Annotated in this window: 100 protein-coding genes, 2 tRNA genes and 1 pseudogene (2 of these 103 cut by a window edge); 40 read left to right on the forward strand and 63 right to left on the reverse strand. The window is 72.8% G+C overall.

The genetic code is table 11. From position 1 onward, the window contains the following. Positions 1-1,823, reverse strand: the 5' portion of a protein-coding gene (locus O7635_RS36920; protein WP_278085672.1) for a cytochrome c oxidase assembly protein. Its footprint begins 121 nt before the window's first position; only the first 1,823 of its 1,944 coding nucleotides appear in the window; its start codon is at positions 1,821-1,823; its stop codon lies beyond the left edge, outside the window. A gap of 53 nt (positions 1,824-1,876) precedes the next feature. Beyond that, the gene (locus O7635_RS36925) at positions 1,877-2,425 is read right to left on the reverse strand and encodes a copper resistance CopC family protein (RefSeq protein ID WP_278085122.1); all 549 of its coding nucleotides are present in this window, start codon (positions 2,423-2,425) and stop codon (positions 1,877-1,879) included. Between the two features lie 132 nt (positions 2,426-2,557). On the opposite strand from O7635_RS36925, the gene O7635_RS36930 reads away from it, so the two are divergent. Next, the gene (locus O7635_RS36930; RefSeq protein ID WP_278085123.1) at positions 2,558-2,911 is read left to right on the forward strand and encodes a hypothetical protein; all 354 of its coding nucleotides are present in this window, start codon (positions 2,558-2,560) and stop codon (positions 2,909-2,911) included. 3 nt (positions 2,912-2,914) lie between these two features. Here O7635_RS36930 and O7635_RS36935 read toward each other — a convergent pair whose 3' ends face one another. Together O7635_RS36935 and O7635_RS36940 are read right to left on the reverse strand one after the other, a co-directional pair. Then, the gene (locus O7635_RS36935) at positions 2,915-3,286 is read right to left on the reverse strand and encodes a hypothetical protein (protein WP_278085124.1); all 372 of its coding nucleotides are present in this window, start codon (positions 3,284-3,286) and stop codon (positions 2,915-2,917) included. Between the two features lie 99 nt (positions 3,287-3,385). Beyond that, positions 3,386-3,982: a sigma-70 family RNA polymerase sigma factor gene (locus O7635_RS36940; protein ID WP_278085125.1), complete on the reverse strand. Its 597-nt coding sequence runs from the start codon at positions 3,980-3,982 to the stop codon at positions 3,386-3,388. Between the two features lie 67 nt (positions 3,983-4,049). Here O7635_RS36940 and O7635_RS36945 point away from each other — a divergent pair, with 67 nt between their 5' ends. After that, entirely contained in the window at positions 4,050-4,781 is a 732-nt protein-coding gene (locus O7635_RS36945; RefSeq protein ID WP_278085126.1) for a zf-HC2 domain-containing protein, read from the forward strand. Positions 4,782-4,789: 8 nt separating this feature from the next. On the opposite strand, the gene O7635_RS36950 is transcribed toward O7635_RS36945, so the two are convergent. Next, positions 4,790-5,383 carry a copper resistance protein CopC gene (locus O7635_RS36950; protein ID WP_278085127.1) on the reverse strand — a complete coding sequence of 198 codons (594 nt, stop codon included), beginning with the start codon at positions 5,381-5,383 and terminating at the stop codon, positions 4,790-4,792. A 132-nt stretch (positions 5,384-5,515) separates the two neighbouring features. Between O7635_RS36950 and O7635_RS36955 the strand changes: the two genes are divergently transcribed. The 3 genes from O7635_RS36955 (at position 5,516) to O7635_RS36965 (ending at position 7,590) form a co-directional block, all read left to right on the forward strand. Continuing rightward, a complete protein-coding gene (locus O7635_RS36955) occupies positions 5,516-6,070 on the forward strand; it encodes a copper chaperone PCu(A)C (protein WP_278085128.1) in 555 nt (184 codons plus the stop codon). After that, on the forward strand, positions 6,067-7,308 hold the full coding sequence (locus O7635_RS36960; RefSeq protein WP_278085673.1) for a Dyp-type peroxidase: 1,242 nt from the start codon (positions 6,067-6,069) through the stop codon (positions 7,306-7,308). Before O7635_RS36955 ends, O7635_RS36960 begins: the two co-directional genes overlap by 4 nt. A gap of 114 nt (positions 7,309-7,422) precedes the next feature. Next, entirely contained in the window at positions 7,423-7,590 is a 168-nt protein-coding gene (locus tag O7635_RS36965) for a hypothetical protein (RefSeq protein ID WP_278085129.1), read from the forward strand. Positions 7,591-8,044: 454 nt separating this feature from the next. On the opposite strand, the gene O7635_RS36970 is transcribed toward O7635_RS36965, so the two are convergent. From O7635_RS36970 to O7635_RS36980, 3 genes are all read right to left on the reverse strand, one after another. Continuing rightward, a tRNA-Ile gene (locus O7635_RS36970) sits at positions 8,045-8,118 on the reverse strand. 459 nt (positions 8,119-8,577) lie between these two features. Further along, entirely contained in the window at positions 8,578-12,654 is a 4,077-nt protein-coding gene (locus O7635_RS36975; RefSeq protein ID WP_278085130.1) for a DUF87 domain-containing protein, read from the reverse strand. A 7-nt stretch (positions 12,655-12,661) separates the two neighbouring features. Next, complete coding sequence (locus tag O7635_RS36980; protein WP_278085131.1) at positions 12,662-13,390, reverse strand: hypothetical protein; 729 nt, start codon at positions 13,388-13,390, stop codon at positions 12,662-12,664. 141 nt (positions 13,391-13,531) lie between these two features. Between O7635_RS36980 and O7635_RS36985 the strand changes: the two genes are divergently transcribed. Next, complete coding sequence (locus O7635_RS36985) at positions 13,532-17,407, forward strand: NACHT domain-containing protein (protein WP_278085132.1); 3,876 nt, start codon at positions 13,532-13,534, stop codon at positions 17,405-17,407. On the opposite strand, the gene O7635_RS36990 is transcribed toward O7635_RS36985, so the two are convergent. Then, positions 17,404-18,153 carry an NAD(P)H-binding protein gene (locus O7635_RS36990; RefSeq protein WP_278085133.1) on the reverse strand — a complete coding sequence of 250 codons (750 nt, stop codon included), beginning with the start codon at positions 18,151-18,153 and terminating at the stop codon, positions 17,404-17,406. The genes O7635_RS36985 and O7635_RS36990 overlap by 4 nt on opposite strands. Positions 18,154-18,331: 178 nt before the next feature. Here O7635_RS36990 and O7635_RS36995 point away from each other — a divergent pair, with 178 nt between their 5' ends. Next, positions 18,332-18,484: a hypothetical protein gene (locus tag O7635_RS36995; protein WP_278085134.1), complete on the forward strand. Its 153-nt coding sequence runs from the start codon at positions 18,332-18,334 to the stop codon at positions 18,482-18,484. Between the two features lie 55 nt (positions 18,485-18,539). Next, entirely contained in the window at positions 18,540-19,157 is a 618-nt protein-coding gene (locus O7635_RS37000) for a dihydrofolate reductase family protein (protein ID WP_278085135.1), read from the forward strand. Here the strand turns inward: O7635_RS37000 and O7635_RS37005 are convergent. Continuing rightward, complete coding sequence (locus O7635_RS37005) at positions 19,130-19,984, reverse strand: NAD-dependent protein deacetylase (protein ID WP_278085136.1); 855 nt, start codon at positions 19,982-19,984, stop codon at positions 19,130-19,132. The genes O7635_RS37000 and O7635_RS37005 overlap by 28 nt on opposite strands. A gap of 14 nt (positions 19,985-19,998) precedes the next feature. Further along, positions 19,999-20,697: a VOC family protein gene (locus tag O7635_RS37010; RefSeq protein WP_278085137.1), complete on the reverse strand. Its 699-nt coding sequence runs from the start codon at positions 20,695-20,697 to the stop codon at positions 19,999-20,001. 137 nt (positions 20,698-20,834) lie between these two features. On the opposite strand from O7635_RS37010, the gene O7635_RS37015 reads away from it, so the two are divergent. Together O7635_RS37015 and O7635_RS37020 are read left to right on the forward strand one after the other, a co-directional pair. Beyond that, a complete protein-coding gene (locus O7635_RS37015) occupies positions 20,835-21,803 on the forward strand; it encodes an ATP-binding cassette domain-containing protein (protein WP_278085138.1) in 969 nt (322 codons plus the stop codon). Positions 21,804-21,805: 2 nt separating this feature from the next. After that, on the forward strand, positions 21,806-22,603 hold the full coding sequence (locus O7635_RS37020; protein ID WP_278085674.1) for an ABC transporter permease: 798 nt from the start codon (positions 21,806-21,808) through the stop codon (positions 22,601-22,603). A 281-nt stretch (positions 22,604-22,884) separates the two neighbouring features. Here the strand turns inward: O7635_RS37020 and O7635_RS37025 are convergent, their stop codons facing one another. Both O7635_RS37025 and O7635_RS37030 read right to left on the reverse strand, forming a co-directional pair. Beyond that, positions 22,885-23,928 carry a M14 family zinc carboxypeptidase gene (locus tag O7635_RS37025; RefSeq protein ID WP_278085139.1) on the reverse strand — a complete coding sequence of 348 codons (1,044 nt, stop codon included), beginning with the start codon at positions 23,926-23,928 and terminating at the stop codon, positions 22,885-22,887. 75 nt (positions 23,929-24,003) lie between these two features. After that, positions 24,004-24,726, reverse strand: a complete 723-nt coding sequence (locus tag O7635_RS37030; RefSeq protein ID WP_278085140.1) for a DUF5995 family protein — start codon at positions 24,724-24,726, stop codon at positions 24,004-24,006. Positions 24,727-24,853: 127 nt separating this feature from the next. On the opposite strand from O7635_RS37030, the gene O7635_RS37035 reads away from it, so the two are divergent. Together O7635_RS37035 and O7635_RS37040 are read left to right on the forward strand one after the other, a co-directional pair. Beyond that, the gene (locus O7635_RS37035) at positions 24,854-25,432 is read left to right on the forward strand and encodes a GNAT family N-acetyltransferase (protein WP_278085141.1); all 579 of its coding nucleotides are present in this window, start codon (positions 24,854-24,856) and stop codon (positions 25,430-25,432) included. A gap of 9 nt (positions 25,433-25,441) precedes the next feature. Next, positions 25,442-25,828: a VOC family protein gene (locus O7635_RS37040; RefSeq protein ID WP_278085142.1), complete on the forward strand. Its 387-nt coding sequence runs from the start codon at positions 25,442-25,444 to the stop codon at positions 25,826-25,828. On the opposite strand, the gene O7635_RS37045 is transcribed toward O7635_RS37040, so the two are convergent. After that, positions 25,825-26,193 (reverse strand): ATP-binding protein, encoded by a 369-nt coding sequence (locus O7635_RS37045; RefSeq protein WP_278085143.1) that lies wholly within the window; start codon positions 26,191-26,193, stop codon positions 25,825-25,827. The two genes, O7635_RS37040 and O7635_RS37045, sit on opposite strands and share 4 nt — an antisense overlap. A gap of 49 nt (positions 26,194-26,242) precedes the next feature. On the opposite strand from O7635_RS37045, the gene O7635_RS37050 reads away from it, so the two are divergent. Next, positions 26,243-26,713, forward strand: coding sequence for a molybdenum cofactor biosysynthesis protein (locus O7635_RS37050; RefSeq protein WP_278085144.1), 471 nt, complete (start codon positions 26,243-26,245; stop codon positions 26,711-26,713). On the opposite strand, the gene O7635_RS37055 is transcribed toward O7635_RS37050, so the two are convergent. After that, positions 26,706-27,944 (reverse strand): FAD-dependent oxidoreductase, encoded by a 1,239-nt coding sequence (locus tag O7635_RS37055; RefSeq protein WP_278085145.1) that lies wholly within the window; start codon positions 27,942-27,944, stop codon positions 26,706-26,708. The genes O7635_RS37050 and O7635_RS37055 overlap by 8 nt on opposite strands. Positions 27,945-28,023: 79 nt before the next feature. Here O7635_RS37055 and O7635_RS37060 point away from each other — a divergent pair, with 79 nt between their 5' ends. The 11 genes from O7635_RS37060 to O7635_RS37110 all read left to right on the forward strand — a co-directional run bounded on the left by O7635_RS37060 (position 28,024) and on the right by O7635_RS37110 (position 42,720). Continuing rightward, entirely contained in the window at positions 28,024-28,782 is a 759-nt protein-coding gene (locus O7635_RS37060; RefSeq protein WP_278085146.1) for an SDR family NAD(P)-dependent oxidoreductase, read from the forward strand. An 82-nt stretch (positions 28,783-28,864) separates the two neighbouring features. After that, a complete protein-coding gene (locus O7635_RS37065) occupies positions 28,865-29,827 on the forward strand; it encodes a DMT family transporter (RefSeq protein ID WP_278085147.1) in 963 nt (320 codons plus the stop codon). A gap of 69 nt (positions 29,828-29,896) precedes the next feature. Further along, positions 29,897-31,933, forward strand: a complete 2,037-nt coding sequence (locus tag O7635_RS37070; RefSeq protein ID WP_278085148.1) for a phosphatase PAP2 family protein — start codon at positions 29,897-29,899, stop codon at positions 31,931-31,933. Between the two features lie 194 nt (positions 31,934-32,127). Next, the gene (gene hpnC / locus O7635_RS37075; RefSeq protein WP_278085149.1) at positions 32,128-32,991 is read left to right on the forward strand and encodes a squalene synthase HpnC; all 864 of its coding nucleotides are present in this window, start codon (positions 32,128-32,130) and stop codon (positions 32,989-32,991) included. Further along, a complete protein-coding gene (gene hpnD / locus O7635_RS37080) occupies positions 32,988-33,848 on the forward strand; it encodes a presqualene diphosphate synthase HpnD (protein ID WP_278085150.1) in 861 nt (286 codons plus the stop codon). The genes hpnC and hpnD overlap by 4 nt, the downstream gene beginning before the upstream one ends. Next, the gene (hpnE, locus tag O7635_RS37085) at positions 33,845-35,218 is read left to right on the forward strand and encodes a hydroxysqualene dehydroxylase HpnE (protein WP_278085151.1); all 1,374 of its coding nucleotides are present in this window, start codon (positions 33,845-33,847) and stop codon (positions 35,216-35,218) included. The genes hpnD and hpnE overlap by 4 nt, the downstream gene beginning before the upstream one ends. After that, positions 35,215-36,225 (forward strand): polyprenyl synthetase family protein, encoded by a 1,011-nt coding sequence (locus O7635_RS37090; RefSeq protein WP_278085152.1) that lies wholly within the window; start codon positions 35,215-35,217, stop codon positions 36,223-36,225. The genes hpnE and O7635_RS37090 overlap by 4 nt, the downstream gene beginning before the upstream one ends. Then, positions 36,222-38,150 carry a squalene--hopene cyclase gene (shc, locus tag O7635_RS37095; protein ID WP_278085153.1) on the forward strand — a complete coding sequence of 643 codons (1,929 nt, stop codon included), beginning with the start codon at positions 36,222-36,224 and terminating at the stop codon, positions 38,148-38,150. The genes O7635_RS37090 and shc overlap by 4 nt, the downstream gene beginning before the upstream one ends. Then, positions 38,147-39,646 (forward strand): 4-hydroxy-3-methylbut-2-enyl diphosphate reductase, encoded by a 1,500-nt coding sequence (ispH, locus tag O7635_RS37100; RefSeq protein ID WP_278085154.1) that lies wholly within the window; start codon positions 38,147-38,149, stop codon positions 39,644-39,646. Before shc ends, ispH begins: the two co-directional genes overlap by 4 nt. Before the next feature lie 3 nt (positions 39,647-39,649). Beyond that, on the forward strand, positions 39,650-40,654 hold the full coding sequence (gene hpnH, locus O7635_RS37105) for an adenosyl-hopene transferase HpnH (protein ID WP_278085155.1): 1,005 nt from the start codon (positions 39,650-39,652) through the stop codon (positions 40,652-40,654). A gap of 5 nt (positions 40,655-40,659) precedes the next feature. After that, complete coding sequence (locus O7635_RS37110) at positions 40,660-42,720, forward strand: 1-deoxy-D-xylulose-5-phosphate synthase (RefSeq protein ID WP_278085156.1); 2,061 nt, start codon at positions 40,660-40,662, stop codon at positions 42,718-42,720. Between the two features lie 2 nt (positions 42,721-42,722). Here the strand turns inward: O7635_RS37110 and O7635_RS37115 are convergent. Beyond that, positions 42,723-42,798 (reverse strand) — tRNA-Asn (locus tag O7635_RS37115). A 267-nt stretch (positions 42,799-43,065) separates the two neighbouring features. On the opposite strand from O7635_RS37115, the gene O7635_RS37120 reads away from it, so the two are divergent. Continuing rightward, positions 43,066-43,410, forward strand: coding sequence for a hypothetical protein (locus O7635_RS37120; protein WP_278085157.1), 345 nt, complete (start codon positions 43,066-43,068; stop codon positions 43,408-43,410). A 51-nt stretch (positions 43,411-43,461) separates the two neighbouring features. Here O7635_RS37120 and O7635_RS37125 read toward each other — a convergent pair whose 3' ends face one another. Beyond that, entirely contained in the window at positions 43,462-44,469 is a 1,008-nt protein-coding gene (locus tag O7635_RS37125; RefSeq protein WP_278085158.1) for a sugar phosphate isomerase/epimerase family protein, read from the reverse strand. 260 nt (positions 44,470-44,729) lie between these two features. On the opposite strand from O7635_RS37125, the gene O7635_RS37130 reads away from it, so the two are divergent. Continuing rightward, positions 44,730-45,623, forward strand: coding sequence for a DUF559 domain-containing protein (locus tag O7635_RS37130; RefSeq protein ID WP_278085159.1), 894 nt, complete (start codon positions 44,730-44,732; stop codon positions 45,621-45,623). 321 nt (positions 45,624-45,944) lie between these two features. Here the strand turns inward: O7635_RS37130 and O7635_RS37135 are convergent, their stop codons facing one another. Further along, the gene (locus O7635_RS37135; RefSeq protein ID WP_278085160.1) at positions 45,945-46,307 is read right to left on the reverse strand and encodes a hypothetical protein; all 363 of its coding nucleotides are present in this window, start codon (positions 46,305-46,307) and stop codon (positions 45,945-45,947) included. 217 nt (positions 46,308-46,524) lie between these two features. Between O7635_RS37135 and O7635_RS37140 the strand changes: the two genes are divergently transcribed. Further along, positions 46,525-47,139, forward strand: a complete 615-nt coding sequence (locus tag O7635_RS37140) for a sigma-70 domain-containing protein (protein WP_278085161.1) — start codon at positions 46,525-46,527, stop codon at positions 47,137-47,139. A 126-nt stretch (positions 47,140-47,265) separates the two neighbouring features. Here the strand turns inward: O7635_RS37140 and O7635_RS37145 are convergent, their stop codons facing one another. The 20 genes and pseudogenes from O7635_RS37145 to dnaG form a co-directional block, all read right to left on the reverse strand. Then, complete coding sequence (locus tag O7635_RS37145) at positions 47,266-49,374, reverse strand: ThuA domain-containing protein (RefSeq protein ID WP_278085162.1); 2,109 nt, start codon at positions 49,372-49,374, stop codon at positions 47,266-47,268. A gap of 57 nt (positions 49,375-49,431) precedes the next feature. Continuing rightward, positions 49,432-52,266, reverse strand: coding sequence for a PQQ-dependent sugar dehydrogenase (locus tag O7635_RS37150; RefSeq protein ID WP_278085163.1), 2,835 nt, complete (start codon positions 52,264-52,266; stop codon positions 49,432-49,434). Between the two features lie 177 nt (positions 52,267-52,443). Further along, positions 52,444-53,511: a polyprenyl synthetase family protein gene (locus O7635_RS37155; protein WP_278085164.1), complete on the reverse strand. Its 1,068-nt coding sequence runs from the start codon at positions 53,509-53,511 to the stop codon at positions 52,444-52,446. Beyond that, entirely contained in the window at positions 53,511-54,917 is a 1,407-nt protein-coding gene (locus O7635_RS37160; protein WP_278085165.1) for a nucleotide pyrophosphatase/phosphodiesterase family protein, read from the reverse strand. The genes O7635_RS37155 and O7635_RS37160 overlap by 1 nt, the downstream gene beginning before the upstream one ends. After that, positions 54,914-56,104, reverse strand: coding sequence for a metabolite traffic protein EboE (gene eboE, locus O7635_RS37165; RefSeq protein ID WP_278085166.1), 1,191 nt, complete (start codon positions 56,102-56,104; stop codon positions 54,914-54,916). The genes O7635_RS37160 and eboE overlap by 4 nt, the downstream gene beginning before the upstream one ends. Continuing rightward, complete coding sequence (locus O7635_RS37170) at positions 56,104-56,955, reverse strand: TatD family hydrolase (RefSeq protein WP_278085167.1); 852 nt, start codon at positions 56,953-56,955, stop codon at positions 56,104-56,106. The genes eboE and O7635_RS37170 overlap by 1 nt, the downstream gene beginning before the upstream one ends. Beyond that, a complete protein-coding gene (locus O7635_RS37175; RefSeq protein ID WP_278085168.1) occupies positions 56,955-57,566 on the reverse strand; it encodes an EboA domain-containing protein in 612 nt (203 codons plus the stop codon). Before O7635_RS37175 ends, O7635_RS37170 begins: the two co-directional genes overlap by 1 nt. Then, entirely contained in the window at positions 57,563-58,405 is an 843-nt protein-coding gene (locus O7635_RS37180; protein WP_278085169.1) for a sugar phosphate isomerase/epimerase family protein, read from the reverse strand. The genes O7635_RS37175 and O7635_RS37180 overlap by 4 nt, the downstream gene beginning before the upstream one ends. After that, the gene (locus O7635_RS37185; protein ID WP_278085170.1) at positions 58,402-59,262 is read right to left on the reverse strand and encodes an SCO3242 family prenyltransferase; all 861 of its coding nucleotides are present in this window, start codon (positions 59,260-59,262) and stop codon (positions 58,402-58,404) included. The genes O7635_RS37180 and O7635_RS37185 overlap by 4 nt, the downstream gene beginning before the upstream one ends. Continuing rightward, positions 59,262-60,395: an inositol-3-phosphate synthase gene (locus O7635_RS37190; RefSeq protein ID WP_278085171.1), complete on the reverse strand. Its 1,134-nt coding sequence runs from the start codon at positions 60,393-60,395 to the stop codon at positions 59,262-59,264. Before O7635_RS37190 ends, O7635_RS37185 begins: the two co-directional genes overlap by 1 nt. 587 nt (positions 60,396-60,982) lie before the next feature. After that, positions 60,983-62,161: a Gfo/Idh/MocA family oxidoreductase gene (locus O7635_RS37195; protein ID WP_278085675.1), complete on the reverse strand. Its 1,179-nt coding sequence runs from the start codon at positions 62,159-62,161 to the stop codon at positions 60,983-60,985. A gap of 62 nt (positions 62,162-62,223) precedes the next feature. After that, the gene (locus O7635_RS37200) at positions 62,224-63,288 is read right to left on the reverse strand and encodes a substrate-binding domain-containing protein (RefSeq protein ID WP_278085172.1); all 1,065 of its coding nucleotides are present in this window, start codon (positions 63,286-63,288) and stop codon (positions 62,224-62,226) included. 98 nt (positions 63,289-63,386) lie between these two features. Further along, a complete protein-coding gene (locus O7635_RS37205; protein WP_278085173.1) occupies positions 63,387-64,481 on the reverse strand; it encodes an ABC transporter permease in 1,095 nt (364 codons plus the stop codon). Between the two features lie 34 nt (positions 64,482-64,515). Beyond that, on the reverse strand, positions 64,516-66,060 hold the full coding sequence (locus O7635_RS37210; protein ID WP_278085676.1) for a sugar ABC transporter ATP-binding protein: 1,545 nt from the start codon (positions 66,058-66,060) through the stop codon (positions 64,516-64,518). Between the two features lie 566 nt (positions 66,061-66,626). Further along, positions 66,627-67,814: an ROK family protein gene (locus O7635_RS37215; protein WP_278085174.1), complete on the reverse strand. Its 1,188-nt coding sequence runs from the start codon at positions 67,812-67,814 to the stop codon at positions 66,627-66,629. A gap of 213 nt (positions 67,815-68,027) precedes the next feature. Then, positions 68,028-68,841 (reverse strand): annotated as a pseudogene (locus O7635_RS37220) (ABC transporter permease). Positions 68,842-68,855: 14 nt separating this feature from the next. Beyond that, complete coding sequence (locus tag O7635_RS37225) at positions 68,856-69,614, reverse strand: ABC transporter permease (protein ID WP_278085175.1); 759 nt, start codon at positions 69,612-69,614, stop codon at positions 68,856-68,858. Beyond that, positions 69,614-70,546 (reverse strand): ABC transporter ATP-binding protein, encoded by a 933-nt coding sequence (locus O7635_RS37230; RefSeq protein WP_278085176.1) that lies wholly within the window; start codon positions 70,544-70,546, stop codon positions 69,614-69,616. Before O7635_RS37230 ends, O7635_RS37225 begins: the two co-directional genes overlap by 1 nt. 68 nt (positions 70,547-70,614) lie before the next feature. Next, positions 70,615-71,142, reverse strand: coding sequence for a hypothetical protein (locus O7635_RS37235; RefSeq protein WP_278085677.1), 528 nt, complete (start codon positions 71,140-71,142; stop codon positions 70,615-70,617). Between the two features lie 2 nt (positions 71,143-71,144). Further along, complete coding sequence (dnaG, locus tag O7635_RS37240; protein ID WP_278085177.1) at positions 71,145-72,998, reverse strand: DNA primase; 1,854 nt, start codon at positions 72,996-72,998, stop codon at positions 71,145-71,147. Between the two features lie 392 nt (positions 72,999-73,390). On the opposite strand from dnaG, the gene O7635_RS37245 reads away from it, so the two are divergent. Next, positions 73,391-73,645 carry a hypothetical protein gene (locus O7635_RS37245; protein ID WP_278085178.1) on the forward strand — a complete coding sequence of 85 codons (255 nt, stop codon included), beginning with the start codon at positions 73,391-73,393 and terminating at the stop codon, positions 73,643-73,645. Between the two features lie 294 nt (positions 73,646-73,939). Here O7635_RS37245 and O7635_RS37250 read toward each other — a convergent pair whose 3' ends face one another. Together O7635_RS37250 and O7635_RS37255 are read right to left on the reverse strand one after the other, a co-directional pair. Next, positions 73,940-74,596, reverse strand: coding sequence for a GNAT family N-acetyltransferase (locus O7635_RS37250; RefSeq protein ID WP_278085179.1), 657 nt, complete (start codon positions 74,594-74,596; stop codon positions 73,940-73,942). Between the two features lie 118 nt (positions 74,597-74,714). Beyond that, positions 74,715-77,543: an AAA family ATPase gene (locus O7635_RS37255; protein ID WP_278085180.1), complete on the reverse strand. Its 2,829-nt coding sequence runs from the start codon at positions 77,541-77,543 to the stop codon at positions 74,715-74,717. Between the two features lie 702 nt (positions 77,544-78,245). Here O7635_RS37255 and O7635_RS37260 point away from each other — a divergent pair. Genes O7635_RS37260 through O7635_RS37275 form a run of 4 tightly spaced genes read left to right on the forward strand, consistent with a single transcriptional unit; the run spans position 78,246 to position 81,817 of the window. Next, the gene (locus tag O7635_RS37260) at positions 78,246-79,277 is read left to right on the forward strand and encodes a winged helix DNA-binding domain-containing protein (protein WP_278085181.1); all 1,032 of its coding nucleotides are present in this window, start codon (positions 78,246-78,248) and stop codon (positions 79,275-79,277) included. Positions 79,278-79,303: 26 nt separating this feature from the next. Continuing rightward, positions 79,304-80,464: a hypothetical protein gene (locus O7635_RS37265; RefSeq protein ID WP_278085678.1), complete on the forward strand. Its 1,161-nt coding sequence runs from the start codon at positions 79,304-79,306 to the stop codon at positions 80,462-80,464. Beyond that, positions 80,461-80,949: an HIT family protein gene (locus tag O7635_RS37270; RefSeq protein ID WP_278085182.1), complete on the forward strand. Its 489-nt coding sequence runs from the start codon at positions 80,461-80,463 to the stop codon at positions 80,947-80,949. The genes O7635_RS37265 and O7635_RS37270 overlap by 4 nt, the downstream gene beginning before the upstream one ends. Positions 80,950-81,004: 55 nt before the next feature. Continuing rightward, positions 81,005-81,817 (forward strand): phytanoyl-CoA dioxygenase family protein, encoded by an 813-nt coding sequence (locus tag O7635_RS37275; RefSeq protein ID WP_278085183.1) that lies wholly within the window; start codon positions 81,005-81,007, stop codon positions 81,815-81,817. On the opposite strand, the gene O7635_RS37280 is transcribed toward O7635_RS37275, so the two are convergent. From O7635_RS37280 to O7635_RS37345, 14 genes are all read right to left on the reverse strand, one after another. Continuing rightward, positions 81,818-82,285: a heme-degrading domain-containing protein gene (locus O7635_RS37280; RefSeq protein ID WP_278085184.1), complete on the reverse strand. Its 468-nt coding sequence runs from the start codon at positions 82,283-82,285 to the stop codon at positions 81,818-81,820. Beyond that, entirely contained in the window at positions 82,282-83,106 is an 825-nt protein-coding gene (locus O7635_RS37285) for a CoA ester lyase (RefSeq protein ID WP_278085185.1), read from the reverse strand. The genes O7635_RS37280 and O7635_RS37285 overlap by 4 nt, the downstream gene beginning before the upstream one ends. Continuing rightward, positions 83,106-84,293: a CoA transferase gene (locus O7635_RS37290; RefSeq protein WP_278085186.1), complete on the reverse strand. Its 1,188-nt coding sequence runs from the start codon at positions 84,291-84,293 to the stop codon at positions 83,106-83,108. Before O7635_RS37290 ends, O7635_RS37285 begins: the two co-directional genes overlap by 1 nt. Next, positions 84,290-86,404 carry an alpha/beta hydrolase-fold protein gene (locus tag O7635_RS37295; protein WP_278085187.1) on the reverse strand — a complete coding sequence of 705 codons (2,115 nt, stop codon included), beginning with the start codon at positions 86,402-86,404 and terminating at the stop codon, positions 84,290-84,292. Before O7635_RS37295 ends, O7635_RS37290 begins: the two co-directional genes overlap by 4 nt. 4 nt (positions 86,405-86,408) lie before the next feature. After that, the gene (locus O7635_RS37300) at positions 86,409-88,352 is read right to left on the reverse strand and encodes an SUMF1/EgtB/PvdO family nonheme iron enzyme (protein ID WP_278085188.1); all 1,944 of its coding nucleotides are present in this window, start codon (positions 88,350-88,352) and stop codon (positions 86,409-86,411) included. Further along, positions 88,349-89,266, reverse strand: coding sequence for a ribokinase (locus O7635_RS37305; protein ID WP_278085189.1), 918 nt, complete (start codon positions 89,264-89,266; stop codon positions 88,349-88,351). The genes O7635_RS37300 and O7635_RS37305 overlap by 4 nt, the downstream gene beginning before the upstream one ends. After that, the gene (locus O7635_RS37310) at positions 89,263-90,615 is read right to left on the reverse strand and encodes an ADP-ribosylglycohydrolase family protein (RefSeq protein WP_278085190.1); all 1,353 of its coding nucleotides are present in this window, start codon (positions 90,613-90,615) and stop codon (positions 89,263-89,265) included. Before O7635_RS37310 ends, O7635_RS37305 begins: the two co-directional genes overlap by 4 nt. Continuing rightward, positions 90,612-91,748 carry an ADP-ribosylglycohydrolase family protein gene (locus O7635_RS37315; RefSeq protein WP_278085191.1) on the reverse strand — a complete coding sequence of 379 codons (1,137 nt, stop codon included), beginning with the start codon at positions 91,746-91,748 and terminating at the stop codon, positions 90,612-90,614. The genes O7635_RS37310 and O7635_RS37315 overlap by 4 nt, the downstream gene beginning before the upstream one ends. A 2-nt stretch (positions 91,749-91,750) precedes the next feature. Further along, a complete protein-coding gene (locus tag O7635_RS37320; protein ID WP_278085192.1) occupies positions 91,751-93,043 on the reverse strand; it encodes a sugar ABC transporter substrate-binding protein in 1,293 nt (430 codons plus the stop codon). Between the two features lie 32 nt (positions 93,044-93,075). After that, positions 93,076-93,915, reverse strand: a complete 840-nt coding sequence (locus tag O7635_RS37325; RefSeq protein ID WP_278085193.1) for a carbohydrate ABC transporter permease — start codon at positions 93,913-93,915, stop codon at positions 93,076-93,078. A 1-nt stretch (position 93,916) separates the two neighbouring features. Continuing rightward, the gene (locus tag O7635_RS37330; protein ID WP_278085194.1) at positions 93,917-94,849 is read right to left on the reverse strand and encodes a sugar ABC transporter permease; all 933 of its coding nucleotides are present in this window, start codon (positions 94,847-94,849) and stop codon (positions 93,917-93,919) included. Beyond that, positions 94,846-96,009, reverse strand: a complete 1,164-nt coding sequence (locus tag O7635_RS37335; RefSeq protein WP_278085195.1) for a LacI family DNA-binding transcriptional regulator — start codon at positions 96,007-96,009, stop codon at positions 94,846-94,848. The genes O7635_RS37330 and O7635_RS37335 overlap by 4 nt, the downstream gene beginning before the upstream one ends. A gap of 213 nt (positions 96,010-96,222) precedes the next feature. Continuing rightward, complete coding sequence (locus tag O7635_RS37340) at positions 96,223-97,116, reverse strand: alpha/beta fold hydrolase (RefSeq protein ID WP_278085196.1); 894 nt, start codon at positions 97,114-97,116, stop codon at positions 96,223-96,225. Between the two features lie 25 nt (positions 97,117-97,141). Continuing rightward, entirely contained in the window at positions 97,142-98,542 is a 1,401-nt protein-coding gene (locus O7635_RS37345; protein WP_278085197.1) for an MFS transporter, read from the reverse strand. 55 nt (positions 98,543-98,597) lie between these two features. Here O7635_RS37345 and O7635_RS37350 point away from each other — a divergent pair, with 55 nt between their 5' ends. Beyond that, positions 98,598-99,230, forward strand: a complete 633-nt coding sequence (locus tag O7635_RS37350; RefSeq protein WP_278085198.1) for a CGNR zinc finger domain-containing protein — start codon at positions 98,598-98,600, stop codon at positions 99,228-99,230. Positions 99,231-99,239: 9 nt separating this feature from the next. After that, complete coding sequence (locus O7635_RS37355; RefSeq protein WP_278085199.1) at positions 99,240-99,590, forward strand: MmcQ/YjbR family DNA-binding protein; 351 nt, start codon at positions 99,240-99,242, stop codon at positions 99,588-99,590. A 155-nt stretch (positions 99,591-99,745) separates the two neighbouring features. On the opposite strand, the gene O7635_RS37360 is transcribed toward O7635_RS37355, so the two are convergent. The 6 genes from O7635_RS37360 to O7635_RS37385 form a co-directional block, all read right to left on the reverse strand. Continuing rightward, positions 99,746-100,147 carry a cytidine deaminase gene (locus tag O7635_RS37360; RefSeq protein WP_278085200.1) on the reverse strand — a complete coding sequence of 134 codons (402 nt, stop codon included), beginning with the start codon at positions 100,145-100,147 and terminating at the stop codon, positions 99,746-99,748. A 101-nt stretch (positions 100,148-100,248) separates the two neighbouring features. Beyond that, positions 100,249-101,430 carry a hypothetical protein gene (locus tag O7635_RS37365; protein WP_278085201.1) on the reverse strand — a complete coding sequence of 394 codons (1,182 nt, stop codon included), beginning with the start codon at positions 101,428-101,430 and terminating at the stop codon, positions 100,249-100,251. Continuing rightward, positions 101,414-103,657 carry a xanthine dehydrogenase family protein molybdopterin-binding subunit gene (locus O7635_RS37370; RefSeq protein ID WP_278085202.1) on the reverse strand — a complete coding sequence of 748 codons (2,244 nt, stop codon included), beginning with the start codon at positions 103,655-103,657 and terminating at the stop codon, positions 101,414-101,416. The genes O7635_RS37365 and O7635_RS37370 overlap by 17 nt, the downstream gene beginning before the upstream one ends. Continuing rightward, positions 103,654-104,634 carry a xanthine dehydrogenase family protein subunit M gene (locus tag O7635_RS37375; protein WP_278085203.1) on the reverse strand — a complete coding sequence of 327 codons (981 nt, stop codon included), beginning with the start codon at positions 104,632-104,634 and terminating at the stop codon, positions 103,654-103,656. Before O7635_RS37375 ends, O7635_RS37370 begins: the two co-directional genes overlap by 4 nt. A gap of 1 nt (position 104,635) precedes the next feature. Beyond that, the gene (locus tag O7635_RS37380) at positions 104,636-105,166 is read right to left on the reverse strand and encodes a (2Fe-2S)-binding protein (RefSeq protein ID WP_278085204.1); all 531 of its coding nucleotides are present in this window, start codon (positions 105,164-105,166) and stop codon (positions 104,636-104,638) included. 80 nt (positions 105,167-105,246) lie between these two features. Next, positions 105,247-106,503, reverse strand: coding sequence for an FAD-dependent oxidoreductase (locus tag O7635_RS37385; RefSeq protein WP_278085205.1), 1,257 nt, complete (start codon positions 106,501-106,503; stop codon positions 105,247-105,249). Positions 106,504-106,572: 69 nt separating this feature from the next. Between O7635_RS37385 and O7635_RS37390 the strand changes: the two genes are divergently transcribed. Next, complete coding sequence (locus O7635_RS37390; protein WP_278085206.1) at positions 106,573-107,631, forward strand: class I SAM-dependent methyltransferase; 1,059 nt, start codon at positions 106,573-106,575, stop codon at positions 107,629-107,631. A gap of 130 nt (positions 107,632-107,761) precedes the next feature. Further along, entirely contained in the window at positions 107,762-107,995 is a 234-nt protein-coding gene (locus tag O7635_RS37395; protein WP_278085207.1) for a hypothetical protein, read from the forward strand. Here O7635_RS37395 and O7635_RS37400 read toward each other — a convergent pair. Both O7635_RS37400 and O7635_RS37405 read right to left on the reverse strand, forming a co-directional pair. Continuing rightward, positions 107,992-109,203: a deoxyguanosinetriphosphate triphosphohydrolase gene (locus tag O7635_RS37400; protein WP_278085208.1), complete on the reverse strand. Its 1,212-nt coding sequence runs from the start codon at positions 109,201-109,203 to the stop codon at positions 107,992-107,994. The two genes, O7635_RS37395 and O7635_RS37400, sit on opposite strands and share 4 nt — an antisense overlap. 10 nt (positions 109,204-109,213) lie before the next feature. Then, positions 109,214-109,567: a VOC family protein gene (locus O7635_RS37405; RefSeq protein ID WP_278085209.1), complete on the reverse strand. Its 354-nt coding sequence runs from the start codon at positions 109,565-109,567 to the stop codon at positions 109,214-109,216. 328 nt (positions 109,568-109,895) lie between these two features. On the opposite strand from O7635_RS37405, the gene O7635_RS37410 reads away from it, so the two are divergent. From O7635_RS37410 to O7635_RS37425, 4 genes are all read left to right on the forward strand, one after another. Further along, positions 109,896-110,276 carry a hypothetical protein gene (locus O7635_RS37410; RefSeq protein WP_278085210.1) on the forward strand — a complete coding sequence of 127 codons (381 nt, stop codon included), beginning with the start codon at positions 109,896-109,898 and terminating at the stop codon, positions 110,274-110,276. A gap of 104 nt (positions 110,277-110,380) precedes the next feature. Next, on the forward strand, positions 110,381-111,928 hold the full coding sequence (locus O7635_RS37415; protein WP_278085211.1) for a hypothetical protein: 1,548 nt from the start codon (positions 110,381-110,383) through the stop codon (positions 111,926-111,928). Between the two features lie 72 nt (positions 111,929-112,000). Beyond that, entirely contained in the window at positions 112,001-112,492 is a 492-nt protein-coding gene (locus O7635_RS37420; protein ID WP_278085212.1) for a roadblock/LC7 domain-containing protein, read from the forward strand. A 71-nt stretch (positions 112,493-112,563) separates the two neighbouring features. Then, positions 112,564-112,935, forward strand: a complete 372-nt coding sequence (locus O7635_RS37425; RefSeq protein ID WP_278085213.1) for a hypothetical protein — start codon at positions 112,564-112,566, stop codon at positions 112,933-112,935. Between the two features lie 51 nt (positions 112,936-112,986). Here O7635_RS37425 and ppdK read toward each other — a convergent pair whose 3' ends face one another. After that, on the reverse strand, positions 112,987-113,965 hold the end of the coding sequence (gene ppdK / locus O7635_RS37430) for a pyruvate, phosphate dikinase (protein ID WP_278085679.1). 1,757 nt of this gene lie beyond the right edge of the window; only the last 979 of its 2,736 coding nucleotides appear in the window; the start codon falls outside the window, past its right edge — the gene reads right to left on this strand; its stop codon occupies positions 112,987-112,989.

Raw genomic sequence — 113,965 nt, forward strand, 5'->3', positions numbered from 1 at the left:
CGCTGTTCCCGTGTGTCGGCGCGGATCCACTGCCGGAAGACCGCGCCCACCACCAGCACGGTCGGCAGCTCCCCGAACGACCAGGCGATGCCGCCCGCCACGTACTGGTCGTCGGCCGGGGTCGGCCCCCAGTCGCGGGGCAGCGCGGTGAACCAGTCCCCCGCCAGCAGATCGCTGGCCTGCATGATCGCGAGGCCGAGGAAGCCGTGCAGCACCATCGAGATCAGCACGAGAACCATCCGCACGAGTGGGGACGGCCGGGCACGCGGCGCCGGGTCGATGCCGACCACGACCCAGAAGAACAGGTATCCCGCCAACAGGAAGTGGGCGACCATCAGCAGGTGCGCCGCGTGGGAGCGCAGGGCGAGGGCGAACAGGTCGGTGAAGTAGAACGCGTACATGCTCACGACGTAGACGCCGAGCGCCACGAGCGGTTGGGTGAGCAGCCGCGCGGGACGGGAGTGCACGGCCGCGAGCAGCCATTCCCGCGGGCCGGGCCAGGTCGGGTCGGTGGTGGCCGGCACCGCCCGAAGCGCCAGCGTGACCGGTGCGCCGAGCACCAGCAGCACCGGGGCGACCATCGCGAGCAGCAGATGCTCGACCATGTGCACCGAGAACAGCACGGGCGCGTAGCGGGCGGCGCCGCTGCACGTGGCGACCGCGATCACCGCACAGCCGGCCACGAACGCGGCGGTCCGGCCCGCGGGCCACGCATCACCGCGGCGGGACAGCCTGCGCACCCCGGCCAGGTAGGCGCCGGCCAGCGCGACGACGGCCGCCAACAGGAGCGGGTCGACCAGCCACCGGCTCGCCAGGTTCCCGATCGACAGCGCGGGCGGCATCGCGAAGCCCAGCAGGGACGTCGCCAGGTCCTCCGACTCGGCCGCCACCGGGGCCGGCGTCCGGGAGAGTGCGACGGCGACGCCGAGCGCGGCGGCGAACACGAGCAACTCGACGGCGGCGATCCGGACGAAGGCCCGCCGGTCGCCGGCGCGCAGCCGGGGCAGCGTCGCCCGGCGGTGCTGCCAACCGGCCCACCCGGCGAACGCGAACAGCGCGACCTTGATCAGGACGAACTGCCCGTACCAGGTGGTGAGCAGGTCACCCCAGGACGGCAGCCGGACGGCGGCCGACAGCACCCCCGAGACGCCGACCGCCACCAGACACCACCCGGCCAGCGCGGAGAACCGCCCGACCGCTCGCGCCAGGTCGCTGGTGCCGGCCCGGGCCACGATCACCAAGGCGAACAGGCCACCCACCCAGAGCGTCACGGGTACGACGTGCAGGAGCTGGCTGGAGACGGCCAGCTGGTGGTTGTCGGCGGATGCCGCGTGGCCGGTGAACACCGCCGGAGTCACCGCCACCAATGCCAGCACGAGGGCGGACAGCGCCCCACCCGGTCGCAGCGCGAGCGAGCAGGCCAGGAACACCGCCACCGCCAGCATCGCCGAGACGGCCAGGGCGCGACCGAGGTCGACCGACCCGATGAACGTGAGGATCGACGTGCCCGAAACGGTGTCGCCGACGGGCCGCCCGAGCAGGTCCGAGATGGTAAGGCAGAGCAGGGCGGCCGACGAGACGGCCCAGCCCAGGGCCGGCCACCGCGCGGCCCGCACCTGGCGGTAGGCGAGCGGGCTGAGCAGGCGTTCGCGTCGTGGCGCCAGCACGGTGGCGCCCAGCAGCAGGCCCACCGTGGCGGCGGCGAACGCCTGCGTGCCCAGGCGGGCGGCCGGGAGCATCCATTCCGTGAACGGGCCGGGGTACGGCAGCCCCGGCAGGATCCGGTCGTCGACGCCGCCGCCGGATCCCAGCAGGACGACCATGGTCGCGACGGCGACACCCAGCCCGCCGACGGCGACCGGCCATCGACGGACCGTCACCGCGCTCGGGCCCGGCGGTGGCGGACCGCCCACCCGCCGGCGATCGCCAGCGCGGCCGCCGCCCCAGCGCCGAGGATCGCCGAGGTCGGCCGGCGTGACTCGGTCTCGGCCGGTGGCGGAGCAGCGATCGGCGCACCCGGCGAGGCCGCCGCGGTGGCCGGGCCGACCGAGAAGGTGAGCGCGCCCTGCACCGGGTGACCATCCGGAGAAACCACGCGGTACGCGACCGTGTAACCACCGTCGGGCAGATCCCCTTCGAGGTCGAGGGTGGCGGACGTGCCGGACACGGTCGGTTGCCTGGCCGGCATCGGCTCACGGTGGCCGTCGGTGACGACGATCTGCGTGTAGCGCTGGTCGAGGCGCTGGGCGAACGTGAGCACCACCTGTCTGGGCGGCGCGGCCAGTCGAGCGCCGTCAGCTGGGGCCGAGGCGGTGAGCTCGTTGTGCGCCCAGGCCGGAGCGGCGGGCGCGAGCACCCCCACGGCGAGCAGGAGGAGGCCGCCGACCAGGGCGGCGATACGGGCAGGACGGTACGACGCGGGCATGGATGACGACTTCCGTTGACGATTCCTCTCCTACTAGTCGTCGTAGTCGTCCGGGTGGTTCCCGTGATTCCTGGAACCAACTGACCTCCACGGACGACTGATCACCCGGAGCGTCCGCGCGGAGGGATTGTGATGGAACTACCGAACCTCGCCGAGTACCGGCAGCACCGCGACGTCGCGCAGGCCGAGTTCGAGGGTGTGCCCGTGCCCGGCCTGTCGGCGACGTTCTACCGGCGGTCGGTCGGAGACCGATGCGCCACCGTCGGTCACTACACCTACCGCGGTAGGGATCTGCTGATGGCGTGGGGGTTCGTCGACGAGACGCACTGCCGGTTCTCGTCGGTCGTCGCGGCCGACGGTGGCTGGCAGCCGCCCACGCCTGGTTGCCCGGACGTGACGCTGCGGCGAGCCGACGGCGACGGTGGGCCGGTGGTCGGGCTCACCGTCCGCGGCGCCGACGGGCGTTGGGTCGGCGCGGTGAAGTAGCGGTCAACCGCTCTCGGCGACGCGGTCGGCGACGACAGCACGGGACGCACGGCGCACCGACCACAGGGAGAAGGCGGTCAGGGCCAGCGCGACGAGCATCGCGGTCAGATGCAGCGCCGGGCTGTCGATCGGGCTGAAGCCGATGATCGCGACCGGGATCTGCACGACGGCGACCAGCGCGACGAGCAGGCCACGGCGGGCGGCGCCCCAGAAGTAGGCGGTCCACACCGGGGCGGTCACGATCAGGAGCGTCAGCCCGTCGAGGACGGCATGCAGGAACGCGTTGTGGACGTTGTTGTGCGCGAACGCTTGAGCTGGGCTGGCGATCAGCAGAACGGCGGTGACGAGTGCGGCGATGGCGGCGGCGCGACGCATGGCGGACCTCCCACGGTGACCATGTCGACACCGTGGGTGCCAACGCTATGGGCCGAACCGCGACAGGAGAACCAGGCTGGCGGCATGTGCGAATCGCGGTCAGCTCGTCGGCCGCAACCGCTCCCGTCCGCCGGCGGTCATCGCGTCGACGAGATCCTCGCGCGCGCGGGCGACCCGGGAGCGGATGGTGCCGACCGGGCAGCCGCAGACCTCCGCCGCCTCGGCATAGCTGAGCCCCGCGATCTGGGTGGCCACGAACGCTTCTCGCCGGTCGTCACTCAACGCTCGCACGAGGGTGTTGAGCGCCACGCCGACTTCGAAGCCCGCCGGCCGGTCGCGCGATGCGGCGGCCTCCGCCGCGATCCGCCAGTCCTGGGTGGGCGCGACCCGAGGTCGCCTGGTGATCGACCGGACGTGGTCGACGCAGACCCGGCGGGCGATGGCCAGCAGCCACGTCGTGGCCGACGACCGGGCGTCGAAGGACGGCAGGGACCGCATCGCCCGAAGGTAGGTCTCCTGGGTCAGGTCGTCGACGTCGCCCGCGTCCGAGAGGTGCGCCACGAACCGCCGCACCGTGTGCTGGGTCGCCTCCACGAAGGCGGCCGCGGCGGCGCGATCGCCCGCGCCGGCGGCCAGAGCGCGTTCCGTGATCGGATCGACGGGCTCCGCGTCGGGCTCCGCGTCGGGCTCAGGCATGGGGATCAGGCTAGCGTCCGGCGGAGCACTCGGGAACCGGCGGGGCACGCCGGGCGACTATCAGGGTGTGGGATGCGAGCGTTATCGCGAGGCTCTCTCCGCAGGTCTCGACGGGGAAGCGCCACCCGACGACGCCCAGAACATCGATCAGCATCTGTATGATTGCCCATCTTGCCGGTCGTGGCTGGACGCCGCCGCGGCGGTGACCCGAGTCGCTCGCACCTCCGCCGTGCGCGCGCCTGGCAGCGGCACGCCGATTCCGGTGGTCGGGCCGCCGACCCTCCGGCGTTTCCGGCTGCCCTGGCTGCTCCGCGCCGCATTGGCCGGCGTCGGATTCGTGCAGTTCCTGCTGGGCGCGGCCCAGACGGCCGGCATCGGGCAGGCCGGGCACCTGGACCACGTCGGCGTCCCCGGCTCGGGGCACCTGTGGCACGAGTCCGCCGCGTGGAACCTCGCGCTCGGTGCGGGGTTCCTGTTCGTGGCCGTCCGCCGGACGCGCCCAGCGGGCCTGCTTCCGTTGCTGACGACGTTCGTCGCGGTGCTGGCGTTGCTGTCGCTCGGCGACATCGCCGACGGCAGGGTCGACGCCGGCCGGCTGGCCAGCCACGCGTTTCTCGTGGCGGGTTACATCCTGACGGTCGCGCTGTCCCGGCCGGCGATGGACCCGGATCGGCCGCCGACCGGTCGAGGTCGCGGATGGCGTGTGCCGAGCACAGGCGGAGAGGCGTTCTCGGCGGCGCCGGCGACCGATCGAGGGTTGGCGGTCACCGCCCAAGTCCGCGACGAACCCGCCGCCTGAACCCGGCTTCAGGCAGCCGTCCGGCGCCGGCGCCACCATGCCAGCCCGCCGGCGAAAACGATGACCGCGGCCACCACGGCGATGATCCAACCGAGCGGCGAGGAGCCGTCGTCGGACGCGGTGCGGGACACGGGCACCGGAGACGCCGCCGTGGGCTCGACTGCCGCAGGAGTCGGTGTCGGGGCGGCGGACGTCACGCTCGGGCTCGGGCTCGTCGCCGCAGGCGGAGCGGCCCTGTTGGTGAAGGTGTAGGTCCCCTGGATGGGATGGCCGTCGGACGACACCGTGCGCCAACGCACCGTGATCACGCCCACGGGGAGCGGGCGCACCGCCTGGGTGATCGTGCGATCGACCGCCGTGGCCGCGCCCTCGCTGTAGGAGAGCTTGTCCGCCCCGGACACCACCACCGTGCTCCCGGCCTTCTTGATCAACCCGCTGAACTTCAGCGTCAGCTCCGTGACCGGCTCGCGCACGGTGGCCTTGGCCGCGGGCGTCGACCCCGTCAGCTTGGTGTGCGCGAACGCCGGCGACGCGGGCAACAACGCCGTTGTCGCAGCGACGACGGCGGCAGCCACGACGGCGAGTGAACGGGCACGGAACATGTGGATGCCTCCTCGGGTGACGCTCCACACGGTATCCCCAGTCGATGGAAGCAGACAGCCCGGAACTTCCGCCGCCCCACTGGCGACCAACTCTCTGACACACCGATGAGCGACGACCGGAGGATCCACGGCATGAGCATTTCCACGACGGCGCGCGGCCTCGCGCTGGCGGCGACCGCGGCGTTCGCGTTGCTCGCGGGAGCCTGTGGTTCCGCGGCCGAGCCGGCAAGCACCAGCACTCCCCCGCCGCCGTCCGCCTCGGTCCCGGCCGACCCGATCGCGGTGCGCGACATGTGGGTCAAGACGGCCGACAAAGGCATGACGGCCGCGTTCGGCACCCTGCTCAACACCGGCGGCAGTGACATCCGGATCGTGAAGGCGACCTCCACCGCCTCGCCGATGATGGAGCTGCACGAGGTCGCCGAGGTCGACGGCAAGATGGAGATGCGCCCCAAGGAGGGCGGCTTCGAGATCCCGGCCGGCGGCAGCCACGAGCTCAAGCCCGGCGGCGACCACCTGATGATGATGGACGTCAAGGCGCCCGTGAAGGCCGGCGACGAGGTCACCTTCACCCTCACCCTCGACAGCGGCACGACCTTCGAGTTCACCGCGGTGGCCAAGGACTTCGCCGGCGGCAACGAGAGCTACAACCCGGGCGCCAGTGCCAGCCCGATGACCATGGGCTGATGGGTACGCCGGACCGGCCGCTGTCCCGGCGGCGCCTCCTCGGCGGCGGCGCCCTCGCCGTCGGCGGTGGCGTCGTCGGCGCCGGCCTCACCGCCGGGGCGCACGCCTTCGCGGCCACCGACCCGCCACCGGCCACGCCACCTCCCCCGCAGGCCCAGGCACTGGGGACACAGACCGTTCCCTTCTACGGAGCCCACCAGGCGGGCATCGACACCCCGGCCCAGGCGCACGCCGCGTTCGTCGCCTTCGACCTGGTCGCCGGCGTCGACCGCGCCGCCTTGGCGCGGATGATGCGGCTGCTCACCGACGACGCCGCGCGCCTGACCCAGGGCCGCCCCGCGCTCGCCGACACCGAACCCGAACTCGCCGTCGTTCCCGCCCGGCTGACCGTCACCTTCGGCTTCGGCCCGAAGTTCTTCGCCGCGGCCGGCCTCGAGGCTCAGCGCCCGCGCTCGTTGGCGCCGCTGCCCGCGTTCACCATCGACAAGCTCCAACCACAGTGGACCGGCGGCGACTTCCTCATCCAGATCTGCGCCGACGACCCGCTGACGGTCACCCACACGCAGCGCATGCTGATCAAGGACACCCGCGCCTTCGGCCGCGTCCGCTGGACGCAGCGCGGTTTCCGCCGGGGACGCGGCATGCAGGACGACGGAGTGACCCAACGCACCGTCATGGGCCAACTGGACGGCACCCGCAACCCTCCGCTGGGCTCACCCATCTTCGACGGCGCCGTGTGGGTCGACAGTGGACCGCGCTGGTTGCGCGGCGGCACCACCCTGGTCGTCCGGCGGATCCGCGCCGAGCTCGAGACCTGGGACGCCGCCGATCCGACGGCCAAGGAGTTCGCGGTCGGCCGGCGCCTGTCCAACGGGGCGCCACTGAGCGGCGTGGACGAGCACGACGAACCCGACCTCACCAAGACCAACGAACTCGGCTTCACCGTCATCTCCGAGTCGGCCCACATCGCCCGCGCGCACGTCGAGTCCGACCGGCAGCGCATCTTCCGCCGCCCCTACAACTACGACGACGCACCCGGACCGGACGGCACTTCCAACGCCGGGCTCATCTTCGCCGCCTACCAACGGGACATCGGCAGCCAGTTCATCCCCATCCAACGGAACCTGGCCGACAACGACCTCCTCAACGACTGGATCACGCCCATCGGCTCGGCCGTCTTCGCCGTCCCACCGGGCTGCCGGGAAGGCGAATGGGTCGGCCAGTCACTCCTGAGCTGAGTCCGGGTCCGGCCAGAAACGCCCGGCTGATCTCGCGATCGCGCGGTGATCGGTCGCCACGAGTGGGCACACGGTGCCGGGTCGTCAGCCCGACCGTGCTGCCGCAGGGCACACGTGGTCGACAGCCGGGAGGTGGGGCGGGGCGGCCGCGGCGGGCTGCCCCGCCGCTCCGGCGGAACGTTCGCGGTCATCGACGGGAACCGGACGGCCACGATCCACGACTACCACTTCATGAACCCGCTCGGTGGCGTCGTGCTCGAAGAGGTCCCGGTGTCGGGGTGACGACCGTCTCCTTCACCAGAGTCACCTGCAGGTTCGGTCGCCGAACGGCAATCGACGAGGTAGACCTCACCGTGGCCGCGGGTGAGCACCTCGCCCTGACAGGTGCGAACGGTTCGGGCAACGGCTGGACGAGCTGGCCGGCAACGACAGAGCCGGTCGGTCCGGTTTGATTCGGCGGGCGATCGACGAGTTTCTGGCCAGACACACACCCGACGCTGCTTGATCGGGTAAACCTTTGCCAGCCACGTTCGGGTATCGATCGAGGCCGGGCGGACCTCAAAAGCACGATGCCGGCAGGCGGGCTAGATCCAACGCGAGCGTTGGGTCTAGCCCGGGCCCACGCGGACCGCGCCCACCACACCGTGGGGCCTCCGGGGGTCGCCCCCGGAACAGGAATGACACATCCCTGCCCAGATCCTGACCGCGCAGCGAACAGGATCTGGGCAGGGATGTGTGGGGCCGGCGGGGCTCGAACCCGCGACCGAGGGATTATGAGTCCCCTGCTCTAACCGGCTGAGCTACGGCCCCGTGCCGGCGGGACCGGCGCCGGGATCGTATCCCGTCTGTGCTAGTTGCGACCACCGCGGGTGGATGCGACCCGCCGCCCGGGTCCGCCGCACCCCACGGCGGTCACGCCGCTCGGCGCCGCGCCCCCGTCGGGCCCTCAGGCCAGCCGGGACGCGCCGTACGCATTGTCATGCTCATCATCTGAAGACGCCTCCCTCGCGAAAAAGCGCATGCGGAATCGCGCCGTGCCGGAACGGCACGAGCGAAAAGAAAACGAAAACGAAAAAGCCGCCTGTGCCCGGTCGGGATAGGCGGCGTCTGCGCTGGTCAGCGCTAGATTCGACACCTATCCAGGGCGCCCTGGCACGCGCTCACCACGGTGTGCGCCGCGAGCCACTTCATGACGTCGTCCTGTCGTTGTCGGATGCTTGTCGGTTGCGTCAATAACGGTAGATCGTCTGCGCAAGTCCCGGCAATTATTTATTCGTCGTCATCGGCGTCGACGCCGGCTCGGGCGCGCTCGATGACCTCTTCCGCGGTGAGCGGGCTGGCCGGGTGGTAGCTCAGGCACAGCGGCGCCCGCAGCTTGACGAAGCCGGCGCCGTCGGCGGCGGCGTAGAAGTGGCCGGGGCGCAGGCGCGCCACGTCGGAGATGTCGCTGCCCTTGGCCCGCGCCATCTCCTTGGCCGCGTCGATCTGGGTCGGGCTGTTGAGCAGGCCGAACAGCTGCGTCGCGGCGTTGCCGGGGATCCGGTTGTGCAGACCCTTCGGCGCCTGGGTGGCGAACACCAGGCCGAGGCCGTACTTGCGGGCCTGCGACGCCAGCGCCAGCGTGCTCTGCGTGCAGGCGGTCATCGCGCCGGACGGGGCCAGGGTCTGCGCCTCGTCCATGACGAACAGGCCGCCGAGCGGGCGGTCGCCGGCCGGGTTGCTCTTGATCCAGGCGAAGAGGGCGAGTTGGAGCTGGTTGACGAAGCTCTGCCGCTGGCTGTCGTCGGGCAGGCCGACGAAGCTGATCACCGAGATCCGGGCGCGGTACCCGTGCGCCGGCCGCAGCAGCTCGCCCGGGTCGAGCGGGGCGCCGTCGCCGCCGAACAGCGGGTCCGTGACCATGTTGGCCCGCAACAGCTGCCCGATCTCGTTGGCGATCCGGGGCGCGTTGTCGAGCTGGCTGGCGTGCTCGGGGAACTGGGTCAGGAACAGCACGAAACCGCGAAGATCGGTGCCACCACCCCGGGCGTACGCCGTGAGCGCCTCCCGCAGCACCGCATGACCGATCCGCGCCTTGGTCGTCGAACCGTCCACATTGGCGCGTGGCGCGAGCGACGCCACGGCCGCGTCGATGCCGGCGGCGAACGCGTCCGGGTCGTCGGCGATGGCGGAGAAGTCGGGCAGTGGCCGGAAGCTCAGCGGCCGCCCCGCCGCCCGGCGCGGGGTCCAGACGACGACGTCGGTGTAGCGGTGGTACGCCGCTGCCCGCGCCGTCTCCGCCGCGTCCCAGTGCGCCGGCGGCTCGGGCCACGGGTCACCGAGCCGCGCGAGGTCGTTGTTGGGATCCAGCACGATCGACGACACGCCCCGCAGCGCGCACTCCTCGACCAGCCGCCGGATCAACACGGTCTTGCCCGACCCCGACCCCGCGAAGATCGCCGCATGCCGCCGCAACGCCGCCAACCCGACCGGCACGGCCCGACCGTCCTGCACCGCGTGCCCGAGCGTCACGGACCCAGGATCACGCTCCGCAGGGGGTACGCCGCCCGCGCGCCCCGGCCCGATCGGCAGCACCTCGGCGACGTGGCCGCCCGCCTCGACCGAACCGACCTCGGGCGCCGACGCACCCCAGCGTTCTTGGGCCCGGGCACCGGCGCCCGCCACGGGGGCGTCGGCAGTGGCGGCGCCGCTGTCGTGACCGGACCGGTCGCTCGCATCGAGCGCCTCCGAAGGGCCGCCGTGACCCGTTCCGCCACTCGGACCCACCGGATCGGCTCCACCGGCGCCGCCGGCCAAGCCACTGACGCCGGCAGCATCGGCAGGCCGGCCGACGCTCGCCAAACCACGGATGCCCGCAGCATCGGCAGGCCCATCGACGCTGGCCAACCCACGGATGCCCGCAGCATCGGCAGGCCCACCGACGCTGGCCAACCCACGGACGCCCCCAGGAGCCGCGGAGCGGCCGAGCTGATCGGTGCCATCCGCGTCGCCACCCCCGCCCGCGCCGGCAGCGTCACCCTGGCCCCCCGCGCCGGCAGCACCCGCGGCGCCGGCCGGATCGTCGGGCCCACTCGGGCCGACAACACTGAGCAGGCCACGACGGCGGGCCACGCCACCAGGGCTACCGCCGCCGTCGTCACCGCCACGCCCGCTTGTTCCAGCCGCGTCAGCACGCCCGCCGGTGCCGGCGACGCTGGTAAGGCCCCCACGGCGCGCCGCGCCCGCGGGACCTCGGCTGCTGGCCTCACCGCCACCGCCAGTGGCGGCGGCTGCACGCTCGCCGCTGCCGGCTCCGTCGCCACGCCGGCTCGCATCAGCCGCGCCGGCAGGGCCGCCATGGCCAGCCGCCCCGGCAACGCCCCCTTGCGCGGCCGCGCCAACACGGCCACCATGGCCGGACGCCCCAGCAACGCCCCCTTGCGCGGCCGCGCCAGCAAACCCGCCCGCGCCGCCGGCAAGTTCGCTGGCGCCGGCCACGCCGACGTCGGTGGCAGCGGCGATGTCGGCCCCCGCCGCAGCGGAGCCGGCGTCCGAAAGGGCGGCCTGGAGGAAGGAGATCTCCTCCGTCGGCCGACGGACGGCGAACCACGCGCGCAAGCCTTCGAAGCCGCGCTCCCGGATCAGCTGCCGCAGCGCCAGCAGCGCGGTCACGTCGCTGGTCGGGAAGGGCAGCGTCTGCCCGCCGGCCCGGGTGAACGTCTCGATCACCTCGGTCGTGCGGGCACCGCCGGACCACGCATCATTGCGCAGGAAGAAGAGCTTGCGCTTGGCCACGCCTTCGGTCAGGCCGGCGGCCGTGCTGGCGTTGCGGATCCGGTTGAGGGCCGCCACCGGGTGCCGGGCGTGGATCGCGCGGAAGGCCCAGTGTTCCTCGTCCTCCGTGTGTTCGGCGAGGCTGTGCCGCAGCCGCGCGTGCAGCGCCGGCTTGTTGCCCGGCTCCGGGTCCAGCCCGTAGAGTTCGCCGGACGCCCCCCGCTCCCCGATCCACGCGGTCAGCCCGGCCGACAGCAACGACGGCACCACCGCGTCCTCGGTCGAGGGGTCCAGGGCCGGCCCGGGGTCGGCCGCCGCGCGTAGCGCCGCGTAGCGGGCGTCGATCTCGGCCAGCTCACCGGCCGCGGGCGGGTCGCCGCCGTCGAGCACCGGGCCGGTGGAGACCGCGTCGCGGACCAACCGCGCCATCTCGCGCACGGTGTCGTCGCGCAGGCAGGCGCGTACGTGCGTGTCGATGGTCCGCAGCAGCTCCCGCGGCGTGAACTGGACCGCCTCCACGAACGCCGACGCGCGCACCGGCCAGGTGTCGTAGGGCGGGGTGAAGCCCTGGTCCGCGAACGGCGCCGCGAACCGGCGGGCCACCAGCTCCTTGCCGAGCTCCGCCGTGCCGATCTGGCGCAGCTGCACCGCCTCGCGGAACCGGTCCTGCACGGTGTCGGTGGCCTGCGTCTTGATCAGCGTCCACGACTCGTCGAGGCACGCGACCACCGACAGCGTGCGGCGGGTGGTCTCGCGCAACGACATCAGGCCGCCGGCGATCTGCTCCAGCAGCAGCGCGGCCCGCCACTCCAGGCGGGTGCCGCCGTCGAGCGCCTTGGCCGCCTGGTTGATCAGCAGGTCGATCTGGTCGACCGCGATCACGGTCGGGCCGGTCAGGGCGAGCAGCCGCGAGATGTCGCGGACGATCTCCTGCGCGGACCGCCGCGCCCGGCGCATGCCCCACGCCGCCCGCTGGCCCGGTTCGAGCTCGTCGTTGGAGCACAGGAACTCGTGGCCCACGTCCTGGTCGCTGGTCTTCTCGGCGGCCTCCAGCACGAGCGCCCGCATGGTGTCCTGGCAGTCCATGCCGACCTGGCGGTGGTGCTTGCGCACCAGGTCGACGAACGCGTCGAGGAACGGCCGCGTGAGCTCCGCCTCGCCGATGATCGCCCGCCGCACCGTGCGCGGCGCGCCGACGAGGTCGGCCAGCCGGCGCAGGAAGATCTTGAGTTGGCTCTCCTGCTCGGCGGTCTCCCGGTTGAGCCCCTCGATGACGGACAGCGCCGCGCTGCGCCAGAAGGCGCTGGCCTCCAGCAGGCTGATCAGGAAGAAGTAGCCGCCGCCGGCCTGCACCCGCTCGCGGACCGAGCCGAGCAGGTGGGTCTTGCCGCTCCCCCGCTGGCCGAGCACGGCGACGCCGACCGGGCTCGAGTCGCTGCTGCGGTCGGCGTCGTCGACGCCGTCGAGGATGATCCGCAACGCGTCGCGGTGCAGCCCGTCGACGTGGAACGCCGGCTGCCGCCACACGTCGTCGGGGGTGGGCGCCCAGTTGAACCGGAGCGCCTTCAGGGCCCGCCGCTCGACCTCGTCCATGCTCGTCTCACACGCCGATCGCGATCAGGTGCCTCTCCTGGTTGCCGATGCGCACGGCCGCCTCCCGTTGCGCCGCGGTAAGCGTCTTCTGGTTGGACTCCGGGATGATCCGCACGTCGGGCGCGCCGCTCAGCGCGACGAGCGCCGCGTCCACGTCGCCCCGCTCCGCGCCGGCCAGTCGGGGGCGCAGGTCCGCGAGCGACACCATCTCGCCGGCCGTCCGGGCGATCTCGGCGTACGCCTTGCGGATGCGCACGTCGATCTCGACCGATCCCGCCGCGGCCGGGGCGAAGAACTCCGCCGCCGCCATGTCGGACCGGTCCAGGAAACCGCCCAGCCGGTTCAGCACCGTGTAAAGTGCCGCGCCGCCAGCCCCGCCGCCCGCCGGTGGATCGGCCGACAGCTGCGCGATCGCCTCGGCCCAGCCGGCCTCGGTCAGCTCGAGACTGATGCCACGGCCTTCCTTGCGCACGCTGATCCACCCGCGCCGTACCAACCGTTCCCGGTATTCCTTCTTCAGGTCCAACCCGCGGTCGGCGATGCGTGCGTTGGGCAGCTCACGCGCCTCGGCCATCAGCACCACCAGCATGCAGCGCATGGCGAACGTGATCGGCTTATCGTCGGACATGCCGAGGCTCCTCACCGGAGGGGTGGCGCGGGGATCGATGGCCGATTCTGCCCAGCCGCACAACGTGGTCGCAAGGCTCGGCGGAGGGATTCCGATATCCGACACCACTGTCGTGAGTGGATCTCCATCCGGCCTGCCCAAAAGCATCCGCGCGCCAACCGTTCGGACGATTCGGCGACTGACCGATATTGCCTGTCGATGGCGATGGCGGGCACCATAGCGGCGATCAGCGTTTTGCGGGGAGGAGCGATGAGGACCGGGCCGGCGCGCTTCCCCTGGGTCGTGGCGATCCACTCGTCGGTGGACAGCCCGACTCCCGTGGGCGCCGGCGTCCTGGTCGCACCGGACCGGGTGCTCACCTGCGCGCCGGTCGTACGTTCCGGCGGCCGGCCGCGCGACGAGCTCTGGGCCGCGTTCCCGCTTGCCGCACAAGGCCGGGTCCGGGTCCGCCAGGTGATCCAGGCCGGCGATCCCGACGTGGTGCTGCTCGCCCTCGAGGCGCCGGCGCCCGCCGACGTCGAGCCGGCCCGCCTGCGCCTCCCGCCCCTCGACAAGCTCGCCGGGCACCCCTGGTGGTCGTTCGGGTTCCCCGACCACGACCCGGCCGGCCGCCCGGCGGAGGGCACGCTCGGCGACCCGCTCGACACCGGCCACGTCCGGCTGGCCAGCGCGGGCCTGGCTCCGGGGTTCGTCGGCGCGCCGGTGTGGTCACCCGAGTACGCGGCCGTGGTCGGCCTGGTCGTCCAGGCCGCCACGACCGGCGGCGACGGGCGGGCCGTCCCGCTCGCCGACGCGGTCCCCGAGCTCAAGCTCGGCGGGCTGGCCGACTGGCGGCTCGCCGACGCCGGCCAGCCCGCGGCCGGCGCCTGGGGCTGGACCCGGGCCGACCGGGGCGCCCGCTTCCGTGGCCGGACCGCCGTGCTGCGGGTGTTCGGCGACTGGCTCGACCGGCCCGGCCCCGGGGGCCGCCTGCTGGTGGTCACCGGCGCGGCCGGCGTCGGGAAGTCGGCCGTCCTCGGCCGGTTGGTGACCACCGCCGAGGAGCGGTCCGACGCCGGGGTCGCCTGCGCCGTGCACGCCGCCGGCAAGAGCGCCCTGGAGGTGGCCACCGAGATCGCGGTCGCGGCGTCGGCCGCCGTGCCGGCGGCGCCCGGCGACCTGCTGGCCCAGCTGCGCGACCGGCTGGCGACCCGGCCGGACCGGTTCAACCTCGTGGTCGACGCGCTCGACGAGGCGGTGCGGCCGCGGGAGCTGATCCGCACCGTGCTCGTGCCGTTGGCGCGGCACGGTGACCTGCTCGGCGCGCGGGTCGTCGTCGCCACCCGGCCCGCCGACGAGCAGGGCGATCTGGTCGCCGAGTTCGGCGCCGACGCCGACGTGGTCGACCTCGACTCGGCGGAGCACGTCAGCCTGGCCGACCTCGCCGCCCACGCGCTGGCCACGCTCCGGCAGGAAGGCGAGGTGCGGGCCGACAACCCCTATGCGGACCCGGCCCGGGCCGAGCCGGTCGCCCGCCGGATCGCGACGCTGGCCGGCGGCAACTTCCTCGTCGCCGGGCTGGTCGCCGGGGCGCACGGGCGCAACGACGCCGAGGCCGTCGACCCCCACCGGCTGGCCTCGACGGCGACCGTGGCCGAGTCGCTCGACGCCTACCTGGGCGGCGTCTCCCCCGCCGGCGCCACCTCGGCCCGGCTGGCGCTGACCGCGCTGGCCTTCGCGGAGCCGCCCGGCCTGCCGCTGGCCCTCTGGCGGGTCGCGATCGAGGCGCTCGGCGGCCGGGTCACCGACGAGGACCTGGCGGCCTTCGCGGCGGCGACGGGCTTCCTGGTCGAGACCGGCCCGCCGGCGGTGCACCGGCTGCGGCACCGGGCGCTCGGCGAGGCGCTGCTGGGCGCCCGCGCGACCACCGCCGCCCGGGCCGACGACGAGCGCGACCTGCTCTACTCGTGGATCCGCCACGGGCACGCGACCGGCTGGGCGACCGCACCCGACTACCTGCTGCGCTGCCTGGCCCGCCACGCCGAGCGTGCCGGGCTGGTCGACACGCTGCTCAACGACGACGCGTACGTCCTCAACGCCGAGCTCGGTGGCCTGCTCGCGGTGGCCGAGACGGCCGACACGCGGGAAGGTCGGGCGCGGCTGGAGCTGCTGCGGCGCACGCCGCTGGCCGCGCACGCGGCACCAGCCGAGCGGGCCGCGCTGTTCTCGGTGGTCGACCGCATCGACCGGGTGGGCAGCGGCCTGCAGGCCGACGAGGCCGCCTACCGGGCCGCCTGGGCGCACACCCCGCCCCGGCTCGACCCGACCGTCCTGGAAGGACACTCCGACGCGGTGTACGACGTCTGCGCGGTGCCGATGGGCGGGCGCGACTTCCTCGCCTCGGCCGGCGCCGACGGCACGGTGCGCCTCTGGGATCCGCTGACCGGCCGGGTGGCGCGGGTGCTGGCCGGCCATCCGGACGGCGTACGCGGCCTGTGGGCGGTCGAGACCGGCGCAGGGACGCTGCTGGCCACCGCCGGCGACGACGGGACGATCGGCGTCTGGCAGGCGGAGACGGGCGGGCACCTGCGCACGCTGACCGGCCACGACGACTGGGTACGCAACCTGTGCGCCGTGCCGGTCCCCGGCGGCCCGACGCTGCTCGCCTCGGCCAGCGACGACCGCACGGTGCGCATCTGGAACCCGGCCGACGGCACGGCCGTGCACACCCTGACCGGCTTCGGCGGCTGGGCCACCGCGGTCACCCACCTGCCGGTCGGCCAGCACGGGCTGGTCGCGGCGACCGGCCTCGACGGCGTGATCGCCCTGTGGGACCCGGTCAGCGGCGCCTGCACGGCCGCGGTCGTCGCGCACGACGGCTGGGCCACCACGCTCTGCGCCGTGCGGGCCGGCGGCGGGGTGGCGCTGGCGTCCGCGGGCTACGACGGCGTCGTGCGGCTGTGGAACCCGCTCTCCGGTGACCTGCTGGGCGCGATCGACCCGCAGGCCGGGCCGCTGACCGACCTGTGCACGGTCGAGGTCGACGGCACGGTGCTGCTGACCGCCACCGACGAGAGCGGCGTGCTGCACCTGTGGGACGCCCGCACCGGCGAGGCCCGGCCCAGCCTGCGCGGCGACGTGAGCTGGATCCGGGCGGTCTGCGCGCTCCGGGTGCGCGACCGCGACCTGCTGGCCACCGCCGGCGACGACGGCACGGTCCGGCTCTGGGACCCGGTCACCCGCCAGCCCGAGTCGGTGCTCGCCGAGGGCCGGATCGGCGCGGTCGCCGCGGTCTGCGCGGTGCCCTGGCGCGGCGGCGTGGCCGCGGCGTCGACCGGTAGCGAGGGCATCGTGCGGATCTGGGACCCGGCGTCAGGGGCGGCGGTGGCGCGGCTGCCTGTCCGCGACGGCGCGGTGGGCGCCCTCTGCGCGGTGCCGGACGCCGGCGCCCCGCTGCTCGCGACCGGCGGCGACGACAACGTGGCACGGCTGTGGGACCTGCGCGACGGCGCGGCCGGGCCCGAGCTGGCCGACCACCACGAGCGGGTCAACGCCGTCTGCGCGCTCGAGGCCGGCGGCCTGGTGCTGGTCGCCACCGGCGCCGACGACGACACGGTGCGGCTGTGGAACCCGCGGGACGGCTCGCCGTACGGGGTGCTGCTCGGCCACCGCAGCTGGGTGACCGCGGTGACCACGGTCCGGCTCGCGGGCCGGGAGCTGCTCGCCTCCGCCGACGAGGACGGCACCCTGCGGCTCTGGGACCTCGACGGCGGCACCCGGTGGCAGCAGCTCGCCCATGCCGACGCGGTCAACGCGCTGTGCAGCGTCACCGCCGACGACCGCGACCTGCTGGTGTCCGGCGGCGCGGACGGCACGGTCCGGCTGTGGCACCCGGCCGACGGGCGGCCGCACCACGTGCTGGGCGGGCACACGGCCGCGGTGACCGGCGTGACCGCGCTGCCGGCGGGCGACGGGCGCGCGCTGGTGGCGTCCACCAGCCTCGACCGCACGGTGCGGCTCTGGGAGCCGGTGACGGGCCGCTGCGTACGCGCGATCCCCGTGCACCATCGCGCGCTGTCCTGCGCGTACGCCGGTGGGACCCTGGTGGTGGGGTTGGACCGCGGCCTGCTCGGGCTCGCCGTCTAGAAGCGCTCCGCGAGGAAGTCCTCGAAGGTCACGCCGCCGATCGCGTGGTCCGGTGCCAGGTGGGCGCCCGCCCGGAAGGCCGAGAAGATCCGGCCCGGCACCGCGACACCGACCACCCGGCGCCGGCGGCGGGCCGCCTCCAGGTAGGCCCCGGCCAGCGACCGCGCCGAGCGCACCTCCGGCCCGCCGATGTCCGGCACGCGCTCCCGCGGCCCGGCGCCCACGTGCTCGACCATGCGGTCCGCGACGTCGTGCACGTCGATCGGCTGGAAGTCGACGGTGGGCGCGACCAGCACGGGCAGCCGGCGCTGGCTGTGGAACACGCGGTGCAGCAGGCTGTGGAACTGGGTGGCGCGCTGGATCGTGAACGGCAGCCCGGAGGTCTCGATCAGCCGCTCGCTCTCGGCCTTGGCGGCGTAGTAGGCGAGCGGGATCCGGTCGACCCCGACGATCGAGATGTAGACGAGGTGCGGGCCGCCGGACCTGGTCGGGCCGGCGAGGGTCGCGGCGATCAGGCGGGAGGTCGCCTCGACGTCGCCGCGCGGCGCCGTGGCCAGGTGCACGATCGTGTCCATCCCGGCGACCGCCTGCTGGATGCCCTCGCCGGTGCGCAGGTCGCCGCGGACGGACTGGCCCGGCTGCGGCCGGCGGCTGAGGATCCGCACCTGATGGCCGGCGTCGCGCAGCTTGCCGACCACCACGCGGCCGAGGTTGCCGGTGGCCCCGGTGACCAGAACGTCGCTCATGACCGGATTGTCCCTCTAAATTCGGCGGCGCGCCCACCGGTCGGCGGCTGTCAGCCGGTCGATCCGCCTGTTGGGTCCCGGCCACGGGACGTTCATCTGCCGCGCCCGGTCCGCTCGCCACTGTGGACGGGCGGGTCGGTCCATCCCGGGCGAGGCCCGCCGCGGCGACACTGGTCCGATGTCCCACCCTTCCCCGGACGGCGCCGCGCCGGACTGGTTCGCGCGGCTGTCCCCACTCCGCCGGGTCGGCGTGCTCCTCGGTGTCACGCTGGTGCTCTGCCTGCTCGGCGCGGCCGGGTTCGTCGCGCTGCTGCCGGAACCACCCCTGTGAGCACCGCCGGCGAATAGGGTCGAAGGGAGCGAAACCCGCCCGGAAGGACCCGGCCATGGAGCTGACGTTGACCACGTTCCTCTCGGTCGACGGCGTCATGCAGGGTCCCGGCGCGCCGACGGAGGACACCAGCGGCGGCTTCGCCCGGGGCGGCTGGCTCGTCCCGTACGCCGACGAGGACCTGAACGCGTTCCTGGCCGAGGTGTTCGACCGGGCCGACGCGTTCCTGCTGGGCCGGCGCACCTACGAGATCTTCGCGGCCTACTGGCCACAGGTGACCGACGAGACCGACCCGATCGCGAGCCGGCTCAACAGCCTGCACAAGTACGTGGCGTCGCGCTCGCTGGCGGCCACCGACTGGACGCCGGCCACGGTGATCTCCGAGGACCTCGCCGACGCGGTGGCCACGCTCAAGGAGCGACCCGGCCGCGAGCTCCAGGTGCACGGCAGCGGCGAGCTCGCCCGCTTCCTGATGTCGCACGACCTGATCGACGCGTACCGGCTGCTGGTCTTCCCGGTCGTGGTCGGCGACGGGACGCGGCTGTTCGACGTGATGGGCCTCCCGACCGGGCTGGAGCTGGTGCACCACCGGACCACCGCCGTCGGCACGGTGATCAACGTCTACCGGCCGACCGGGCGGGCGGCCTACGGCGAGTTCCCGCTGCCCGACTGAGCGAGGGTCAGCGCCCGGGACAGCGCCGGCAGCACGGTGCCGAGCGGGGCGTCGACCTTGACGGCGGCGTACGGGTCGCCCCGGGTCTCGCCCTGGTTGACGATCGCGACCGGGATGCCCAGCTTCGCCGCCCGCAGCACGAACCGGCGCCCGGACATCACCGTCAACGACGAGCCGAGCACGAGCAGCGCCCGCGCGTCGGCCACGGCCGCGAAGCAGTGGTCGACCCGCTCCACCGGCACGCTCTCGCCGAAGAAGACCACGTCGGGCTTGAGCAGGCCGGCCCGGCAGCGCAGGCAGTCGACCGGCCGGAACGCCTCGACCGCGGCGTCGTCGAGGTCGACGTCGCCGTCCGGGTTGACGCCCAGCACGAGCGCGGCAAAACCGGGGTTGGCGGCCCGCAGCCGGGCGGCCAGCTCGGTCCGCGTGGTGGTCTGGCCGCAGCCGAGGCAGACCACCCGGTCGATGCTGCCGTGCAGCTCGACCACGTTGCGGGCGCCGGCCGCCTGGTGCAGGCCGTCGACGTTCTGGGTGAGGATCGCCGACACGAGCCCGGCCCGCTGCAGCGCGGCGACGGCCTGGTGGCCGGCGTTGGGCTCGGCCCGGTCCATCACCTGCCAGCCGACGTGGCTCCGGGCCCAGTATCGCCGGCGGGCGGCCGCGTCCCGGGTGAAGGTCTGGTAGGTCATCGGCGCGAACTTCCGGGCCGCCCCGGTGGGGCCGCGGTAGTCGGGTATGCCGGATTCGGTGGACAGGCCGGCGCCGCTCAGCACGGCGACGCCGCCCCCGGCCACCAGGTCGGTCAACGCGGACAACGGGTCGGGCACCCGTCCATGGTGCCTCAGGGGGCGAAGGCGCAGAACTCGTTGCCCTCGGGGTCGGCCATGATCCACCACGAGATGTCGTCGTCGGGCTCGCGCAGGACGGTGGCGCCGGCCGCCACCAGCTCGCCCGGATCGGCGGCGGTGAGGTCGACGTCCCAGTGCAGCCGGTTCTTGACCGTCTTCCGCTCGGGCACCGGGTCGAAGACCCAGTAGTCCCACGGGAAGCCGGCCGCGCCGACCACCGAGGCGGCCCCGCCGCCGCCGGCCTCGACCCGCCCGCCGGTCACCGACGCCCACCAGGCCGCCTGGGCGACCGGGTCGGCGGAGTCGACCACGAGCTCGTAGACCTCGACGGCGGCCGGGGACGCGCCCGCCCGGGGCGGGAACGCGTCGAACAGGTTGCCCTCCGGATCGGCCAGCACCCACCAATGGATCTCGGCGTCGGGCACGCGGACGATCCGGGCGCCGGCCGCCACCAGCGGCGCCGGGTCGGCGACCGGCAGCCGCAGGTCGAGGTGGACCCGGGTCTTGCCGACCCGCGGCTCGGGCACCGGGTTGACCCACATCGAGAAGTCGCCGGGCCGGACGCCGTCGATCCGGGGCGGCTTGCCGTCGTCCTCGACCAGCGTGCCGCCGAGCACGGTCGCCCAGAAACGGGCGAGCGCCGGCGCGTCGTCGGCGTCGAGGCAGATGTCCTTCACGGCCACGATACTCACGGCGGTCATTCTGCTCCTACGCAGGCTTTGCTCTGCAGCCAAATACGCAACACCCCGCAGCCGGGGTGTTGCGTATTTGGCTGCAGAGCAAGGGTGACCGGGCATACTGGCAGCTTTCGTCCGGATACGGTGGGCTGATGGCGGATGCGATCATCGCCGAGCGGCTGGGCAAGACCTACGGCTCCGTGGCGGCCGTGGTCGACCTCGACCTCACCGTGCCCGAGGGCACCGTGTTCGGGCTGCTCGGGCCGAACGGCGCCGGCAAGACCACGACCGTGCGCATGCTGACCACGCTGATCACGCCGACGTCCGGGCGGTGCGAGGTCGGCGGCATCGACGTGATCGGCCACCCCGACAAGGTGCGCCGGATCATCGGCGTATCGGGCCAGTACGCGGCCGTCGACGACTACCTGACCGGCTACGAGAACCTGGAGATGGTCGGCCGGCTCTACCACCTCGGCCGTCGGAAGGCGCGGCAGCGGGCCAAGGACCTGCTCGCGCAGTTCGACCTCGAGGACGCGGCGGACCGCCCGGCCAAGACCTACTCCGGCGGCATGCGGCGGCGGCTCGACCTCGCCGGGGCGCTGGTCGTACACCCGCCGGTGATCTTCCTGGACGAGCCGACCACGGGACTCGACCCGCGCAGCCGGCTGGGCATGTGGGGCGTGATCAGCGACCTGGTCAAGGCCGGCTCGACGCTGCTGCTCACCACGCAATATCTGGAGGAGGCCGACCGCCTCTGCGACGACATCCTGGTGATGGACCACGGGCGCGGCATCGCGCGCGGCACGGCGGCCCAGCTCAAGTCGCAGATCGGCGGCGAGCGGCTGGCGGTGACGGTCGAGCACGACGAGGTCGCGACCGCGGCCGACGTGCTGCGCTCGGTCGGCATCGGCGAGCCTGAGGTCGACGAGGAGGCGCGCGGGATCACGGTGCCGATCGACCGCGGCACGGCGGCGCTGGTGGAGGCGGTGCGCAAGCTTGACGCCGCAGACATCACGCCGGTCGACATCGAGATCCGCAAGCCGACGCTGGACGACGTGTTCCTCAAGCTCACCGGTCAGCCGGCCGAGGAGCAGCAGGCCGAGACCGGGGGTACGCCGTGAGCATGGTGACCGAGGCGGCCAGCGACGGCTGGGTCGTCACCAAGCGCAACCTACTCAAGATCAAACGGGTCCCGGACCTGGTGATCTTCTCGACCATCCAGCCGATCATGTTCGTGCTGCTCTTCGCGTACGTCTTCGGCGGCGCGATCGCCACCCCCGGCATCAACTACCGCGAGTTCCTGATCCCTGGCATCTTCGTGCAGACGGTCGCGTTCGGCGCCGGCATCACCGCGATCGGCCTGGCCGACGACCTGCAGAAAGGCATCGTCGACCGGTTCCGCTCGCTACCCATGTCGCGCGGCGCCGTCCTGGTCGGCCGCACGTCCTCCGACCTGATCAACAACGTCTTCGTCGTGATCGTCATGTCCATCACCGGCGTGATCGTCGGCTGGCGGATCAACGAGGGCTTCTGGCGCGGCGTCGCGGGCTTCGCGATCCTGTTCCTCTTCGGGTACGCGATGAGCTGGATCTCAGCCGTGATCGGGCTGTCGGTGAAGTCGGTCGAGGTGGCCCAGAGCGCGGGCTTCATCTGGATGTTCCCGCTGACGTTCCTGTCGAACGCGTTCGTGCCGACCTCGTCGCTGCCGTCGGTGCTGAGACCGGTAGCCGAATGGAACCCGATCTCCTCGATCGTGCTCGCCCTGCGCGACCTGTGGGGCAACGCCCCGGCCGGCGCGGCCCGCGGCACGGGCTTCCCGGCCGAACACCCGATCTGGCTCTCGATCGGCTACTGCCTCCTGATCCTCGCGATCTTCGTCCCGATGTCGATCTCCCGCTACCGCCGCGCCGCCAGCCGCTGACCGCGCCAGGTGCCGCCACCCGCTGACCGCACCGCACCGCCCAGCTCCGACCGCACCGCGCCTCCTTGCACCGTGACCACCGGCCACGCCGCAAGCCGCAGGCCGCGCACGTCGCCACCCACCGACCGCACGGTGGCGTTCTCCGCCGGCCACTCCGCAAGCCACGCACGCCGCCAGCCGCCGACCGCGCCGCGCCGCGCCGTTGACCGCAGCGCAGCCGCGTCAGGAAGGGACCATTCCTATGCGGTGAGCGGTAAGAAGGGTCCCTTCCTTACTCGGGGCTAGGCCGCGGGGGCGGCTGCCGTGGCGTCGTCGGGCAGGCTGGGACCGCGGGCCGGGATCGTGTCCGCGCGGGCCGGGTCGATGCGCCAGATCGTGCGGTCGGCGGCGCCCTGCACGGTCGCGATCATCGAGACGAACGCGGACCGGATCTGGAACTCCACCTGGTCCGGCGGCAGGTTCGACAGCTCGACGAGGAGCGAGGCGCTGCCGAGGATCCCGTACGCGTTGCGGGCGATCCCCTCGTAGTCCCCGCCCGGATAGCGCGTGACGTTGGCCCGCGCGATGTGCGTCATCGCGTCGTAGTTGCGCACCGCCAGCTGCCGCCCGGCGTCGACGGCCGCGGCGTCGGCCAGCGTGGTGGTCGGCCAGAGCATCGACGCCGTCGTCTCGCGTCCGTCGGGCTGCAGGTAGCGCCCCTGCATGTGGTAGTCGACCACGATCCGCGGCTCGTGCGCGTGCCACCAGCGCAGGATCGCCCGCGACTCCGGCACCGGGTTGTCCGCGATCGGCGTCAGCGGGTTGTGGAACCGGTTGATGTCATAGCCCACGCCCGGCTCGGCGTAGTCGCCCGACGCGCTCGGGTCGTGGTTGTAGCGCTGGTCGCGGACCGCACCGTCCGGGTTGGCCTGCACGACGATGTCGAGCGTGACCCGGCTGCGGACCCACCGGTGCCACGCGGTGTTCGGCACGCCGAGCGCCCAGAGCGCCCGCACCGCGGCCGGCGTGCCGAGCGGCTCGTCGCCGTGCTGCTGGGTGACGAACAGCAGCCGGGTCGGTCCGTGCCCGACGGTGGCCACCCGCAGCGGCCGGCCCTCGTTGGACCGCCCCGCGACGCCGAGCCGGACCCGGCCGTCGCTCTCCCGGGCGATCCGGGCCAGGGCGCGGCCGACCTCCTCGGGGCTGGGGTGCGCGGAGATCAGCCGGGCGGGGGCGGCGTCGGCGCCGGGCGCCGCTCCGGGTCCCGCGGCGGACGCCACGGCGGGTGGCGCGAGCAGCACGGCGGCCAGGGCGGCGGCCCCGACGGCGGCAAGCCTCGATCTCACCGGATCCTCCTCATTGAGGTCGCTGGATGGATCAGCTCACCCTAAGGGGATCCGGCGGATGCCGCAGATCGAGCGTTATCGGTGCCAGCGGAGGATCGCGCGCGCCTGGTCGCGGGCGTGGTCACGGATCTGCCGCGCGATCGCGTCGCGGGCCCGCTCGTCCGGCGCGGCCAGCAGCGCCTGACCGTTGCGCCACGCGAGCTCGCGCCAGGCGAAGATGTCGACGTCGGCGGTCGGCGGCACCGTCTCGCCGAACAGTCCCGGGCACAGGTCACGCTGGATCTCGGGATAGACGACCGGTCGCGTACGGAAGACCAGCACGTCGTCGACATGCTTGTGATCGGCGTACGTGTAACCGGGCCCCATCTCCTCGATCATGAACGCGAGGTCGTTGTTGATGTGCGCGCTGATCCCGAGATAGATCATCTGCGTGCAGGTGAGCCGCTCCGGCTTCGTGCGGAACGCGATCCGCCAGGCGGGCGGCACGTCGTGGAGCCGGTGCCGCTCCCAGGCCGCGTACGCGTCGAGGTAGTAGGCCGCGAACGTCGGGATCACCTCGCGGTCCCAGAACTCCGGCGCCGAGAACTCCCCCGCCGCGTTGGCGTCGCGCATCCCCTCGGTGGTCCGCAGGTAAAGCAGCGCGAACGGCCGGTTCTGCACCTCCAGACCGGGGTCCCGGTAGTGCGCGGTCATCTGCTCGATCGTGTGCGCGGTGTCATGGTCGGCCCAGGCGGGCCCGGCCCCCACCCCGAGTGCCAGCCCGACGACCGCGACCACGGCGACGATCCTGCGCCACATGACGCCCCCTCCCCGGAACGGAAGCGATGCTGCCACCGGCGACAGTCCACAGCAGACACGAAGCCGACAGTTGGCGGGGTCCGGAAAACCGGTCGCGCCGGTGGAAACGGGCGCGCACCATCGCCGGATGGCCTTCCTGACCACCGACCGGCTCGTCCTGCGCGACTTCACCGGCTCCCCCGACGAGGTCGAGGAGGTGTACGCGCTCCACGACGACCCCGAGGTCATGCGCTTCATCAACGGCGGCAAGCCGGCCGACCGCGCCATGATCCGCGAGCGGACGCTGCCCGACATGATGCGCGGCTTCCCGGCCTTCGGCGGCCGCCCCGCCTGCTGGGCGGCCGAGGAACGCACCACCGGCCGGTTCGTCGGCTGGTTCGCGCTACGGCCCGTCGGCGGTGCGCGGTCGACGGTGGCCGATCTTGGTTATCGGCTGCGGCGGGAGGTGTGGGGGCTCGGCTATGCGACCGAGGGCGCCCGGGCGCTCGTCGACAAGGGCTTCCGTGACCTTGGCGTCGAGGAGATCGTGGCCGACACGATGACCGTCAACGCGCGCTCGCGGCGGGTGTTGGAGAAGGCCGGCCTGCGGTTCGTCCGCCAGTTCACCACCGACTGGCCCGAGGTCATCGAGGGCTCGGAGCAGGGCGATGTCGCCTACGCGTTGACGCGCGCCGCCTGGGATGCGGGGCGCCGGGCCGCGGGTTAGGGTCCGGCCATGGACCGACCGTTCCTGCGTCCCAACGGGATGGTGCTCGGCGCACCCGACCCGCGCCAGTTGGCCGACTTCTACGAGCGTCTGCTGGGCTGGCCGCGCAACTCCGACGAGCCGACCTGGGTCACGCTCAAGGCGCCCGGCGGTGGGATCGGCCTGTCGTTCCAGGCCGAGACCGACCACGTGCCGCCGGTGTGGCCGGCCGGCGACGGCGACCAGCAGATGCAGGTGCACCTCGACGTCGAGGTGCGCGACCTGGCGGCGGCGGTCGCGTGGGCCGAGCAACAGGGCGCCAAGGTCGCCGACTTCCAGCCGCAGGACGACGTGAAGGTCATGCTCGACCCGGTCGGACACCCGTTCTGCCTGTGGGTGTCGGAGAACCCCGGCTAGGCAGCCAGCTCGGCCCAGACGATCTTGCCCGTCTGGCCGCTGCGCAGCGTGCCCCAGGCTCGGGCGACCGCGGCGACGAGCGACAGCCCCCGACCTCCGACCCGCTGGGGGTCCGGTGGCCGCACCGTCGGCTCGTCACGGCTCTCGTCGGCGACCTCGATCCGCAGGCCGGCCGCGCTGCGGCGGACCACGAGCACCCCACCGTCCCCGGCATGCACGACCGCGTTCTGCACGAGCTCGGTGGTCACCAGCAGCGCGTCGTCGGCCAGGTGACCCAGCTTCCACCGGTCGAGCGCCTCCCGCACCGCACGGCGGGCCGCGCCCGCGGCCGGGCCGTGCTCGAAGCGCATCCGCAAGGCGTCCACGGCGTTCCTTCTACCCACCGCCGGACCAGGGCATGCCAAACTGGCGAGGATGCCGGAGATCGTGGCGCTGCTGGCCTCACCCGCACACAGGTTCGAAGGCCGGCCGGCGGACGGACCCGCGCCCGCGCCGCCCGGGGAACTCGTCGACCAGATCGAGATCCGGGCCGGGCTGGGCGTCGTCGGCGACCGCTACTTCGCCCGGCCGGCGCACCGGGACGCCGCGGTGACCGTGATGGCGCAGGAGTCGCTGCCGCCCGGGATCGGGCTGACCCAGGTGCGCCGCAACATCCTGGTCGCCGGCATCGCCGTGGACGACCTGGTCGGCCGGGTGCTGAGCCTCGACTCCGGCAGCGGGCCGGTCCGCCTGGCGGTGCGCCGCCGGGCCAACCCGTGCGCCTGGATGGACGTGACGGTCGGGCCGGGCGCGTTCAAGGCCCTGCGCGGCCGGGGCGGCATCCGCTGCAGCCCGCTCGACGACGGCACGCTCCGGATCGGCCCCGTGGCCGTCGAGATCACCTGAGCGAGCGGACGATCGCGCCGGCGGCACGCCAGCCGCTGGCCAGCGCGCCCTGGATGGACGGGCTGTCGCGGTGGTCCCCGGCGACGAAGAGCCCGTCGCCGACGGCGACCGGCTGCCGCAGCCGACCCTGCGGCGGCGGCGCGGCCGGGAGCGCGGCGGGGATCTCGACCGTGGTGAGGTGCGCCCAGCCGTCGGTCGGGACACCGTAGAGCCGGCCGAGCTCGGCCCGCACCACCGGCTCCGGCGGCGGGTTCGGCCCGACCACGGACGTGGCGACCAGTGCACGCCCCGCCGGCGCGTAACCCGGCGCGGCGGCCGACATGACCACGGTGTTGGCCACCAGCTCCCGCCGGTCGCCGTCGAGCACCAGCGTCGGTTCGGCCAGCGGCGGCTCGACGGCGGAGTGGTAGTAGGTGGTCAGCGCCAGCATCCGCGGCAGCGGCACCGACGGCACCAACGGGGAGGCGGCCGCGACCAGCACCGCCCGGCAGCGCACCGCCGGACCGTCCACGAGCTGCACCGTGCCGGGCGCCACCGCGCCGACGGGCGCCGACACGTGCAGCCGCTCGGCCGGCAGCGGCGCGGCCACCGCGGCGGGCAGCGCGCCCATCCCGGCCGCCGGCACGGCGATGCGGCCCCGGGCGAACGAGCGCACGATCATCGCCAGCACGTGGCTGGACGTCTCGAGCGAACGGTCGGCCAGCACGCCGGACAGGAACGGCCGGGCCAGCTCCTCGACGAACGCGTGGGACAGCCCCGCCTGGCGCAGCGCGACCTCCGCGGTGGTCTCCGGCGCCGCGAGGAGCCGGGCCGGCGGCAGCGTGGCGTAGCGCCCGACCAGCGCCCCGAACCGGACCAGGTCGAGCCGGGAGCCGAGCTTGGTGGCCGCGCTCAGCGACGCGCCCAGCACGCCGGGCCGCACCGACGCGGCCAGCCGGACCAGCTCGGACCCGCGCCGGACGAGCACGCCGGGCGTGAAGTAGCACAGGTCGAGCGCGGCGTAGTCGACCAGCGCGGCCAGCCGCGGGTAGGCGGTGTTGAGCACCTGGAAGCCGCGGTCGAGCCGGTAGCCGTCCACGACGTCGGTGGCCACCCGGCCGCCGAGCCGGTCGGCGGACTCCAGCAGCACCCAGTCGAGGCCGGCGCGGTCGAGCCGGCGGGCCGCCGCCAGCCCAGCGAGGCCGCCGCCGACGATGACGACGTCGGTGCTGCTGCGCGGGGTGGCGGGCATGCAACGGAGATTAACGGCGGGCGACAGGCCGCGCAGGGTTTCCGTCCGCGGTGGACCGTCGTACCCGAAGATGGGGTGCATGCGGATTTCCGGTGCGGTCGCCCTGGTCACCGGCGCGTCGTCGGGCATCGGCCGGGCCACCGCGCTGGCCCTGGCCGCCGAGGGCGCCAACGTGATCGTGCACGGTCGCGACCGGCCCGCGCTCGAGGCGCTGGCCGCCCGGCTCGACGGGCACGCGCTGGTGGCCGACCTCGGCACACCGGGCGAGGCGGAGAAGCTGGGTCGGGCGGCCCTGGACCGGGCGGGCCGGGTCGACATCCTGGTGGCCAACGCCGGCGCCGGCTGGGCGGGCCCGTTCGAGGAGATGAGCGACGCCGACCGGGACCGGCTGCTCGCGGTCAACCTGGCCGCCCCGATCGCGCTGACCCGGGCCCTGCTGCCGGGCATGCGCGAGCGGGGCGCCGGCTACCTCGCCTACGTGACCTCGATCGCCGGCCGAACCGGGGTGGCGGGCGAGGCGGTCTACGCGGCCAGCAAGGCGGGGCTGGACGGGTTCGCGGAGAGCCTGCGGCTGGAGTTGCGCGGGACCGGCGTCGAGGTGGGCGTGCTGGTGCCCGGTGTCGTGGACACCCGGTTCTTCGAGCGCCGCGGTCGCCCGTACGGCCGGCAGCGACCCGCCCCGATCGACCCCGAACCGGTCGGCCGGGACCTCGCGCGCCTGATCGCGACGGGTGGCGCGGAACTCTATCGACCCGGGTGGCTCCGGCTCCCGGTCGCGGTCCGGAGTACTCTTCCCGGCGCCTACCGTGCCCTCGCCAGCCGGTTCGGCGGCAGTTAGGGCAGTTGCCGGTCGATGCTGTGCAAAGCTCGACGGAGGGCCTGTACGGAGAAAGAACGGTGGCGTGACGTAGGGATCGGGTGTGGCCTTCGCGGTAGCTTTCGCGGTGTTGGGAGCGTTCCTCTTCGGCACCTCGGCCGCACTCCAGCAACACGCGGCCCGGGAGAGCGACTACGCACCGGCGCACCCGGGCGAGGCCAACGCCCCGAAGCACGTCGTGGTCGTCGTCTCGCTGCTCCGGCTGATCCGGGGCCTGTTCCGCCGGCCGCTCTGGCTGATCGGCTGGTGCGCCAACCTGCTCGGATTCGGCGCGCAGGCGGCCGCCCTGCACTTCGGCTCGGTCGCGCTGGTCCAACCGCTGCTGGTCACCCAGCTGCTGTTCGCGCTGCCGCTGTCGCTGTCGCTGCGGCACCGCAAGCCCAACTGGCGCGACCTCGCGTCGGCCGCGCTCATCTGCGGCGGCCTCGCGCTGTTCCTCAGCGTCCGCGGTGTGGCGCCGCGGGCGGACATCGCCAACCGGGGCTGGGCGATCCTGGCCGGCCTGGTCGTCGCCGTCGCCGTCGTGCTGATCATCGGCGCGGCCACCGGGCGCCGGCCCGAGCTGCACTCGACGCTGGTGGCGATCGCGGCCGGGCTCTGCTTCGCCTACAGCGCGGTTGCGCTCAGCCTGACGGTCGACGACCTCGTGCACCGCGGCATCGCCGCGACGGCCACGGACTGGCCCGGCTACGCGCTGGCCGCCTCGACCCTGACCGGCCTGCTCCTGGAGCAAGGGGCGTTCGCGGCCGGTTCGCTCCCTCCGGCCGTGGCCGCGATGAACATCACCAATCCGGTGGCGAGCTACCTGATCGGTATCTTTGCGTTCAACGTCACACTTCCGCAAAGTGCGACGCAGCTCACAGCTTTGTTGATCGCAGCCGTGCTGATATCGGCTGGAGCGATCGGCCTCGCGCACTCCCCGAGCGTGCGGGACGACCGCGAGGAGCAGTACGGGGCCCAGGCCGGCCGATCGCACGGCCCTCCCAGGCCCCAGACGAGCCACTGACGGGCGGAAGCGCAGGCCCGAGCTACGCGTTTCGGCCCGGAAACGGGGGCGGCGACGCAACCTGGAAGTGTGCACCTGAACAAGGGGCCCGAGCCGGCCGCGGCCGACGTGCGCGCGCAGCGCCCCCGACCGCGGCTCGTCCGCGAACTGGCGATCCTCGCGGCCGTGGTCGCCCTCTATGTCGGGATCTCCCGCGGGGGCGGCCTGTCCCGCGAGGGAATCGCCCTGGCCCACGGCCGCGACCTGCTGAACTTCGAGCAGTTCCTGCACATCGACGTCGAGCGGCCGCTCAACGCCTGGCTCGCGCCGCAGAACGTGCTGTCGGTGCTGGCCAACTACGAGTACGCGTTCGGCTACGTGACCACCTCGTTCGGGCTGCTGATCATCCTCTACCTGACCCGGTCACCGTGGTACCGCTGGGCCCGCAGCGGGTTCGTGCTGGTCAACCTGATCGGCATCTCGATCTTCGCGATCTATCCGGCCGCGCCGCCGCGGCTGCTTCCCGGCGAGGGTTTCGTCGACACCGTCACGCAGGGCGGCACGTTCGGCTCGTGGGGTTCGCCGTACACCGCCGACGCCAACCACCTCGCGGCCATGCCGTCGCTGCACGTCGGGTGGGCGGTCTGGTTCACGATCGTGGTCAGCTCGATCTTCGCCGGACGCTGGTGGGTCAAGGCGATCTGCCTGCTCTACGTCGCCACCACCACGACCGTCATCATGGCGACGGCCAACCACTACATCCTCGACGCGGTCGGCGGCGCCCTGGTCACGCTCGTCTCGATCGGCCTGCTGACCCTGGTCACCGACAAGCCCGGGACGCGGCGACCGCGGCTGACGCCGACCGAGGCGTTCGCGCTGCACGCCGAGACCACCAGCGGCGCGGCGCAACACGCCGGCCACGTGATCGTGCTGCGGGACGAGAGGGCCGGCGCGGCGTACCGGGCGGAGCTCGAGACCCGGTTCCGGGCGGCCCTCGACCGGCTGCCGCGTTTCCGGCACCGGGTGGCCGAGGGGAGCTTCTGGCGACGACCCCGCTGGGCGCCGGCCGGCGACCTCGACTGGGGCTGGCACCTGCCGGTCAAGGCGGTGAGCGGCCCGGCCGAGCTGGAGGCGTTCGTCGCCTGCCTGCAGCGCGCTCCCCTGCCGCGCGACCGCCCGCTGTGGCGGTGCTGGACGGTCACCGGCGTGGCGCGCGGCGAGATCGCCGTCGTGCTGCTCACCCACCACGCGCTGTCCGCCGGGACGGTCACCACGGAGCTGTTCGACCCGGTGCCCGAGCCGGCCGAGACGCCCCGGCGGAGCGCGCTGAAGCGGGCCGGCGCGGTCGTGACGGGCCTGGCCGAGCTCGCGCGGGAGGGTCCGGCCCGGCGGGCGCTGCCGTCGGGGGCGCCGCGGGACCGGGATTACGGCATGTCCCGCGTGCCCGCCTCGGTGGTGCGCGCGGCGGCACACGGGTACGGCGTCGAGGTCGACGACGTGCTGCGCGCGGCCGGCGCCGGCGCGCTGCGGCAGCTGCTGCCCGCCGGGGTGGCCGGCGCGGAGGTCCGCGTCGCCCTGCCGCACAGCACCGCCGTGCTGATGGACCTGCCGCTGGCCCCGGACGACGAGGTCGAGCGGCTGCGGGAGACCGCCCGGCGCGGCGACCGGCTGCGCTCGGGCACCCGGGCGATGGCCGCCCGGTTCGTCGTCGGCACCGCGAGCGGGGTGCTCCCGCCGCCGGCCCAGCGGTGGTTTGCCAAGGTCGTTTACGGGAAGCGCTCCTTCGAGGGCATCGTCGCCGTGCTGGCCGGACCCGCTGGCGCGTACCGGCTGGCCGGCGGGGCCGTGCACTGGGTGCACCCCGTGGCGCCACTCGCGCCGGGCGCTCCGTTCGCCGTCGGCGTCATCGGCTGGGACCGGTGGCTCGACATCGGGGTCAGCGTCGACCCGGCCCTCGGCGCGGACGCGCATCGCCTGGCCACCGCGATGGTGGCGGTCATCGACGAGCTCGCCCGGCGGTCGGGTGCCGCGCAGGCCCGGCCACGGACCAGATCAAGCGAGGAATTTGGACCATTCTGGCCTGTTTTCCGCGAAGAAGGCATACCTGTCCGTAAAGATATGAGCTAACCGGCGCACCAGACCCACGGGCCGGCGATACGAGTCCGATCGATGGCGATCGCCGCGAGTGGCCTGAGCACCGCGGACGAAGGGGGCAGCACCACAAGATGGGCTCGATACAGGGGGATCAATCGAGCGAGGTGACGGCCGTCATGGTCGTCGAGTCCCACCAGGCCGACCGGCGACGGGGCAGCATGGCGGACATGACCTCCCTCCCTGACCCGGCGGGCGCCGGCGACGCGTACCTGCGCGCCAAGGAGCAAGCCGAGAACTTTCCGGTGGCACTGCGGATCCTGCCGCGGCGGCACCGGGAGCACCTGCTCGCCGTGTACGACGTCGCCCGGGTGATCGACGACCTCGGCGACCGTGGCCACGGCGACCGCCGCCCCGCCCTGCACGCGTTCGACCAGGACATCGACGAGCTGTTCGGCGGCGGCGAGCCACGGCACCCCGTGCTGCGCGGGCTGCGTCCCACGGTCGTCGCGTGTGGACTCGACGCCCGGCCCTTCCACGACCTGGTGGCGGCCAACCTGCTCGACCAGGAGAAGGCGGCCTACGGGACGTTCGACGAGCTGGTCGGCTACTGCCGCCTCTCCGCCGACCCGGTCGGCCGGATCGTGCTGCGGGTCTTCGGCGCCGACGATCCCCGCCTGGCGGAGCTGTCCGACCGGATCTGCACCGCGCTGCAGATCGTGGAGCACTGCCAGGACGTCGCCGAGGACCGCCGCAACGGCCGCATCTACCTGCCGTTGGAGGACCTCGACCAGTTCGGCGTACGCCCGACCGACCTCGACGCCCCGCGGGCCGACCCCTCCGTGCGCCGCCTGGTCCGGTTCGAGGCCGAACGGGCCGGCGCCCTGCTCGACCAGGGCCTGCCGCTGCTGCGCCGGTTGCGCGGCTGGGGCCGGCTCGCCGTCACGGGCTACGTGGCCGGTGGCCGGGCGACCCTCTACGCGCTGCGCCGGGCCGACTGGGACGTGCTCGCCCGAACTCCACGGCCGAAGAAACGCGACATCCTCGCCCAGGCCGTCGCGGCCACGCTGGGCCAGGGGGTGATGTCCCGATGACGGTCGACACGCTCACCTCCGCCTACGAGACCTGCGAGGCCATCACCCGCACCGAGGCCCGCAACTTCTACTACGGCATCCGGCTGCTGCCGCCGGCCAAGCGCACCAGCCTCTGCGCCGTGTATGCGCTGGCCCGGCGGATCGACGACATCGGCGACGGCGACCTGCCGCCGGCCCAGAAGACGACCGCGCTGGCCGGCCTCAAGGCGGAGCTGTCCGAGATCGACCGCAGCGTCGACCCGGTGCTGGTCGCGGTGGCCGACACCGCCCGCCGCTACCCGCTGCCGGTCGGCGCGTTCGGCGAGCTGGTCGACGGCGTCCAGATGGACCTCGACGGCACCCGGTACGACACGTTCGAGCAGCTGGTCGCGTACTGCCGGTGCGTGGCCGGCTCGGTGGGCCGCCTCTGCCTGGGCGTGTTCGGCTCGCGGGCCGACCCGCGGGCCGGCGAGTACGCCGACGCCCTCGGCATCGCCCTGCAGCAGGTCAACATCCTGCGCGACATCCGCGAGGACCTGACCAACAACCGGATCTACCTGCCCAGCGAGGACCTGCACCGGTTCGGGGTGCGGCTGGCCCTCGACGCCAAGGGCGACCTGGTCGACCGCGACGGCTCGCTGGCCCGGTTCATCGCGTTCGCCGCCGAACGCGCGCGCCTCTGGTACGAGCGCGGCCTGCGCCTGCTCCCCCTGCTCGACCGCCGCAGCGCCGCGTGCGCCGCGGCCATGTCCGGCATCTACCGCCGGCTGCTCGAGCAGATCGCCACCAACCCGCGGCTCGTCTACGACCGGCGGCTGTCGCTGACCGGCTGGCAGAAGGCGACCGTGGCGGTCCGCGCGCTGGCGGGTGCGTCATGACCCGCGCCGACGTCGTGGTGGTCGGCGGCGGGCTCGCCGGAATCACCGCCGCGCTGCGCCTGGCCGACGCGGGCCGCCGGGTGACGCTCGTCGAGACCAAGCCCTGGCTGGGCGGCCTGACCTACTCGTTCCACCGCGGCGACCTCGACGTCGACAACGGCCAGCACGTCTTCCTGCGCTGCTGCACCGCCTACCGGGCGCTGCTCGACCGGCTCGGCGTGACCGGGCAGACCCACCTGCAGGACCGGCTCGACATCGCGGTCCGGCAACCGGGGGTCGGCGAGGCCCGGCTGCGCCGCAACGGCCTGCCCGCGCCGCTGCACCTGGGCGGCGCCCTGCTCGGCTACCGGCTGCTCAACCCGGTGCAGCGGCTCAAGTTCACCCGGGCGGCGCTGGCGATGAAGGCGCTGGACCGCACCGACCCGGCCCTCGACGAGCGCAGCTTCGGCGACTGGCTGCGCGAGCAGGGGCAGGACGAGCAGACCGTGCGGGCGATGTGGGACCTCGTCGGCCTGGCCACGCTCAACGTGCCGGCCGACGAGGCGTCGCTGGCCCTGGCGGCCATGGTGTTCCAGGTCGGCCTGCTCACCGACAACGACGCGGCCGACATCGGCTGGGCCACGGTGCCGCTGCGCGAGCTGCACGGCGCCGCGGCGGAGCAGGCGCTGGCCGAGGCCGGCGTGACCGTGCGCACCGGCACGAAGGTCGAGGCGGTCGAGCCGGGCTTCACGGTGCGCCTGCGCGACGCCGACGACCTGACCGCCGACCAGGTGGTGCTGGCGGTGCCGCCGGCCGCCGCGCACCAGCTGGCGCCCGAGGTGGCCGCCGCGGACCTCGACGTCTCGCCGATCGTCAACGTGCACCTCGTGCTCGACCGGCCGGTGCTGACCGAGCCGTTCGTGGCCGGCGTCGGCACGCCGATCCAGTGGGTGTTCGACCGCACCGCGTCGTCGGGCCTGGCCGCGCGCCGGCCGGGCGCGCAATATCTGGCGGTCTCGCTGTCGGCCGCCGCCGAGCTGGTCGACCTGCCCGTCGCCCGCCTGCGCGAGCTGCTGTTCCCGGACCTGCTGGCGCTGTTCCCGGCGCTGGCGGAGGCCACCGTCGACGACTTCTTCGTCACCCGGGAACGCACGGCGACGTTCCGCGCGGCCCCGGGCTCGCAGCGTCTCCGGCCGCCGGCGGTGACCGCGGTCCCCGGCCTTTTCCTGGCCGGGGCATGGACGGACACCGGCTGGCCGGCCACTATGGAGGGTGCCGTGCGTAGCGGCGACACGGCCGCCGACGCCGCCCTCGATGCATCCACTGTGGACAAGAGGGCCGGGCGCCCCGCCGCCGCCGGCCCGCAGAGGCGTCAGGGGGTGCCGGCATGACACAGACGCTGCCAGCGTTGGACCGCAGCCGCGAGCATCTGCTCCCCGCTTTGCGGGCCGCGATCGCCCGGCTCGACCCGACCAGCCGGCTGGCCGCCTCCTACCACCTCGGCTGGTGCGCGGCCGACGGCACGCCCGGCGAGGCCAACGGCGGCAAGGCGATCCGGCCGGCGCTGGCCCTGCTCTCCGCGGAGGCGGCCGGCGCGCCGGCCCGGGTCGGGCTGCCCGGCGCGGTCGCCGTCGAGCTCGTCCACAACTTCTCGCTGCTGCACGACGACCTGATGGACGGCGACGTCGAGCGGCGGCACCGGCGCACGGTGTGGGCCGTCTGGGGCGGTGACACGGCCATCCTGACCGGCGACGCCCTGCTCGCGCTGGCGCACGAGGTGGTGCTCGAGGCCGGCACGCCGTACGCCGCCCGGGCCGGGCTCCTGCTCGCCGCCACCACCCGCGAGCTGACCCGCGGCCAGGTGCAGGACGTCGCGTTCGAGACCCGCGACGACGTGACGCTCGACGAGTGCATCGACATGGCCAGCGGAAAGACGGGCTCCCTGCTCGCCGCCAGCGCGGCGATCGGCGCCGTGCTGGCCGGCGCGCCGGAGTCGGTGGAGACCGCGCTGAAGACCTTCGGCGCCCAGGTCGGCCTGGCCTTCCAGCTCGTCGACGACGTGCTGGGGATCTGGGGCGACCCGGCGGTGACCGGCAAGCCGGTCTTCTCGGACCTGCGGTCGCGCAAGAAGACCCTGCCGGTCAGCTACACGCTCGGTGACCCGCGGCACGGCCCCGCGCTGGCCGCCTGGCTGGCCGAGCCGGGCGAGCACGACGACCCGGCGCTGCGCCGGGCGGCCGACCTGGTGGAGAACGCCGGCGGCCGGGAGTGGGCGCTCTCCGAGGCGCGCGAGCGCATGTCGCTGGCCGAGAAGGCACTGTCCACCGTCGACATCGACGAGGAAGCACGCACGGAACTGATGGCCCTGGGGAGGTTCATCGTGGACCGGGACTCATGACTACGACCGTCACTGGCACGCACCCGCTCGACCAGGCGCCGCGGTCGGTGGCGGCCACGCTCTCCGCCGCGGTCGAGCACCTGCGGGTCCGGCAGGATCCGGCCGGCTGGTGGAAGGGCGAGCTCGCCACCAACGTGACGATGGACGCGGAGGACCTGCTCCTGCGGCAGTTCCTCGGCATCCGCACCGAGCGGGAGACCGAAGAGGCGGCCCGCTGGATCCGCTCACAGCAGCGCGACGACGGCACCTGGGCCAACTTCCACGGCGGGCCGGGCGACCTGTCGACGACCGTCGAGGCGTACGTCGTGCTGAAGCTCGCCGGCGACGACCCGGCCGCGCCGCACATGGCCCGCGCCCGCGCCTTCATCCGCGAGATGGGCGGCCTGGAGCGCACCCGGGTGTTCACCCGGATCTGGATGGCCCTGTTCGGGCTCTGGTCCTGGGACGACCTGCCCGAGCTGCCGCCCGAGATGATCTTCCTGCCGCGCTGGTTCCCGCTCAACGTCTACGACTGGGCGTGCTGGGCCCGGCAGACCGTGGTGCCGCTGACCATCGTCGGCAGCCTGCGCCCGGTGCGCCCGCTGCCGATCGGCATCGACGAGCTGCGCACCGGCGCCCGGCCGCCGCGGTCGGCGCCACTGTGGAGCTGGAGCGGCTTCTTCCAGCGCACCGACCGGGTGCTCAAGCTCTACGGCCGGCACGCGATCCGGCCGCTGCGGGAGCTCGCGCAGCGCCGCGGCGCCGAGTGGATCCTGGCCCGCCAGGAGGCCGACGGCTCGTGGGGCGGCATCCAGCCGCCGTGGGTCTACTCGCTGCTCGCCCTGCACCTGCTCGGCTACTCGCTCGAACACCCGGCGCTCAAGGCCGGTTTCGCGGGCCTCGACGCGTTCACGATCCGCGAGGAGACCGAGGCGGGCTGGGTACGCCGCCTGGAGGCCTGCCAGTCGCCGGTCTGGGACACGGCCCTGGCGCTGGTGGCGCTGCTGGACGCCGGCGTGCCGGCCACCGACGACGCGGTCCGCCGGGCGGCGACCTGGCTGCTGGCCGAGGAGATCGCGGTGCCCGGCGACTGGGCGGTGCGCCGGCCCGGGCTGGCTCCCGGCGGCTGGGCGTTCGAGTTCGCCAACGACCTCTACCCCGACACCGACGACACCGCCGAGATCGTGCTGGCGCTGCGCCGGGTCGCGGCCGGGCTGCCGATCGACGACCCGCTGCGGGCCGACATCGAGGGCGCGGTCGCCCGCGGCGTCGAGTGGACGGCCGGCATGCAGTCCGGCGACGGCGGCTGGGGCGCGTTCGACGCCGACAACACCCGCACGCTCGCCAACAAGCTGCCGTTCTGCGACTTCGGCGAGGTCATCGACCCGCCGTCGGCCGACGTCACCGCGCACGTCGTGGAGATGCTGGCCGTCGAGGGCCGCGCCGCCGACCCGGTGACCCAGCGGGGGGTCACCTGGCTGCTGCGCAATCAGGAGTCCGACGGCTCGTGGTTCGGCCGGTGGGGCGCCAACTACGTCTACGGCACCGGCGCGGCCGTGCCGGCCCTGGTCGCGGCCGGCGTCGACCCCGGCGCCCCGGCCATCCGGGCCGCCGTGCACTGGCTGGTCGCGCACCAGAACCCGGACGGCGGCTGGGGCGAGGACCTGCGCTCCTACGACGACCCGGCGAACTGGGCCGGCAAGGGCGCCTCGACCCCGTCGCAGACCGCGTGGGCGCTGCTCGCGCTGCTCGCGGCCGGCGAGACCGACCACCCGGCGACCCGGGCCGGCGTCGACCACCTGATCGGCACGCAGCGCGGCGACGGCGGCTGGGACGAGGACCACTTCACCGGCACCGGCTTCCCGGGCGACTTCTACATCAACTACCACCTCTACCGGCTCGTCTTCCCGATCACGGCGCTCGGCCGCTACCTGGACGTCACGTGACCGGACCTCACCGGCACGCGCCGGTCATCTGTGTCGCCCTCGGCGTCGAGCGCCGGGCGCTGCGGGCCGCCCACACGGCGGTGCTGCGGGTCGGCATGGGTCCCCGGCGGGCGGCCGCGGCGTTCCGCGCCTCCGGCGGGCTCGGCGGGCGACCGGTGCTCGTGGCCGGCGTCGGCGGCGGGCTCGACGCCGGGGTGCGACCGGGAGACGTGGTGGTGGCCACCGAGGTACGCGGCCCCGACGGCAGCGTCCGGGCGTGCCCGTCGGCCCCGCTGCTCGCGGCGGAGCTCCGCCGGCTCGGCCTCGTGGTGCACCTCGGCCCGATCGCCTCCGCGCGAAAGGTGGCCGGCCGTGCGGCGCGGCGCCGGCTGGCCGCGACCGGGGCGCTGGCGGTCGACACCGAGTCGATCTGGCTCGCGCCGACCGAAGGGCCGTTCGCGGTGGTCCGGGTCGTCGTCGACACCGCCGACCGACCGTTGCTGCGGCCGGGCACCGTCGGCCGGGGCGTGCGCGCGCTGCGCCGGCTGCGGCGGATCGCGCCAGCGCTGGACGCCTGGGCCGACGCCACCGGCGCGCGCGAGGTGCGGCTGGCCAACCCGCGGTCGTTCTGCGCCGGCGTCGAGCGGGCCATCGACGTGGTCGACCGGGCGCTGGTGAAGTTCGGGGCCCCGGTCTACGTACGCCGGCAGATCGTGCACAACACGCACGTCGTCCGTGACCTGGAGGGCCGCGGCGCCATCTTCGTCGAGGAGGTCGACGAGGTGCCGCCCGGCAGCGTGCTGGTGTTCGCGGCACACGGTGTCTCCCCCGCCGTGCGGGCCGAGGCGGAGGCGCGCGGCCTGCGGGTCGTCGACGCCACCTGCCCGCTGGTCACCAAGGTGCACATCGAGGTGCGCCGGCACAGCGCCCGCGAGGCCACCGTCTTCCTGATCGGGCACGCCGACCACGAAGAGGTCGAGGGCACCGTCGGCGAGGCCCCGGCCGACGTGGTGGTGGTCGAGGACGCCGCGGCCGCCGCCCGGGTGGCGCCCCGGGACGCCGGCAACGTCGCCTACGCCATGCAGACCACCCTCGCCGTCGACGAGGCGACCGCCATCGCCGACGTGCTCCGGTCGCGGTTCCCGGAGATCCAGGCGCCGAAGAGCGACGACATCTGCTACGCCACCACCAACCGCCAGCGGGCGGTACGCGACATCGCGGCCGGCTGCGACCTGCTGCTGGTGGTCGGCTCGGCCAACTCCTCGAACTCGCTCCGCCTGGTCGAGGTCGCGCAGCGGGAAGGCGTGCCGGCCCGGCTCGTCGACCACGCCGCCGACATCGACCTGCCCCTGCTCACCGGTGTGCGCCAGATCGGCGTCACCGCCGGCGCGTCCGCGCCGCCCACCCTGGTCGACGAGGTCGTCGACTGCCTGAGCGGACTCGGACCCCTCACCGTGGTGGAGCCGGCCACGGATCCGGAAGTCCTGCGATTCACATTGCCCAAGGAGGTGAGCTGAACGATGGGGATGCCATTCCGGCAGAGCGTTCGGCTGGGCCGCTACCTGTTGAAGCAGAAGCTGCTCCGCAAGGAGAAGTTCCCGCTGCTGGTGGAGCTCGAACCACTGTTCGCCTGCAACCTGAAGTGCGCGGGTTGCGGCAAGATCGAACAGCCTGCGGCGCTGCTCAAGAAGCGGATGCCGGTGGAGCAGGCGGTCGCCGCGATCGAGGAGAGCGGCGCGCCGATGGTCTCCATCGCGGGCGGCGAGCCGCTGATGCACAAGGAGATCGACGAGATCGTCCGGCAGCTGCTGGACCGCAACAAGATCGTGTTCCTGTGCACCAACGCGCTGCTGATGCCGAAGCACCTCCACAAGTTCAAGCCACACCGCAACTTCTCGTGGATGGTGCACATCGACGGCCTCAAGGACCGCCACGACCTCTCGGTCAACAAGGAGGGCGGGTTCGAGGGCGCGATCGAGGCCATCCAGCTGGCCAAGGCGGCCGGCTTCCGGGTGATGACCAACACGACGTTCTTCAGCAACGACTCGCCGCAGAACGTCATCGGCGTCCTCGACTACCTCAACGACGTGGTCGAGGTCGACAACATGCAGATCTCACCGGCGTACGCCTATCAGAAGGCGCCCGACCAGGAGCACTGGCTCGGGGTCAACGAGACCCGGGAGCTGTTCGCCAAGGCCTTCGCCAACGGCCGGCGGCGCAAGTGGCGGCTCAACCACTCGCCGATCTTCCTGGACTTCCTCGAGGGCAAGCGCGAGCTGGCCTGCACGGCGTGGGGCATCCCGTCCTACTCGCTGCTCGGCTGGCAGCGGCCGTGCTACCTGCTCGACGACGGCTACGCGGCCACCTACAAGGAGCTCATCGAGGAGACCGACTGGGACGCGTTCGGCCGGGGCAAGGACCCGCGCTGCGCGAACTGCATGGCCCACTGCGGCTACGAGCCGACGGCGGTGATCGCGACGCTCGGATCGCTCAAGGAGTCCATGCGGGCGGCCGTCGGGCGGTGAGTGCGATGGCCTTGCTGGAGCGCATCCACTGCCCGGCCGACGTGCGGGCGCTGCCGGAGTCCGCACTGCCGGAGCTGGCGTCCGAGATCCGGGCCGCGTTGATCGAGACGGTCACCCGTACCGGCGGCCATCTCGGTCCCAACCTCGGCGTGGTCGAGCTGACCATCGCGCTGCACCGGGTGTTCGACTCGCCGCACGACGCGCTGGTCTGGGACACCGGGCACCAGGCGTACGTCCACAAGATGCTCACCGGCCGCTGGGCCGCGCTCGACAGCCTGCGCCAGGAGGGCGGGCTGTCGGGCTACCCGTCGCGGTCGGAGAGCGCCCACGACATCGTCGAGAACTCACACGCCTCGACGGCGCTGTCCTACGCCGACGGGCTGGCCAAGGCGTTCGCCATCGGCGGCCGGCCCGACCGTCGCGTGGTGGCGGTGGTCGGAGACGGCTCGCTGACCGGTGGGATGGCGTGGGAGGCGCTCAACAACATCGGTGCGGCGCCGTCCCGGCCCGTGGTGGTGGTGCTGAACGACAACGGGCGGTCCTACGCGCCGACCTTCGGCGCCGTCGGGCGGCATCTGACGTCGTTGCGGGACGGGTCCGCCGCCTCGGTGTTCGAGCAGCTGGGACTGCACTACCTGGGGCCGGTCGACGGGCACGACGCGGCGGCGGTCGAGGTCGCGCTGCGCAAGGCCCGGACGCTCGGCACCCCGACGGTGGTGCACTGCCTGACCCGCAAGGGGCTCGGGCACGCGCCGGCGGAGGCCGACGAGGCCGACCGGATGCACACGGTCAGCCCGGCGGGGCCGTCCTCGGGGCGGTCCTGGACGTCGGTGTTCGGCGAGGAGATGGTCGCGCTGGGTGCGGCGCGGCCGGACGTCGTGGCGATCAGCGCGGCGATGCTCGGGCCGACGGGGCTGCAGGCGTTCGCGGACGCGTACCCGTCGCGGACCTTCGACGTGGGCATCGCCGAACAGCACGCGGTGGCGTCGGCGGCCGGGCTGGCCACCGGCGGCCTGCACCCGGTCGTGTGCGTCTACTCGACGTTCCTCAACCGGGCCTTCGACCAGGTGCTGATGGACGTGGCCCTGCACCGGCTGCCGGTGACGTTCGTGCTCGACCGGGCGGGCATCACCGGCAGCGACGGGCCCTCCCATCACGGGATGTGGGACCTGTCGCTGCTCGGGATGGTGCCCGGCATGCGGGTGGCGGCACCGCGCGACGGCGACCAGCTGCGGCTGCTGCTGCGGGAGGCGGTCGAGCGGCGCGACGGGCCGGCGGCGCTGCGCTTCCCGAAGGCGTCGGTGGGTGCGGCCCTGCCGGCGGTCGGGAAGCTCGGCACGGCCGACGTGCTGCGCTGGGGTCCGGCCGGTGACCACCGGTCACCCTCCGCGCCCGGCGGCGCCTGGCGAGCGGCTTCCGCCGCTGGCGGCGCTCCCGCTGTCGCCTCTGACGGCGCCGGCTCGGGCGCCGGACCGGAACCCGCCTTCGGCGGCGCTCCCGCACCCACCTCCCACGCCTCCGGCTCGGACGCCGGACCGGAACCCGCCTTCGGCGGCGCTCCCGCACCCACCTCCCACGGCGCCGGGTCGGGCGCCGGGTCGGGTACCACTTTCGGGGGCGGCGGCGAGGTGCGGTCCGGCAGCGAGCGGGTGCGGGCGTCCGCGGTCGCTCCGTGGCCCGATGCGGTCGCCGATGGTGTGCTCGTGTTGGCGGTCGGGCCGCTCGGGGCCGCGGCGTTGGCGGCGGCCGACCTGCTGGCGCGCGACGGGGTCGCGGTGACGGTGGCGGATCCGCGCTGGCTGTTGCCGGTGGATCCGGAGCTGGTCGCGGCGGCGACGGCGTACCGCCTGGTGGTGACGGTCGAGGACAACGGCGCGCACGGCGGCTATGGCGACGCGGTGTCGCGGGCGCTGCGCGGGGCCGGGGCGCACGTGCCGGTGCGTTCGCTGGCGCTGCCGCAGCGGTTCCTGGCCCACGGCTCGCGCAGCGCGATCTTGAAGGCGCGCGGTCTCGACGCGGAGAGCATCGCGGGTGCGGTGCGGCGGGAGCTGCCGCTGGCGAAGTGAGGTGGCTCCCCCGTTTGGACTCGAACCAAAAACCTGCCGGTTAACAGCCGGCTGCTCTGCCAATTGAGCTACGGGGGATCGCTGGTGTGCCGCACCGATTTCCCGGTGCCGCGCGACCGGTACGAGAGTACAGGATGCGGGCTGTTTCGGGGGCATCGGGTGGGGGTACGACACGCGTTGCCCGGGGGTTCCGGGTCGGTTCTCGCCCGGTGACGGCGAAAACAGGGCAAATTAGTCAGATAGTGCTTCCGGCGCATGGTCCGGCTGCACGATGGGTAGGTAACCGGGGACAGCAACGAGGCCGAGCACGCGGAACAGCGCGTCCGGCACAGGGAAGGAGCCGCAATGCGCGGAAAGCTTTGGTTCATCGGCGGACTCGCCGCCGGCTTCGTCCTGGGCGCCCGCGCGGGCCGGGAGAAGTACGAAGAGATCGTCACGCAGGCCCGCAAGGTGATGGATCACCCGACGGTGCAGGAGGCCAAGGGCACCGCCCAGGCCCAGGCGAACCGCCTCGTGTCCGAGGGCAAGGACAAGCTGAGTCACACCAAGCTCGGCGAGAAGATGAGCACCGGCAACGGCAACAGCGAGCTCGCCTCGTCGTCGGCGTCGAGCCGCTCGTCGACCATGGGCTCGACCACGTCGTCGACCCCGTCGACCTCGTCGGGCGCGCCGACCAAGCCGATGCCCTGACGGGTTCTGGCGTCGAAAAGGGGGCCCCTCGGGGCCCCCTTTTCCGTGCGCCTAGTCCTTGCTGGAGAACGCGGCGTCGAAGGCCGCGCTCGGGGCGTCGAAGGCCAGCCGGCGGACGAACTCGAGCGCCTCGGGGGCGCCGACGAGCCGGTCCATGCCCGCGTCCTCCCACTCGATCGAGATCGGGCCGTCGTACCCGATGGCGTTGAGGGCCCGGAAGCAGTCCTCCCACGGCACGTCGCCGTGCCCGGTCGAGACGAAGTCCCAGCCGCGCCGCAGGTCGGCCCACGGCAGGTGCGAGCTGAGGCGGCCACGGCGGCCGTCGCCGGTGCGTACCTTCGCGTCCTTGCAGTCGACGTGGTAGATCCGGTCCTGGAAGTCGAAGATGAAGTTCACCGGGTCGAGCTCCTGCCACACGAAGTGCGACGGGTCCCAGTTGAGCCCGAACGCCGGCCGGTTGCCGATCGCCTCGAGGGTGCGCTTGGTGGTCCAGTAGTCGTACGCGATCTCGCTGGGGTGCACCTCGTGCGCGAACCGCACCCCGACCTCGTCGAACACGTCGAGAATCGGGTTGAACCGGTTGGCGAAGTCCTCGTAGCCCTTGTCGATCATGCTGGCCGGCACGGGCGGGAACATCGCCACGGTGTGCCAGATCGAGCTCCCCGTGAAGCCCACGACGGTCTTGACGCCGAGCTTGGCGGCCGCGCGCGCGGTGTTCTTGATCTCGTCGGCGGCCCGCTGGCGGACCCCCTCCGGCTCGCCGTCGCCCCAGATGCGGGCGGGCAGGATGTCCTGGTGGCGCTCGTCGATCGGGTGGTCGCAGACCGCCTGGCCGACCAGGTGGTTGGAGATCGCGAACACCTGCAGGTTGTATTTGGCCAGGGTCTCGCGCTTGCGGTCGACGTAGCCGTCGTCGGTGACCGCCTTGTCGACGTCGAAGTGGTCGCCCCAGCAGGCGATCTCGAGCCCGTCGTAGCCCCACTCGGAGGCCAGCCGGCACACCTCTTCGAACGGCAGGTCGGCCCACTGGCCGGTGAAGAGCGTGATGGGTCGCGCCATTGTCCTTCTTCTCCCTGTAGGTGACCCGGGATCCTGGTGGTGGACAGGCGCGAGGAGACCGTCCGACGGTCAGGTGCCGCCACCGGCGGCGTGCCGGCCGGGCTCATCGAACCCGCACGACCGAGCGGGTTGCGCCTCCCGCCCGGCTGCCGACCGCATCCGCGGCTGCGAACCTCACTCTAGATCGGACGACCTTGATCGGGGAAGACTTATCCACAGGGCCTCGACGGGCGGTTCGGCAGCCGGGACCCTGAACGCCGATGGACCGCAATCTGGCCGTGGCACTCGCATCGGGCGGGGGCGTGCTGCATTGGGTCGCCGGCGGGCCTGTGCCCCGATGGTCGATCGACGACGGGTGCCGGTCGGGCCGCCTGATCCGCCTGCTGCCCGGCGTGTTCGTCGACGCGGCCTGCGCCGCCGACGTCACGGTGCGGCGACGGGCGGCGCTGGCCTACGCCGGCGGGGCGGCGCTGAGCCACCAGACAGCGCTCGCGGTCTGGGGACTGCTGAGCGAACCGCCCGCGGCGCCGGTGCACGTGACGACCGGGCGCGGGGCCACCATCCGGTCGTGGGATTGGCTGGAGGTCCACCGGGAGGGCTGGTTCGCGAGGCCGGAGGTCGTGGTGCGCGGCGGTTTCCCGGTGAGCCGGATCGAACGCGCGCTGGTTCAGGCATGGCCGAGCGTGCGGCGGGAGCCGGTCATCCGTGCGGTGAACGAGCGGCTGACGACCGCGGGCCGCCTGGCCGATCTCGTGTCCCGGACGCCGCGGGTCGCCGGGCGGGCCGAACTCACCGGGCTCCTGCGCCTCCTCGCCGCCGGGTGTCGCAGCGAGCTGGAGATCTGGGGCCACGACCGGGTGTTCACCGGCCCCGGCATGCCGCCACTGGCCCGGCAGGTGCCGGTCTCGCTCGGCGCCCGTACGGTCTATCTCGACCTCTTCGCAGAGGCGGAACGCGTCAACTTCGAGCTGGACGGCGCGTCGGTGCACGCCGACCCACGACAGCGCGAGATCGACTTGCGGCGCGACGCCGCCCTGGCGGCGTTGGGGATCCTGGTCGTCCGCTTCTCCCGGCGGCGCCTCGTGTCGGAGCCGGCCGAGGTGCGCCGGGAGGCTCTGGCCATCCTCCGCCGTCGGGGGCGCCAGATCTGGTGAAACGGAGATCGAACTCCCAGATTGGCCGCCCCGGATTTGCCGTGGCATAGCTCGCCAGGTTCCGACCTGCCCGCCTACGGCATCGCACCAGCCGCACTCCACATGGATAGGTCCACGACGGTGCATGAGCTATATTCATATACGGGAGCGGGAGCCACCCAACGAAACGTCCATATCCAACGTTTCTCGGCCCGCAAAAGTGACGGTCCCGCCTCAAATTGGCGGTTAGGTCACGTTCGATGGCCCACTGCCGTCCTTACATATAGATTTTCGCCCATGCTTGAGCGCCACCCGGAAACCGCCCCGATCCCGCCGAAGAGTTCACGCAGGCAAGCCGGCAAGTTCGTTATTGAGGCCGTTCTCGCCAACTTGGGGATGTCGTTGGCTCAGGTTGCCCGATTGACCGGACACGCGCCGACCACGCTCGCCCGCTACAAGGCCGGCAAACGGGTGCCAACTAGAGCCTTCGTGTTGGACCTGCTCGACAAGGCTCCCAACCTCGATTTCACCTTTCAACAGATCGCCCCGAAACTGGGTTACCGCTGGAGCGGGTCTAAGGATCCTCAGCGCTACGAAACCTTCGCCGAATACTTCGCAGCCATCAGGATCATGGAGCGGCGAAACCGAGACCAGTTCGCAATCAAGCTTGGCCTCACGGCACAGGACGCCAAGAATATCGAACACGGCGCACTCCCGGACGCTTCGCTTGTCAAGAAGTTCGTCAGACTGTTTCTTCGCTCCGACTTCAAGGTCGACGACTTAATTGAGGCGTTCTCGCAATTGCGCCCATGTCCCGTGGAAGCTGCGCTACGAGAACGCTTCCTGAACTTTCAGCACCTGCCGGCCACCGATAAGACCAGGAGGGCCATGGAGAACGCCATCATCGAAGATTTGCATCCCCATGGCCCAAGGCATCGCTCACTCGGTGGCGTGGCGGCTCCGGAGGCCGGAACTGGCCGACGAGATCTGGGGCGAGGGGTTGATGCTCGCCGTCCGCGACCACGATCCGCGGCGAGGATTCCTTCCTGGCTACCTGAAGGCGCGAATCCGTGGGCTCGCGCGCTCCATCATCTGGGGCAGGATGCAGTCTGGCGTGGGCACCGTCCTGAGCGAGTACGGGCCGATGGTCCGCGACGCCGAAGAGTTTCTGCTTCAAGAGTTCGGGCGAACTCCCAGCGAGGCGGAAGTCGCACAGTATCTGGACATTCCGACCGCGACAGTGAACGAGGTCTCTCGCGCGCTGCATGCAAGTCAGGCGGCCGTTTCCGACAACCTCGAGTTCCTGTTGCACCACGCGATCGACATCTCCTCGCTGGACGACATGCTGGTCGACGACGACCGTGTACTCGTCAGCATCCTCCGCCAGCTGGGAGAAGAGGTCAGAGAGCTGCTCTATCTCCACTACCTCGACAAACGGCCGACGCGCGACATCGCCCAGGCCACCGGCATGGCGGAAAGCGACGTGATCTTCAAAATGCGGTGGGCCGTGAGCTGCTTGCGGTCTGGTCTGCGATAGGTCGGGTCCGCGAGTGACGACGCACCCTCCGCCGAGGGACTGAAGGCGGAGGGTGCGTCGGGTGGAGGCGGTGGCCGGCACGGGTTGTGGGCGTCCCCTGCCGGCCCCCGCGTCAGGGTGGGATCCCTAGGGCAGCGTCCAGCGCTGGTTCGCCGCGCCGTTGCACGTCCACAGGTGGATGATCGTGCTGTCGGCCGAGTTGTTGCCGCTCACGTCGAGGCACTTGTTCGAGTTGGGATTGACCAGCGACGAGTTGGCGCCGGCCGACCAGTTCTGGGCGCCCGTGCCGTTGCAGGTCCAGAGCTGGATCTTCGTGCCGTTGGCCGTGCCGCTGCCGCTGACGTCGAGGCACTTGCCCAGCGCCCGCAGCGTCGATCCGGTGCGGGTCCAGGTCTGCGCCGTCGAGCCGTTGCAGGTGTAGAGCTGGATCTGCGTGCCGTCGGCGGTCGCGCCGCCACGGACGTCCAGGCACTTCCCCGCCAATCCGACGATCGGGCCCGTGCCGGTGCCACCGCCGCCCGACTTCACGAACGTGAAGTCGTCCACATCGAACAGTCCCGTGCCCGAGCCGGTGAACGTCAGGAAGACGTTGGCCGTCCCGGACGGCACACCCGACAAGGACGCGGACACATTGGCGTACGTGTCCCACGAACCCGTGTTCGGCACCGTGACCGACCCCAGCACCGTGCCGGTGGCGGAGCCGTTGCGCACCTGGATCGTGCCGCCCGGACCGCCGGACACCACGCGCGCCCGGAACGAGGTGGCGCCGCCGACGTTGACGCCGTTGTAGCCGGCCCAGTCGCCCGGCTCGATGTAGCCCAGCGTCTGCCCGTTGTTGGCGCCCGCCTTGGTGAACGCCTGCACACCGGACGCCGACGAGAACGACTCCGCCTGCACGGTCACGTCACCGGTCGGCGGCGGGCCGCCCAGCTCCTTGATCCGGACGTTGCGGAACGAGACGTCGTCGCCCGTGCCGTGGTTCTGGAGGCCGATGTGGCCGGCCAGCGACCGCGCCGCGACCGTGTTGGTGAAGTCGTTGATCTTCACGCCGTTCAGGAAGATCTGCAGCCGCTCGCCCTCGACCAGCAGCTCGTAGGTGTTCCACTCCCCCGGCGGGTTCAGCGCGGCATCCCGCGCCGCGATGTCGGCGGACTTGAACGTGTAGACGGAACCGGTGGTCCGGTCAGCGGCGTCGGTCGCGTCGATCTGGATCTCGTAGCCGTTGTTGACCGCCGACCACGGGTCCGTCGAGGGTGGGAAGCCGATGAAGATGCCCGAGTTGTCGTCGCCGTCCATCTTCCAGTCGAGCTTCAGCGAGTACGAGGTGTACTGCTTGGCGCTGTACCAGTAGAGCCCCATGCCGCCCGTCGACTTGAGCGTGGCGTCGCTGTTGGTGAACGAGCCCGGCCCGGCCTGCGACCACCCGGTCGTCGACCCGTTGTAGATGGCCGTGTAGCCCGTCTCCGGCCGGCAGTCGGCATCGGTGCGCGCCGCCGCGTAGCGGATGCCGCCGAGCAGCATCGTCCGGAACGCCGCTTCGGTGAAGGACTGCTGCGTGTGACCGAGGCCGGTGTAGAACGACCGACCGCCGTCGTACGCCTTGCACCAGATGATCGGGTGGTCGGCGCCCATCGAGCCGCCGGAGTACGACGACTCGTCGAGCGTGGCCAGCACCCGCGCCGTGGACCGGGGGTTGGTGCGGTAGTTGTAGAGCTCGTCGGAGCGGGTCCAGGTCTGCGGCAGGTGGGCGGTCGCCGCCGTGCCCCGGTTCTCCACCTTGATGTTGGCCTGCTGGATCGCCGGGTGCGAGGCGAAGTAGGCGCCGACCAGGTTGCCGTACCAGGCCCAGTCGTATTCGGTGTCGGCCGCCGCGTGCACGCCGACGTAGCCGCGCCCGGAGCGGATGAAGTTCTCGAACGCCGTCTGCTGCGTCGCGTTGAGCACGTCGCCGGTCGTCGAGAGGAAGACCACCACCTCGTACGGCGCGAGGCCGGAAGCCGTGAACGTGTTGGCGTCCTCGGTCGCGGTGACGGTGAAGTTGTTGGCCGCGCCCAGGTCACGGATGGCCTGGATGCCGGCCGGGATCGAGTCGTGCCGGAACCCGGCGGTCTTGGAGAAGACCAGCACGTCGTACGCGGCGTCGGCGGCGTTCGCGGGTCCCGCCTGCGCGGTGCAGGCGATCACCGCCAGGGCCGCGGTCACCGCGCCGATGGCGGTCCGGATGAGTCTGCGCATCTGCACTCCCAGGGACGAGACGGGGGCGCCTGGGCGGGCGCCCCCGTTTTCAACGGGTTAAGGGAGAGTCCACCGCTGGTTGGCGGCGCCGTTGCAGGTCCACAGGTGGACCACGGTGCTGTCGGCCGAGTTGTTGCCGCTCACGTCGGCACACTTACCCGAGCTCGGGTTGACCAGCGACGAGTTGGCGCCGGCCGACCAGTTCTGGGCGGCCGTGCCGTTGCAGGTCCAGAGCTGGATCTTGGTGCCGTCGGCCGTGCCGCCGCCGCTGACGTCCAGGCACTTGCCCAGCGCCCGCAGCGTCGAGCCGGTACGTGTCCACGTTTGCGCGGCCGAGCCGTTGCAGGTGTAGAGCTGCACCTGGGTGCCGTCGGCGGTCGCGCCGCCACGGACGTCCAGGCACTTGTTGGCCAAACCGACGACCGGCCCGGTGCCACCGCCACCGCTCGTGTTGAACGTGAACGCGTCCACGTCGAACAGCGCGCCGGTGCCGCCGGAGAAGGTCAGGAACAGCGTGGTGGTGCCGGCCGGCACCCCGGACAGGTTGGCGGTGACGTTGGTGAACGTCTCCCAGCTGCCGGTGTTGGCGACCGTGGCCGAGCCGAGCACCGTGCCGGTGGCCGAGCCGGCCCGCACCTGGAGCGTGCCGCCGGCGCCGCCCGAGGAGACCCGCGCGGTGAGCGAGGTGGCGTTATTGATCTTGTAGGGGTCGAACGAGATCCAGTCGCCGTTGTTGATGTCACCGACCGTCCGGCCGCCCTCGGCGGCGGTCTTGGTGATCAGCGAGACGCCCGACGCGTTCTTGTAGTGCTCAGCCTGGCGGTGCTTGGGCTGCAGGATGAACTGCTTGTGCGTGGTCAGCCCGCCGTTGTCGGTGTATTCGGCGTCGAAGATCGCGAAGATGTTCGCCGCCGCGTCGTGCTCCCCGTCGGTCGGGACGGTGATCGACCCGGAGCACCCGTTGACGGACGTGATCTGGTGGCCGTGCTGGTCGTGACCGAGGACGTACGTCATCTTCGCCCGGGCGCAGTTGATCGTGCCGTCCTCGGGGTCGCTCGCGCTGATGCTGAACGGGATGGTGTCACCGAAGGTGAACAGCTGCCCGTTGGCCGGCGTGGTGATGTTCACCGTGGGCGCGGTGTTGCCCACGCCGATCTGGACGCTGGCGGTGCCGGTCGCGCCCTGCGGGTCCCGCACGGTCAGCGTCGCGGTGTAGGTGCCGTTGGACGTGTACGTCTTCGACGGGTTGGCCGCCGTCGACGTGGTGCCGTCACCGAACGCCCACGAGTAGGTCAGGGCGCCGCCGTCAGGGTCCGTGGAGCCGGCCGACGAGAACGCGACGGTGAGCGGGGCCTGGCCCGAGGTGGGCTGGGCGCTGGCGACCGCCGTCGGCGCCCGGTTGCCGCCCGCGACGTAGTCGAAGCGGTAGAGGGCCGAGTTGGCGTCGCCGTTGAAGTAGCCGGTGCCGTAGTCGAGCACGTAGTAGGAGCCGTCGGGGCCGAACGCCGAGTCCATCACCTGCTTGCCGACCCAGGGGAACGTGTCGATCGTGCCGCGGGTGCCGTCGGCGTTGACGTGGATCGGCTTGATCCAGCCGCGGCCGAACTCGGTGGCGAAGAACTGGCCGTCGAAGCTCTGCGGGAACTTGGTGGTCGACGGGTTCGAGGCGTTGTAGCGGTAGACCGGGCCGCCCATCGGCGACTCCGAGCCGCCACCGAACTCCGTCGGGGTGCCGCTGTCGCCGCCGTACTTGATCCAGGCGGCCCGGGCCGGGGGCAGCGTGCCCTGGCCGGTGTTGCGGAACGAGTTGTTGGTCGCCCCGCCGGTGCAGTTGTACTTCGGGCCGGTCGTGCCGGTCGCGAAGTTCCACTCGTTGTAGGTCTCGGTGCTGGTGTTGGTGCCGGTGCAGTACGGCCAGCCGTAGTTGCCGGCCGACGTGACCCGGTTGAACTCGACCTGGCCGGAGGGACCCCGGTTGGCGTTGGTGGAGCCGGCGTCGGGGCCGTAGTCGCCGACCCAGACCACGCCGGTGGCCTTGTCGACGCTGATCCGGAACGGGTTCCGGAAGCCCATCGCGTAGATCTCGGGACGGGTGTTGGCGGTGCCCGGCGCGAACAGGTTGCCGGACGGGATCGCGTACGACCCGTTGGCGTTGACCTTGATCCGCAGGATCTTGCCGCGCAGGTCGTTGGTGTTGCCGGCGCTGCGCTGGGCGTCGTAGGCCGGGTTGCGGTTGGTCCGCTCGTCGATCGGCGAGTAGCCGGCCGAGTCGAACGGGTTGCTGTCGTCGCCGGTCGACAGGTAGAGGTTGCCGGCGGCGTCGAAGTCGATGTCGCCGCCGACGTGGCAGCAGATGCCCCGGTCGGCCGGCACGTCGAGGACCGTGACCTGGCTGCCCGTGTTGAGCGTGAAGTCGGCGTTGAGAGTGAACCGGGCGAGCCGGTTGACGCCCTGCCAGGCCGTCCAGCTGGTGCCCGTGGCCGGCGCGTCGCCGGCCGGCGTGGACAGCGGCGGGGCGAAGTAGAGGTAGATGAACCGGTTGGTGGCGAAGCCCGGGTCGACCCCGACGCCCTGCAGCCCCTCCTCGTCGTGCGTGTAGACGGGGATGGTGCCGATCACGCTGGTGGTGCCGTTGGCGTCGGTGCGGCGGAGCTGGCCGCCGCGGGCGGTGTGCAGCACGGAGCGGTCCGGCAGCACCGCCAGCGACATCGGCTCGCCCATCTCGGCGACGCCCTTGGCCAGCGTGACCTGCTGGAAGTCGGTGGCGTTGATGGGGTGCGCCTGCGCGGCGGGCGCGCCGGCGGCGATGGCACTGAGTGTCGCCGCGACGAGCAGCAGCGCGGAGCCGGCGGCCCGGCGGCGCAACGCGCGTCGATTGTCCATATGAGACATGGACAGTCCCTTCCTGACACGTTCTTGCCAGGCAGGGCGCGCGCCGTCGCGCCTTGGCCGTAGCGGATTCCAATCCTGTTAACCGCGGTGGACGACACAGTAAATTAGTTCAGGGACATGTGTCTATAGCTTCTGTCGCATCAGTTGCCACTTTTGCCGATCCGGCGAAAAGTTGGTCTACAACTGCCGGTCGACGGCCTCGGAGGCCAGCTCCGTGAGCACGGGAAGCGCCTCCGCGGAGACCGGAGCGTCGGCCAGCGCGCCCAGGGCGGCGTCCGTACGCACCTTGATCATCTGCTCGATCCGGTCCAGGGCGCCGGTGTCGATGATGATCTGGCGCAGCTCGGCCGCCCCCTCGGGATCGAGGTCCGGGTTGCCGAACAGCTCCTTGAGCCGGCGCTGCTGTTCGCGGTCGGCGCTGCCGCGGGCCAGCGCCATCATCACCGTCGGCTTGCCCTCCCGCAGGTCGTCCAGGATGGACTTGCCGGTCACGGCCGGATCGCCGAACACCCCGAGCACGTCGTCGCGGAGCTGGAACGCGTCGCCCAGCGGGTCGCCGAACGCGGCCAGCGCGGCCAGCGCCTCGTCGCCGGCGCCGGCCAGCGCGGCGCCGATCTGCAGCGGCCGGGTCACCGTGTAGCGGGCGGCCTTCATCCGGATCACGGTCAGCGCGCTGGCCACGGAGCCGTCGCCGACGCCCGAGACGAGGTCGAGGTACTGCCCCGCGATCACCTCGGTGCGCATGATGGCGAACACGCCGTACCCCTGGTGCACCTGCTCCGCGGAGAGGCCGCACTCGTGGAACATCTGGTCGGCCCAGGCCGCGCAGAGGTCGCCGCAGAGCAGGGCGGTGTTGCGGCCGTAGGAGGCCGGGTCGCCCCGCCAGGACGAGCGCGTGTGCAGATCGGCGAAGAGCCGGTGCACCGACGGCTCGCCGCGCCGGCGGTCGCTGCCGTCCATGATGTCGTCGTGGATCAGGGCGAACGCGTGGAACAGCTCCAGCGCCGCGGACGCCGCGATGATGGGGGTGCCGTCCGCTCCCCCGGCCGAACGCCAACCCCAGTAGCAGAACAGCGGCCGGAGCCGCTTGCCGCCGGCCAGCACGAAGCGGTGCAGCGTCGTGAAGACGCCGCGCGGCGCGCCGTCGGGCCAGTCCGGGTCCTGGCGTTCCAGGAACGCGGCCAGCTCGGCGTCGAACCGCGCGCGCAGCTCCGCGGCGTCCACGGGGCGGACGTCGACCGTCATCACTCCTCCTCGGCACCGACCGGCAGCACCCCGGCCAAGCGCAGCAACAGGTCCTTGACCTCGGTGGCGGCGAACCGCTCTCGGGCCGCGGCCGGGTCGGAACAGAGCAGCACCGGCCCGTCGGCGGGATCCGCCGGGAGCCGGCCGTGCGAACCCCGCACCGCGCGGGCGCCCGCGTCGAGCCCGACCACGCTCATCAGGTAGCGCATGCCGAGCTTCTTGCGGGCCAGCGCGACCGCGGCCCGGCCCTTGGCCTTCCCCGGGTTCTCGGGGTCGAAGAAGAGCTCGGCCGGGTCGTAGCCGGGCTTGCGGTGGATCTCCACGAGCCGCGCGAAGTCGGGGGCGCGGGCGTCGTCGAGCCAGTAGTAGTAGGTGAACCAGGCGTCCGGCTCGGCGACCAGCACCAGCTCCCCGGCGCGCTCGTGATCGAGGCCGGCGGCCGCCTTGCCCTCGGCGTCCAGGACCTCGGCCACACCGGGCAGCCCTTCGCACAGTTTGCGTACGGCGGCCAGGTCGGCCTTGTCCTTGACGTAGACGTGGGCGACCTGGTGGTCGGCGACCGCGAACGCCCGCGAGGTCCAGGGGTCGAGGTATTCCATGCCGTCCTGGGTGTAGACCTTCAGCAGGCCCTCGGCGCGCAGCAGCCGGTTGACGTCGACGGGCCGGGACACGTCGGTGATGCCGTATTCGGAGAGCACGACGACGGTCGCGCCGCGCCGGTCGGCCGCGTCCAGCAGCGGGCCGATCTCGGCGTCGAGCGCCGTGGCGGCCGCGGCCGCCTGGGGCGCGCCGGGCCCGTGGCGTTGCAGGTCGTAGTCGAGATGCGGCAGGTAGACCAGGGTCAGGTCGGGCAGCTGGTTGGCGAGGATCTGCTCGGCCGCCCGGCGGATCCACCGCGACGAGGCGATGCCGGCGTTGGGACCCCAGTAGGTGAACAGCGGGAAGTCGCCGAGCGCGCCGGTCAGCTCGTCGTGCAGCTCGGGCGGGTCGGTGTAGCAGTCGGGCTCCTTGCGGCCGTCGGCGTAGTAGATCGGCCGTGGCGTGACCGTCCAGTCGACGTCGGCGCCCATCGCGTACCACCAGCAGACGTTGGCCACCGTGTAGCCCGGGTGGGCGCGGCGGGCGGCCTGCCAGACCTTCTCGCCGCCCATCAGCCGGTGGTGCTGCCGCCAGAGGAAGACCTCGCCGAGGTCGCGGAAGTACCAGCCGTTGCCGACGATGCCGTGCCCGGACGGCGGCTCGCCGGTCAGGAACGTGGCCTGGGCCGAGCAGGTGACCGCCGGCAGCACGGTGCCGAGCTCCGCCTGGAAGCCGCGCTCGGCGACCCCGCGCAGCCGCGGCATCCAGGCCAGCAGCCGCGGCGTCAGCCCGACCACGTTGATCACTACCAAAGGCGTTGGACTCATGTACGCGCTCCAGCGGTTTGGGACAGGCCGAGGTCGACCAGGGTGTCGCGGGCGAAGGCGAGCTCGGCGGCGATGCCGTCGGCCAGCGCCGCGTCGCCGGCGGGCCGGCGGGCCGGGGGCAGCACACCCCAGGTGTAGGTCTCCACGTCGAGGTGGTCGCAGAGCGCCGTCGGGCCGCCGACCAGCTCGCCCAGCGCCGCCGTCAGCACCGGCACCGTCGAGGTCAGCGGCGGCATCGGGTCGGCGTGCAGCGGCACGTGGTAGTGCACCCGCCAGGCGCCGCCGGACAGGTCGCGGTCGAGGGCCTCGTCGAGGTCGTCCGCCGCGCTGTCCGGGTCGGCCGGGTCCGCGGCGCGGGCGGTGGCGGCCGAGCGGGTCTGGTGCAGGAAGCGGGGCTCGACATATTCCCGGAGGGTCTCGGCCGCCGCCACCGGGTCGGCCGCCTCGAGCGCCGCCGACACCTGCGTCTTGACCACCGGGATGCCGGCCGCGCGGAGGCGGCCGATCGCCGCCGCCGGGTCCTCCCAGGCGCAGGCCAGGTGGGCCAGGTCGAGGCAGACGCCGATGCGGTCGGTGTCGACGGCGGCGAGGTGGCGCACGGCCTGCGCGGTGGACTCGACGACGCAGCCGGGCTCGGGCTCGAACGCGACCCGAACCGCGCGGCCGGTCTCCCAGGCCATCCGGGCCAGCCCGCTGGACAGCCGCTCCAGCATCCGCTGCGCCGCGCCCGACTGCGCCGCGTCCCAGGGCGCCCGCCAGGCGAACGGCAGCGTCGAGATGGAGCCGCGCAGCGCGTCGTCGGGCATCAGGTCGAGCAGCACCCGGGCCAGGTCGAGGGTGTAGTCGAGGCGCTCCGGCGAGGTCCAGTCGGGGTGGTAGACGGCCTGCTTGACCACGGGCGCGTGGAACGACTGGTAGGGGAACCCGTTGAGGGTGACCACCTCCAGGCCGCGGGCGTCCAGTTCGGACCGCAGTTGCCGGCGCAGCCGGCCCTGGTCGGCCAGCTCGGCCGCGACCGGGGCGGGCAGCCAGAGCCCGAGGCCGAGCAGGTCGGCGCCGAGCTTCTCGCGGACCCGCACGGCGTACGTGTCGAGCTGCGCGACGATGCCCGCGAAGTCCTCGGCCGGGTGCACGTTGGTGCAGTAGCTGAGATGGACGGTCTGGCCGTCCCGGTGGCGTAGGCGCATCAGCTGCCCCCGCGCAGGATCGAGTTGCCCTCGAAGAGCGCGCCCGGGTCGGCGTCGTCGTCGAGCTCCAGCTTGCCGGACTGGCCGTAGAACTCGACGGGGTTCCGCCAGAACACCAGGTCCACGTCGTCCTGCGTGAACCCGCTGGTCAGCATCAGGTCGGCGGTCTCGCGGGTCAGCAGCGGGTCGGAGCGGCCCCAGTCGGCGGCGGAGTTGACCAGCACCCGCTCCGTGCCGAACTGCTTGAGGATCTCCACCATCCGCGGCGGCGACATCTTGGTGTCGGGATAGATCGAGAAGCCGGCCCAGCAGCCGGACTCCTTGACGATCCCGACGGTCACCTCGTTGAGGTGGTCGATGGCCACCCGGCCCGGCTCGATGCCCGACTCGGCGACCACCTTGATGCTGCGCTCCGTGCCGCGGGCCTTGTCGCGGTGCGGGGTGTGCACCAGCGCCGGCAGCTCGTGCGCGATCGCCAGCTGCAGCTGGGCGGCGAACGTCGTCTCCTCCTCCGGGGTCATCGAGTCGTAGCCGATCTCGCCGACCGCGACCACCCGGTCCTTCTCGAGATAGCGGGGCAGCACGTCGAGGACGCCCGCGCAGCGCGGGTCGTTGGCCTCCTTGGGGTTCAGCGCGATGGTGGCGTGGTGCCGGATGCCGAACTGGCCGGCCCGGAACGGCTCCCACCCGACGAGCGAGTCGAAGTAGTCGGTGAACGAGTCGACCGAGGTGCGCGGCTGACCCAGCCAGAACGCCGGCTCGACCAGCGCCCGCACGCCGGCGGCCGCCATCCGCTCGTAGTCGTCGGTGGTGCGCGAGCTCATGTGGATGTGTGGGTCGAAGATGCGCATCACGCCTCCTTCCGCAACGCAGTGCCGGACAACCGGTTGAGCAGCCCCGTGGCGTCGGCCGCCATGGGCCGGCCGGCGGCGGCCCGCTCCTCCGCCAGGCCGGCGAGCATCACCCGCAGCTCCTCGTCGGCCCGCTCGTCGAGCTGGTCCACGATGGACAGCGGCAGCCCCATGAACACGCACTTGAGCACCGCCTGGCGCCAGGTCGCGGCGTCCAGGTGGGCGGCGTACGGGCCGAGGGCGGCGCCGACCAGCCGGGTGTCGTTGGTGCGGATGGCGTCGTGCAGCAGTGGCACGCCGGCGTCGCCGACCGGCAGCAGCGGCAGGGCCCGCAGCACGGCCCGTTTCTCGTTGGCGTCGCCGTATCGGTAGAGGCGCTCCACCTCGGCGGCCACCCGGTCGGCGGGCAGCGCGGCCAGCAGCAGGGCCCGGGCCGCCTCGTCGGCGGTCCAGCCCGGGGCCTTGCCCAGTGGCGCCCGGCCGCAGGCCCGCGCGGCCCGCGGGAACAGCCGGGCGACCGCGCCCGGGTCGGCCTCCACCTGGCGCACGGACTCGTCGACCCAGTCCACGGCGGCCTGGGCCAGCGCGGCGCGCAACTCGTCGGGTCTCATCGCGGCTCCCTTCCCGTCTCGGCGGCTCTGCGGAGAAAGTCGATGGAGCGCGTGGCGACGTCCGGTGCCGCGTGCGAGTGGCGGGGCAGCTCGACCGCGACCAGGCCGGTGTAGCCGGCCGCGTCCAGCGCGCGCAGCACCGGCGGGAAGTCGATCTCGCCGGCGCCGAACTCGAGGTGTTCGTGCGTGCCCCGCCGCATGTCGTCGATCTGCACGTTGACGAGGTGGTCGGCGACCGCGGCGACGCAGTCCGGCACCGGGTCGGGCTCCAGGCAGCGGCAATGTCCGATGTCGAGGGTGATGCCGAAGCTCGCGGGGGCGCCGAGCGCGGCGTGCAGCCGGCGCCAACCGGCGATGTCCTCGACGAACATGCCGGGCTCCGGCTCGAAGCCGAGCGTGACGCCCCGCTCCTCCGCCGCCTTGACGGTGGCGGCGCAGCCGTCGACCAGCCGCTGCCAGGCGGTGTCCGGGTCGACCGCCGGCGGCCGGATGCCACTCCAGAACGAGACCGCCTCGGCGCCCAGGTCGGCGCCGACCGCGACGGCCCGGCGGAGGAACTCGAGGCGCAGCGCCGGGTCGTCGTGCAGCAGCGTCGGGGCGTGCTTGTGCCACGGGTCGAGCAGGTAGCGGGCGCCGGTCTCGATGACGACGCCCAGCCCGAGGTCGGCCAGCCGGTTGGCGACCGCGTCGACCCGGGCCGGCAGGCCGGGCGCGAACGGGTCGAGGTGGTCGTGGTCCAGGGTCAGCGCGACGCCCGCGTAGCCGAGGTCGGCGATCACCGCGAGGGCGTCGTCCAGCCGGTGGTTGGCGAAGCCGTTGGTGCCGTAGCCGAACCTCATGTGGCGGCCACCTTCCGGGTGAGCCGCCGGGCCAGCGGCGCGGCCGCGGCCACCAGCGCGCCCGGCGCGGGTGCGCCCGCGCCGGCGGCCAGCGCGCCCTGCAGGGCCGGCAACGAGGTGATGCCGGCGCCGACCGCCGCGCGCACGACCGGTGCCGACGGGTCGGCCGCCGCCTTGAGCTGGGCGGCGCCGTAGCGGGCCGCGTACCAGCCGGCCAGCGCCGCCGGGACCAGCGCCCGCCAGCCCGTCTGGCGGCGAGGGTTGACCGCGGCCGCCGTCACCGCCGCCGTGCCGACCAGCGTGGCGACCGGGAGCCGGTGATCGGCGCCGGAGACCTCGCGGCGGGACAGCGCGGTGACGGTGTAGGTGTGCGCGGCGACCAGCAGGGCCGCCGGCACGGCGCGGGCGACCCGGCCGCCGGTGGCGCCGAGCAGCACGTCCAGGCCCCGGCAGGCGGCCATCACGGCCGGTCCGGCGGCGGTGTTCTTCGCCTTGACGTCGTACGCCCAGACGGCCGCCGCCAGCGGGAGCGCGGCGGCCAGCGCGCGCCGCCCGCCCGCGAGCCGGGCGACGGTCACGCCGGCCGCGGTCAGCCCCACGGCCACGGTGAGCGCGTGGCCCGAGCCGATCCGGCCGCTGGGGATCGGGCGTTCCGGGCGTTCCTCGGCGTCGAGCTCCCGGTCGGCCCAGTCGTTGGCGGCCATGCCGGCCCAGTAGAGCAGCACCGACGCCGAGGCGAGGGCCGGGGTGCGGGGGCCTAGCGCCCCCGCCGCCGCCGCGCCCGCCACCACGTCGCCGGGCACCGAGAGTCCGGCCGGTGCCCGGACCAGCTCGGCGTAGTCGCGCAGCGTGGGCATCAAGCCAGCCCGGCGACGAAGCTGCGCAGCAGGTCCCACTGGTCGCTCAGCCCGTGCGGCACGTCGCCGATCGGGTCCTTGAAGAAGAAGGCCAGCTCGGTCAGGGGTCCCTGCCGGCCGGCCCGGTGTGCGGCGCTGGCGAGCCGCGCCAGGTCGAGCACGAGCGGCGCCGCCAACGCGGAGTCGCAGCCGTGCCAGGAGAACTCCATCCGCATCCGCACGCCCAGGAAACCGGCGAAGCTGACCAGGTCCCAGGCGGTCTTGAAGTCGCCGAGGTCGTCGACGTACTCGATGCGGGTGTTGCCCTCGGGTTCGTAGCCGAGCGTTTCCGCCAGCACGCGTTGCTTGCTGGCGGACTTGGCGGCGTTGGGGCCGGGCGCGGCCAGGTTGGCGCCGTCGCCGCCGCCCAGCAGGTTGAGGCCGGACCAGCTGCGCACGGCCAGGTTGCGCTGGGCGAACATCGGCGCGAGCACCGATTTCACCAGCGTCTCGCCGGTCTTGCCGTCATGCCCGGCGTACGGGAGCCCGGTCTCGCGGGCCAGCGCGTCCAGTGCCGGGAGCCGCGCGCCGGTCGACGGCGTGAAGTCCACGTAGGACGCTCCGGCGGTGAACGCGGCGTAGGCGGCCAGGGAGCTGCCCGGCAGGGGCGTCCCGCCGGCGGCGAGCTCCGTGCGGAGCAGGTCCAGGTCGCCGTGCGCGGGCCGGGGCTCGGGCAGCGCCTCGGTGGTCGAGACGTTGACGACGACCACCCGCTCCAGCCCCAGCCGGTCGCGGAACGCGGTGATGTCGGCGGCCAGGGCGGCCGCCGTCTCGGCCTGCGTGCCCCCGGCGGGGACGGCGCGGATGTTCTCCTCGACGGCGGCCAGGTCGGCGGCGACGGCCGCGACCAGCCGGGCCGGGACGACACCGGCCTCGCCGAGCGTCTCGGCCTTCTTGGCCAGGCATGTGGTGACGACGTCGTGGCCGCCGAACACCAGGTCGGCGATCGGTGGCAGCGCTGGGCCGCGCAGATCCGGATGCTCGGTCACGCAACCGGTCGGCTCGGCGAGCCCGGCGCGCAACGCCAGGGCCCCGACCATGCTGGTGGTCGCGACGGATCCGCGCGCGCCTACCAACCAGACACCCGTGCTCATGGTGTCCCTCCTGCTCGCTGTGCTTGGTCTGTCCCCCGTGGTGGTCCGACCGGCGCGCGTGGCGTCGGTCGCGAGTGCTTGGCATGGGCCCCGCCCGCCCGGCCGACACGGGATGGCACCCCGGAAACGGCGTCGGAGTCGGCGGCAACGACGCCGGATCCGGACCCGGCCGGGTCGGGCGGACGGGGCTTGGTAGGCAGGGCCGGTCGGCGTCGCGGCCCTGCCTCCCCCGCGTCATGCCGGGGTCAATGGTGTGGCGGCCGGGATGGACGGTCGGCCGCGCCGGGGGCAGGCAGGAGGAGGGGTGGGTGTGGCGGACGGCTCATAGTGCCCTCCGGGGTCAGTGGGCGGGCGCCGTGTGGCACCGGCTCGTGGGCGCGAACGGTGTGACGCGGTGGTGCCTGACCCCCTGGCGTTCGCCAAGGTCGGTGCTGTGTTGGCCGTGGAGTGGGCTGTTGTGGTGGTGTCGGCGTCCGGTGCGACCGGGGATCCCGGTCCGGTCGCACCGGACGACCGGATTCCTCCGGACGACCCGTCCCGCCGCGGGGCGCAACCGCGGCGGGACCCTCGCGGGTCGACCCGAGGGGTCAGGCGGCGACTTCGGCGAGCGCCGGTTCGACGTCGGTCCAGACCGTGCCCTGCTCGGCCGACCGCGCCACCGCGTCCAGCACGAGCTGGACCTGGAGGGCGTCGACGAACGAGGGCGCCGGGTCGGTGCCGGTGGCGATGGCCTCGATGAAGTCGCGCATCTCGTGGGTGAAGGAGTGCTCGTAGCCGATGATGTGGCCCGGGGGCCACCAGGCGGCCATGTAGGGGTGGTCGGCCTCCGTGATCAGGATCCGGTTGAAACCCTGCTCGGCGGCCGGCGCCGCGGAGTCGTAGAACTCCAGCTCGTTGAGGCGCTCGAGGTCGAACACCAGCGTGCCGAGCGACCCGTTGATCTCGACCCGGAGCCCGTTCTTGCGGCCGATCGCGAAGCGGCTCGCCTCGTAGGTGGCGATCGCCCCGCCGTCGAGCCGCGCCAGGAACAGCGCGGCGTCGTCGACCGTGACCTGGCCGGTGGCCGGAGCGTCCCCGTTACCGGACGAGGCGGCCAGGCCGCTGGACTCGCTCGGCAACGGGCGCTCCTTGACGAACGTCTCGGTCAGCGCGCTGACCCCGGTGATCTTCTGACCGGTGACGTACTGGGTCAGGTCGATGATGTGCGCCCCGATGTCACCGAGGGCGCCGGAGCCCGCCTTGTCCTTCTGCAGCCGCCAGACCAGGGGGAACTGCGGGTCGACGATCCAGTCCTGCAGATAGACCGCGCGGACGTGACGGATCACACCGATCCGGCCGGACGCGATGAGCTGGCGCATCATCGCGACCGCCGGGACGCGGCGGTAGTTGAACCCGCACATCGACCTGATGCCGTCGGCCTGCGCCTTGGCCGCCGCGGCGACCATCGCGCGGGCCTCGTCGACCGAGTTCGCCAGCGGCTTCTCGCACAGCACGTGCTTGCCCGCCGCCAGCGCCGCGATCGCGATCTCGGCGTGGCTGTCGCCCGGTGTGCACACGTCGACCACGTCGATGTCGTCGCGTTCGACGAGCTCGCGCCAGTCGGTCGTGGATGCGTCCCAGCCGAGCTTGTGGGCCGCGGCAGCGACCTTCTGCTCGTCACGGCCGCAGATCAGGGCCATCCGGGCCCGTGCCGGCAGGTCGAACGCCGAGTTCACGGTGCGCCACGCGGTGGAGTGCGCGGCGCCCATGAAGGCGTAGCCGACCATGCCGACCCGGAGCTCACGGCCCTCCGGGAAACGTGAATCAGTGGACAAGGTGGGTCTCCCTCTTAAACGAACCCGAGCGGCAGGTAGGTGTCCGCGTTCTCCTTGGTGATGGTCTCCGAAGCCAGGATGATCTCCTTCGGCACCTGGAGCTCGACCAGGTCGGACATCCCCTTGCCCTGGCCGATGAGGCGAGCCAGCGAGATCGCCGACGACGCCATCGACGGGCTGTAGGTCACCGTGGCCTTGAGCACGGAGTTGTCCGCCTTGATCGCCTCGATGGCGGCCTTGGAGCCGGCGCCACCGACCATCAGGAACTCTTTGCGGTTGGCCTGGTTGGCCGCGGCCAGGACACCGATGCCCTGGTCGTCGTCGTGGTTCCAGAGGGCGTCCATCTTCGGGAGCGCCTGCAGCAGCTGGCTCATCTCGGCCTGGCCGGTGTCGACGGTGAAGCCGGCGGCACGCCGGTTGGCCACCTTGAGGCCGTTGGCCGCCAGGGCGGCGTTGAAGCCCGCGGTGCGCTCCTGGGTCAGCTCCAGGTTGTCGAGACCGGCGATCTCGCCGATGATCGGGTTGCTGACACCCTTGGACTTCATCTGCTCGGCGATGTAGTTGCCCGCCGCGACGCCCATGCCGTAGTTGTCACCCTTGATCTGCAGGCGGTAGGCCAGCGCGTCAGGGAAGGCACGGTCGAGGTTGACGACCGGGATGCCGGCCTTCATCGCCTCGAGGCCGAACGCGTTGAGCTCCTTGCCGTCGTACGGCAGCAGGACGATGACGTCCGGCTTCTGCGAGATCAGCGTCGAGAGGGCCGACCGCTGAGCCGCCGCGTCGGCGCCGGCCTCGACCGAGTTGAACGTGACGTCCGCGTATTCGGCGGCCTGCGCCTTGGCGTTGGTGGTGATGGCCGCGATCCAGCCGTGGTCGGCCGCGGGGGCCGAGAAGCCGATCGTGACCTTCTTGCCGGGTGCCGAGTTGGCGTTCGGCGAGGCGTTGTTGTTGCCCTGGGTCTGCGCGTTGTTGTTGTCGTCGCCGCTGTCGTTGCTGGTGCAGGCGGCGAGGAGAGCACCGGCGCCGAGCGCGGCGCCGCCGAGCAGGAACCGCCGGCGGACCGGGTCGTGCTGGGTCATTGACGACCTCCTGGAATCTCAACTTGCGGGGGTATCAGGGTGTGTGCGCCCCGGCGACCGTCCCGTTGCGACGGACACCGTGGATGGTGGTGCGCGGGTCAGCTGGCTGCGGTGACCTTGTTTCGTTTGAGGAACTGCGTAACGGACTTGAACCGGAACTGCTGGATCAGCACCGCGGCGACGATGATGCCGCCCTTGACCATGTTCTGCGCCTCGGTGGACAGGCCGTTGAGGGCGAACAGGTTGGTGATCGTGGCGAAGATGATGACGCCGAGCAGTGAGCCGACGATGGTGCCCCGGCCGCCGCTCAGGAGCGTGCCGCCGATGATGACGGCGGCGATCGCGTCGAGCTCGTAGTTGGTGGCCATGGCGGCCTGCGCCGAGGTGCTGATCGAGGTCAGCATGATGGCGCCGATGCCGCAGCACAGACCCGCCAGGGCGTACAGCATCATGGTGTGCAGCCGGACGTTGATGCCGGCCAGGCGGGCGGCCTCCACGTTGCCGCCGATCGCGACGGTGCGCCGGCCGAACGTGGTGCGGTTGAGCAGGATCCAACCGGCGATCACGACCGCGGCGAGGATGTAGACCAGGATCGGCACGCCCAGGAAGCTGTCGGCCGCGATGGCGTTGATGGTCTGGTTGCCGGACTGCTGCGTCTTCTTCTCCGACATCTGGGCGGCCAGACCGCGGGCGGCCACCAGCATCGCGAGTGTCGCGATGAAGGGCACCAGCCGCCCGTACGAGATCAGTAGGCCGTTGACCAGACCGACGCCGAGGCCCACCGCCAGGGCCGTGAAGATCATGCCGCCGGCGCCGAACTCCTGCGTCGCCACCGTCGTGCACCAGACGCCGGCCAGCGCGATGATCGCGCCGACCGAGAGGTCGATGCCGCCGCCGATGATCACGAAGGTCATGCCGACCGCGACGACGCCGACCGTCGAGCCGAGCTTGAGGATCGACCAGACGTTGTCGATCCACCAGCCTTCGAGGCCGTATAGGTCGGGCCGGGTGATGATGCCGATCACGATGAGACCGGCCAGCACGGCGATGAGCCCGAGGTTGCGTCGGGTCGACTCGCCGGCGTCGCTGTTCCACCAGCCGTTGCCGCTCGGACCCGTCGGCTCCTGGCCCGGACCGCCGGCGCCGATCGCCTCCTTGACGGCCGGCGCGGCCTGCGCGGGCAGCCCGGTCATGTCTGGACTCCGCTCGCTCCGCTGATCAGGACGGTCATGCGGGCGCACCTTCCATCAAGGACCCCGCCATGACGAGGTCGAGCACCGTGTTTTCGTCGAGTTCCCCGGCGCGCGCCTGGCGGACGACCCGGCCTTCGCGCATGACCACCACCCGGTCGGACAGACCGAGGACCTCAGGAACTTCGCTGGAAACCAGCAGCACCCCGACGCCTTGCGCCGCGAGCGCGTGAATCACCTGGTAGAGCTCGGCCCGGGCGCCGACGTCGACGCCGCGGGTGGGTTCGTCGAGCAGGAGCAGGTCGGTGTCGCCGAGCAGCCAGCGCCCGACCACCACCTTCTGCTGGTTGCCGCCGGAGAGCGTGCGCACCGGCCGTTTGACGTCGCGGGGGCGCAGCTCGAGGCGCTCGGCGACCTTCATGGCCTCCGCCCGTTCCTTGCCCGCGTCGGTGAAGCCGAACTTCGCGATCCGGCTGAACGTCGAGAGCGTCATGTTGCGGTAGATCGGCTCGCCGAGCAGCAGGGCCTGTGCCTTTCGCTCCTCGGGGGCCATGCCCATGCCGGCGCGTACGGCGGCGCCCACCGCACCCGGCCGCAGCGCCTTGCCCTTGACGAAGATCTTGCCCGTCTCCGCCTGGCGCGCGCCGAAGATGGTCTCCAGCAGCTCGGACCGGCCGGAGCCGACCAGGCCAGCGATGCCGACGATCTCGCCCTTGTTGACCGTCAGCGAGACGTCGGTGAACTCGCCCTGCCGGCCGAGCCCTTCGACCCGGAGCAGCTCCTCGCCCACGTCGGGCTTGTCGGCGCGCTCGGGGAAGACGTACTCGATGGTGCGTCCGGTCATCCGGCTGACGAGCTCACGGGTCGGCGTCGTGCGGGCCGGCAGGTTGGCCGCCGTGGTCCGGCCGTCCTTGAGGACGGTCACCCGGTCGCCGATCTCGCGGATCTCCTCGAGCCGGTGCGAGATGTAGATGACGGCGATGCCGTTAGAGGTCAGGTCCCGGATGATCCGGAACAGGTTCTCCACCTCGTCGTGGGCGAGCACGGCGCTCGGCTCGTCCATGATGATCAGCTTGGCGTCGTGCGAGAGCGCGCGGGCCATGCTGACCACCTGCTTGCCGGCGGCGGGCAGCGTACGCACCATGCGGGTCGGCGAGATCTCACCGTGGCCCAGCCGGGCGAGGATCTCCCGGGTGCGCTTGTTGATGGTGCCGCGACGCACGAACCCGGCGACCCGCGGCTCGTGGCCGAGGAACGCGTTCTCGGCGATCGACAGGTCGTCGACGAGGTCGAGCTCCTGGTAGATCGTCGCGATGCCGGCCTTGTTGGCGGCCTGCGGGTTGGCGAACCGGACCTGCTCCCCGAGCCACTCGACGGTGCCGGAGTCGGGCTGGTGTGCGCCCGAGAGCACCTTGATCAGCGTCGACTTGCCGGCGCCGTTCTGGCCGAGGAGGCAGTGCACCTCGCCGGCCCGGACCTCGAGCTGCACGCCGTCGAGGGCCCGGACGCCGGGGAAGGTCTTGACGACGTCGGTCAGGCGGAGGACGACGGGGCGCTCGGCGCCGTCGCCGCCCTCGGCGATCGGCTCCGTCCCGCCTGGGCCGGCGGCCGCGCGGTCGTCGTCGACCGGGGTGTCCTCGGGCTTGTCGGCCTTGGGGGCGTCGGCCGTGTCGACCGTCTCCTCCGGGGCGGCGTGGCGCGCCTTCGGGATCCGGACCGAGGTGGCCTGGGTGCCGTCGTCGGCCGCGGCGACCGCGGTGGCGTCGGCCGGCACCGGGTCGGCGCCGCCCGCTGCGGCGACGTTGCCGCTCGACGTCGGGCTGCCGGCCTTCGCGGCCGGTTTCACGCTCGCCGCGGCCTCGTCGGCAGATGCCGAGGCAGTGCCGGCCTTCGCGGCCGGTTTCGCGCTCGCCGCGGCCTCGTCGGCAGATGCCGAAGCGGTGCCGGCCTTGGCGGCGTCAGTGCTCGACGCGCCGTCGGCGGACGCCGAGGCAGTTTCGTCCACTTGCGACTCCGCCGTGGCGGGGTCCGTGGTCGTGGTCGGGATATTCGGTTCGGCGCCGTCAGCCGTCGTGGGTGCGGTGCCGTTGGGGGTTGGTTTCTTGTCTCCGGCGGCGCCGGATGGCGTGCCGGTCGCGGTGCTCTCGGTCATGACGCCTCCATGAAGGCCATGTCACTGGCCAGCACCGCCGCGCCGGTCACGCCTGCGCGGCTGCCGAGTTCGGACAGGACCACCGGCAGGTTGCCGGTGGCGAGCGGGAGCGAGCGCCGGTAGACGACGCTGCGGATCTCGGCCAGCAGGATGTGGCCGAGCTGCGCCAGACCGCCGCCGATCACGATCATCGAGGGGTTGGCGAAGCTGACGAGGCCGGCGAGGACGCCGCCGACGCGGCGGCCGCCGTCGCGGATCAGGCGGATGCAGACCACGTCGCCCTCGATCGCGCCTTCGGCGACGTCGAGCGCGGTGACCTGGCCGTTGGCGGCGAGGCGCTCGGCCAGCGCCGGCGAGCCGCCGGCCCGGGCGGCGGCCGTCGCGTCCTTGGCGATCGCGGCGCCGCTGAACAGCGCCTCCAGGCAGCCGACGTTGCCGCAGGAGCACATCGGACCGTGCGAGTCGACCTGGATGTGGCCGATGTCGCCGGCGCACCCGTCGGTGCCCCGGTAGACCTCGCCGCTGAGGTAGATGCCGCAGCCGATGCCCGTGCCGATCTTGACGAACAGGAAGTCGTCGACGGAGTGGGCGACACCGCCGTGGCGTTCGCCGATGGCCATGATGTTGACGTCGTTGTCGACCACGGCGGGGCAGCCGTGCTCGCGGGTCAGCAGCTCGCGGACCGGGAAACGGTCCCAGCCCGGCATGATCGGCGGCGACACCGGCACGCCGTCGCGGAAGCTGACCGGCCCCGGCACGCCGATCCCCACGGAGTCGAGGCGCTCGTAGTGGCCGTCCACTTTGGCCTTGTGCAGCAGCTCGTTGACCCGCAGCAGGGTGCCCTTGGGTCCGCTGCGGATGTCGGCGGGTTCCGCGTAGGCCGCGACGGGCTCGAGCCGGCCGTTGACCACCTCGACGTCGATCGAGCTGGCGCCCAGGTCGACGGCCGCGAACCGGAGCTTGGGATTGAGCTCCACCAGGGTCGAGCGCCGGCCGCCACGGGAGGCGGCGAGGCCGGCCTCGGCGACGTAGCCCAGCGAGACGAGGCGTTCGAGCTCCGCGAGCAGCCGGGGCCGCGGCATCTCCAGGCGGTCGGCGAGCTCGGCGCGGGAGACCGCGCCGTTGTCTCGCAGCAGCCGCAGCAGCCGCAGGTGCAGAGGCTCAACAGCCCGCACGGCACCCATCCTTCGGTCGACCCGTTCACACCGGCGCAACGTCCGGGTGTTGTGCACGACACAGTATGAGCTTCCGCTGTAGGTGTAAAGAGCTTCAGATCTCCTGGCGATAACTTTTGCTCGTAGCAACAAAAGCTGTCGACGTCAGCAGTGAATCTTCGCGGCTCTGCGCTGGAGATGCCGGTTTCGTCCCGGCAAAACGCCCTGACGTGCGGTGATGCGTTACTTACAGAGGAGCGTCGTCATCCGCCGGCCGGCGATGACCAGGCCGATCACGGTGACGAGCAGAAGATAACCGACGTCGATCAGTCCGCCTATCAGCTCTTCGGTGCCGATCGATATCCCCCGGATCAGGTCGACCGCCCGGTAGAGCGGGGTCACCTCGACCAGCCACCGCAACGCCGGGTGGTAGCTCTCCGCGGGCACGAACGTGCCGGAGAACAGAAACAGGGCAAACTGGACGGACGCCATCAGGTCGAAATCCTGCCAGCTCCGCATGAAGGTCGCGAGGGCCATCCCCAGCGCGCCGAACGCGAAGCCGACCAGCACGGCGGCCGGGAACGCGAGCAGCGCCCGCCCGACCGAGGTGAGATCCAGGGCGACCATCACGACCAGGAACGCGGCCGAGTAAAGGGAGCCCCGGACCATCGCCCAGGCCAACTCCCCCAACGCGATCTCGAACGGCCGCACGGGGGGTGGCGAGCATCCCCTCGTAGAGCCGCATGTATTTCATCTTCCCGAAGAAGTTGAAGGTCGTTTCGGCGAGCGCGCCGGTCATCGCGGCCGACGCGAGCATCGCCGGCGCGACGAACGCCGCGTAGTCGACGACCCGACCGCTCGGCAGGGTGAGGTCGCCGACCAGGCTGCCCACACCGACGCCGATCGACAGCAGGTAGATGACCGGCTCGGCGAACCCGGAGATCATCACCAGCCAGTACGCGGACCGCAGCGCGTCGGCGTTGCGCCCGGCCACGGCGGCCGACCGCCGCACCGGCCCCTCGAAGCCGACCAACCTGGGCAGGACGAGCGCTACCACGACACCCACTCCCTCTAGAAGACCAGGCGCTTGCGGAAGCGGGAGTGGGCCAGCCACCAGCCGCCGGCGGCCCAGAGGGCCAGGTAGGCAACGTGGCCCGACGCCGACCAGTCCGGCGCGACACCCAGTGTCGCCGCCCGGCACAGGTCGACCGCGTGCCAGAGCGGAGTCGCGTAGGCGATCCAGCGCAGCAGTGCCGGCATCGTCTCGACCGGGAAGAAGACGCCGGCGAACAGCGACATCGGCAGCACCGCGAAGCGGAACAGCAGGGCCAGATAGCTGTCGGAGCTGATGCTCGCGCTGTAGCCGAAGGTCGGCGCCGCCACCGCGCAGCCAAGCAGCAGCACGACCGGCAGGGTGGCGAGCGCCCACGGCGAGTGCAGGGTGCCGAACAGTGCCGCCACCAGCAGGAAGGCAGCCGCCGCGAGGAAGGCGCGGAACACCACGAAGGCCAGGTGGCCGCCCAGCACGTCGCGGACCCGGAGTGGGGCCGCCGCCTGGCCAAAATAGATCTTGTACCACTCGAAGTTGCCGAGCACCGGCCAGGTCGCCTCGCCCACCCCCACCTGCAGCGCGGTCGACGCGATCAGGCCCGGCACGACGTAGTCCAGGTAGGACACCCCACCGACGCCGCCGTCGACGTAGGCGCCGACGCCCACGCCGAAGCCGAGCATCGTCAGCAACGGCAGGAGGAACGAGCCCAGCGCCGAGCCGCGCCAGGTGCGCCGGTAGCCGACCAGGTGGTATTCGAAAACGGCCAAGGTGGGGGTCATCAGTCCACCAACGTCCGGCCGGTCAACTGGAGGAAGACGTCTTCGAGGGTGCTGCGCCGGACCAGCACGCTGGCCGGTTGCAGCGCGCGCTCGTGGACGGTGGCCACGGCCGCGTCGCCGTCGTCGACGTAGAGCAGGACGCGGTCGGGCAGCGGCTCGACCCGCTCGCCGATGCCGGCCAGCTTGTCGACGAACGCCTCCTGCGACTCGGCGGCGAAGCGCAGCTCGACGACCTCGCGCGTGGAGTGCTGGTCGATCAGGGCGCGCGGCGAGCCCTCGGCGACGATCCGGCCACCGTCCATCACCACGAGGCGATCGCACAGCTGCTCGGCCTCGTCCATGTAGTGCGTCGTCAGCACCAGCGTCACGCCCCGCTGTTTGAGCCGGAACAACCGCTCCCAGACGAGGTGGCGGGCCTGCGGGTCGAGGCCGGTGGTCGGCTCGTCGAGCAGCACCACCTCGGGCTCGTTGATCAGGGCGCGGGCGATGGTCAGCCGCCGTTTCATGCCGCCGGACAGCGGCTCGACCTTGCTGCCCGCCCGCTCGCCCAGCTGCACGAAGTCGAGCAGTTCGGCGGCCCGGGCGCGGGCCACCTTGCGCGGGATGCCGAAGAACCGCGCGTAGGTCGTGAGGTTTTCCGCGACGGTCAGCTCGGGGTCGAGGTTGTCGGTCTGCGGGCAGACGCCGAGCCGGCCGCGGATCGCCGGACCGTCGCGCGCCGGGTCCATGCCGAGGATGCGCAGCTCGCCCGACGTCACCGGGGACACGCAGCCGATCATGCGCATGGTCGAGCTCTTGCCCGCGCCGTTGGGACCGAGGAAGCCGAACGCCTCGCCCGCCCGCACGGCGAGGTCGATGCCGTCGACCGCGGTGAACCCACCGAACCGCTTGACCAGCCCCGTCGCCTCGATGAGAGGCCTGCCGTCAGTCACATGCGGAACTTAGCCACGGGGTACGACAAGACGACAGCGGATTTACCGCCGCCGCTGATGAGAATCGGTCAGAGGTCGCGGGGTGTCGTCGCCGCCCGGGCTTCCGAGACGAGCGCGCCGGTGGCCTCGACGACCTCCGGAGTGGACGTCTCGGTGCCGGGGTCGTAGCGCACCGACCAGGCCAGCCCGTCGCGACCGCGAACCTTGCGCCCGACCACGCGTACGCCGCCGCCGTCGACCGGATGGTGCGACGTGTAGGACACCGATCCGGTCACCCGCGCCCGCACCTGCTCGGGCACCTCGCGCGGTTCGATCAGCAGCACCGACTCGGGCGCGGCGTCGGCCAGCACCTCGTAGTCGTCGCGCTCCTCGACGACCTCGGCCGGCGTCACCGTCAGCTGGCGCCCGGACCAGACGGCCTTGTGGATGCGGTGCCAGTCGAGCCGGTCGCGACCCGGCAGCCGCAGGCCGCGGTCGGTGGCCACCACATAGGGGCCGGCCTGCGTACGCGACCAGGCGATCACCCGCTCGTCGGAGTCGAGCGCGACCCCGGCGTCGGCCGGCAACTTGATCCGCCGCCGGAACAGGTCCCACATGCTCATAGCCCACCCGCCGCCTGTTCGCGCAGGGCCCGGGCGTGCTGCTCGAGGGAGAACAGCTCGCCGGCCAGCGCGAGATATTGGTCCTTGCTGGTCACCGGGTTGATCCGCTGCACCTTGGACTTGAGCTCGCGGATCCGGGCGTCGGTGGCGCCCCACTGCAGCCGGGCCAGCAGCACGGAGACGTAGTGCGGGTCCGGGTCGGTGTCGCGCAGCATCGGCTCGACGGCGAGCTCGCCGATCAGCGCCTTGCCGGTCAGGTCACCGCAGGCGTCGCGGACCCGCTCGATCCAGACCACGCCGCTCGTGCCGCTGACCGCGCCGCCGGCCTCGGCGATCGCGGCCCGCACGGTGCGCAGCTCCACCGTCGAGTAGGCCTCTTCGCCGATCGCGTCGAACATCGGCCCGGCCAGCACCGGCACCTGGATCGCCAGCTTCAGCGCCTCGCGCTCGACCCGGGCCTGCGGGGTGTCGGCGCGCACGGCCGCGTCGTTGGCGGCGGCGGTCGCGGTGGCGGCCGGAGCGCCGGCGCTGGCCACGGCCCGCTGCACCGGCTCGATCTCCATGCCGAGGTCGCCGGCGAGCTTCCGCACGTACTCCGGGCGCTTCTCGCGGTCCTTGATCTTGGCGACCAGCGGCGCCGCCCGGCGCATCGCCTCGACCCGGCCGTCGACGGTGTCGAGGTCGTATTTCTGGAGGATCTGCCGTAGGGCGAAGTCGACCATCGGCTCCCGCCGCGCGACCAGGTCACGGACGGCGAGGTCGCCCTTGGCCAGGCGCAGCTCGCACGGGTCCATGTTGTCGGGGCTGACGGCGATGAACGTGCGCCCGACGAAGCGCTGGTCCTCGTCGAACGCCCGCAGGGCCGCCTTCTGCCCCGCGGCGTCGCCGTCGAAGGTGAAGATGATCTCCCCGGCGAAGGCGTCGGTGTCCATCAGCAGCCGGCGCAGCACGCTGATGTGGTCGCCGCCGAACGCGGTGCCGCAGGTGGCGACCGCGGTCTTGACGCCGGCGAGGTGGCAGGCCATCACGTCGGTGTAGCCCTCGACGATCACCGCGCGCCCCTGCCTGGCGATCTCCCGCTTGGCGTGCTCGATGCCGTAGAGGACGTGGGACTTCTTGTAGAGCGGCGTTTCGGGGGTGTTGAGGTATTTCGGGCCGTCGTCGTCGTCGAACAGCTTGCGCGCGCCGAAGCCGATGATGTCGCCGGACAGCTCCCGGATCGGCCAGACCAGCCGGCGCCGGAAGCGGTCGATCAGCGAGCCGGAGCGGGCCTCGCGGGCCAGGCCGGCGGTGATCAGCTCGGGGGCGGTGAAGCCCTTCTGGCGCAGGTGGCGGGTCAGCGGGTCCCAGCCCTCGGGGGCGAAACCGCAGCCGAAGTCCTGCGCGGCGGCGCGGTTGAAGCCGCGTTGGGCCAGGAACTCGCGGGCCAACCGGGCGCCCGGGCTGGCCAGCTGCCCGGCGTAGAACTCGGCGGCGGCGGCGTGCGCGGCGACCAGCCGCTGCTTCTGCCCCTGCTGCTGGGCGCGCATCGGGGCGGGACCGCCCTCGACGTAGCGCAGCTGGATGCCGGCGCGCGCGGCCAACCGCTCGACCGACTCGACGAACGTGAGGTGGTCGACGTCCATCAGGAAGGAGATCGCGTCGCCGCCCTTGCCGCAGCCGTGGCAGAAGAAAACGTTGCGGCCCGGAGCGACGGTGAACGAAGGGGTCTTCTCGTCATGGAACGGGCACAGGCCTTTGAGGTTGCCGCCACCCGCGCTCTTGAGCGTCACGTGCTCCGAGATGACGTCGGCGATCGCGGTCCGCTCGCGAACCAGCGCGATGTCCTCCTCGCGGATCCGGCCTGCCATGCGCTCCCCTCACCCTGTCCTCCTCCATCCTGCACTGCCGTGCGGATCTTGGTGGGGGTGGGTCTGCGCCGATGGCCACTGTCCCGAGCAGGGGGCGTGACCGTCGGGGGGTCGGTCACGTCCCCTGTGTCTCCCACCACCGCAGCCCCTTGGCGGTACGCCGGCGAGGACTTCCACCTCGGTTGAGATGAGCCTGCCGCCGAAAAGCCACCCGGACATCCGCCAGGTGGCGCATGTATGGAAGGCCAATTGCATACGTACGCCATCTCGGGTGGTGAGCGGGTGCGTCAATGTCCGTGCGCTGGCCGTTATCTCCGCCACCCGCTCCGACGAAGCTCTTTGGTGAGCGCTGGGACCGCCGGCGCCGGAAACGGCGGAGAAGGTGTCTTACCTTGAGCATCCTTGGTCGTGGTGACGAACATCTGCACTACAGCGATCATTCGCATCGATGGGTCGCCCCACCACACATCGAGCAGAGCGTCTGGGAGGCGAGCCTCCGCGCCCACCTGGGCCGCCACCTGCTCACCATGGGCGGTCGCGACGAGGTCGACCAGATCGACCTGCCGCGCGCCTACATCCCGCGACAGCGAGGCGCCTCCAAGCCGACCCCCGAGGCGCGGGTCACCAGGTCATGCCGCGCCGGCTGACTCTGGGTCGCGGGTACGGATCGGTGCCGGTCGGGCGATGGCTCGGCCGGCGCCGCTCCACCACAGCGGGTCGCGCGTGCCGACGCTGTGGCTGCGGGGCCAGCCCACCCCGCCTGGGCGCCTACCGCACCCGCCGCCGCTTCGGTGGCTGGATCTGCACCTGCCGACCCGGCCGCCCGGGCATTCCGGGGCAGCGGGGTGCGCCGCCGCTGTAAGAGCCGCACCAACTCCACGGACATGGAACTGACGCCACATCGGGCCGCCTCCACCCGGTGTGGCGTCTCCATGAGCGGCTCAGGACGGGTACGTGTTCCCCGGCGTCGTCGCGATCACGACCTGCGCCACCGGTTGCCACCCGAGGCTCGCATACAACCACTGGCCTTCTTCGCTCGCTATGAGGACGCCACGGTCGGCGCCCTGCTCCACCGCCGAAGCGGCCAGTGCGCCCATGACCACGCTGGCCAGCCCCTTGCGGCGATGCGCCGGGGCGGTCTCGATCCGGTCCGCGATCGCGTCCCTGCCGGCCAGTCCCATCGTCCCGCGCGCGGCGACCTGCCCCGACTCGTCCCGGACCGTCGCCGTGACCACCCGGTCGTCGACGTCGACCGCGAGTCGGTAAGGCGCCGGCACGGACGGCGGACGCCCGTCCAGGTCGGCCGTCATCAGCTGCTCCGAGCTCTTGAGCACGACCAGACCGGCCGCTTCCACCGCCGCGACCACCGCGGCCGGGTCGGTGGTCGCCACCGTCAGCCAGGTGACCGCGTCCTCGCCCACGACGAGGTCCGCCAGCCGCGGGAGCAAGGCCGGATCGAGCGCGACGTACTCCACGTCGCGGCCGGGCTGCATGCACCGCACCCGCAACCCGCCGTCTACCTCTTCCGCGGCGGGCAGCGCGCGGGCCACTCTCCAGCCCCGCAGCCAGCGGATGACGAGATCTCGAAGGTCAGGCACCCGCCCAGTAGATCATCCGGCTGGCAGCGCAGGGCGGTCAGCAGGGCGGACGGGCGGTCTCGTCAGGACCGGCGACGGCGAGGCGGGCGCGCCCGCGGACGGAGCCGACGGACCGGGCTCAGCTGACGACGTGGTTGAGCTCGCGCTGGCTGGCCTCGCGGGCGATGTCGATGCGCGACTGCAGCTCGAGCTTGGCGAGGATGTGCGAGACGTGCGTCTGCACCGTGCGCCGCGACAGGTAGAGCTGCGTCGCGATCTGCGGGTTGGACATGCCCTGGGCGACCATGCCGGCTACCCGGACCTCGGTCGGAGTGAGGGCTTCCCAGCCGCGTCGAGCCTGGCGGTGGCGGACGCGCGGGCCGCGGCGGATGCCGTAGGAACGGAAGGTCGCCTGGGTGCGGGCCAGGTCCCATTCGGCGCCGAGCTTGGCGTAGAGGGTGTAGGCGTCCGTGAAGAGGTTGCGCGCCTCGGCCATCTCGCCGCGTTCGGCCAGGGCCAGCGCGGCCGCTTCGAGGGCCTGCGCGCGTGGCAGCGGGCGGCCGGCGGCGCGGTAGCCGTTCGCGGCCTCGAGGAGGCCGGCCGGGTCGTTGGTCACCAGGCTCTGACAGTGCAGCATGACCGCGCGCCGGTGTGGGGCCAGGGAGTCTTCGCCCAGGGCGACCGCTCGGCGGACGACCGAGTGCGCGGTGGTCTTGTCACCGATGAGGATGGCCAGCCGGACCGCGTCGGCCAGCAGCTCGACCGTCTCCTCTTCGTTGTGGTCCTCGGTGACGCCGCCCATCAACACCTCGAGGGCTGCCCGCGGGTCTTCCGCGCGCTCCATCTGCAGGCTCTTGGCCATGGCGAACCCGCGGAAGATCCGGCCGCCGAGCTGCTCGATGAACTGGTCGGCGGCGGCCAGGTGGCGTTCGCTGTCGGGGTCGTTGCGGTGCAGCTGGATCGTCGCGGCCAAGCCGTGCTGGGCGCAGCCCACCATGGGGTTCTTCCACGCCGCCAGCGCCAGATCGATCTCGACCAGGGCGTCGTCCCACTTGCCGACGTCGAACAGCAACTCGCCGAGGGCGCTCTGGGCCTGCGCCAGGCGCACCACATTGCCGACGCGGTCGGCGGAGCGGCGGACGTTTTCAGCGACCCGGATGGCCTCGTCGTAACGGTCCAGGACGCCGAGCGCCACCGCTTGGTTGATCTGCAGGATGAGCCGCAGGTCGGCCAGCGCCGGGTCGCCCTCGGCGACCGCCAGGGCGCGTTCGTAGAGCGGCAGCGCCTGCCGGGACTCGCCCCGCATGCCGTGCAGGATCGTCTGGATGAACAGCGCCCAGCCCATGCCCCACCGGTCGCCGACCTCGGTCGCGGTGTCGAGCGCCTCGGCCGCGACCCGTGCGGCGTCCTCGATCCGGCCGACGTCACGTTGGGCGCGGGCGATGAGGACCAGCAGGCGGGCGCGGTGGTGACCGCCTATGCCGGGCGAGGCGAGGGCCTCGCGCAACGACTGGATCGATTCCTGGCTGTTGCCGGAGAGCGCGTGGCACTGCGTCATCGTCCAGTGCAGATCGACCAGGAGGTCGGGTCGGCGGACGTGCACCAGCGCGGCCGTGGCCACCTCGACCGCCTCGCGCGCGGCGCCGTCGCGATAGAGGGCGTCGGCGAGGCGGCAGGCCAACACGTCGTGGGTGGCGGCGCCGGGCCGGGTGCCGCTCAGAGCCCAACGCAGCATGGGGATCGCCACCTTCGGCGCCTGCCCGACCAGCTGCGGCGCGTTGTCGGCCAGCCAGCCGATCACCCAGGCGTCGACGGCATCGCCGCGGACGTCGGTTTCGACGGCGGGACGCAGTTGGCGCGCGACCCGCTCGGCGGTGGCGCCGTCGTCGGCGAGCGCCCGCGCTGCGTCGCGGTGCCAGGCGGCGCGGACTCCGACCGGCATGCCGTCGTAAAGGCAGTCGCGGATCAGCGGGTGACGGAAGGCGATCTCCGTGCCGTTCTCCACCAGGACGCCGGCGAGAATCGCCTCGTCGAGGATCGGCATCAGCTCGGGCACTCGGCGGGTGGAGACGACGGACAGCTCGCGCACGGAGAACTCGATGCCGAGCAGGGCGCCGACCCGCAGCACGTCGCGGGTGGCGGGCGAGAGGAACTCGAGGCGGTCGGCGATGGCGCCGGCCAGCGAGCGTGGTGTCGTGGCGTCGACGGCGTCGACCTCGTCGCCCGTGCGGATCAGTGTCTCGGCGCGGATCAGAACGTCGACGAGCTCGGTCAGGTAGAGGGGGTTCCCGCCGGCGCCGGCGGCCAGCTCCAGCAACCGCGGACCGGGCGACCCACCCACCAGATGCTGGACGAACTCGGCGACGTCGGCTTCCTCCAGATTGGACATTCGCAGGACGGAAGGCTCGATCGCCCGGCGGAGGGCGACGACGTCGTCGCGCCGCGGCACCGTCCGGGTGAGGCCGACGACCATGAGCGGCAGTTGCTCGACGGCGCGGACCAGCCTGCCCAGCGTCAGGACGGTGGCCGGGTCGGCCCACTGAAGGTCGTCGACCACCAGCATGGTGGGGGCGGCGGCACAGAGATTGTCGATCAGCGCGAGGGTCTGCTCGGCCGCGGCGGGAATGACGTCCATCCGGTTGCCGATGCCGGGATCGGCCCGCAGCAGGTCGGCGATCCGGTCATGGTCTTCGCGAGGCACCCCGGCCTGGCCGTCGAGCGCTTCCATCAACGGAAGTAGCGGAAATGCCTGACTCAGTTCGTCGCATCCGCCCCAGATGACCCGGATGCCGGCCGAACGGGCGTCGACGGTGGCCGCACGGACCAGAGACGTCTTGCCGATGCCGGGCTCACCCTCGACCAGCACCGCGCCGCCCCGGCCGGCACGCAGATCGCTGACCGCGGCCCGGAGGACGTCGAGCTGGCGTTGACGGCCGACGGGAACCGCGGGAATCGGTGTTTCGGTCACCGCACGACTCCCTCCCCGCCGCGGCTGATGCGGTTTTCGAGCCAATCGTCGGCTATCAATTAACTCAGCCGAATGTGCTTATTGCGGTCGCGTAACTTGCAGATTGCACTGCCGAGGGTGGCTCGAACTATATCGAAGTATGCCCAAAGTTGCATCCACGTTCCGATCGGCCAGGTGGCGTAGTGCCAACTGTCCGTAGCGGTGCCGTCACCCTAAGCTTGTGTACCGATGCGCCGGGTGCTCCAATGTTTTTACCTGGCCAGGGGGCGTATTCCCAGCTCACATAGGAGCGACCATGCACAGTGAGCGTAGACTCCCTGCACTCATCGTGAAAGCCTTCGCCGTGGGCGCGACGATTCTCGGCATCGCAGCGGCGACGTTCGTAGGAGTCTCATCAGCGCAAGCGGCACACTTTTCCGGCGCTAGCACCTCCCACATCAGCACGTTGTGGTACGACATGTAGCGATCTTCATCGCGCGTTCGGCGGGGACGAGCCGCTGAGCGCGGACAAGGGCATCGGCCGGCCCACATCTACTATGGGCGGCGGCAACCCTTGATCGAGTCGGCGCCTGCGGAGGCCGATCGATCTGGAGTTGCCGCCGCTCACAGTTTGTGGGGGCGGCCGGTTGGCACGGGAACTAGCCTCCGCGCAACTGGCCACTGAGACATCAGCCACCTGGCGGATATGGAAGTCTGAGGGCCGTGGGACGCACCCTGACCAGCGCGGAGCTCAATCGCACCCTCCTGTGGCGCCAGCTGCTGCTGGAACGCTCCCACGATCCACTCCCGACCACGCTGGAGCGGATGGCCGGTTTGCAGGCCCAGTACGCCCCCGCCATCTACATCGGGCTCTGGTCGCGGGCCGACCGCGTCGAGCGGGACACCGTCACCCGGCTGCTGCAGGATCGCGAGATCATTCAAGGCACGTTGCTGCGCTCGACGATCCATGTGGTGAGCCGCGGCGACTACTGGCCGTGGGCGCTCGCCGTCCGGGAGGACCGCCGCGTCCAGGCCCTGCGCGCCTGGCGCGGCACGCTGTCGCACGACGAGATGACCAAGGCCGCCGCCACCCTCCGGGACGCGCTCGCCGACGGGCCGCTGAAGCAGGGCGAGATCGACAAGCTGATCGGCGCCGACCGGCGGCGGGGCATCGGGCTCTGGCTCGACCTCGTGCGGCAGCCGCCCAGCGGCACCTGGGAACGCCGCCGCGCCGACCTCTACGCCCTCGCCGAGGACTGGGTCGGGCCGCCGGAGGGCACGGTCGCCGAGGGGCAGGTCCTGCTGGTCCGCCGCTACCTCACCGGGTTCGGGCCGGCCACCCGCAAGGAGATCGCCACCTGGGCCGGCCTCCCGGTCGCGACTGTCACCGCGGTTCTCAAGGAGCTCGACACCACCACCTACCAGGCCGAGGACGGCACCGACCTCGTCGACCTGGCCGGCGGGCCGATCGTCGACGGCGACACCGACGCCCCGCCCCGCTTCCTGCCCAACTGGGACGCCGCCCTGCTGGTCCACGCCCGACGGTCCGGCATCCTCCCCGAGGAGTTCCGCAAGCGGATCTTCCACGTACGCGCGCCGCAGTCCTTTCCGGTGTTCCTGGTCGACGGCGCCGTGGCCGGCACGTGGAAGGCCGTCGACGGCAGGCTCGAGTACGACGAGTTCCGCATCCTGACCCGGAAAGAGCGGGAACGACTGCACGCGGAAGGCGAGCGGCTCGCGGATTTCCACTCCTAAGCCCTAAGGTCGTCCGGGTGCGAACGATCCGGGCGACCGCCGTACCGCTGCTGCTCGTGCTGTTGATCTCCGCCTGTGGCGACGGCGGCCAGCCGAGCGCGCCCACGGCGGCCGGAACCACCACGACCGCGCCGGCGCAGACCCCCACCACGGCCCCGGGCAAGGACGCCATCGGTCGTGGCCCCACCCCGAAGCCCCCGGCGAAGCCGGCCAGCTTCGGCAACCCCGGCGGCAGGGCGACGATCCCGGCGGAGGCCCGCGCGGAGAACACCAGCAAACCGACCAGGAAGATCGGCACGGGTACGAAGGCCAGCTGCACCTCCGCCGCCGTGGTGAAGGCGGTCGCGGCCGGCGGGATCATCACGTTCGACTGCGGGCCCGACCCGGTCACCATCACGATGACCGCCACCGCCAAGGTGAAGAACGCCAACGGTCCGAAGGTGGTGCTCGACGGGGGCGGCAAGGTCACGCTCAGTGGTGGCGGCAAGCGCCGGATCCTCTACATGAACACGTGCGACGCGGCCCAGGGCTGGACCACCTCGCACTGCCAGGACCAGGACCACCCGCGGCTGACCGTGCAGAACCTGACCTTCACGGGCGGCAACTCGACGGGCGACACGACCGAGGGCGGTGGCGGCGGGGCGATCTTCGTGCGCGGTGGCCGGTTCAAGGCCGTCAACACGAAGTTCGTCGACAACCGCTGCGACCCGTCCGGCCCCGACCTGGGCGGCGCGGCGATCCGGGTCCTCAGCCAGTACCACGGCGAGCCGGTCTACATCGTCGGCAGCACCTTCCAGGGCGGCGTCTGCTCCAACGGCGCGGCGCTGTCCAGCATCGGCGTCTCGTGGGTCGTGCTCAACAGCGTGTTCCGCGACAACAAGGCGATCGGCAGCGGCGCCAACCCGGCCCGGTCGGGCTCCCCCGGCGGCGGCAGCGGCGGCGCCATCTATCTCGACGGCAACCTGTTCACACTGCGGATCGCTGGCTCCGTCGTGCAGGGCAACACCGCCAAGGAGGGCGGCGGCGGCGTCTTCTTCGTCAGCAACGACCGCACCGGCACGATGCGCGTCGAGAACACCACGTGGAAGGGGAACACCAGCGCGGGCTTCGAGACCAGCGGCTTCCCCGGCATCTTCTTCCTCGGCGCACGCCCGCCCTCGGTGAGCGGCCCGTCGCTCAAACGATGAGGGTCCCGTTCGACACCGACGGCTACGAGCAGCGGGTCCGCACCGGTCCCTGCTTCGTCTGCGCCGCGCTGCGCGAGGACCCGGAATATCGACACCACATGGTGTACGCCGACGACAACTGCGCCGCGTTCCTGAACCGCTATCCGCCGTTGCTGGGCTACACGCTGGTGGTGCCCCGCGCCCACGTGGTCGACGTGACCGGCGACCGGGCCCTGTTCCGGCACGTCACCGACGTCGTGCACGACGTGGCCGAGGCGCTGCGGCGGGTGGTGCCGACCGAGCGGATCTACCTGATGTCGCTCGGCTCGCACCAGGGCAACGCGCACGTCCACTGGCACGTGGCGCCACTGCCGCCGGGCACGCCGTACGCGCGGCAGCAGTTCGCCGCCGTGATGAGCAGCCTCGGCGTCCTGCCGGTGACCGACGGGGAGCAGGCCGCCCTGGCCGCCCGCCTGCGCGCCGCCGTCGCCGCCGTGCGGGGGTGATGCGGCGCGGACCGACAGGCCTTACGGTGTCGTTTACAACGTTGGAAGGAGCGCCGTGGCCGACGAGCGAGCAGCCGTGCGCGAGGAACTGCACACCGACCGCATCACCGCCCTCAAGGGCGCCTTCTCCCGCGAGTGGGTCGCCGCGATGCGCGCGGACATCGAGGTCGCCTTCGAAGACGCGCGGTCGCGGCCCGGCGGCGCGGTCGGGCGCGGGCCCAAACGGTGGTACGTCGAGATCCACCCTCAGCAGCTCCGCGGGTTCGTCGACCTGGTGAGCCACCCGTGGGTGCGGATGGTGTGCGAGGCGGCGCTCGGCCCCGACTACCAGGTCGTGGAGCTCGGCTTCGACGTGCCGTACCCGGGCGCCAGGAACCAGCCGTGGCACCGCGACTTCCCGTCCCCGCCGGAGACGCACCGCGACCGCCGGTTGACCTCGCTCGCCTTCAACCTCACCGCGGTCGACACCGTGCCGGAGATGGGTCCGTTCGAGATCGCCGTCGGCACGCAGTGGGAGGCCGGCGTCGACTGGAAGCACCAGATGTTCCCGCCGGAGACCGAGTGGCCGCGGTTCGCGCAGCGGGCGGTCGCCAAGCTGCCGCGGATGGGCGACATCTCGGCCCGCTCGGCGCTGACCGTGCACCGGGGCACCGCCAACGTCTCCACCGAGTCGCGGCCCGTGCTGGTCCTCGGCGTGGACGCGCCGGGCGCCGGCCATGACGCGCTGCACGACCCGCAGGTCACCCAGGACTACTACGACGCGCTGCCCGAGGTGGTCCGGCGGCACCTGCACTGCCGCGTGGTCGACAGGCTCGAGCCGATCACGCAGAAGCACCAGATCGAGGAGCTGGAGATGGGCGCGCCCTGATCAGCCGGCCAGGAAGCGCGCGATCGCCTCGACGACGAGCGCGTGGTCGTCGGCCTGGGGCAGGCCGGAGACCGTGACGGTGCCGACGACGCCGACGTCGCGGATGCGGATCGGGAACGCGCCGCCGTGCGCCGCGACCTCCGCCGGCGCCACACCCGCGTCGTGGTCGAGCACGCGACCTTCGGCGGCCAGCCGCCGACCGACCAGATAGGACGCGGCGTTGTACCGGTTGACGACCCGGACCTTGCGCTCGATCCACGAGTCGTTGTCGGGCGCGGTGCCCGGCAGCGCGGCGTGGAAGAGCTGGTGCCCGTGCCGGCGGATGTCGACGGTGACGGGCAGCTGACGCTCCCGCGCCATGGACACGATCAGGGCGCCGAGCGTCCAGGCGTCGTCGTTGTCGAACCTGCTGAACAACAGGCGCTGTTCCTGCTCCTCCAGCGATGCGATCAGGTCCGGCTCGGTCATGGCGTCACAGTACCCGGGGCGCAGCGGGCGGCCAGGTCGACGACGCGCTGGGCGGCGGCGGCCATCGCGCGGTCGGCGAAACGGCCGTCGGCCAGGACGGCCGTTCCCGAGTCGCGGCGCTCCGCCTCGGCCAGAGCGGCCAACAGCGCGGTCGCCTTCTCGAGCTCGGCTTCGGTGGGGCGGAACGCGTCGACGATGACCGGCAGCTGGCGCGGGTGGATCGCGGTGCGGCCCAGGAAGCCAAGGCGGCGGCCGAGCGCGCAGGAGGCGGCCAGGCCGTCGGCGTCGGCCACGTCGGCGTACACCGACATCGCGGGTGGCGGCAGGCCGGCGGCGCGGGCCGCGACCACGATCCGGCCGCGGGCCCACAGGAGGCCGTCGTCGTCGGCCACACCCAGGTCCGAGCGCAGGTCGGCCTCGCCCAGCCCGATCGAGGCGACGGTGGGGTGGGCGGTGGCGATGGCATGGGCCGCCTCCAGCCCGGCCGCCGACTCGATCAGAGGGTGCAGCGGGACGCCGAGCGGTCGCACCGCAGCGGGAGACTCCACTTTGGGCAGTCGCAGCCCGTCGAGGCCCGGACGGCCGGCCAGCGCGGCCAGGTCCGCGTCGACGTCCGGCCCGGTCAGCTCGTTGACGCGCACCTGGATCGGCACCGGATGGGGCTCGGCGAGGAACGACGCGACCGCCTCCCGGGCGTACGCCTTGCGGCTCGCGACGACCGCGTCCTCGAGGTCGAGGATCACCGCGTCGGCGCCCGATGCCACCGCCTTGGCGAACCGGTCCGGCCGGTCGCCCGGCACGTAGAGCCAGGTGAGCAGCATCAGATCGCCCCCCGGGAACGCAGGTCGGCCAGCTCCTCGGCGGTGTAGCCGAGCGCCCCGAGCACCGCGTCGGTGTCCTGGCCGTGCCGCCGCCCGGCGTGCCGGATCTCGCCCGGGGTCTCGGAGAGCCGGAACGGCACGTTCTGCATCCGGACCTCGCCGAGCTCCTCGTCGGGGACACTGTGGACGGTTCCGAGGGCCGCGTACTGCTGGTCGGCCAGGATGTCCCGCACGTCGTAGACCGGCGCCACCGCGGCCTGCGCCTCCTCGAAGGCGGCCACCACCGCGTCGCGGTCGCGCTCCGCCACCCACGCGCTGACCGCGGCGTCCAGCTCGTCGGCGTGCGCCGCCCGGCCGCTGCCCGTCGCGAACCACGGCTCGTCGACCAGCTCCGGCCGGCCCACCAGCCGGAGCACGCGCTCGGCGATGCTCTGCGCGCTGGTCGACACGGCGACCCACCGACCGTCGGCGCAGCGGTACGTGTTGCGCGGCGCGTTGTTGTTGGACCGGTTGCCGAGCCGGGGCTGGAGGTAGCCGAGCTGGTCGTACCACGTGATCTGCGGGCCGAGCATCGCCATGATGGGCTCGATGATGGCCAGGTCGACGACCTGACCGTGGCCGGTGGCGTCACGGGACCGCAGGGCGAGCATGACGGCGTACGCGGTGGCCAGCGCGGCCACCGAGTCGGCGAGTCCGAACGGCGGCAGGGTCGGCGGGCCGTCCGGTTCGCCGGTCGCGGCGGCGAAGCCGCTCATCGCCTCGGCCAGGGTGCCGAAACCGGGTCGGCGCGCGTAGGGACCGGTCTGGCCGAAGCCGGTGATCCGGGCGACCACCAGTCGCGGGTTGGCCTCGTGCAGCTCCGCCGGGCCCAACCCCCAACGCTCCAGTGTGCCCGGTCGGAAGTTCTCCACCAGCACGTCGGCGTCCGCGAGGAGGCGGCGGAGTACGGCGGCGCCCTCGGGATCCGACAGGTTCGCGGTGACGGTGCGCTTGTTGCGGCCCAGCACCTTCCACCACAGGCCGACGCCGTCCCTGGCCGGGCCGTGGCCGCGGGCCGGGTCCGGTTTCGCCGGGTGCTCGACCTTGACCACGTCGGCGCCGAAGTCGGCCAGGAAGGCGGCGGCCAGCGGTCCGGCGAAAAGGGTGGCGAGGTCGACCACCTTCACCCCGTGCAGCGGCGCCGTCATGGAGTGCCCCGCACGGGGTCGACGGCGGCGAGGAAGACGTCGCCGTTGCCGCTCGCCGTGTAACCCGTGACCAGCAGCCGGCCGTCGGCCGCCCGGGTCGCGTAGACGTTCTCCTCGCCGAACGGGTCGGCGGCGTCGTCGCGGGCCGTGCCGTACTGGGCCACGCCGAGCTCGCGGCCCCGACGATCGAGGCGCAGGGTCAGCACGTCGGCGCCGCCGGCCGGGACGCCGAGCGCGCTGCCGGTGAAGCCGACGACGGCGACGGAGCCGTCGGGCTGCGGCACGACGTCGGCGCCGGCGTCGGCCCCGCGTCCGCCGGTGACCGTGCGCCAGCGCTGCTTGCCGGCCTTGGTGTAGGCGACGGTGAGCACGTCGGCCGCGCTCTCGCCGGCGGTGGAGCCGGTGGCGACCGCGAGGCCGTCGGCCGTGACGGCGACGCCGCCCAGCAGGTCGTCGCCGGCGCCGCCCACACTGGTCACCCAGTCGCGGGCGCCGTCCGGCCGGTAGCGGGCGAGCCAGCCGTCGAGGCCGCCGAGGGGGGTCGTGCCCGGCATGGCGGCGGAGGTGCTGCCGGTGACGTAGACGCCGGTGTCGTCGGCCGTGATCGCGAGCGCCTTGTCCTCGCCGGCGCCGCCGAGCTGGCGGCTCCAGAGCAGCCGGCCGGTCCCGTCGACCCGCGCCACCACGGCGTCCTTGTCGCCGGCCGACGGGTCGCCGGCGAACGAGCCGCTGGTGTAGCCGGCCACGTAGACGCCGCCGTCCGGGGCGTTCGCGAGGGCGTAGAAGCGGTCCGCCTTGGCCGGGTCGCCGGCCTGGGTGAGCCAGGACCGTTGTCCGGTCGCGGTCAGCCTGGTCACGAACGCGTCGTCGGCCGGGCTGCCGGGGTGCCGGCCGTCGAGGTCTCCCCGGGTGTAGCCGGCCGCCAGCACGCCGCCGTCGGCCAGCGGGACCACGCCGTAGAGGCGGTCGTTGGCCGGCGTGCCGAACTGGGTGGTCCATCCCCCGACCCGGGTCACGACGGCGTCCAACCCACCGGCGTACGCCTGCCCGGCCACCGGTCCGGAGACGGCGTACGCCAGGGTCGTGGCGCCGTCCGGGTGCGCGGCGACGCCGCCGGCCCAGTCCTGGCCCGCGGTCCCGTGCGGCGGGCCGGGCAGCCCGGCCGGCGGCGTCGCGCTCAGCGTGTCCGACAGGTGGGTCAGACCGTCCACGAAGGCCGGTCGCCACACGTTCCAGTCGTGACCGCCGTCGATGACCCGGAACTCGGCGGCGACGCCGTCGGCGCGGCGGACGCTGTTGTAGAGCGTCGCGGCCTCGTAGTCGAGGTCGTGCGCCGCGTCGGCCGGGTCCGGGTTGGGCCACTCGTCGTCGCCGACCGCGATGTACATCCGCACCGGCAAATCCGGGTCGCGGTCGTCGAGCAGGGCCGGGTAGTTGAGCCGCTGGTAGACCTCGTCGGAGAAGCGCTGGTCGCCCTCGCCGAAGGCGCCGAACTCGCGGGCCGACGAGTCGCTCGGTGGCAGCGGCCGGTAGACGGCCGGGCTGAGCACGAGCGCGTTGGCGAACAGGTCGGGGTGGGCCAGGGCGTAGCGCAGCGCGCCGGCGCCGCCCATCGAGTAGCCGCCGACGAGGCGGGCGCCGCGGTGCGCGGCCGTGCGGTAGGTGGCGTCCACATGCGACACCAGGTCGCGGGTCAGGGCGGTCTCGACCGGGCGGCCGGGGTCCTCGCCCTGGTAACTCGAGTCGACGTACCAGTTGCCGCGGCTGCTCCACGGCGCGTCGGGCAGGACGGCGATGACCGGCGGGACGGTGCCCTCGGAGATCAGGCGGTCGAGGTCGGCCTTGATCCGGGTCCAGGCCTGCATGGTGTCGCCGCGGCCGTGCAGCAGGTAGAGCACCGGGTAGCGGGTGGCGGCCTGCGGGTCATAGCCGTACGGGAGGTAGACGGTGTAGTCGATGGTGCCGCCGAGCGCGGGTGAGGGCGCCTGCGCGGTGGTCAGGGTGCCCGCGCGGAGGCGTTCCGCGCCCGCTTGGCCGGGCACCGCGCCGGCGAGGCCGAGCGCGAGGAGCACGGCGGCCACGCCGCCGCCGATCCGCCAGGTTCTGCCCATCAGGTCACTCCTCGGTGGTGGGGAGGTCGGCCGCGCAGCGGAAGCCGACCTGGTCGGAGCGGGTGAGTCCGGCCCCGGTGAGCAGGAGCTTCACCGAGACGTCGGCGGGTTGCGGACCGCCGTCGACGTACCAGTCGGAGCCCTCGGCCGCGTACGCCGCGCCGCCCTTGAGAATCACGAACCGGGTGCGGCCGTCGGAGTGTTCGCTCTCGGTGAGGTTCCACACGAGCGGTTCCCGGCGGGCCAGCAGTCCGGCCTCGGCGGCGACCTGCCACTCGTCCTCGGTCGGGAGGCGCAGACCCTTCCAGGCGGCGTACGCCCGGGCGTCGGCGAGGTCGACGTGGGTGACCGGCGCGGCGGCCGGGCCCTGGCCGGCGGTGAACCGCTCGCCGCGCACGGGCGCGTAGCCGGTTGCCGCGCGGAACTCGGCGAACTCGCCGTGCGTCACCTCGTGGGTGGCGATCGCGAACCGTCCGAGGTGGACGGCGCGGCGCAGGGTCGCGGTGTGGTGCAGGCGCGGCGGTAGCGGCTTCCACTCGTCGACGTAGGGCGCCTCGCCGTAGAGCCCGGTCTCCCGCACCCGGTGCCGGACGATCAGCTCGCGCCGGCCGCCGTCCACGGCGACCATGCCGGCCGGCGCCACCGCCTGCGGCGCCCACGGGGTGCGGGTGCGCACCGCCGCGCGGGCCGGGAACGACGGGTCGCCGGTCGGTGGGTCGTGCGGCGCGACCGGGGCGTCGGTGATGACGACGGCGGCGATCGCGCCCGCCGGCAGGTGGCCGCCCACGGCGAGCCGGCCGTCGCCGGTGTCGGCGGTGTGCAGCTCGGCCCCGGTGACCAGGTCGACGAAACGGCCCTGGCGCGACGTCACCAGCCAGGGGCCGTCGTGGTCGGCGCCGCGGTTGACCACCGTCCACAGCGGAGCGTCGTCGCGGGTCCAGCGGGACGCGAAGACCTCCCCCGCGCCCGGGTGGTCGGCCAGCGGCGCCCAGTCCTCGGAGCGGAGCCAGGCGGCATGGCTGGCCTGCACGCGGCGCATGGCTCGGAGCACCGCGCGGTCGCGGTCGTTCCAGCCGACCCAGACGCCGAAGACGCTTTCCCAGACCAGCACGCCGACGCCGTTGAGCCAGGCGGAGTGCAGCTCGTCGATATGGTCGCGGTGCCAGCGGCGGGTGTGGTGCAGCATGTGCCGGCGCTCGAACCACTTCGCCCGCAGCACGCCGGGCGTCGTGCTGTCGGCGAACCACTGCGCCCAGGACATCGCGTGGTCCTCGATCCGGGCCAGCGGGACCCGGCTCTCCCCCTCCAGCACCAGGCCGGGCCGGACCTCGTCGAGGGCCGCGCGCAGCTCCCCGGCGCCCTCCTTGAGGGTGTCCAGGAAGACGCCGTCGACGCCGAGCTTGCCGGCCAGCGCCGCGACCTCCGTCGCGTCGGTGCCCGGTTCCCGGCGGGTGCCGGTGTCCCACGGGTTGTAGTCGACGAACACCCGCACGCCACGCTCCTGGAACGCCCGCACGACGTCGGGCAGCTCCGGCACGTCGCGGTACCAGTCGAACTGGTTGCGACCGTCGAGCCCGATCACCGGGTACGCGTGCCAGAGCACGACGCCGTCGAACCCGCCGAAGTCCCGCCGCGCCGCGGCCAGGAACGCGTCGACCGTGAAGACGCCACGGTCGTGGTCGTAGAGCGCCTCGTCCCACAGCCAGGCCAGGCAGACCGAGAAGCAGTCGCCGGTGATCTCGTCATAGTGCCGGCCCGTGTAACCGAGCCGGTCCCGGGCGTCGGCCCGCCACCGGGCGAGCTGCGCGCGCCACGCCGGCCAGTCGGCCGGATCGTCCGGGGCGGCGAAGATCTTCGCCTCGTCCAGCGCGGTCAGGTCGGCGTGACCGCCGAGCGGCACGTCGGTGGGCCGGTCGATCGGGCGCGGGACGTACGGGTTGAAGCTCACGGTGTTCCTCGGTATGTCGCGTCGTGCAGGGCGTCGATCGTGGCCCGGTCGGGCAGGGCGGAGGACGCGCCGGGGCGCTGGGCGCAGGCGGCGCCGGCGGCACAGGCCCAGCGCAGGCTCGCCTCGATGTCCGTGCCGCCCCGCTGCGCCCAGCCGACCGCCAGCGCGCCGGTGAACGCGTCACCCGCCGCCGTCGTGTCGACCGCCTCGATCCGCGGCGCGGGCACGGACAGCCGCGCCCCGTCGCGGTCGGCGTAGGCGGCACCGTCCGCCCCAAACGTCAGCACCACCCGCGGCACCAGCTTCAGCAGCGCGTCGAGCGGCTCGCCGCCGTCGGCGCCCGCGACGACCGCCGCCTCGTGCTCGTTGACGACGAGCACGTCGACCAGGTCGAGCAGCTCGTCGGGCAGCGTCGCGGCCGGCGCGGCGTTGAGCACCACGGTCGTCCCCGCGGCCCGCGCCAGCCGCGCCGCGTCGACCACTGTGGACATGGGCACCTCGAGCTGGAGCAGCAGCACGTCCGCCGTCGCGACGCGGGCACGGTCGTCGGCGTCCAGGTCGGTCAGCAGACCGTTCGCACCCGCCGCCACCACGATGAAATTCTCGGCGGCACGGTCGACGGCGATCAGCGCCACGCCGGACGGACCGGCGACGGTACGCAGCCCACGCACCCCGACGCCGGCCGCCACCAGGCTGTCCCGCAGCACCGGGGCGAACTCGTCGGACCCGACCGCGCCCACGAACTCGACCTCGGCGCCGGCCCGCGCCGCGGCGACGGCCTGGTTGGCCCCCTTGCCACCGGGCACGGTCCGGAAGTTCTCGCCCAGCACCGTCTCGCCGGGCCTCGGCAACTGCGGCGCCGTCACCACCAGGTCCAGGTTGGCGCTCCCGACCACCACCACGCGCGCACTCATGCCGCCACCTCCCTGCGGTCGGCGGAGGCGAGCTCCCGGGTGCGTTCGGCCAGTTCGTCGAAGCCGATGCCGTCGAAGCCGGCGATGCTGCTGGCCAGCCGGTTGTGCAGCGGCTCGACCCAGCGCGCCGGCAGCTCCTTTGCCCCGGCGAGCGCCCCGGTGACCGCGCCGACCGTCGCACCCGTCGAGTCGGTGTCCCATCCTCCGCTGACCACGGCGCAGATGGAGCGTTCGAAGTCACCTCGGCCCCAGGCCAGAGCCGCCGCCACCAGCGCCGCGTTCGGGCGCACGTGCACCCAGTGGAGATGGCCGTGCCGGGCGTACAGCTCGTCGACGACGGCTTCCCAGCCGGCGGACCCGGACCCGAGCGCCCGGGCCTCGCGGACGGCCGCCGCGAACCGGCTCGGCGCCGGCAGCACCGCCTCCGCCGCGTCGAGCACCTCGTCGACGGTGGAGGCGACCGGCGCCGCGGCGGCCAGGGCCGCCGCCCACATCGCCCCGTGCACGCCGCCCCGGACGTGGCTGACGACCGCGTCGCGCCAGGCGAGCTCGGCCGCGCGGTCGGGGCGGCCGGGGTTGACCCAGCCGTACACGTCGGTGCGGATCTGGGCGCCGATCCACTCCCGGAACGGGTTGTGCCGCCGCGCGCTGGCCGGCGGCGCATGACCGAGCAGCAGGTTGCGGTAGGCCACCCGCTCGGCGGTGAACACCCGACCGGCCGGCAGCCAGTCCAGCCACGCCTGCGCCACGTCCTCGCTTCTGAACCCGTGCCCGTGGGTCTCCAGCACCCGCAACGCCAGGAGGGCGTAGTTGAGGTCGTCGTCCTCGGGCATCCCGTCGATGTGCTCGGCGAGGCTGGTCGGCGCGCTGCGCCGGTTCCACGGCCACCGTGCCGCGACTTCGGCGGGAAGACCCCGGGCGGTGAACCAGTCCCGCAAGGGCCAACGGCCGGTGGCGTCCAGGATCTCCCGGATCCCCTCGCGCGGGATCTTCTCCACCGGCTTGCCGAGCAGGCACCCGACGGCCCGTCCGAGCCACGCCCCGTGCAGCCGGTCGACAGCGACGTCCGTCGGCAGCGTCCACGACGCGGGCCAGGCCGACCGCAGCGCGGCCAGGTCGTCCGGCTCGGACACGGCCGGGAGCGCGTCGGCGGCATCCAGCAGCTCGACGGCCAGCGCGCGCAGAGCCGGCGATGCCACCACAGGCGACGCACCGCTGACCGGCGGCGTCAGGTCGCCGCCGGCCGCCACCCACCGCGCGGCCAAAGCCGACACATCGCGCCCCTCGTCGCGACTGGCGGCCAGCTCGTGCGGCAGCAGGTCCTCCGGCTGCACCCAGGTGATCCTCACCGGGCGAGCTCCGCGAACCGCTCCGCCCGCCGGGCGAACCGGTCCCGGTCCCGCTCGAACACCTCCGCGGCCACCGCCGCCAGCTCCCGTGCCGGCGCCTCCAGGTCCGTCTTCGACGCGCCGGCGACCCCGGCGGCCCACGCGGCCGGCACCGCGGCCGCGCCCCCCAGCGCCCCCGCGATCGCGCCGGCCATCGTCGCGGTGGAGTCCGCGTCGCGGCCGTAGTTGACCGAGCCCAGCACCGCCTCGCGGAACGCCCCGCCGGCCACCACGAGCATGCCGATCGCGACCGGCAACTCCTCGATGGCGTGCAACCGGCTCGGCCGCCGCGCGCCCAGACCCGGGCTGCGGTAGTCCTCCCCGACCGTGTCGAACGGCGCCACCGCCGCCCGCAGCGCCGGGATCGCCGAGCGCCAGTCGGACTGCCCCCGGGCCTCCTTCACCACGGCGTCGAGCGCCGCCCGCGTGCCGTCGCGGGCCAGATCCAGGGCTGCGGCCACGACATCATCGACGGAAGCGCCCGGCGCGGCGGCCGCGGCGACCGCGGCGGCGAACACCGCCGCGGCCTCCCGCCCGTAGCTGTGCTGGTGCGCGCCGGTGATCTCGACGGCCTCGGCGTACGCGCCGGCCGGGTCGCCCGCGTTGACGATGCCGACCGGCGCCATGTACATGGCCGCGCCGCAGTTGACGATGTTGCCGACCCCGGCCTCGCGCGGGTCCACGTGGGCGTGGTGCAGGCGGGTGACCAGCCACCGCTCGGCGGCCGCCAGGCGATGGAAGGTCACCCCGTCCCGCTCGAGGTCGGGGATGTGCACCACCCGCTCGATCAGATCGGGCACCAGCAGATCCGCCACGTCGTACGCGTCGAGGTGGTCCCGTTTGGCCGCGTACGCGCGTACCAGGGCATGGGTCATCAACGTGTCGTCGGTGATGTGCCCGTCGCCCTTGTGGTACGGCGCCAATGGCCGCGCGGTGGCCCAGTCGGCGTGGTACGGGGGCACGATGCCCTCGACCCAGCCACCGAACCGGGCTCGGATCTGCTCCGGCAGCGCGGTTTCGGTGGCGCCACCGAGGGCGTCCCCGACCGCGGCGCCGACGAGGCAACCGACCGATGTGTCGAGCAAGAGTGACATTGTTACCTCAGAACCTGCTTGCCACCGTCGACCAGCTGGCTCGCGAGCTGGTCCAGGGTGATCTTGTTGGCGAAGTACTGCTGGAGGGCCGGGGTGGCGTACTTGGTCTTCCACTCCGGGTAACCGTCGGCCATCTGGAACGGTGCGACGGTCAGGTCGGCGGCGCTGTCGGCGGCCACGTCCCAGCCCTGCTCGCCCTTGGTCAGCTTGACCAGCTCCTCGTTGGCCTGCTTGCCGGTCGGCACCAGCCAGTCACCCTTGGCCAGCGCGGCCATGTTGGCGGGGTTGAGGAAGTACGAGATGAACTGCGCGGCCTGCTCCTTGTGCTTGGAGTCCGCCGACACCGACAGCGTCTGCGGGTTGGCCGCCTGGTTGCTGGACAGTCCCTTGATCGGCGGCAGGGTCACCCACTCGAAGTCCTTCGGGGCCTGCTCGACCATCTGCTGGCGCAGCGAGACCGAGCCGGGCAGCATCGCGTACTTGCCGCCGAAGAAGCCCGGCAGCGTGTCGGCGCCGCTCATGCCCAGCGCCTCGGGCGAGGCCGTCCTGGTCGTGTAGATCATGTCGTGGATCCGCTTCGGCACCTCCTTCTCCGCGTCGCCGATCCGCACCTCGGTACGCCCGCCGTTGTCGTAGAAGAACTTGCCGTCGTAGTTGAGCGCCAGGTTCAGCACCCGGTTGGTCGGCGACTTGAGCGCCCACGCCACGCCGTACTGGCCGGACTTGGTCAGCTTCTGGGCATTGGCCTGGAACTCGTCCCAGGTCCAGCCGCCGTCGGCCGGGGGCACCGCCACGCCGGCGGCGTCGAGCAGCTTCTTGTTGGCGATGACGACCTGCGACTCGAGCAGGAACGGGACGCCGGTGACCTGGCCGTCGAACGTGACGGTGTCCCAGACGCCCTGGTCGATCTGGCCCTTGAGGTCACCCGGGATCAGGTCCTTGAGGTCGGCCAGGTAGCCCTGCTTGCTGAACTCGCCGATCGACGACGCCTCGTAGTGCACGATGTCCGGCGCGTCGCCGCCCTCGAACGAGGTCAGCAGCTGGTCGTGCACCGAGTTCCAGTCGCCCTGCACGTACTCGACCTGGATGTCGGGGTGTTCGGCGTTCCACTTGGCGACCAGGTCCTTGTTGGCCTGCAGCGACTCCTTCTGCCAGGCGAGGCTGAGGAAGCGCAGCTTGACCGGGCCGGCCGTGGCCTCGTCGTCGCCGCCGTCACCGCACGCGGCGAGCGCGCCGAGACCGACGACCGCGACCGCGGCAGCCGCGGCCAGTCGACGGAACCGGATGGGGAGCATCAGGGGTTACCTCCTTGTGTGGTGAGGGCGGATCAGCCCTTGACCGCGCCGGCGAGCGACCCGGACGAGAGCCGGCGTTGCATGAACGCGAAGAAGATCAGGCTGGGCAGCGTGGCCAGCAGCGAACCGGCGGCCAGCGGCCCGAGTCGGGCGGTGCCCTCGATGCCGACGAACCGGGCCAGCGCCACGGGCAGCGTCTGCAGTTCGGGCGTCTTGATGAGCACGAGCGCGAAGAAGAACTCGTTCCAGGCGGAGATGAACGCGAACAGCGCGGTCGCCACCAGGCCGGGCGCCAGCAGCGGGAAGACCACGCGACGGAGGATCTGCACCCGGCCCGCGCCGTCGACCGAGGCCGCCTCCTCCAGCTCGCGCGGGATGTTGCGCACGAAGCCCTGCAGCATCCAGAGCGCGAACGGCAGCGCCCACACGACGTAGATCAGCACCAGGCCGGCGTGCGAGTTGGCCAGGCCGGCCTGCCGCAGCACGAGGAAGATCGGGATGATCAGCAGTACGAACGGGAACAGCTGGGAGAGCAGCACCCAACCCAGCGCGACGGTGGCCAGCTTGGAACGGAAGCGGGCGAGGGCGTACGACGCGGGCATGGCGACCAGCACCGTCAGCACCGCGGCGGCGAGCGAGACCTGCAGGCTGTTCCACGCCGCCCGGCCGAGCTCCTGCTCGGTGAAGGCCTGCACGAAGTTCTGCGCCGTGGGGTTGCTCGGGATCAGCGTCGGGTGCAGCTGCGTCAGCTCGCGCGGCGGCTTGAACGCCGTCGACAGCAGCCAGACCAGCGGAAACCCGAGGAAGATCAGGTAGGCGGCGAGGGCCAGGTACTGCAACGCCCGACCGGTGCGGCTCGGCTTGCCCAACATGTCAGTTCGCCTCCCGCAGCCGGCGACGGAGATAGACGGCGAGGAGCGCCACGATGATCACGACCATCACGTTGCCGAGGGCCGCCGCGTAGCCGTAGTTGCCGTAGCGGAACGCCTCCTCGTACGCGAAGAGCATCGGCAGCATGGTCTTGCCGCCGGGACCGCCCGCCGTGAGCACGTAGACCAGGCCGAACGAGTTGAAGTTCCAGATGAAGTCCAGCGAGGTGATCGCCACGATGACCGGCATCAGCGCGGGCAGCGTGACGTGCCGGAAGCGGTGCCAGGCGCTGGCCCCGTCGACGGCGGCGGCCTCGTGCAACTCGCGCGCGACGCCTTGCAGACCGGCGAGGAGTACGACGGTCGTCTGCGGCATGCCGGCCCAGACGCCCACGATGATGACCGCGGGCAGGGCCGTGCTGAAGTCGCCGAGCCAGTTGGTGCGCAGGCCGTCCGCGCCGACGCGGTGGAAGAACTCGTTGAGCAGGCCCGCGTCGGGGTGGTAGACGAGCTTCCAGAGGATGCCGACCACGACCGGCGGCATGGCCCACGGGACGACCGCGAGAACCCTTGCCACGCCGCGGAAGCGGAGTTGTTGGTTGAGCAGCAGGGCGAGGCCCAGGGCGAGGACGAACTGGAGGACGGTCACGCCGAACGCCCAGAGAAGGCCGATCTTGAAGGAGTTCCAGAACAGCTCGTCGCTGAGCAGCTCCTTGTAGTTGTCGAGGCCGGTGAACGTGGCGTCGACGTTGCGGCCGGCGCGGGCGTCGGTGAAGCCGAGATAGATGCCGCGCAGGAGCGGGAAGACCGAGAGCACGAGGACCGGCAGCAGCGACGGGAGCAGCAGCAGCCAGATGGTGGTGCGGTCGGATCGGGCCTGGGCGCCGCGGCGGCGGCCGGGGCGGTCGACGGTCGGGCGCTCGTCCAGCATCGTCATGGCGTCACCCCTTCGCGGAACGGTTGGGTGGGGACCGGCGCGGTTGGCGCGGCGGTCGTCGCGGTCGGCGCGGGCGGCGCGGTTGGCGCGGCGTTCGTCGCGGGCGGCGCGGTTGGCGCGGTCGGCGCCGTGGTTGGCGCGGCGCTGGAGGCGCGGACCGAGAGGCTGGGTGCGACCTGGGCGCGGCGGGGCGGCAGGGCCGGGTCCGCGATGCGTTGCAGGAGGAGCTCGGCGGCGCGGCGACCGCGCTCGGCCGAGCCGAGGGAGACGCTGGAAAGCTGGGGGAACATCATCCGGGCGAGCTCGGTGTCGTCCATGCCGACCAGCGCCACGTCGGTCGGCACGCGGCGGCCCTGGGCGAGCAGCGTGTGCAGGGCGCCGACCGCGATGAGGTCGTTGGCGCAGACGAGGGCGTCGGGCTCGGCGCGGGCGAGGAGCCGCTCGGTGGCCTCGCGGCCGGCCGCGTACTGGAAGTCGCCGACCTCGACCAGGTTCTCGTCGAGGGTGATGCCGTGCTTCGCGAGCGCCGTGCGGAATCCGGCGTCCCTGGCGGCGCCGGGGACGGTGTCGAGGGGGCCGTTGACGAAGCCGATCCGGCGGCGACCGGTGGCGACGAGGTGGTCGACGGCGAGGGCGATGCCGCCGCGCGAGTCGGTGCGGACGTTGTCGACCGGCGCGTCCTCGGCGAGCTGGCCGATCACGACGACCGGCACCGGGCTGTCGGTCACGGCCGCGAGGTGGTCGGCGGTGACGCGGATCGGCGAGATGATCATGCCGTCCACGTAGCGGTGCGCGAGTCGGCGCAGCAGGGTGGTCTCGTTGTCGATCCGGCCGCCGGTGGCGTGCACCAGGAGCTGGCGGCCCGAGCCGGCGACCACGGCCTCGATGGCCCGCATCATCGAGACGTAGACCGGGTTCCCGATGTCCTCGACCGCGAGCGCGATGAGCTCGGTGCGCTGGGACTGGAGCGACCGCGCGATCGCGTTGGGCACGTAACCGACCTCGGCGGCCGCCGCCCGCACCTTGCGCACGGTCTCCGGGCTGCCCCCGACCCCGTTGAGCACGCGCGACGCGGAGGCGATGGAGACACCGGCCCGAGCAGCGACCGTATGCACCGTCGGCCGGCCGTCGGTGGGCTCCTGTAAACGTTTACGACCCACGCCCTGCACCTCCACCCGGTAGCTGTAAACGTTTCCGGGAGTCTGCGCCGCGATCGGTGAGGGGTCAAGGGCCCGTTACGAATACGTTTCCGATCTCGTCACCAGCGGACCCGAGCGTGGCCCGACCGCCACGCTCCGTCGAGGGTGGGCGGTCCGCCGAGCGTGCACGGACCACGTCGTCGCCGATCGACGAATCGCGCAGCGCCGGGAGGGTCAGGCGGCCTGGTCCAGCGCCGACTGGTCGAGGGCGTCCCGCCAGGATGCCTCGGAGTAGCGGAACGGGCGGGTCGACCGCAGGAAGGCGTGGATCGCGGGCAGCAGCAGCTCGGGCGCCGTCTCGTGCGGGTAGTGGCCCGCGCCCGGGATCTCCGCCGTGTGGAACGCCGGATTGCGGGCCGCGACGGCGCGGTGGTGCTCCGGCGGGATCGTCCGGTCGTCGCTGCCCCAGGCCATCAGCACCGGGATGCCGGCCAGCAGGTCGAGGTGGCCGGCCGCGCTGACGGTCTGGCCGCGCCAGTCGATGACCGTGCGGGCGGTCCGGATGAAGGTGCGGCGGCGGCGCGCGTCCCCGAGGTCGTGCAGGGCGTCGGCCACGGCGCCCGCGTCCTGGCGGGCGATCAGGGCCGGCATCGCCGGCAGCACGCGGCGGGTCAGCGCCGGCGGCAGCAACGACAGGGCGGCCACGACGGTCTCGGCGTACGGCAGGGTCGCCGCCCGCAACGCCGGCGTGCACTGTTGGCCGAGGCCGCCGCTGCTGACCAGAACGAGCCGTTGGGTGCGCTCCGGGAATTGGTAGGCGAACTGCAGCGCGACCCCGCCGCCCAGGCTGTGGCCGACGATCGTGGCCGACGGCAGCCCCAGGCAGACCAGCAGGTCCCGCACCGCCGTGGCGTGTGCCCCGACCGAGTAGTCGCCCGCCGGCGCGTCCGAGTCGCCGTGGCCGGGCAGGTCAGGCGTGATCACCGTATGCGTCAGGGCCAGCGTCTCGACGAGGTGGCGCCACGTCTCGCGGCTGCCACCCAGGCCGTGGACCAGCACGAGCGGCTCGCCGCTGCCGGCGGACGTGTAGGCCAGACCGCCCCGCTCACAGCGCCGGACCGTGTTCATCGCGCTACCGTTCACGGGTCGCCAGTTACCCCGCGGTAGCCCCTTCGAACCTTTCGGCCTCGTGGATGCCGGCCAGCGCCGGCACCCGGGAGAACGCGACCCACAGCGTCGCCAGGGAGATGCCGACCGCGCCGACCGCCATGGCCGCGAACGGGCCGGCCTGCGTCGCGACCACACCGCCGAGAGCCGCGCCGACGGGCACGGCGCCCCACGAGATCAGGCGGTACGCGGCGTTGACCCGACCGCGCAGCTCCGCCGGCACCGCCGCCTGGCGCAGGCTGACCGCGTGCACGTTGGCGATGCCGATGCCGACGCCCATCACGACGAAGACGGCGCAGAACAGGGGCAGCAGGCCGGCGCCGGCGTGACCCGCAAGCAGCACCCCGAGCGGCGCGCCGTTGCCGAGGATCAGGGTGACCAGCAGCACCCGGCCGTAGCCGAAGCGGGTGGTGAAGCGCGCACCGAACCAGGCGCCGAGGAATGAGCCGACACCGCCGGCGGTGAAGACCGCGCCGATCGCGATCGGGCTGAGGTGGGCGTCGCGCACCGCGTAGAGCATCAGGCCGAGCACGAAGGCCTCGTTGAACAGGTTGAACGTCGCCGCCTCGCCGGCCAGGGGGCGCACGTAGCGGTGGCGCAGCAGGACACCGACGCCGGCCAGTCCCTCGCGCCGGGCACGTCGCGGTTCCGCACGACCTGGCGCGGACGGCGGTTCCCCGCCGCCCGCTGCGGGCGGCAGCCCGTCGGCACCCGGCGCGGGCCGCAGCTCGTCGGCACCCGATGCGCGCCGCAGCCCGTCGGCGCCCGGTGCGGGCAGGGTGATCCGGCTCAGGGACAGCGCCGAGACCAGGTAGCCCAGCGCGTTGAGCACCAGCGCCGCCGGCGCCGTGAGGAACTGGACCAGCAGGCCGCCGATGCCGCGGCCGCCGATCTCGCTGGCGGACTGGGTGGCGGACAGCTTGCCGTTGGCGTCGACCAGCTGGTCGGCGGTGACGATCGCGGGCAGCAGCGCGAAGTCGGCGACCTGGAAGACGACCGTGAGCACGGCCGCGACGAAGACGACGACGTAGAGGCCGGGCATGCTCGCGACGCCGGCCCAGGCGGCGATCGGGATGAGCGCGATCAGCAGGGCCCGGCCCAGGTCGGCGCCGATCATCAGGCGTAGGCGGACCCGGCGGAGCCGGTCGACCAGCAGACCGGCCGGAAGCGTGGCCAACAGGAACGGCAGGAACTGGGCGACCCGCAGGGTGCTCGCCTCCGCCGCCGAGGCGGAGAGGGTGACGAGCGCGAAGAGCGGCAACGCGAGCTCGGCGATCTCGCTGCCGAGGGTCGAGGCGGCCGAACCGCGCCAGAGCCGGCGGAAGTCGGGATTGGACCAGGCCGGCCGCCGATCACGCGCGGTCGCGGTCAACGTAACCGGTGTCATAGTCAAGGAGGTTATGAGTAACCAGGTAATCCCGCAAGCCGGTTATGATGGGCGCATGTCCGGCGACAACCCGATGGCCGCGCCCGGCCGGCTCGAGCTGGTCCGCCGGTTCGTCAACACGCGCGACATCGAGGCCGGCACCGACTCGGTCGCCGACGCGGCGGGTTTGCGGGCCTGGCTGATGGACGCCGGCCTGTGGCGGGGTTCCGCCGGTGTGCGCCCCGGCGAGCTGGAAAGGGCCCACCGCCTCCGTGAGGCGCTGCGCTCGGCGGCCGCCGCCAACCACGACCGCTCCCCCGTCCCTGACCCGGCGCTCGCGGTGCTCGACGAGGTGGCCCGCCGGGCCCGGGTGACGCTGTCGTTCACGAAGGACCACGCCTGGCGCGCCGAGTCCCGGGCGACGGGCGCCGACGGCGCGCTCGGCGAGATCGTGATCCGGGTGACCGAGTCGATGACCGCCGGCACCTGGTCCCGGCTCAAGGTCTGCGCCAACGACGCCTGCGGCTGGGCCTACTTCGACTCGTCCCGCGCCGGCACCGGCAAGTGGTGCACGATGCGGTTGTGCGGCAACCGCGCCAAGCAGCAGGCCTGGCGCGACCGGCGTGCGGCCCCACCGGCGACCCGAACCGCGGCAAGCAGCGGGCCTGGCGAGACCGGCGTGCGGCGCCACCGACGGCCCAGCGGTTAAGGTGACGGCATGACCCGGGACGACCTCGTCGCCTACTGCCTGGCCAAGCCGGGCGCGTGGCCCGACGAGCCGTGGGAGGGCGACCAGGTCGCCAAGGTCGGCAGCAAGATCTTCGCCTTCCTGGGCGCCGGGCCCCCGCCGACCGTCGGGCTGAAATGCGGCGCCAACCGGGAGATGGCCGACGAGTGGCTCGCCCGCTATCCGGAGCAGGCGAAGGTGATGGCCTACATCGGACGGTCAGGTTGGAACACGCTCACCGTCGGCACCGGCATCCCCGACGACGAGATCCTGGAGGCGATCGACGCCTCCTACGAGGCCGTCGTGGCCAAGCTCCCCAAGCGCGAGCGCCCGGCCAGCTGACCCGCGACGCCCACGGTGCCGGCGGGGCCAAGCTGCCCAAGCGCGAGCGCCCGGCCACCTGACCCGCGACGCCCCACGGTGCCGGGCGGCGCGGCGGGTCGCGCAGGTTCGGATCCGACGTACCGTGGCCAGGCGGCCCGGAGCGGAGCGGCCGGTCAACTGATCGGTGACGGCCACTCGTGCTCGGGCAGCAGGTCGCGCAGCGGCGCCCAGCGGTCGCTGCCCAGCACCACCTCGGTGTCCAGGTTGGCCGGATCCAGCTGCCGGATGAACTCGCGGCAGCGGCCACACGGCGGCAGCACGTAGATCCGGTCCTGGTCGTCACGCCAGACCGCCACGATGCGCGCGATCCGCTCCTCCCCCGCCGTCACCATCGCGGCGATCGCGCTCGCCTCGGCGCAGAAGCCGGTGCCACAAGGCGTGTCGATGCAGACCCCGACAAAGCGGTTGCCGTCGGCGGTGAGCAACGCCGCCCCCACGTCGCCGACCAGCCGCCCCTGCAACCGTCGCGGCGCGACCACCGCCAACGCGGCGGCGATCAGCTCCTCGAACTCCATCGGATCAGGTTAAAGCGAGCCAGGTCGGGTCGCAGACGGCTCGGGCGAGGTCGCGGAGGAACCAGCTCGGCCACATCGCGCCCGGCCGCCGGCAGATCAGGTCAGGTCGCGGATGGGTCGGGGGAGGTTGGCGATCGGGTCTGGTCGCGGGCGAAGGGCCAGCGGCGGCCGACGGCGACGTGGGTGATGACCGAGAAGGCGAGCGCGTTCAGGCAGGCGTGCACCACGAACTCGTTCGGCTCCAGCCGCCCCAGGTCGGCTGTGCGGGCATAGGCCGTCAGCACCACGTAGAGCACCACCGCCAGGGCCGACACCGTCGTCACCGACAACCACTTGTCCATCACCGCCGTGACGTGGGGGCGCACCGCGTTCTCGAAGAGCATCGAGACCACCAGCGCCGCCGCGGTGAAGGCCGCCGCCCCGGCCAGGATCTTCCCGGGGCTGACCGCGAGATGGATCAGGGTGTACGTGGCCCACCCGCCCGCGATCACCGTCGCGTTCGCCACCACCAACCGCGGCCCGCGCCGCCGGATGCGGTTGAACGGCCACCCGCGCCACGTCACGTAGAGCCACGTCTGCCACGCCCCGATGGTGACCAGCAGCGCGCCCAGGGCGGCGCCCGACATCGGACCGGTCTGCGTGTGCAGGCCCGAGCCGGGCGGCGGCCGCACGTCGGCGACGAAGTAGTACACCAGCAGCGCGGCGCCCCAGGCCAGCCCGCCAGCCAGCAAACCGGCGGGTATCCGCGGCAGGCGCCCGCGCAGCGGCCACCCCTCGTTGACGAGCGTGAACTGCAGCGCCGCGGCGAACGCGGCGCCGGCCAGCGGCAACGTGGCCGGGAACGTCGGCAGGTGCCCAGGTCCGGGGTTCGGGTCGAAGACGCCGCGCGGGTCGACCCCGCCGGCGATCAGCTGGCCCAGGAACGTCAGCCCGACCCCGAACACCACGATGAACGCCGTGTTGAGCCAACCGGCCAGCCACCGCGGTGCGAGGGCGGTGCCGGGCCAGTCCTCCCACCAGAACGCGACGACGGCGACCGGCACGAGCGAGAAGGTGACCAGCGGGCCGATCACCACCACCGACCGGGCCGGACCGTCGAGCGCGAACGACAGCACCACCGCGATCGGCACCACCAGCCCGAGCAGGCCGGCCAGGCCGAGCCACGGCTGGCGGGCGACGCTCCGCGCGATCTCCGCCCGGACGGCCGGCCGCAGCTCCGTCGCCGGCGCGCTGATGACCGGCCGCTCGGGAAGTGCCGCGGTCACCTCAGCCCGGGAGGCCACTCATCACCAGCTCGGGCGCCAGCGGCAGCTCGGTGAACCGGTGCCCGGTGGCGTGGAAGACCGCGTTGGCGACGGCCGCCGCCGCGCCGACCTGGCCGACCTCGCCGACGCCCTTGACGCCCAGCGGCCCGACCACGTCGTCGTCCTCCTCGACGAACTCGACCTGCACGTCGGGCACGTCGGCGTGCACGGCCACCAGATATTCGCCCAGGCTGTTGAGCGCCCATCGGCCCGACTGGCGGTCGATCCGGTTGCCCTCGTGGGTGGCCTGCTGCATGCCCCAGAGCATGCCGCCCATCAGCTGGCTGCGGGCCAGCTTGGGGTTGAGCACCCGGCCGGGCGCGAAGACGCCGAGCATCCGCCGGGTCCGCACCAGGCCCAGCTCGGCGTCCACGGCCACTTCCGCGAACTGGGCGCCGAACGTGAGCAGGCCGTGCGGCGTGTCGAACGGCGGCGGGGTCCAGCTGCCGAGGGCCTCCATGTCGAGGAGCCGGTTGCGCTGCAGGGCGTCGGCGTACGACTCGCCGATGGACGGGTCCAGTGTGGACACCATGCGGCCGTCGCCGACCCGCACCGAGCCGGGCGACAGGCCGTGCAGCGGCGACGCGTCGTCGTTGACCGCGAGCGCCACCAGGTCGTTGCGCAATGTCGTCGCGGCGTTGTGCACGGCCGACGACACCATCGTCGCGCCCATCGAGCCCACCGCCGAGCTCGTGTTGGGCAGGTCGGTGTCGCCGAGCTCGAACCGGATGACGTCCATCTCGACGCCGAGACCGTCGGCCGCGACCTGGGACATGGACGTGGCGACGCCGGTGCCGAACTCCTGCGTGCTGGTCTGGACGATCACGCTGCCGTCGTGGAAGATCCGGGCGCGGGCGTGCTGCACCGGCATCATGAACGCGACCGGGTAGCCCGCCGCGGCGACGCCGGTGCCGACCAGCCAGTTGCCCTCCCGGCGCGTACCCGGCGTCATGTCTCGGTCGGCCCACCCGAACCGGTCGGCGCCCAGCCGCAGGCACTCCGCGAGACCGTCGCTCGACCAGGCGTTGCCGTGCGGGTCGACCGGCGGATGGTTCATGATCCGCAACTCGACGGGATCCAGGTCCAGCTCGTACGCGAGGGCGTCCATCGCGCACTCCAGCGAGAAGGAGCCCAGCGACTCGCCCGGCGCCCGGGTGAACGTCGGCGTCATCGTGTTGCCCCGGATCAGGTGGTGCACGCCGAGGTAGTGCTCGGTGCCGTACACCTGCGAGGAGCCGCCGGTCGCGGGCTCGGCCCAGTCGTCGAACGGCGAGGTGACCGAGAGCTTCTCGTGCTTGATGGCGGTCAGGTGGCCGTCGCGCCGGGCCCCCAGCGTCATCGACTGCTCCTGCTCCTCGCGCAGGCCCATCGAGGTGAACGACTGCGCCCGGGTCAGCGCCAGCCGCACCGGGCGGCCGACCTGACGGGCCGCCATCGCGGCGAGGGTCACGTGCGGCCACACCATGGCCTTCGAGCCGAACGCCCCACCCACGAAGTGGGTGATGACGCGGACGTCGCTGAGCGGGATGCCGAGCAACTGGGCCACGGTGAGCTGCGTCGCGCGTACGCCCATGGTGGAGTCGTAGATCGTCAGCCGGTCGCCGTCCCACTGCGCCGTGGTGACGGACGGCTCGATCGGGTTGTGGTGGTTGGCGGCGTAGTGATAGCGCAGCTCGACCCGCACCTCCGCGTCGGAGAGCGCCGACTCGACGTCGCCGCGCTCGTCCCGACCCGGCATCAGACCGCCGAAGAGGGTCTTGGCCTCGTACGCGCCGGCCCGCCCGTCCTCGATCGTGGCGACCGGCACCCCGACGTCATAGGTGACGTCGACCAGCGCCGCCGCGTGCGTCGCGCCCTCGAGGGTGTCGCCGACGACCACCGCGACCGGCTGCCCCCAGTAGTGGACGACGTCGTCCTGCATCGGGAAGAAGCTCTCGCCCGGCGCGGGCTGCCCGGCCAGCGACGGGATCAGCCGGGGCTGGTTGGCCACTTTCGGCGTGTTCTCGTGCGTCATGATGCCCAGCACGCCACCGGCCGCCTCGGCCGCCGAGGTGTCGATCGACAGGACGCGACCGTTGGCCACGGCGGCGCGCACGATGACGGCGTGGGCGAGCCCCCGCAGCACGATGTCGCCGGTGTAGCGGGCACCCCCGGTCACCTTCTCCGGACCGTCGACGCGGTTGACGGGCTTGCCGAGGAAGCTCATGCCGTCACCTCGCTCAGCTCGCGGACGATCGCCCGCTTGGCGAACGTCACCTTGAACGCGTTCATCGGCGTCGTGCGGGCGTCGGCCAGCTCGGCGTCGGCGGCCGCCGCGACGTTCTCCGGCGTCGCCGGCCGACCGACCAGCGCCGCCTCGGCCCGGTGCGCGCGCCACGGCACCGTGCCGACGCCGCCCAGCGCCAGCCGCAGCTCGGCCACGGTGCCGTCCTCGACCCGCATCGCCGAGAAGACCGAGACGAGCGCGAACTCGTACGACGCCCGGTCGCGGTGTTTGACGTAGCGCGAGGCCCGGGCGACCGGCAGGTTCGGCACGTCGATCGCGACGATCAGCTCGCCGTGCGCCAGCGGGTGCTCGATGTTGGGCGTGTCCTCGGGCCGCAGGAAGAAGTCCTCGATCGGGATGGTGCGCGTGCCGTCGGGGCCGATCGTGCGCACCGTCGCGTCCAACGCCACCAGCGCGACCGCCACGTCCGACGGATGCGTGGCGATGCACTGGTCCGAGGTGCCCAGGATCGCGTGGCCGCGGTTGATCCCGTTCATCGCCGCACACCCGGTGCCGGGTTCGCGCTTGTTGCACGACGACTGCGGATCACGGAAGTACGAGCACCGGGTGCGCTGGCACATGTTGCCGCCCATCGACGCCATGTTGCGCAGCTGTTCGGAGGCGCCCAGCAGAAGCGCCTGCGACATTCCCGGGTAGCGCTCCATAATGCGGGGTGCCCGGGCGACGTCGCTCATCCGGGCCATGGCGCCGATCCGCACGCCGCCGTCGTCGATGTCCTCCAGATAGGTCAGCGGCAGGTCGTTGACGTCGACGAGCAGGTTGGGCTGCACGACGCCGAGCCGCAACAGGTCGATCTCCGTGGTGCCGCCGGCCAGGAACGCGCTGTCGGGATGCCCGCTGACCGCGGCCACCGCGTCGTCGATCGAGCTGGCACGGAAGAAGCTCACCGGGCGCATGTCATCGACCTCCGTCGTCGTCCGCGTCGCGGACCTCGCGGATCGCCGCGTGGATGTTCGGGTACGCCGCGCACCGGCAGAGGTTGCCGCTCATGTGCTCGGCGATCTCCTCGTCACTGCCCGCGTTGCCCTCCCGCAGCAGCGCGATCGCCGACATGATCTGCCCGGGCGTGCAGAAGCCGCACTGGAAGGCGTCGTGGTCGACGAACGCCTGCTGCATCGCGTGCAGCCCGCCCTCCGGCGCCACCCCTTCGATGGTGGTGACCTCGTGGCCCTCCGCCGAATAGGCCATGGTCAGGCAGGACAGCACCCGCCGGCCGTCCATCCAGACCGTGCAGGCGCCGCAGGTGCCCTGGTCACAGCCCTTCTTGGTGCCGGTGAGGTCCAGGTGCTCGCGCAGCGCGTCGAGCAGGCTGACACGCGGTTCCAGCTCGATCGGGTACGTCGAGCCGTTGACGGTCAGGTTGACCGGTTCGCGCGCCGGACCGCGTACACCGGTGACCGCGGCCGCGGTCGATTGGTTGATTGCCATCGCTCGCTCCTCGGCTCTGCCAGATTTTCAGCATCGCCAACCTGGCCGCCGAGGCGCGGGTGATCGGGGAATCCCGCGTGCTATCCGGCGAGAAGCGCGTCGAGGGGCACGCTGGGGTCCGCGAGGCGGTCCAGGTCGACATCCTTGCCGCTGTAACCGGCCCGCACGAGTTTCTGGATATCGTCCTGAACGTCCCATACGTTGACGTTCATGCCGGCGAGCACGTGTCCCTGCCGCGTCCAGAACACGGTGAACTCGGGCGTCTTCCCGTCCACGATGGACGGATCGCCCCGGAACACCACCCGGTCGAAACCGCCGCGTGGCAACCAGCCGGCCATCTCCATGCCCAGGTCATATTGATCGGTGAAGAAGTAGGGCAGCCGGTCGTAGGAGACCTCCTGCCCGAGCATCGAGCGGGCCGCCGCCGGGCCGCCGTTGAGCGCGTTGGCCCAGTGCTCCACCCGGATGTGCTGATGGAACAACGGGTGGTACGCCGAGACCACGTCGCCGGCCGCGTAGACGTCAGGGTCGCTGGTGCGCAGGGCCGCGTCGGCCACCACGCCGTCGTCGACCCGCAGCCCCGCGCCGCGGGCGAGCTCCACATTGGGCGTGATGCCGACCGCGATCAGCGCGGCCGAAGCCGGCACCTCGCTGTTGTCGTCGAGCACGGCGTGGGTGAGCCGGTCGCCGATGCCACCGAACTCGCGTACCTGCGTGTCGAACCGGAAGTCGACGCCGTGCGCCGCGTGCAGCGCCCGGAACACCTCGGCCACCTCGTCGCCGACCACCTGGCGCAGCGGCGCGCGGTCGGTCTCCACCACGGTCACGTCGCAGCCGAACTCCCGCGCGGCGGCGGCGATCTCCAGGCCGATCCAGCCGGCGCCGATCACCACGACGGGGTCGCCGGCGCGCAGCGTCCGCCCGAGGGCCTCGGACTGCTCGATGGTGCGCAGGTGGTGGATCCGCGGGCCCTCGCCGCCGGGCAGGTCCAAGGTGCGCGGTGACGAGCCGGTGGCCAGCAGCAGCTTGTCGTAACGGACCCGCTCGCCGCCGTCGAGCGTCACCTCGTGCGCGGCCGGGTCGACCGCAATCACCCGGGTGCCCATCCGCAGCTCGATGCGCTGGTCGGCGTACCACGCCTCGTCGTGCGGGAAGGCCTTGCCCCGCTCGTCCTTGCCGAGCAGGTAGCCCTTGGACAGCGGCGGTCGCTCGTAGGGTAGCTGGGGCTCCTCGCCGATCAGCACCACCCGGCCGTCGAAGCCCTCGGCACGCAGGGTCTCGGCGGCCTTCGCGCCGGCCAGCGACGCGCCTACGATCACGAACACCCGGTCGGTCATTCCGACAGTCTTCACCATCCGCCGCGTTTTACGCCCGACGTTGACTCGCTGTTGGCTAGCGTCCGTCTGGTGACGCAGTCCACTGAAGAGTTCGCGGACCGGTTGTTCCGCTCGGCGCTGGGCACCGCGGAGCTGCTGTCGGTCTACCTCGGCGACCGGCTCGGCTGGTACCAGGCGTTGGCCGACGGCGGCCCGGCGGACGCCGCGGCACTGGTGGAGCGGGCCGGCGGGACGCCGCGGTACGCGCGGGAGTGGCTGGAGCAGCAGGCCTCGTACGGCATCCTGACCGTGACCGCGGACGGCCAATTCGCGCTGCCGCCCGGCGCCGCCGAGGTGCTCACGGACGCCGGCAGCCTCAACTACCTCGCCCCGATGGCCCGCGCCTTCGCAGCCGCCGCGATGCAGCTGCCGGCGCTGGTCTCGGCCTACCGGGATGGCGGTGGGGTGGGCTGGGCGACGTTCGGCGCCGAGATGCGCGAGGCCCAGGCCGACGCCAACCGGCCGTGGTTCGACCGGGCGCTGCCCGGCGCGCTGGCCGAGGTCGAGCCGCTGCACTCGGTGCTGAGCCGGCCGGGCGCCCGGATCGCCGACGTCGGGTGCGGGGCCGGCTGGTCGTCGCTCGCGCTCGCCCGCGCGTACCCCGAGGCCCTGGTCGACGGGTTCGACGTCGACGCGCCCTCGGTGGCGACGGCGACCGCCAACGCCCGGGCCGCGGGCCTCGCCGACCGCGTGGCGTTCCACGAGGTCGACGCCGGCGGTGGCCTGCCGGGCGCCGGTGACCATGACGCCGCGTTCGCCTTCGAGTGCGTGCACGACCTGCCGCGACCGGTCGAGGTGCTCTCCGCCGTCCGCGCCGCCGTCCGGCCCGGGGCGCCGGTCGTGGTGATGGACGAGGCGGTGGGCGAGACGTTCCGGGCGCCGGGCGACGACATCGAGCGGCTGATGTACGGCTACAGCATGCTGATCTGCCTGCCGGACAGCATGGCCCACCCCGAGTCGGTCGGCACCGGCACCGTGATGCGGCCGGACACGCTGCGGGGCTACGCCCGGTCGGCCGGCTTCACCGACGTCGAGGTGCTGCCGATCGAGGGTTTCGGCTTCTTCCGCTTCTATCTGCTGACGCACTAGGTATACCTAGGCGGCTGTCCCACGGCGTCTAAGGCGGGGGTGGTCGGCAGGTTAGGGAACGGCTCCCGATGTCGCGGCGTCCCGGTCCGAACAGGATGGAGACATCACCGAGTTCGACAAGGAGCCCGCGATGTACCAGCACCCCGACCTGATGCTCACCGTCGCCCACGAACACCAGCGCGACCTGATCGCCGACGCCGACCGCAAGCGGCTGTTCGGCCGGGTGACCCGCCGCCGGCACAGCCGCGGCCGGGGCCGCGCCGACCAGGAGCCCTCCAGACGCGTCCGCCTGACGCCCGGCGCGTTCGCCGTCCGGGCCCAGGCGGTCGGCGCGATCGCGCTGCACGACCTCCCGGCTCACTAGCGCGTCAGGCGGTGGTGCCAGTCGACCGCGGCCGGGTCGGTGAGCGACGCGACCTGGTCGATGACGACCCGGAGCCGGGCCGGGTCGTCGGGCGCCGCCTTCCACGTCGCCGCGAACGCCGGGTCGAGGCCCGCCGGCGCCCGGTCGACGAGCACCGCGACCAGCTCGGTCAGCACCGCCCGCTGGCGCTCGTAGCGCTCGTGCGCGCCCGGCCGGCGCATCACGTAGCGCAGGGCGATGCCCTTCAGCAGCGCGCACCGCGCCCGGATCACCGCCGGCACGACGAGGTCGGCGGCATAGCGGCGCAGCGGGCCGGCACCGTGCGCGGCCCGGGTCGCCTCGACCGCGGCCGCGACGAAGCGACCGGTCAACACGCTGGTCAGTCCCTTGAGGGCGGCCTGGGCCCGATAGCTGCCGTCGTAGTCGGCCACCGCCACCAGGGCCGGGTCGGCGAGCAGGTCGTCGAGCACCGGCGCCAGCACGTCCGCCGGCTCCGGTGAGTAGGTCTCGGCCGCCGCCCGGCACACCGCCGCCCGCTCGTCGGCGTCGTCGATCAGGGCGCGCACCGGCACGTAACCACCGTGGATCCCGTCCTCGACGTCGTGCACCGAATAGGCGACGTCGTCAGCCCAGTCCATCACCTGAGCCTCCAGGCAGCGCCGCTCCGGCTCGGGCGCGGCCACCCGCAGCCATTCGAAGACCGGCAGGTCGTCGGCGTAGACGCCGAACTTGCGCCGGCCGGGCCGGCGGGCCCAGGGATATTTGCACGTGGCGTCCAGCGCGGCCCGGGTCAGGTTGAGCCCGGCCCCGTGCACCTTGGCCTCGAGCCGCGTGAGCACCCGCAGCGTCTGCGCGTTGCCCTCGAACCCGCCGCACGACGCGGCCAGGTCGTCCAGCGCCGCCTCGCCGTTGTGCCCGAACGGCGGATGCCCGAGGTCGTGCGCGAGCCCGGCCACGTCGACCACGTCGGGGTCGCAACCCAGCCGGGCGCCCATCTCCCGACCGATCTGGGCGACCTCGAGCGAGTGGGTCAGGCGGGTGCGCAGGAAGTCGTCGGTGCCGGCCAGGTGCACCTGGGTCTTGGCGGCCAGCCTGCGGAACGCCGCCGAGTGGAGCACCCGGGCGCGGTCGCGCTCGAACGGGCCGCGGCCGCCGCCGGTGTCCTTGGGCGGCTCGGGCACCCAGCGGTCGGCGTCCCCCGTGATCACATCGGTAACGCTACGCCCTGGGTGCGAGCACGCAGAACTCGTTGCCCTCCGGATCCGCGAGGACGATCCAGCCCGCGCCCGGCGACTGTCCGATGTCGACGTGCCGCGCGCCCATGTCGACCAGCCGCTCGACCTCGGCCTCCTGGTCGTCGGGGCGCAGGTCGATGTGCAGCCGGTTCTTGACCCCCTTGGTCTCCGGCACGGGCACGAAAATCAGGCCGGGCAACTCGTCGGGCGTCCGCCGGATCTCCACCTCGTCGGGCTTCTCGTAGGTGATCTGGTAGCTGAGCGCTTCGGCCCACCACCGGGCGAGCCGGGCCGGGTCGCGCGCGTCGACCACCAGGTTCTCCCAGCGGTTGCCCATGTGTTACCTCCGGACGGCACGGACGGACGGAACGAGAAGGTGTCCGACAGGTTACGCGTACGATCGCCGGTCCGCCCGTTCGGTCGTCATCGGGCCCGTCAGGGGCACATGCCCATCTCGACCACATTTGCAACACCCGATCAGACGAGAGTTGCTGACCGATCGCCGAGGGTGAGACTACTGCGGACGATCTTCGCCCGAGGGTAGTTTCGCGGAAGCACATCGTCATGGCCGGCAAGCCGCCGGCCCCGACCCGTTACCCGGGATTCTCGCGCGCCCTCTGGCCGGAGCGGACGCACCGAGGCACCACCCGGGTGGAGGAGCACGTGTGTCCGGCATAGACGACTGCCTACGGCAGGCGATGACCATCCCTGGCGCCATCGGGGCGAGCGTGGTCGACTACACGACCGGGTTCGCGCTCGCGTGGGCGGGCAACGCGCCCACGGGCGACCCCGACGCGTCCGCCGCCGGCTCGTCCGACGTCATCCACGCGGCGACCAACCGCGCCCCGTTCGCGTCGACGCGCCCCAACGACCTGGTCGAAGACGTGGTGATCACCACGCACGGCGGCTACCACCTGCTGCGGATGATCCGCACCGACTTCGACAGCCGGTTGCTGCTCTACGTCTGGCTCGACCGCCACGAGGGCAACCTGGCCGTCGCGCAGAGACGGATCCGCATCCTCGCCGACGACCTCGTCGCGGCCTGATCCGAGCCCGCACCTTGGTCACCTACGCGCACCCGGCCGTCGTGGCCCAGGACATGTCCCCTAGATCCGGAACGCCCGGACCAATCGAGTCGTCAGGAGGAGCGTTGGCCAAGTCCGTCCGGATCCCCCGCACGGGCTCGCCGCGGCGCGCCCTCACCCAGCTGGCGGGCGCCAGCGCGACCGGCGCGCTGCACATCGGCACCGACGACTGCCTCTATCTGGTGGGCGGCGAGGTCGTCTTCGCCGAGTCGGGCAGCTCCCCCAGCATCGGTGACCTGCTCACCGCGTCCGACCGGCTGGCGCCGCAGACGTGGCAGGCCGCGCTGGCCACCGGCGGTCCCGTCGGCAAGGCCGACGTGCGGCCCAGCCACTGGCTCGTCCAGCAGGGCCACCTCACCCACGGCGAGCTCGAGCTGTGCGTGCTGGGCGCGATCTACGACGCGGCGTACTTCGCGCTCGGCTCGGCCAGCGCCCTGCTGCGCTTCGTCGACGGCGAGACCCACGGCATGGGCGCGGTCACCTCGGTCGACCCGGCCGTGCTGGCCCGCGAGGCCGCCCGGCGCCGCAAGCTGCTCGACGAGATCTACCCGGAGCCCGGCGTCGACCACGCGGTCGTCGTGCCGGTCCGCCGGCCGCCGGTGCCGCGGGTGGTGCTCTCGGCGCTCCAGTGGGAGATCGTCGGCCGCGCCGACGGCACGCTCACCCCGACCGGCCTGGCGCGGGAGCTCGGGCGGGCCGGCTACGCCGTGCTCACCGAGGTACGCCGCCTGGCCGCCACGGGCCTCATCGCCCTGCCGGCGGGGGCCATCCCGCTGATCGTCCGCGACGCGCCGCTGAAGCGCGCCGTGCCGGCCATTCCCCTGACCGACGAGGTGGCCGCGAGCCTGCTCGGCGAGGCGCGGGCGGGTGATGGGCCGGCCCGGGTCGCCGCGGGTGACCTCCGGCCGGCCGCGCCGGCGGCCGACGTCGCGGCCGGCCTGGCCGCACCGCGCGCGACGCGCGGTAGTCGCGCAACGGGGGCGGGCACCTCGGCCGGCGACGCGCACGGGGGACGCCACCTTCGCGCGGCCGATTCGGCCGGCGACGTTGGCCTGCCGCCGCGCGACGCCCGCGCGGCCGCCTCGGCCGACGACGGCGGCCCTGGCCGCTCCCCCCGCGACATCCGCGCGGCAGCATCGGCCGACGACGGCGGCCCTGGCCGCTCCCGGCGCGACGTTCGAGCGGCGGCTGCCGTCGGCGACGGGAGCGCCGGCTCATCGGGGCGCGGGCTCCGCGGCGCCGCCTCGGCCGATGGCGACGGCCCGGGCCGCTCGGCCCGCGACATCCGCGCGGCCGCCGGGGGCGACATCCCGGTCCCGCTCGATCCCGCCTCGCGCCCGCGTGGCGACGCGACGCCCGCCATGCCGCGACGCCGGACGCCCATCGGGGCCGACCAGCCCGACCCCCTGACCGCACCCGGCGACGACCCGGCCCCTCCCATCCGTGCCGCGGTCCCGGCGCCGGCTCCACCGGGGTCGCTGCCCGCGCTGCCCCGGCGGGAGCCGGGCGAGCGCCTGCCCCACCTGCCGGAATCATCGAGCGCCGCACCGCCCGTCCCGGCCGACGAGGCGTTGCTCAAGCGCATCCGTACCGCCCTGAAGGCACTCCGATGACGGCGCCCCGATGAGCCGCGGGCCACCGGCGTCATCGGCCGCCGACACCTAAGAAAGGGAGAGATACCGCCTGTGGACACCGATCGTGCGATCGCCGCCGCGCTGCGCACGCTGCGCGAGGTCCCGGACGTGGTCGGGTCCGTCCTGGCCGGGCCCGACGGCCTGCTCATCGCCAGTGACGTCGACCGGGTCGAGCCCGACACCATCGCCGCGATGGCCGCGGCGACGGTCGGCCTCGGCCGGCGGTTCGCCGAGACGGTCGGCCTCGGCAACCACCGCGAGACGGTCATCCAGGCCGACGGCGGTTGCCTGGTCAGCTACGCGGCCGGTGCCGCGCTGCTGACCGTGGTCGCGATGCCCCAGGCCAACCTGGCCCTGGTGCACCGCTTCGCCCGCCAGGTGGCGCAGCGGCTCGGCCTGCTCGTCGAGGCGCTCGCCGCCCAACCCCCGCCGGGGCGCGTCCCCGGTCCCAACCCGCCGCCGGCCCCGCCGGCACGGGAACCGCTGCCCCGCCGCACCACCCGCACCACCGCACCGGGCCGACCCAGCGCTGCCCGGTCGTGAAACACCGGTCCGGTCGTCGTTCGGCTTCGACGACCGGCGCCGCAGACCCGAACACAACGGAGGACAGGCTCATGGCAGACATGGACACCGCACTGAAGGAATGCATGACGATCGAGGGCGCGATCGGTGTCGCGCTCGTCGACTACACCAGCGGCATGTCGCTGGGCGTGGTCGGCGGAGGCAAGGACCTCGACCTGACCGTCGCCGCCGCCGGCAACACGGACGTGGTGCGGGCGAAGCTGCGCACGCTCGAGATGCTCGGCCTCAAGGAGGCCATCGAGGACATCCTGATCACCCTCGACAACCAGTACCACCTGATCCGGTTGCTGACCGGGCGGGCCGGCAAGGGCCTGTTCCTCTACATCGCGCTGAACAAGACCAGGGCGAACCTGGCCATGGCCCGCCACCAGCTCCGCAAGATCGAATCCGACATGGAGCTGTAGGACCGGACACGCTCACGGAGGGGTCCCGCGGCGCGGGACCCCTCCGGACGGTCAGCGGCTGTCCGATCCCTGCGACTCGACGGCGGCCCGGCCGGCCTCGAGCCGGGCGATCGGCACCCGGAACGGCGAGCACGACACGTAGTCGAGCCCGACCTCGTGGAAGAAGTGCACCGAGTCGGGGTCGCCGCCGTGCTCGCCGCAGACCCCGAGCTTGAGGTCGGGCCGGGCGGCCCGGCCCTCGTCGACGGCGATCCGCACCAGCCGGCCGACGCCGTCCCGGTCGATCGACTCGAACGGCGAGATGCCGAAGATGCCCAACTCCAGATAGCGCCAGAAGAACGCGCCCTCGACGTCGTCGCGGCTGAAGCCCCAGGCCATCTGGGTCAGGTCGTTGGTGCCGAACGAGAAGAACTGGGCGGCCTCGGCGATCTGGCCGGCGGTCAGCGCGGCCCGCGGCACCTCGATCATCGTGCCGATCACGACCTCGACCCCGCTGTCGCCGACCACCTCGGCGATGATCCGCTCGGCCTCCGTGCGGACGGTCTCCAGCTCCTGCACGGCGCCGACGAGCGGCACCATGATCTCGGGCTTCGGAGCCCCGCCGTCGCGGGCCCGCTCGACCGCGGCCTCGACGATCGCCCGCACCTGCATCGCGAACAGGCCCGGGATGACGAGCCCCAGGCGTACGCCGCGCAGGCCCAGCATCGGGTTCTCCTCGTGCATCCGGCGCACCGCGGCCAGCAGCTTCTCGTCGCGACCGGCGTCCTGGCCGCGCTCGTGGGCGACCGCGACGTGCACGGCCAGCTCCTCCAGCGACGGCAGGAACTCGTGCAGCGGCGGGTCGATGAGCCGGATCGTCACCGGCAGCCCGTCCATCTCGCGGAAGATCTCGACGAAGTCGGCCCGCTGCAACGGCAGCAGCTCGGCCAGCGCGGCCTCGCGCTCCTGCGTGGTGCCGGCCAGGATCAGTCGCTCGACGAGCTCGCGCCGGTCGCCGAGGAACATGTGCTCGGTGCGGCACAGCCCGATC

Origin of the sequence: Asanoa sp. WMMD1127, assembly GCF_029626225.1 — a bacterium.
Taxonomy (GTDB): Bacteria; Actinomycetota; Actinomycetes; order Mycobacteriales; family Micromonosporaceae; genus Asanoa.

What these genes read in the sequence shown, in the direction of transcription:
- O7635_RS37360 (WP_278085200.1), bottom strand. Translation starts at nt 100,147, where the DNA reads ATGGAGTTCGAGGAGCTGATCGCCGCCGCGTTGGCGGTGGTCGCGCCG.
- O7635_RS37380 (WP_278085204.1), bottom strand. Translation starts at nt 105,166, where the DNA reads ATGGCAATCAACCAATCGACCGCGGCCGCGGTCACCGGTGTACGCGGT.
- hpnC (WP_278085149.1), top strand. Translation starts at nt 32,128, where the DNA reads ATGACCTCCCTCCCTGACCCGGCGGGCGCCGGCGACGCGTACCTGCGC.
- O7635_RS37355 (WP_278085199.1), top strand. Translation starts at nt 99,240, where the DNA reads ATGACCCGGGACGACCTCGTCGCCTACTGCCTGGCCAAGCCGGGCGCG.
- O7635_RS37175 (WP_278085168.1), bottom strand. Translation starts at nt 57,566, where the DNA reads ATGAGACCCGACGAGTTGCGCGCCGCGCTGGCCCAGGCCGCCGTGGAC.
- O7635_RS36925 (WP_278085122.1), bottom strand. Translation starts at nt 2,425, where the DNA reads ATGCCCGCGTCGTACCGTCCTGCCCGTATCGCCGCCCTGGTCGGCGGC.
- hpnH (WP_278085155.1), top strand. Translation starts at nt 39,650, where the DNA reads ATGGGGATGCCATTCCGGCAGAGCGTTCGGCTGGGCCGCTACCTGTTG.
- O7635_RS37120 (WP_278085157.1), top strand. Translation starts at nt 43,066, where the DNA reads ATGCGCGGAAAGCTTTGGTTCATCGGCGGACTCGCCGCCGGCTTCGTC.
- O7635_RS37340 (WP_278085196.1), bottom strand. Translation starts at nt 97,116, where the DNA reads ATGAACACGGTCCGGCGCTGTGAGCGGGGCGGTCTGGCCTACACGTCC.
- O7635_RS37385 (WP_278085205.1), bottom strand. Translation starts at nt 106,503, where the DNA reads ATGACCGACCGGGTGTTCGTGATCGTAGGCGCGTCGCTGGCCGGCGCG.
- O7635_RS36935 (WP_278085124.1), bottom strand. Translation starts at nt 3,286, where the DNA reads ATGCGTCGCGCCGCCGCCATCGCCGCACTCGTCACCGCCGTTCTGCTG.
- shc (WP_278085153.1), top strand. Translation starts at nt 36,222, where the DNA reads ATGACTACGACCGTCACTGGCACGCACCCGCTCGACCAGGCGCCGCGG.
- O7635_RS37200 (WP_278085172.1), bottom strand. Translation starts at nt 63,288, where the DNA reads ATGACCCAGCACGACCCGGTCCGCCGGCGGTTCCTGCTCGGCGGCGCC.
- O7635_RS37215 (WP_278085174.1), bottom strand. Translation starts at nt 67,814, where the DNA reads ATGGGTGCCGTGCGGGCTGTTGAGCCTCTGCACCTGCGGCTGCTGCGG.
- O7635_RS37190 (WP_278085171.1), bottom strand. Translation starts at nt 60,395, where the DNA reads ATGAGCACGGGTGTCTGGTTGGTAGGCGCGCGCGGATCCGTCGCGACC.
- O7635_RS36975 (WP_278085130.1), bottom strand. Translation starts at nt 12,654, where the DNA reads ATGGACGAGGTCGAGCGGCGGGCCCTGAAGGCGCTCCGGTTCAACTGG.
- O7635_RS37090 (WP_278085152.1), top strand. Translation starts at nt 35,215, where the DNA reads ATGACACAGACGCTGCCAGCGTTGGACCGCAGCCGCGAGCATCTGCTC.
- O7635_RS36985 (WP_278085132.1), top strand. Translation starts at nt 13,532, where the DNA reads ATGAGGACCGGGCCGGCGCGCTTCCCCTGGGTCGTGGCGATCCACTCG.
- O7635_RS37020 (WP_278085674.1), top strand. Translation starts at nt 21,806, where the DNA reads ATGGTGACCGAGGCGGCCAGCGACGGCTGGGTCGTCACCAAGCGCAAC.
- O7635_RS36990 (WP_278085133.1), bottom strand. Translation starts at nt 18,153, where the DNA reads ATGAGCGACGTTCTGGTCACCGGGGCCACCGGCAACCTCGGCCGCGTG.
- O7635_RS37315 (WP_278085191.1), bottom strand. Translation starts at nt 91,748, where the DNA reads ATGTCACTCTTGCTCGACACATCGGTCGGTTGCCTCGTCGGCGCCGCG.
- O7635_RS37110 (WP_278085156.1), top strand. Translation starts at nt 40,660, where the DNA reads ATGGCCTTGCTGGAGCGCATCCACTGCCCGGCCGACGTGCGGGCGCTG.
- O7635_RS36955 (WP_278085128.1), top strand. Translation starts at nt 5,516, where the DNA reads ATGAGCATTTCCACGACGGCGCGCGGCCTCGCGCTGGCGGCGACCGCG.
- O7635_RS37320 (WP_278085192.1), bottom strand. Translation starts at nt 93,043, where the DNA reads ATGCTCCCCATCCGGTTCCGTCGACTGGCCGCGGCTGCCGCGGTCGCG.
- O7635_RS36930 (WP_278085123.1), top strand. Translation starts at nt 2,558, where the DNA reads ATGGAACTACCGAACCTCGCCGAGTACCGGCAGCACCGCGACGTCGCG.
- O7635_RS37280 (WP_278085184.1), bottom strand. Translation starts at nt 82,285, where the DNA reads ATGACCGAGCCGGACCTGATCGCATCGCTGGAGGAGCAGGAACAGCGC.
- O7635_RS37150 (WP_278085163.1), bottom strand. Translation starts at nt 52,266, where the DNA reads ATGTCTCATATGGACAATCGACGCGCGTTGCGCCGCCGGGCCGCCGGC.
- O7635_RS37395 (WP_278085207.1), top strand. Translation starts at nt 107,762, where the DNA reads ATGTACCAGCACCCCGACCTGATGCTCACCGTCGCCCACGAACACCAG.
- O7635_RS37225 (WP_278085175.1), bottom strand. Translation starts at nt 69,614, where the DNA reads ATGACCCCCACCTTGGCCGTTTTCGAATACCACCTGGTCGGCTACCGG.
- O7635_RS37350 (WP_278085198.1), top strand. Translation starts at nt 98,598, where the DNA reads ATGTCCGGCGACAACCCGATGGCCGCGCCCGGCCGGCTCGAGCTGGTC.
- O7635_RS37055 (WP_278085145.1), bottom strand. Translation starts at nt 27,944, where the DNA reads ATGCCCGCCACCCCGCGCAGCAGCACCGACGTCGTCATCGTCGGCGGC.
- O7635_RS37160 (WP_278085165.1), bottom strand. Translation starts at nt 54,917, where the DNA reads ATGAGTCCAACGCCTTTGGTAGTGATCAACGTGGTCGGGCTGACGCCG.
- O7635_RS37205 (WP_278085173.1), bottom strand. Translation starts at nt 64,481, where the DNA reads ATGACCGGGCTGCCCGCGCAGGCCGCGCCGGCCGTCAAGGAGGCGATC.
- O7635_RS37170 (WP_278085167.1), bottom strand. Translation starts at nt 56,955, where the DNA reads ATGCGCATCTTCGACCCACACATCCACATGAGCTCGCGCACCACCGAC.
- dnaG (WP_278085177.1), bottom strand. Translation starts at nt 72,998, where the DNA reads ATGGCAGGCCGGATCCGCGAGGAGGACATCGCGCTGGTTCGCGAGCGG.
- O7635_RS37345 (WP_278085197.1), bottom strand. Translation starts at nt 98,542, where the DNA reads ATGACACCGGTTACGTTGACCGCGACCGCGCGTGATCGGCGGCCGGCC.
- O7635_RS37270 (WP_278085182.1), top strand. Translation starts at nt 80,461, where the DNA reads ATGAGGGTCCCGTTCGACACCGACGGCTACGAGCAGCGGGTCCGCACC.
- O7635_RS37155 (WP_278085164.1), bottom strand. Translation starts at nt 53,511, where the DNA reads ATGACGGTCGACGTCCGCCCCGTGGACGCCGCGGAGCTGCGCGCGCGG.
- O7635_RS37060 (WP_278085146.1), top strand. Translation starts at nt 28,024, where the DNA reads ATGCGGATTTCCGGTGCGGTCGCCCTGGTCACCGGCGCGTCGTCGGGC.
- O7635_RS37330 (WP_278085194.1), bottom strand. Translation starts at nt 94,849, where the DNA reads ATGACGATGCTGGACGAGCGCCCGACCGTCGACCGCCCCGGCCGCCGC.
- hpnD (WP_278085150.1), top strand. Translation starts at nt 32,988, where the DNA reads ATGACGGTCGACACGCTCACCTCCGCCTACGAGACCTGCGAGGCCATC.
- O7635_RS37305 (WP_278085189.1), bottom strand. Translation starts at nt 89,266, where the DNA reads ATGAGTGCGCGCGTGGTGGTGGTCGGGAGCGCCAACCTGGACCTGGTG.
- O7635_RS36940 (WP_278085125.1), bottom strand. Translation starts at nt 3,982, where the DNA reads ATGCCTGAGCCCGACGCGGAGCCCGACGCGGAGCCCGTCGATCCGATC.
- O7635_RS37235 (WP_278085677.1), bottom strand. Translation starts at nt 71,142, where the DNA reads ATGTGGGACCTGTTCCGGCGGCGGATCAAGTTGCCGGCCGACGCCGGG.
- O7635_RS37185 (WP_278085170.1), bottom strand. Translation starts at nt 59,262, where the DNA reads ATGCCCACGCTGCGCGACTACGCCGAGCTGGTCCGGGCACCGGCCGGA.
- O7635_RS37405 (WP_278085209.1), bottom strand. Translation starts at nt 109,567, where the DNA reads ATGGGCAACCGCTGGGAGAACCTGGTGGTCGACGCGCGCGACCCGGCC.
- O7635_RS37180 (WP_278085169.1), bottom strand. Translation starts at nt 58,405, where the DNA reads ATGAGGTTCGGCTACGGCACCAACGGCTTCGCCAACCACCGGCTGGAC.
- O7635_RS37125 (WP_278085158.1), bottom strand. Translation starts at nt 44,469, where the DNA reads ATGGCGCGACCCATCACGCTCTTCACCGGCCAGTGGGCCGACCTGCCG.
- O7635_RS37290 (WP_278085186.1), bottom strand. Translation starts at nt 84,293, where the DNA reads ATGACGGCGCCGCTGCACGGGGTGAAGGTGGTCGACCTCGCCACCCTT.
- O7635_RS37370 (WP_278085202.1), bottom strand. Translation starts at nt 103,657, where the DNA reads ATGAGCTTCCTCGGCAAGCCCGTCAACCGCGTCGACGGTCCGGAGAAG.
- O7635_RS37040 (WP_278085142.1), top strand. Translation starts at nt 25,442, where the DNA reads ATGGACCGACCGTTCCTGCGTCCCAACGGGATGGTGCTCGGCGCACCC.
- O7635_RS37000 (WP_278085135.1), top strand. Translation starts at nt 18,540, where the DNA reads ATGGAGCTGACGTTGACCACGTTCCTCTCGGTCGACGGCGTCATGCAG.
- O7635_RS37050 (WP_278085144.1), top strand. Translation starts at nt 26,243, where the DNA reads ATGCCGGAGATCGTGGCGCTGCTGGCCTCACCCGCACACAGGTTCGAA.
- O7635_RS37195 (WP_278085675.1), bottom strand. Translation starts at nt 62,161, where the DNA reads ATGGTCGGCTACGCCTTCATGGGCGCCGCGCACTCCACCGCGTGGCGC.
- O7635_RS36950 (WP_278085127.1), bottom strand. Translation starts at nt 5,383, where the DNA reads ATGTTCCGTGCCCGTTCACTCGCCGTCGTGGCTGCCGCCGTCGTCGCT.
- hpnE (WP_278085151.1), top strand. Translation starts at nt 33,845, where the DNA reads ATGACCCGCGCCGACGTCGTGGTGGTCGGCGGCGGGCTCGCCGGAATC.
- O7635_RS37325 (WP_278085193.1), bottom strand. Translation starts at nt 93,915, where the DNA reads ATGTTGGGCAAGCCGAGCCGCACCGGTCGGGCGTTGCAGTACCTGGCC.
- O7635_RS37140 (WP_278085161.1), top strand. Translation starts at nt 46,525, where the DNA reads ATGGCCCAAGGCATCGCTCACTCGGTGGCGTGGCGGCTCCGGAGGCCG.
- O7635_RS36995 (WP_278085134.1), top strand. Translation starts at nt 18,332, where the DNA reads ATGTCCCACCCTTCCCCGGACGGCGCCGCGCCGGACTGGTTCGCGCGG.
- O7635_RS37130 (WP_278085159.1), top strand. Translation starts at nt 44,730, where the DNA reads ATGGACCGCAATCTGGCCGTGGCACTCGCATCGGGCGGGGGCGTGCTG.
- O7635_RS37035 (WP_278085141.1), top strand. Translation starts at nt 24,854, where the DNA reads ATGGCCTTCCTGACCACCGACCGGCTCGTCCTGCGCGACTTCACCGGC.
- O7635_RS37030 (WP_278085140.1), bottom strand. Translation starts at nt 24,726, where the DNA reads ATGTGGCGCAGGATCGTCGCCGTGGTCGCGGTCGTCGGGCTGGCACTC.
- O7635_RS37145 (WP_278085162.1), bottom strand. Translation starts at nt 49,374, where the DNA reads ATGCGCAGACTCATCCGGACCGCCATCGGCGCGGTGACCGCGGCCCTG.
- O7635_RS37295 (WP_278085187.1), bottom strand. Translation starts at nt 86,404, where the DNA reads ATGGGCAGAACCTGGCGGATCGGCGGCGGCGTGGCCGCCGTGCTCCTC.
- O7635_RS37285 (WP_278085185.1), bottom strand. Translation starts at nt 83,106, where the DNA reads ATGCTGCTCACCTGGCTCTACGTGCCGGGCGACCGGCCGGACCGGTTC.
- O7635_RS37425 (WP_278085213.1), top strand. Translation starts at nt 112,564, where the DNA reads ATGGCAGACATGGACACCGCACTGAAGGAATGCATGACGATCGAGGGC.
- O7635_RS37375 (WP_278085203.1), bottom strand. Translation starts at nt 104,634, where the DNA reads ATGCGCCCGGTGAGCTTCTTCCGTGCCAGCTCGATCGACGACGCGGTG.
- O7635_RS37015 (WP_278085138.1), top strand. Translation starts at nt 20,835, where the DNA reads ATGGCGGATGCGATCATCGCCGAGCGGCTGGGCAAGACCTACGGCTCC.
- eboE (WP_278085166.1), bottom strand. Translation starts at nt 56,104, where the DNA reads ATGCGCCTACGCCACCGGGACGGCCAGACCGTCCATCTCAGCTACTGC.